The sequence below is a fragment of the Dyadobacter linearis genome (assembly GCF_907165045.1).
Classification (GTDB): Bacteria; Bacteroidota; Bacteroidia; order Cytophagales; family Spirosomataceae; genus Dyadobacter; species Dyadobacter linearis.
On the sequence record NZ_CAJRAU010000001.1, the window covers coordinates 403,701 to 519,043 of the forward strand.

The 115,343-nt window shown below is 47.5% G+C and carries 94 protein-coding genes (2 of these 94 cut by a window edge); 36 read left to right on the top strand and 58 right to left on the bottom strand.

The genetic code is table 11. The features are described from left to right. From KOD92_RS01455 to KOD92_RS01480, 6 genes are all read right to left on the bottom strand, one after another. On the bottom strand, positions 1-323 hold the beginning of the coding sequence (locus KOD92_RS01455; RefSeq protein ID WP_215231744.1) for a sulfatase-like hydrolase/transferase. It extends 1,768 nt beyond the left edge of the window; the window shows 323 of its 2,091 coding nt (coding positions 1-323); its start codon is at positions 321-323; its stop codon lies off the left edge, out of view. A gap of 3 nt (positions 324-326) precedes the next feature. Next, a complete protein-coding gene (locus KOD92_RS01460; protein ID WP_215231745.1) occupies positions 327-1,826 on the bottom strand; it encodes a RagB/SusD family nutrient uptake outer membrane protein in 1,500 nt (499 codons plus the stop codon). 21 nt (positions 1,827-1,847) lie between these two features. After that, on the bottom strand, positions 1,848-5,264 hold the full coding sequence (locus KOD92_RS01465) for a TonB-dependent receptor (protein ID WP_215231746.1): 3,417 nt from the start codon (positions 5,262-5,264) through the stop codon (positions 1,848-1,850). A gap of 50 nt (positions 5,265-5,314) precedes the next feature. Continuing rightward, complete coding sequence (locus KOD92_RS01470) at positions 5,315-6,355, bottom strand: FecR family protein (RefSeq protein ID WP_215231747.1); 1,041 nt, start codon at positions 6,353-6,355, stop codon at positions 5,315-5,317. A gap of 61 nt (positions 6,356-6,416) precedes the next feature. Beyond that, positions 6,417-7,022: an RNA polymerase sigma factor gene (locus KOD92_RS01475; protein WP_215231748.1), complete on the bottom strand. Its 606-nt coding sequence runs from the start codon at positions 7,020-7,022 to the stop codon at positions 6,417-6,419. A 70-nt stretch (positions 7,023-7,092) separates the two neighbouring features. After that, positions 7,093-7,989 (bottom strand): hypothetical protein, encoded by an 897-nt coding sequence (locus tag KOD92_RS01480; RefSeq protein WP_215231749.1) that lies wholly within the window; start codon positions 7,987-7,989, stop codon positions 7,093-7,095. 927 nt (positions 7,990-8,916) lie between these two features. On the opposite strand from KOD92_RS01480, the gene KOD92_RS01485 reads away from it, so the two are divergent. After that, positions 8,917-9,414, top strand: a complete 498-nt coding sequence (locus KOD92_RS01485) for a DUF1579 domain-containing protein (RefSeq protein WP_215231750.1) — start codon at positions 8,917-8,919, stop codon at positions 9,412-9,414. 37 nt (positions 9,415-9,451) lie between these two features. Here KOD92_RS01485 and KOD92_RS01490 read toward each other — a convergent pair whose 3' ends face one another. Next, positions 9,452-10,774: a glycosyltransferase family 4 protein gene (locus tag KOD92_RS01490; RefSeq protein ID WP_215231751.1), complete on the bottom strand. Its 1,323-nt coding sequence runs from the start codon at positions 10,772-10,774 to the stop codon at positions 9,452-9,454. Continuing rightward, positions 10,746-11,753: a glycosyltransferase family 4 protein gene (locus KOD92_RS01495; protein WP_215231752.1), complete on the bottom strand. Its 1,008-nt coding sequence runs from the start codon at positions 11,751-11,753 to the stop codon at positions 10,746-10,748. Before KOD92_RS01495 ends, KOD92_RS01490 begins: the two co-directional genes overlap by 29 nt. 372 nt (positions 11,754-12,125) lie before the next feature. Here KOD92_RS01495 and KOD92_RS01500 point away from each other — a divergent pair, with 372 nt between their 5' ends. From KOD92_RS01500 to KOD92_RS01510, 3 genes are read left to right on the top strand one after another with little or no spacing between them, the layout of a single operon-like run. Continuing rightward, positions 12,126-13,838 (top strand): carbamoyltransferase family protein, encoded by a 1,713-nt coding sequence (locus KOD92_RS01500; RefSeq protein WP_215231753.1) that lies wholly within the window; start codon positions 12,126-12,128, stop codon positions 13,836-13,838. Next, positions 13,835-14,818: a glycosyltransferase family 2 protein gene (locus tag KOD92_RS01505; protein ID WP_215231754.1), complete on the top strand. Its 984-nt coding sequence runs from the start codon at positions 13,835-13,837 to the stop codon at positions 14,816-14,818. Before KOD92_RS01500 ends, KOD92_RS01505 begins: the two co-directional genes overlap by 4 nt. Continuing rightward, positions 14,815-15,810, top strand: a complete 996-nt coding sequence (locus KOD92_RS01510) for a glycosyltransferase family 9 protein (RefSeq protein WP_215231755.1) — start codon at positions 14,815-14,817, stop codon at positions 15,808-15,810. The genes KOD92_RS01505 and KOD92_RS01510 overlap by 4 nt, the downstream gene beginning before the upstream one ends. A gap of 5 nt (positions 15,811-15,815) precedes the next feature. On the opposite strand, the gene KOD92_RS01515 is transcribed toward KOD92_RS01510, so the two are convergent. The 4 genes from KOD92_RS01515 to KOD92_RS27635 form a co-directional block, all read right to left on the bottom strand. Further along, positions 15,816-16,064 carry a hypothetical protein gene (locus KOD92_RS01515; RefSeq protein WP_215231756.1) on the bottom strand — a complete coding sequence of 83 codons (249 nt, stop codon included), beginning with the start codon at positions 16,062-16,064 and terminating at the stop codon, positions 15,816-15,818. A 104-nt stretch (positions 16,065-16,168) separates the two neighbouring features. Then, positions 16,169-16,348: a hypothetical protein gene (locus KOD92_RS01520; RefSeq protein ID WP_215231757.1), complete on the bottom strand. Its 180-nt coding sequence runs from the start codon at positions 16,346-16,348 to the stop codon at positions 16,169-16,171. Positions 16,349-16,400: 52 nt separating this feature from the next. Then, positions 16,401-17,597, bottom strand: coding sequence for a glycogen debranching protein (locus KOD92_RS27630; protein WP_406566151.1), 1,197 nt, complete (start codon positions 17,595-17,597; stop codon positions 16,401-16,403). A 3-nt stretch (positions 17,598-17,600) separates the two neighbouring features. After that, positions 17,601-18,572: an alpha-amylase family glycosyl hydrolase gene (locus tag KOD92_RS27635; protein ID WP_406566152.1), complete on the bottom strand. Its 972-nt coding sequence runs from the start codon at positions 18,570-18,572 to the stop codon at positions 17,601-17,603. 210 nt (positions 18,573-18,782) lie between these two features. On the opposite strand from KOD92_RS27635, the gene KOD92_RS01530 reads away from it, so the two are divergent. Genes KOD92_RS01530 through KOD92_RS01540 form a run of 3 tightly spaced genes read left to right on the top strand, consistent with a single transcriptional unit; the run spans position 18,783 to position 22,552 of the window. Further along, positions 18,783-20,366, top strand: a complete 1,584-nt coding sequence (locus tag KOD92_RS01530; protein WP_215231758.1) for an FAD-dependent oxidoreductase — start codon at positions 18,783-18,785, stop codon at positions 20,364-20,366. A gap of 34 nt (positions 20,367-20,400) precedes the next feature. Further along, positions 20,401-21,498 (top strand): glycosyltransferase, encoded by a 1,098-nt coding sequence (locus tag KOD92_RS01535; RefSeq protein ID WP_215231759.1) that lies wholly within the window; start codon positions 20,401-20,403, stop codon positions 21,496-21,498. Beyond that, complete coding sequence (locus tag KOD92_RS01540) at positions 21,488-22,552, top strand: glycosyltransferase (RefSeq protein WP_215231760.1); 1,065 nt, start codon at positions 21,488-21,490, stop codon at positions 22,550-22,552. The genes KOD92_RS01535 and KOD92_RS01540 overlap by 11 nt, the downstream gene beginning before the upstream one ends. 3 nt (positions 22,553-22,555) lie before the next feature. Here KOD92_RS01540 and KOD92_RS01545 read toward each other — a convergent pair whose 3' ends face one another. Continuing rightward, complete coding sequence (locus KOD92_RS01545; protein ID WP_215231761.1) at positions 22,556-23,380, bottom strand: glycosyltransferase family 2 protein; 825 nt, start codon at positions 23,378-23,380, stop codon at positions 22,556-22,558. 169 nt (positions 23,381-23,549) lie between these two features. Here KOD92_RS01545 and KOD92_RS01550 point away from each other — a divergent pair, with 169 nt between their 5' ends. Beyond that, positions 23,550-24,152 carry a DUF5683 domain-containing protein gene (locus KOD92_RS01550; protein ID WP_215231762.1) on the top strand — a complete coding sequence of 201 codons (603 nt, stop codon included), beginning with the start codon at positions 23,550-23,552 and terminating at the stop codon, positions 24,150-24,152. Between the two features lie 182 nt (positions 24,153-24,334). Further along, entirely contained in the window at positions 24,335-26,032 is a 1,698-nt protein-coding gene (locus KOD92_RS01555) for a hypothetical protein (RefSeq protein WP_215231763.1), read from the top strand. Positions 26,033-26,050: 18 nt separating this feature from the next. Here KOD92_RS01555 and KOD92_RS01560 read toward each other — a convergent pair whose 3' ends face one another. Both KOD92_RS01560 and KOD92_RS01565 read right to left on the bottom strand, forming a co-directional pair. Next, entirely contained in the window at positions 26,051-27,760 is a 1,710-nt protein-coding gene (locus tag KOD92_RS01560; protein WP_215231764.1) for an alpha-amylase family protein, read from the bottom strand. 115 nt (positions 27,761-27,875) lie between these two features. Further along, positions 27,876-29,255: a sulfatase-like hydrolase/transferase gene (locus KOD92_RS01565; protein ID WP_215231765.1), complete on the bottom strand. Its 1,380-nt coding sequence runs from the start codon at positions 29,253-29,255 to the stop codon at positions 27,876-27,878. Between the two features lie 247 nt (positions 29,256-29,502). Here KOD92_RS01565 and KOD92_RS01570 point away from each other — a divergent pair, with 247 nt between their 5' ends. Continuing rightward, on the top strand, positions 29,503-30,714 hold the full coding sequence (locus KOD92_RS01570; protein ID WP_215231766.1) for an acyltransferase family protein: 1,212 nt from the start codon (positions 29,503-29,505) through the stop codon (positions 30,712-30,714). A 33-nt stretch (positions 30,715-30,747) separates the two neighbouring features. Here KOD92_RS01570 and KOD92_RS01575 read toward each other — a convergent pair whose 3' ends face one another. Then, complete coding sequence (locus tag KOD92_RS01575; protein WP_215231767.1) at positions 30,748-31,680, bottom strand: D-2-hydroxyacid dehydrogenase; 933 nt, start codon at positions 31,678-31,680, stop codon at positions 30,748-30,750. A gap of 210 nt (positions 31,681-31,890) precedes the next feature. On the opposite strand from KOD92_RS01575, the gene KOD92_RS01580 reads away from it, so the two are divergent. Then, entirely contained in the window at positions 31,891-32,445 is a 555-nt protein-coding gene (locus KOD92_RS01580) for a hypothetical protein (RefSeq protein WP_215231768.1), read from the top strand. Between the two features lie 22 nt (positions 32,446-32,467). Here the strand turns inward: KOD92_RS01580 and KOD92_RS01585 are convergent, their stop codons facing one another. The 5 genes from KOD92_RS01585 to KOD92_RS01605 form a co-directional block, all read right to left on the bottom strand. Then, entirely contained in the window at positions 32,468-33,592 is a 1,125-nt protein-coding gene (locus KOD92_RS01585) for a serine hydrolase domain-containing protein (RefSeq protein ID WP_215231769.1), read from the bottom strand. 114 nt (positions 33,593-33,706) lie between these two features. Next, complete coding sequence (locus KOD92_RS01590; RefSeq protein ID WP_215231770.1) at positions 33,707-34,084, bottom strand: hypothetical protein; 378 nt, start codon at positions 34,082-34,084, stop codon at positions 33,707-33,709. Positions 34,085-34,157: 73 nt separating this feature from the next. Next, positions 34,158-34,526 carry a VOC family protein gene (locus KOD92_RS01595; RefSeq protein WP_215231771.1) on the bottom strand — a complete coding sequence of 123 codons (369 nt, stop codon included), beginning with the start codon at positions 34,524-34,526 and terminating at the stop codon, positions 34,158-34,160. 71 nt (positions 34,527-34,597) lie between these two features. Beyond that, the gene (locus KOD92_RS01600) at positions 34,598-35,419 is read right to left on the bottom strand and encodes an AraC family transcriptional regulator (RefSeq protein ID WP_215231772.1); all 822 of its coding nucleotides are present in this window, start codon (positions 35,417-35,419) and stop codon (positions 34,598-34,600) included. Between the two features lie 81 nt (positions 35,420-35,500). Further along, the gene (locus KOD92_RS01605; protein ID WP_215231773.1) at positions 35,501-36,388 is read right to left on the bottom strand and encodes a sulfite exporter TauE/SafE family protein; all 888 of its coding nucleotides are present in this window, start codon (positions 36,386-36,388) and stop codon (positions 35,501-35,503) included. A 165-nt stretch (positions 36,389-36,553) separates the two neighbouring features. On the opposite strand from KOD92_RS01605, the gene KOD92_RS01610 reads away from it, so the two are divergent. The 6 genes from KOD92_RS01610 (at position 36,554) to KOD92_RS01635 (ending at position 46,921) form a co-directional block, all read left to right on the top strand. Then, positions 36,554-39,769, top strand: a complete 3,216-nt coding sequence (locus KOD92_RS01610; protein ID WP_215231774.1) for a PAS domain-containing protein — start codon at positions 36,554-36,556, stop codon at positions 39,767-39,769. Positions 39,770-39,922: 153 nt separating this feature from the next. Further along, positions 39,923-40,348 (top strand): hypothetical protein, encoded by a 426-nt coding sequence (locus KOD92_RS01615; protein ID WP_215231775.1) that lies wholly within the window; start codon positions 39,923-39,925, stop codon positions 40,346-40,348. Between the two features lie 69 nt (positions 40,349-40,417). Next, positions 40,418-40,825, top strand: a complete 408-nt coding sequence (locus tag KOD92_RS01620; RefSeq protein WP_215231776.1) for a hypothetical protein — start codon at positions 40,418-40,420, stop codon at positions 40,823-40,825. Between the two features lie 212 nt (positions 40,826-41,037). Beyond that, positions 41,038-44,295 (top strand): SusC/RagA family TonB-linked outer membrane protein, encoded by a 3,258-nt coding sequence (locus KOD92_RS01625; RefSeq protein ID WP_215231777.1) that lies wholly within the window; start codon positions 41,038-41,040, stop codon positions 44,293-44,295. A gap of 37 nt (positions 44,296-44,332) precedes the next feature. Continuing rightward, positions 44,333-45,781 carry a SusD/RagB family nutrient-binding outer membrane lipoprotein gene (locus KOD92_RS01630; RefSeq protein WP_215231778.1) on the top strand — a complete coding sequence of 483 codons (1,449 nt, stop codon included), beginning with the start codon at positions 44,333-44,335 and terminating at the stop codon, positions 45,779-45,781. A 138-nt stretch (positions 45,782-45,919) separates the two neighbouring features. Continuing rightward, on the top strand, positions 45,920-46,921 hold the full coding sequence (locus tag KOD92_RS01635) for an endonuclease/exonuclease/phosphatase family protein (RefSeq protein ID WP_215231779.1): 1,002 nt from the start codon (positions 45,920-45,922) through the stop codon (positions 46,919-46,921). On the opposite strand, the gene KOD92_RS01640 is transcribed toward KOD92_RS01635, so the two are convergent. Beyond that, positions 46,896-47,795: a histone deacetylase family protein gene (locus KOD92_RS01640; protein WP_215231780.1), complete on the bottom strand. Its 900-nt coding sequence runs from the start codon at positions 47,793-47,795 to the stop codon at positions 46,896-46,898. The two genes, KOD92_RS01635 and KOD92_RS01640, sit on opposite strands and share 26 nt — an antisense overlap. Before the next feature lie 111 nt (positions 47,796-47,906). Between KOD92_RS01640 and KOD92_RS01645 the strand changes: the two genes are divergently transcribed. Continuing rightward, complete coding sequence (locus KOD92_RS01645; protein ID WP_215231781.1) at positions 47,907-48,323, top strand: DUF1761 domain-containing protein; 417 nt, start codon at positions 47,907-47,909, stop codon at positions 48,321-48,323. Positions 48,324-48,415: 92 nt separating this feature from the next. Then, positions 48,416-49,384, top strand: a complete 969-nt coding sequence (locus tag KOD92_RS01650) for a helix-turn-helix transcriptional regulator (protein ID WP_215231782.1) — start codon at positions 48,416-48,418, stop codon at positions 49,382-49,384. 160 nt (positions 49,385-49,544) lie between these two features. Here KOD92_RS01650 and KOD92_RS01655 read toward each other — a convergent pair whose 3' ends face one another. Next, the gene (locus KOD92_RS01655; RefSeq protein WP_215231783.1) at positions 49,545-50,330 is read right to left on the bottom strand and encodes a tryptophan-rich sensory protein; all 786 of its coding nucleotides are present in this window, start codon (positions 50,328-50,330) and stop codon (positions 49,545-49,547) included. A 101-nt stretch (positions 50,331-50,431) separates the two neighbouring features. Then, on the bottom strand, positions 50,432-51,580 hold the full coding sequence (locus tag KOD92_RS01660; protein ID WP_229254476.1) for a DUF4249 domain-containing protein: 1,149 nt from the start codon (positions 51,578-51,580) through the stop codon (positions 50,432-50,434). 210 nt (positions 51,581-51,790) lie between these two features. On the opposite strand from KOD92_RS01660, the gene KOD92_RS01665 reads away from it, so the two are divergent. Further along, positions 51,791-53,371, top strand: a complete 1,581-nt coding sequence (locus KOD92_RS01665; protein WP_229254477.1) for a MutS-related protein — start codon at positions 51,791-51,793, stop codon at positions 53,369-53,371. A gap of 10 nt (positions 53,372-53,381) precedes the next feature. On the opposite strand, the gene KOD92_RS01670 is transcribed toward KOD92_RS01665, so the two are convergent. Further along, positions 53,382-54,815 (bottom strand): glycoside hydrolase family 30 protein, encoded by a 1,434-nt coding sequence (locus KOD92_RS01670; RefSeq protein WP_215231784.1) that lies wholly within the window; start codon positions 54,813-54,815, stop codon positions 53,382-53,384. Between the two features lie 188 nt (positions 54,816-55,003). Between KOD92_RS01670 and KOD92_RS01675 the strand changes: the two genes are divergently transcribed. Further along, entirely contained in the window at positions 55,004-57,958 is a 2,955-nt protein-coding gene (locus KOD92_RS01675; protein ID WP_215231785.1) for a ligand-binding sensor domain-containing protein, read from the top strand. 67 nt (positions 57,959-58,025) lie between these two features. On the opposite strand, the gene KOD92_RS01680 is transcribed toward KOD92_RS01675, so the two are convergent. Beyond that, the gene (locus tag KOD92_RS01680) at positions 58,026-59,555 is read right to left on the bottom strand and encodes a RagB/SusD family nutrient uptake outer membrane protein (RefSeq protein ID WP_215231786.1); all 1,530 of its coding nucleotides are present in this window, start codon (positions 59,553-59,555) and stop codon (positions 58,026-58,028) included. Between the two features lie 18 nt (positions 59,556-59,573). Further along, positions 59,574-62,684, bottom strand: a complete 3,111-nt coding sequence (locus tag KOD92_RS01685; RefSeq protein WP_229254478.1) for a SusC/RagA family TonB-linked outer membrane protein — start codon at positions 62,682-62,684, stop codon at positions 59,574-59,576. Between the two features lie 451 nt (positions 62,685-63,135). Between KOD92_RS01685 and KOD92_RS01690 the strand changes: the two genes are divergently transcribed. Continuing rightward, the gene (locus KOD92_RS01690; RefSeq protein WP_215231787.1) at positions 63,136-65,046 is read left to right on the top strand and encodes a PAS domain S-box protein; all 1,911 of its coding nucleotides are present in this window, start codon (positions 63,136-63,138) and stop codon (positions 65,044-65,046) included. Further along, complete coding sequence (locus KOD92_RS01695) at positions 65,033-65,434, top strand: response regulator (protein WP_215231788.1); 402 nt, start codon at positions 65,033-65,035, stop codon at positions 65,432-65,434. The genes KOD92_RS01690 and KOD92_RS01695 overlap by 14 nt, the downstream gene beginning before the upstream one ends. Before the next feature lie 11 nt (positions 65,435-65,445). Here KOD92_RS01695 and KOD92_RS01700 read toward each other — a convergent pair whose 3' ends face one another. The 4 genes from KOD92_RS01700 to KOD92_RS01715 all read right to left on the bottom strand — a co-directional run bounded on the left by KOD92_RS01700 (position 65,446) and on the right by KOD92_RS01715 (position 70,261). Further along, entirely contained in the window at positions 65,446-66,234 is a 789-nt protein-coding gene (locus KOD92_RS01700) for a glycerophosphodiester phosphodiesterase (protein WP_215231789.1), read from the bottom strand. Positions 66,235-66,281: 47 nt separating this feature from the next. Beyond that, a complete protein-coding gene (locus tag KOD92_RS01705) occupies positions 66,282-68,063 on the bottom strand; it encodes a cytochrome-c peroxidase (RefSeq protein ID WP_215231790.1) in 1,782 nt (593 codons plus the stop codon). Positions 68,064-68,130: 67 nt separating this feature from the next. Next, entirely contained in the window at positions 68,131-69,594 is a 1,464-nt protein-coding gene (locus KOD92_RS01710) for a PhoX family protein (protein WP_215231791.1), read from the bottom strand. A gap of 163 nt (positions 69,595-69,757) precedes the next feature. Next, positions 69,758-70,261, bottom strand: coding sequence for a DinB family protein (locus KOD92_RS01715; protein WP_215231792.1), 504 nt, complete (start codon positions 70,259-70,261; stop codon positions 69,758-69,760). A 63-nt stretch (positions 70,262-70,324) separates the two neighbouring features. Here KOD92_RS01715 and KOD92_RS01720 point away from each other — a divergent pair, with 63 nt between their 5' ends. Together KOD92_RS01720 and KOD92_RS01725 are read left to right on the top strand one after the other, a co-directional pair. Next, positions 70,325-71,137, top strand: coding sequence for an AraC family transcriptional regulator (locus tag KOD92_RS01720; RefSeq protein WP_215231793.1), 813 nt, complete (start codon positions 70,325-70,327; stop codon positions 71,135-71,137). A 79-nt stretch (positions 71,138-71,216) separates the two neighbouring features. Then, the gene (locus KOD92_RS01725) at positions 71,217-71,687 is read left to right on the top strand and encodes a VOC family protein (protein ID WP_215231794.1); all 471 of its coding nucleotides are present in this window, start codon (positions 71,217-71,219) and stop codon (positions 71,685-71,687) included. A 29-nt stretch (positions 71,688-71,716) separates the two neighbouring features. On the opposite strand, the gene KOD92_RS01730 is transcribed toward KOD92_RS01725, so the two are convergent. Further along, entirely contained in the window at positions 71,717-74,221 is a 2,505-nt protein-coding gene (locus KOD92_RS01730) for a M1 family metallopeptidase (protein ID WP_215231795.1), read from the bottom strand. A 34-nt stretch (positions 74,222-74,255) separates the two neighbouring features. Here KOD92_RS01730 and KOD92_RS01735 point away from each other — a divergent pair, with 34 nt between their 5' ends. Genes KOD92_RS01735 through KOD92_RS01745 form a run of 3 tightly spaced genes read left to right on the top strand, consistent with a single transcriptional unit; the run spans position 74,256 to position 77,186 of the window. Then, the gene (locus KOD92_RS01735; protein WP_215231796.1) at positions 74,256-74,492 is read left to right on the top strand and encodes a hypothetical protein; all 237 of its coding nucleotides are present in this window, start codon (positions 74,256-74,258) and stop codon (positions 74,490-74,492) included. A 3-nt stretch (positions 74,493-74,495) separates the two neighbouring features. After that, on the top strand, positions 74,496-74,780 hold the full coding sequence (locus tag KOD92_RS01740; protein WP_215231797.1) for a hypothetical protein: 285 nt from the start codon (positions 74,496-74,498) through the stop codon (positions 74,778-74,780). A 36-nt stretch (positions 74,781-74,816) separates the two neighbouring features. Next, positions 74,817-77,186, top strand: coding sequence for a S9 family peptidase (locus tag KOD92_RS01745; RefSeq protein ID WP_215231798.1), 2,370 nt, complete (start codon positions 74,817-74,819; stop codon positions 77,184-77,186). Positions 77,187-77,240: 54 nt separating this feature from the next. Here KOD92_RS01745 and KOD92_RS01750 read toward each other — a convergent pair whose 3' ends face one another. Beyond that, entirely contained in the window at positions 77,241-77,735 is a 495-nt protein-coding gene (locus KOD92_RS01750) for a hypothetical protein (RefSeq protein ID WP_215231799.1), read from the bottom strand. 256 nt (positions 77,736-77,991) lie between these two features. Here KOD92_RS01750 and KOD92_RS01755 point away from each other — a divergent pair, with 256 nt between their 5' ends. Continuing rightward, entirely contained in the window at positions 77,992-78,777 is a 786-nt protein-coding gene (locus KOD92_RS01755; protein WP_215231800.1) for a 3-keto-disaccharide hydrolase, read from the top strand. Positions 78,778-78,826: 49 nt separating this feature from the next. Next, positions 78,827-79,591, top strand: coding sequence for an SDR family NAD(P)-dependent oxidoreductase (locus KOD92_RS01760; protein WP_215231801.1), 765 nt, complete (start codon positions 78,827-78,829; stop codon positions 79,589-79,591). A 3-nt stretch (positions 79,592-79,594) separates the two neighbouring features. Here the strand turns inward: KOD92_RS01760 and KOD92_RS01765 are convergent, their stop codons facing one another. Next, positions 79,595-80,866: a PQQ-dependent sugar dehydrogenase gene (locus KOD92_RS01765; RefSeq protein WP_215231802.1), complete on the bottom strand. Its 1,272-nt coding sequence runs from the start codon at positions 80,864-80,866 to the stop codon at positions 79,595-79,597. Between the two features lie 207 nt (positions 80,867-81,073). Here KOD92_RS01765 and KOD92_RS01770 point away from each other — a divergent pair, with 207 nt between their 5' ends. The 3 genes from KOD92_RS01770 to KOD92_RS01780 all read left to right on the top strand — a co-directional run bounded on the left by KOD92_RS01770 (position 81,074) and on the right by KOD92_RS01780 (position 83,325). Then, the gene (locus KOD92_RS01770) at positions 81,074-81,400 is read left to right on the top strand and encodes a hypothetical protein (RefSeq protein ID WP_215231803.1); all 327 of its coding nucleotides are present in this window, start codon (positions 81,074-81,076) and stop codon (positions 81,398-81,400) included. 253 nt (positions 81,401-81,653) lie between these two features. Next, positions 81,654-82,088: a type II toxin-antitoxin system VapC family toxin gene (locus tag KOD92_RS01775; RefSeq protein ID WP_215231804.1), complete on the top strand. Its 435-nt coding sequence runs from the start codon at positions 81,654-81,656 to the stop codon at positions 82,086-82,088. A 58-nt stretch (positions 82,089-82,146) separates the two neighbouring features. Continuing rightward, the gene (locus KOD92_RS01780; RefSeq protein ID WP_215231805.1) at positions 82,147-83,325 is read left to right on the top strand and encodes an AGE family epimerase/isomerase; all 1,179 of its coding nucleotides are present in this window, start codon (positions 82,147-82,149) and stop codon (positions 83,323-83,325) included. Between the two features lie 15 nt (positions 83,326-83,340). On the opposite strand, the gene KOD92_RS01785 is transcribed toward KOD92_RS01780, so the two are convergent. From KOD92_RS01785 to KOD92_RS01900, 24 genes are all read right to left on the bottom strand, one after another. After that, the gene (locus KOD92_RS01785; protein WP_215231806.1) at positions 83,341-85,515 is read right to left on the bottom strand and encodes a c-type cytochrome domain-containing protein; all 2,175 of its coding nucleotides are present in this window, start codon (positions 85,513-85,515) and stop codon (positions 83,341-83,343) included. Between the two features lie 46 nt (positions 85,516-85,561). Then, positions 85,562-87,016: a DUF1501 domain-containing protein gene (locus tag KOD92_RS01790; protein ID WP_215231807.1), complete on the bottom strand. Its 1,455-nt coding sequence runs from the start codon at positions 87,014-87,016 to the stop codon at positions 85,562-85,564. 140 nt (positions 87,017-87,156) lie between these two features. Next, complete coding sequence (locus KOD92_RS01795; protein WP_215231808.1) at positions 87,157-89,478, bottom strand: PSD1 and planctomycete cytochrome C domain-containing protein; 2,322 nt, start codon at positions 89,476-89,478, stop codon at positions 87,157-87,159. A gap of 259 nt (positions 89,479-89,737) precedes the next feature. After that, positions 89,738-91,516, bottom strand: coding sequence for a DUF885 domain-containing protein (locus KOD92_RS01800; protein ID WP_215231809.1), 1,779 nt, complete (start codon positions 91,514-91,516; stop codon positions 89,738-89,740). 120 nt (positions 91,517-91,636) lie between these two features. Further along, the gene (locus tag KOD92_RS01805) at positions 91,637-92,869 is read right to left on the bottom strand and encodes a multidrug effflux MFS transporter (RefSeq protein ID WP_215231810.1); all 1,233 of its coding nucleotides are present in this window, start codon (positions 92,867-92,869) and stop codon (positions 91,637-91,639) included. Positions 92,870-93,086: 217 nt separating this feature from the next. Then, the gene (locus tag KOD92_RS01810; protein ID WP_215231811.1) at positions 93,087-93,392 is read right to left on the bottom strand and encodes a hypothetical protein; all 306 of its coding nucleotides are present in this window, start codon (positions 93,390-93,392) and stop codon (positions 93,087-93,089) included. A 96-nt stretch (positions 93,393-93,488) separates the two neighbouring features. After that, positions 93,489-93,785, bottom strand: a complete 297-nt coding sequence (locus KOD92_RS01815) for a nucleotidyltransferase family protein (protein ID WP_215231812.1) — start codon at positions 93,783-93,785, stop codon at positions 93,489-93,491. 105 nt (positions 93,786-93,890) lie between these two features. After that, entirely contained in the window at positions 93,891-96,122 is a 2,232-nt protein-coding gene (locus KOD92_RS01820) for a sodium-translocating pyrophosphatase (RefSeq protein ID WP_215231813.1), read from the bottom strand. A 190-nt stretch (positions 96,123-96,312) separates the two neighbouring features. Beyond that, complete coding sequence (locus KOD92_RS01825) at positions 96,313-97,485, bottom strand: DUF2062 domain-containing protein (RefSeq protein WP_215231814.1); 1,173 nt, start codon at positions 97,483-97,485, stop codon at positions 96,313-96,315. Between the two features lie 61 nt (positions 97,486-97,546). Next, on the bottom strand, positions 97,547-97,906 hold the full coding sequence (locus KOD92_RS01830; protein ID WP_215231815.1) for a 3-hydroxyacyl-ACP dehydratase: 360 nt from the start codon (positions 97,904-97,906) through the stop codon (positions 97,547-97,549). A 17-nt stretch (positions 97,907-97,923) separates the two neighbouring features. Beyond that, a complete protein-coding gene (locus tag KOD92_RS01835) occupies positions 97,924-98,550 on the bottom strand; it encodes a LolA family protein (protein ID WP_215231816.1) in 627 nt (208 codons plus the stop codon). Next, complete coding sequence (locus KOD92_RS01840) at positions 98,540-99,307, bottom strand: polysaccharide deacetylase family protein (protein ID WP_215231817.1); 768 nt, start codon at positions 99,305-99,307, stop codon at positions 98,540-98,542. The genes KOD92_RS01835 and KOD92_RS01840 overlap by 11 nt, the downstream gene beginning before the upstream one ends. Further along, the gene (locus KOD92_RS01845) at positions 99,297-100,316 is read right to left on the bottom strand and encodes a beta-ketoacyl synthase chain length factor (protein WP_229254479.1); all 1,020 of its coding nucleotides are present in this window, start codon (positions 100,314-100,316) and stop codon (positions 99,297-99,299) included. Before KOD92_RS01845 ends, KOD92_RS01840 begins: the two co-directional genes overlap by 11 nt. Continuing rightward, the gene (locus tag KOD92_RS01850; protein ID WP_215231819.1) at positions 100,273-101,457 is read right to left on the bottom strand and encodes a beta-ketoacyl-[acyl-carrier-protein] synthase family protein; all 1,185 of its coding nucleotides are present in this window, start codon (positions 101,455-101,457) and stop codon (positions 100,273-100,275) included. Before KOD92_RS01850 ends, KOD92_RS01845 begins: the two co-directional genes overlap by 44 nt. A 7-nt stretch (positions 101,458-101,464) precedes the next feature. Beyond that, entirely contained in the window at positions 101,465-101,734 is a 270-nt protein-coding gene (locus KOD92_RS01855) for a phosphopantetheine-binding protein (protein ID WP_255567380.1), read from the bottom strand. A gap of 13 nt (positions 101,735-101,747) precedes the next feature. Then, on the bottom strand, positions 101,748-102,374 hold the full coding sequence (locus KOD92_RS01860) for a beta-ketoacyl-[acyl-carrier-protein] synthase family protein (protein ID WP_215231821.1): 627 nt from the start codon (positions 102,372-102,374) through the stop codon (positions 101,748-101,750). Beyond that, a complete protein-coding gene (locus KOD92_RS01865; RefSeq protein ID WP_229254480.1) occupies positions 102,371-103,507 on the bottom strand; it encodes a beta-ketoacyl-[acyl-carrier-protein] synthase family protein in 1,137 nt (378 codons plus the stop codon). Before KOD92_RS01865 ends, KOD92_RS01860 begins: the two co-directional genes overlap by 4 nt. Beyond that, positions 103,483-103,896 (bottom strand): acyl-CoA thioesterase, encoded by a 414-nt coding sequence (locus KOD92_RS01870; RefSeq protein WP_215231822.1) that lies wholly within the window; start codon positions 103,894-103,896, stop codon positions 103,483-103,485. Before KOD92_RS01870 ends, KOD92_RS01865 begins: the two co-directional genes overlap by 25 nt. Before the next feature lie 19 nt (positions 103,897-103,915). After that, the gene (locus tag KOD92_RS01875) at positions 103,916-104,335 is read right to left on the bottom strand and encodes a hypothetical protein (RefSeq protein WP_215231823.1); all 420 of its coding nucleotides are present in this window, start codon (positions 104,333-104,335) and stop codon (positions 103,916-103,918) included. Next, positions 104,335-105,201: an LpxL/LpxP family acyltransferase gene (locus KOD92_RS01880; RefSeq protein WP_215231824.1), complete on the bottom strand. Its 867-nt coding sequence runs from the start codon at positions 105,199-105,201 to the stop codon at positions 104,335-104,337. The genes KOD92_RS01875 and KOD92_RS01880 overlap by 1 nt, the downstream gene beginning before the upstream one ends. Beyond that, positions 105,202-105,468 carry an acyl carrier protein gene (locus KOD92_RS01885; protein ID WP_215231825.1) on the bottom strand — a complete coding sequence of 89 codons (267 nt, stop codon included), beginning with the start codon at positions 105,466-105,468 and terminating at the stop codon, positions 105,202-105,204. A 184-nt stretch (positions 105,469-105,652) separates the two neighbouring features. Beyond that, positions 105,653-106,870: a beta-ketoacyl-[acyl-carrier-protein] synthase family protein gene (locus KOD92_RS01890; RefSeq protein WP_215231826.1), complete on the bottom strand. Its 1,218-nt coding sequence runs from the start codon at positions 106,868-106,870 to the stop codon at positions 105,653-105,655. Positions 106,871-106,873: 3 nt separating this feature from the next. Beyond that, positions 106,874-107,605, bottom strand: coding sequence for a 3-oxoacyl-ACP reductase FabG (gene fabG / locus KOD92_RS01895; RefSeq protein WP_215231827.1), 732 nt, complete (start codon positions 107,603-107,605; stop codon positions 106,874-106,876). Next, positions 107,602-109,131, bottom strand: coding sequence for an HAL/PAL/TAL family ammonia-lyase (locus tag KOD92_RS01900; RefSeq protein WP_215231828.1), 1,530 nt, complete (start codon positions 109,129-109,131; stop codon positions 107,602-107,604). The genes fabG and KOD92_RS01900 overlap by 4 nt, the downstream gene beginning before the upstream one ends. Before the next feature lie 148 nt (positions 109,132-109,279). Between KOD92_RS01900 and KOD92_RS01905 the strand changes: the two genes are divergently transcribed. The 3 genes in view from KOD92_RS01905 to KOD92_RS01915 are tightly spaced (at most 15 nt apart) and all read left to right on the top strand, a layout consistent with a single transcriptional unit that may run on beyond the window. Then, positions 109,280-113,146 carry a trifunctional MMPL family transporter/lysophospholipid acyltransferase/class I SAM-dependent methyltransferase gene (locus KOD92_RS01905; RefSeq protein ID WP_215231829.1) on the top strand — a complete coding sequence of 1,289 codons (3,867 nt, stop codon included), beginning with the start codon at positions 109,280-109,282 and terminating at the stop codon, positions 113,144-113,146. A 15-nt stretch (positions 113,147-113,161) separates the two neighbouring features. Beyond that, positions 113,162-114,691 carry a phytoene desaturase family protein gene (locus tag KOD92_RS01910; protein ID WP_215231830.1) on the top strand — a complete coding sequence of 510 codons (1,530 nt, stop codon included), beginning with the start codon at positions 113,162-113,164 and terminating at the stop codon, positions 114,689-114,691. A gap of 2 nt (positions 114,692-114,693) precedes the next feature. Continuing rightward, positions 114,694-115,343 carry the 5' portion of an NAD(P)/FAD-dependent oxidoreductase gene (locus tag KOD92_RS01915; RefSeq protein ID WP_215231831.1) on the top strand. It continues 586 nt past the right edge of the window, so the window shows 650 of its 1,236 coding nt (coding positions 1-650); the start codon lies at positions 114,694-114,696; its stop codon lies beyond the right edge, outside the window.

Consider the following 115,343-nt stretch of genomic DNA (forward strand, 5'->3'; position numbering starts at 1 on the left):
CCCAGCAGGATTGTAGCCCGCGACGGGGCACAAACCGGCGCCGCGCAGTAGTGGTTGGTCAGCATCGCGCCGCCTTTCGCCATCGCGTCCAGGTTCGGGGTAAACTGCCAGGGCTCGCTGCGGTCGTTCTTTTTGTTCCTCTCATTTTGCCAGAAAGCCCCCACATCGCCCCAACCCATATCATCTACCAAAATGAAAATGATATTGGGTTTTGCTGCTTTCTTCTGCTGCGCATTCGCCGGAAAAAAGGTGAGCGCGCCAAGTAGCAGGATTTGAGCAATTATGAATATTTTAACCTTGAATACCTTCATTATATTTTGCATTAATTACCGGTTGTAGTTCGGGTTTTGGTTCAAATTAGGGTTTGTCTGCAACGCGGTGGTCGGAACGGGCCACAGGTAATCGCGCTGAGGATTGAAGGAACGGTTGTCCACGACTTTGCCAAGATAATTCGTGACCGCCTGATTCAAAACTACATCCGCCGTTTTCCAGCGTTTTACATCAAAATAATATAGTCCCTCCCCTACAAACTCAATCCTCCTTTCGTGGCGAATGCGGTCGCGCATCGCAGCCTGCGTCAAGCCCGCCGGAAAATCGGGCATTCCCGCGCGTTTGCGGATTTGATTTACAGCCGCATATACCGACGCATCAGGCCCCACAGCTTCATTTTGTGCCTCGGCGTAAGTAAGGAGCACTTCGGCGTACCGGATCAGTATGACGTTCAGATCAGAGATATTGTCCACTTTTCCGGCGGGTGAAGGTTCGGTATCTCTGTAAGTAGTCCCCTTTTTCAGTCCATAACCTGTTTGCGGGTAAGTAGTCGCGACAACCGGTTTGCCTTTAAACTGGCTTCCAATATAAATCACCGTATTTTTCAATCTGGGATCGCGGTTTTCAAATGGTTTCGCAGGATCGTAGAGAGGTGAATCTTTGATCGATTTTCCGTCGGTCAGTTCATAATCATCTAGCAGGTTCTGAGTTGGCGCGAAGGAATTGAACTGGTCAAACTGAATATCGTTGCTATGCACAAATTCCGGCTGCTTGTACTGCACATCGAGCAGCACTTCCGTATTCCCTTCGTTTTCCAGCATAAAAAGTCCGCGGTAATCAGCAAACAATGCATTGGATTTGAGATCCATCACTGCTTTCGAAGCCTCCGCAGCGGCCGCCCATTTGCTTCCATATAATAAAACTCGCGCCTTTAATGCCAGCGCGGTAGCCTTGCTCACGCGGCCTTTGTTGGCAGCCGCAATCGTTGTCGGCAGCACCGCAGCGGCGGCGTCTAAATCTGCAAGCATTTGTGTTTCAATTTCCTCGGCCGTATTGCGGGGCAGCTCGCCCTGTTCTTTCACAGGCGGTTCGGTAATCAGTGGCACGCCGCCGTAAACCGACCACAAACTGAAATAATAGAATGCCCGCAGGAACTGCGCTTCGGCGATAACCAGCTTTTTGCGCGTTTCGTCCATCGCAATATCCGGCACGCGGTTGATTACCGAATTGGCTCGCCCTATTCCCTGGTAAGCCGCGCCCCAGCGGTTGTTGATCAGCCCGGTATTGGCCGCATCGTGAATACCACGGGCAATATTGCCGGCTCCGGCCTGGTTGTCGTAACTGTAAAAATTGGGCGTGATCGCGTCAAAAGTGGCGGTGACATTGCCACCGTAAACCGGCATTAATGCGCTGTAAGTGGCTGTTAAACCAGCATTTGCATGCTCTTCGGTTTTCCAGAAGGTAGCTTCGGTAAAACGGTCGGTTGGACTTACTTCCAGAAAATCGGAGCAGCCGGAAAGCAATATGCCTGCGAGAATGAGTTTAGCTATTTTCATATAATTTAATGCTCTAAAAGATCAGAATGAAACGTTGAGGCCGAAGGAAACTACCTTGGCAATCGGGTATGCGACAACTCCCGCCGCGGCCGGATCCCGCTCAGGGTCGCCCAAACGGAACTTGGAAACAGTGATCATATTCTGACCATTTACATATAGCCTCACTTTACCAAGACCCAATTTTTTCACCATATTCAAAGGTACCGTGTAGCCGAACTGGATATTTTTCAACCTCAGATAAGCAATGCTTTGCAGCCAGAAATCGGAAACCTGGAAATTTTGCGGATAACCATTTGAAGTGGTCAGCCTCGGCAGCGACGCATTTGGATTTTCCGGTGTCCAGGAGTCGGTGAGCCACTCGCGGGTCACGCCAGCGCCGTTTTTGTAAGGCTGCGCAAGGTTGGCCGTCACGTAAGTATCCAGGTCAAAAGTGCCCTGCCAGAACATCGCGAAATCAAACCCTTTGTAATCTGCACCACCTGTAAATGTATAGGTATAGCCCGGATTCGATTGCCCGATCACGACGCGGTCGCCGCTATCGATTTTCCCGTCACCATTCTGGTCTTTGTACCGGATATCGCCCGGATTGGTCACATTGTTCTGGAAAGGAGCTGCGTCAATTTCAGCTTTGGATTGAAACAGTCCAGCTGATTCCAGACCAAAAAAAGAATTGATCGGCGCGCCTTCCTGGATGATCCGGTTGGTATTGTATAAAATCGCCCCATTCGTATTTTCGACTTTATTGATCAGATGCGTGATATTCCCCGCGAGATTGTAGTTTACGCCGCCGATCCTGTCGCGGTAGCCAAGTGTAAGTTCGTATCCTTTATTAGAGACAGAACCGATATTGCTCAGCGGCCCTTGCAGGTTTCCTACCTGGGCAGGCAGGTTTACGCGGGCGAGGATACCATCGGTGTATTTGCGGAAAAGGTCGAATTCAAAGGTCAGCTTATTATTAAAAAGTCCCCCGTCGATCCCGATATTGCTGGCTGTGGTCGATTCCCATCCTACCGTAGGATCAGCCAGTGTCCTGACCGCCGCCCCGCTAGATACCACATTATTAAAGGAATAGTTGGTAGTATAGCCCGCCGAATTCAGCTCGACTGCATTGATATAACTGAATAAAGGAATATTTTGGTTACCCAATTGTCCCCAGGAAGCACGCAGTTTCAAATTGCTGATCGCGCGCACATCTTTCAGGAAATTCTCCTCATTGATCCGCCAGCCCGCAGAAAACGAAGGGAAGAAACCCCAGCGTCGCGACTGTTCAAATCGCGAAGATCCGTCGAGTCTGAAATTGGTTTCAAAAAGGTATTTATCATTAAAAACATAGTTGATACGCCCGAAAGTGGACATGATCCGCGATTTAGTCGAAGTACCACTCACTAACGGATTCAGACTTCCGCCATTGAGTTCGGTGATCTCATTACCCAGATATCCCTGATTTTGCGCCGTAAACCGGCTGAGCGAAAAGGATTCAAGACTAAAACCTCCTAGCACATTCAGGTAATGCTTTTCCTTGAAAGTCTTTTCCCAATTAAGGGTATGAAAGTTGGTGAATGCGAAATTCAAACCGCTTCCCTGCGTAACGCCACGCGGCGGAATGTTGCCCATATTCGCAATTTCGCCCGTTTTGGTATTGGTAACCGGAATTACCGGGTAGTTGAATTTTTCGTTTTCAAAGTAAAGGTTTGGCGCTACCGTGATCTTGTATTTAATGTCAAAAGGCAGATTGATTTGTGCATACAAATTTGCTATTCCCCTCAGACTCTTGTTAATGTGCTTTCCTTCAAGCGAAAGCGCGTACGGATTTCTGAAAAAGTTGTGTCCCGGTACCCTGATCCACTGGTCGGCATAAGCGCCGGTTTGAGTCAGGTTGGTCTGCATGGGCAGGCCGCGGTAGATCAATCCCATAATTCCACCTTCCCCGTTGGCATCGTTGGCGGTGTAAGCGCCTTCGTTATTGTCCCACCAGGTCGCGATCACATTACTTCCGATTGTCAGCCAGGGCGTTACATCTGAATTGATATTAGTACTGAAAGAATACTTTTGCGCGCCGCTTCCGGGCAAAATACCTTTTTGATTGAGATAACCCAGCGACACCGAGTAAGTCGATTTTTCGCTGCCGCCCGAAAGTCGCACATTGTGCTCCTGGATCGCCGCATTTCTGAACATCAGCTTAAACCAGTCCGTATTCGGGTAAATGTAAGGGTCCGTGCCGGCGCGGTATTCCTGCATCAGTTCGGGACTATATTCTGCCGCCCGACCTTCGTTGGCCAGCGCCCGGTTTTTGCCTTCCATGTATTCCAATGTGTTGGTAACCACATTGTTGGGCAAACGTGTTGCCGTCTGCACGCCGAGGTAGCCCGAATAATCGACGCGCACTTTTGTATTTTTCACGCCTGTTTTCGTCGTAATCAGTACCACGCCATTTTGCGCGCGGCTTCCATAGATTGCGGCCGAGGCAGCGTCTTTTAAAACCGTAACTTTCTCAATGTCATTAGGATTAACATCCCTTAACGAAAATTCTACCCCGTCTACCAGCACCAGCGGACCATTACCCGTTTCAAGGTTGTAAGAACTCGCGCCACGGATCGTAATATTGGCCCCGTCCGCGCCCGGCCTTCCCTGGTTCATATTGACATACACCCCCGGAAGTCCCTGCAAAGCCTGCGAAGAATTCGTGATCGGGCGGTTCTCAATCGCTTTGGAGTCGATCGTGGCGATCGCGCCGGTCAGGTTGACTTTTTTCTGTGTCCCGTAACCGACTACGACCAGTTCGTCCAGGTCTCGCTGGTCCGGTTTCAGCGAAATATTCAAAGTGGTTTGTGCGCCTACCGGCACTTCCTGCGCAATGTATCCGACAAAAGAAAAGATCAGTACCGCATCATCTTCCACATTATCGAGCGCGAAACTTCCGTCGACATTCGTGGTAGTCCCCGAGGAAGTACCCTTAACCAAAATGCTCACCCCGGGCAGGCCCGCCCCTTTTTCATCGATTACCGTTCCCGAAACCTTCTTTTGCTCCGGCTGGATTTTTACTTTTTGCAGCTCATTTTCAGGCTTGATCAGCGATTTATCCAGACTCAATACGATCACTTTTTCGGTCGCATTGTAAGTAATGCCGAGCGGTTTGAAATATTTATCCAAAACTTCCAGGATCGGCTGGTTCTTGGCTGTAACCGAGATAAGGCGCTGCGATTCGATCAGGGCGGGACTGAAAACAAACCGAATGTTGGAACCCGATTCAATCTCGTCGAGTACGGCCTGAATAGACCGGCTTTTAACATCAATACTGACTTTTCTCCGAAGCAAATCCTGCGCATCGACGTCCAATGCAATCGCACTGACCGTGCAAGACAGCATCATTAAAAAGGGTAAGGCACTGATTTTCATGAGCCAGACAAAATAGTAGTAGCTGAGTACGCTTTTTTTCATACGTTTAAAAAAGGTTAAGAGTTTAGGAATTGAGTTTAGAGTTTATGAGTTTATGACGATTTGATCACGATTCCGCCATTTTTTACTGAATAACTGGCATTGATAGCCTTACACATTGCGTCGATCTGTTCCATTAAGTGCATTTCTTCAAAGTTCGCTCGGATCTTATGGGCTTTCAGTTTTTTAGGATCAAAGGAAATTGCTACGCCGAAAGCTTTGCTGGCAGTGTTGAGGTAATGCACCACTTCGATATTTTTTCCATTCGCGGCAGCCCTTAAGAATGCGCTGATCTCGTCGTCAGAAGCCAAAACGGCTTTCGAAATGCTTCCGGCTTTTTTGCTGACGGTCACTTGCTGGCCCGGCGCAACCTGGACCATTTCGACGGGCTTACCTGCGTCCAGCCGCGACACATTCACACTTCCTGACCTTACTCCCACGACCGTTTGATCTTCTTCACCAAACGCCCGGACACTGAAACTGGTACCCAGTACTTTCGTCACGGTTTCGTTGGAATACACGTAAAATGGTCTGGATTTGTCGGGCGCCACTTCGAAAAATGCTTCGCCTTGCAGCTCCACTTTTCGCTGATCGGCAGCGAATTGATCAGGGTACCGGATCGCGCTGCCGGTTTTCAGAAATATACTGCTGCCATCTGCGAGTTGAATGAGCCTGGTGCGGCCTGATTTGTTCCACTTCCATCCCTGCCCGTCGTTAAATTCGGATTGGGAAGTGCTGCTATCAGATATTCGGGTTGGTAGAATATAAAATCCGATAATTACAGCCAGAGCGGCGGCTGCGCCAAGAGCCCAATAGTGGAGCGGACGTAAGCGGTGCGTTTGTTTTTTTCTCGAAGTAAAATCAAAGATCTGCTGAACAGCTTCCGCCTGATCCAAAGCGGAAAGCGGCGTATTTTCAATGCGTACCGACCGGATCATATCGGCCGCGACGAGCAATTTCTGTCCTTCTACCGGATGTTGCTTAATCCAAGTATTGAATTCCAGTTCCTGAGCGGGTGTCGGGCACAGTACCAGCTCGCGAAACTTGTCGTTCAGAACGAGCTCTTCAATTGTAATTTGACAGAAATCTTCCATGCACGCATTTTGGCTTTTTGCGTACTATAGACATGCCCCCGGAACAGATACCCTCCGAGGATTAAAAATATTTATTAAAATAATGACAAAAACTAAGCGACGCGATAAATACCACTGAGGACCAGTTGGTTCGCAACCATTTCAGGGATTTTTGAAGGGTATTTGAAACCGACTGCGGACTGATCTGCATGATTTCGGCAATTTCGTCTCGTGAAAGATTTTCGAAATATTTCAGGAGAACGATCTCTTTTTGTCTGGACGGGAGTCCGTTGAGCAATGCAGCAAAGCGATGACTTAATTCAGTACTCGCTTCCAACCGGATCAGGTCTTCTTCCACACTAAAAGCGACCTCAAAATAGTCGTAGTCCAAATCTGTTTTAATAGGATCTAACTGATCGTCAGCCTGCCTGTGAATTCGCCGGCGAAGTGCGGCAAAAAGGTAAGGGACCGGCGGGATGCTTTCATTAAGATTTTCCCTGCTTTCCCAAATTTTTAAAAATACATCCTGGATACAATCCCGGATAAGCTCTTTGTCCCTGCTGAACTTGGACCCATAATGAAAAAGCGAAGGGTAAATGCTATTAACCAGGCTCTCAAACGCCGCATCGTCACCCGATATAAATGCCTTCCACAGCGATTCTTCTGATTGCCTGGAAACGGTATTCATAAAAGTGCGGAAATAGGATGCAGGAAATAATCAGATTGATCGTAAAATAATTATATAAAATGTTCAAAAGCTAACGGCGGCGGCTTTTAAGTGTGAATGCCAATCCGGCCGAACCTATAAGAAATGTACCTGTTATCAAGGCGAACATATTAGCATTGCGGCTCTCGGCAGATTTTGAAACGGGTTGCAAGATCATAAAATCATTGTTAATACGCTTTTGTAACGCATTACCTACGGCCCGGCGAAAGTTTTCCCTATCAAAAGAAGCAGGCTTGTGCTCGAAGTGATCAATGTGGTAGAAATCATAGTTCTGCATTTTCGCTACGCACTCGTGGAAGAATTTTTCGAACTTCTGTTGCTTCGTCGCGTTGCTGCCCAGGTTACTGATCTGCTTGTGAAATTTGACCCCGTACCAATATAATGGCGTCATCGTGATCGGCTGTCGCTTGTGGGTAAGGATCGGGTGCGCGAAGTAAATATGCATGTCGAGTCGCGCATTAAACTTACCTGATTTCCTGAAAGCATAAGAAACGCCGCCGATCGGCCGGTGAACCGCAAAAGACTTGATCCGGTAGTACCGGGCGCGCTCCTGCTTCCCGATAGCCTTCACGTTTTCCACTTCCAGCAAGGTTCCGGTTGAAGTAGTAAGGTAATGTTGTGAAAATATCAGCATCAGTGCGATGGTCAACCAGGCAATAGCCTCCGGCAGTTCGTTGCGCCTTTTGCCATTTTTACCAACGTACAGCCTATTGAAACGCGGCTTCAACGAAACCAGCACCGGAACGGCCGGAAAGAATGCAGGTATCCAGTATTGCCAGATATCCTCGTCCATTTCAACGATCGGATATTTCCCCAAAAACAGCCACCAACGCAAAAAGCCCAGCACAAGCACCGAGCCCCAGGCCAATATCGCATAAAGCGGCAGCAGGTATTTGAGTTTTAGTAAATAGTACCGGTCGAATCGCATTAATACAGAAACGTAAATGAACCGAACGGCCGTAAATTGAGGAAAATTGATTGGTTTTCAAATGTTAAATCAAAACAATTCCACGCGATTTTTTGCCAGAAACAGGGAAGCCCCGCCGGGGCCAATAGACTTGGGCGTGATCTATCGCTAGAAACAGGGAGCCGCGCTGCGGCTGACATCGCGTTACGCTAAACATATTACAAAAAAGAGCCCCAGCGGGGCAACCTGTTTCCAGACCAGGTCGGAAATCAAATTCAGCTCCCGCGGAGCTTCCTGAGGCCGCATCAAAAGAGAGCCGCGCTCCGGATGACATCGCACCGCGGTAAACATATTACAAAAAAGGCCCCAGCGAGGCAACCTGTTTCTAGACCAGGTCGGGTATCAAATTCAGCTCCGGCGGAGCTTCCTGAGGCCGCATCAAAAGGGAGCCGCGCTGCGGCTGACATCACACTACGCTAAACATATTACAAAAAAGGCCCCAGCGGGGCAACCTGTTTCTAGACCAGGTCTTGGGCGTGATCTATCGCTAGAAACAGGGAGCCGCGCTGCGGCTAATACACAAGTGGGTAATGCATCGCTAGAAACAGGGAGCCCCGTCGGGGCTAATAGACTTGGGCGCGATCTATCGCTAGAAACAGGAAGCCGCGCTGCGGCTGACATCGCGCTACGCTAAACATATTAAAAAGAGCCCCAGGGGGACAACCGCCCCAGCGGGGCAACCTGTTTCTAGACCAGGTCGGAAATCAAATTCAGCTCCCGCGGAGCTTCCTGAGGCCGCATCAAAAGAGAGCCGCGCTCCGGATGACATCGCACTGCGGTAAACATATTAAAAAGGCCCCAGCGGGGCAACCTGTTTTTGACAAGCTCCCCTTTCAACATTTTCCAACAATCATTACATTAGCATCCAACAAACCGAACACAATCATCATGAGCAAAACTAAATTTGAGATCTCGTTGGAATCGGGTATTCACCAGCATATTCATGCGATGGTTGGTGATTGGGAAGGAGCTACCAAAACCTGGTTTGAGCCGGATGTGGTGGCGGACGAATCGCCGATGAGGGGCAGTATTAAGCCGATTCTCGACGGTCGGTTCTTACTATACCAATACCACGGAAGCATGAGCGGTAAAAGTTTTGAAGGCTCGGCGACGATCGGTTATGATATTGCCAACGAAAAATTTCAGGTCTCCTGGATCGACAGCTTCCACATGGGAACGGCAATCATGCTTTCGGAAGGCGCCTCGGTTGAAAACGGATTTTCGGTCTTGGGAAGTTACGGCGGGCCGGATATTCCTGTCCCCTGGGGCTGGCGTACGGTATTTCAGCTGAATGAACCCAACCAACTGACTATTACCGCATACAATATTTCTCCCGAAGGGCAGGAAAGTAAAGCGACAGAAACCATTTACAGGCGGATTAGTTAAGAATAACTTCGAAACGATCCGCAGCTGACGTCAAACTTTATGGGATAGCATACGCAGGGATTCCAATAGCGGGCTCTGCGACTGCTTTTCTTTTGAATTTCTTCAATTGTACCAGATAGAATGGCGTTACTGCCCGCTCGCTTGCAATGCGGCTGTAAAGGCGATGCGCTTTTTTGGCCACATTAGTCCAGGTAAAATTCTCATTAACCCGCTTCAATGCATTTTCGCGCAACTGCTGGTATTTTTTCGGGCACGACACGCCTTCCAGCAATGCATTGGCAAGTTGCTCTGGGTTGTGTGGCGGTACCAGAAAACCGGTCTGACCATGTAAAACGGTATACTTGATCCCGCCAACATCGGACCCGACCACGGGCGTACCGCACGCCATCGCTTCAAGCGGTGTAATGCCGAACGGTTCGTACCAGGGTGTTGAGATAAAAAAGTCGGCCGCCTGGTAGTAGTGCCGAAGTTCCTGCCTGCTTCTGCGCCCGACGAACTGCACAGCCGCAGAAACTCCTTCCTGCTCTGCAATTTCTTTCAACCTCCGGAGTTCTGCATCCCGTGTAAAATCGGGAATCTCATCAGAGCCACCTACTACCAATAGCCTTAATTTGGGGATATCTTTTAAAAATCGCATCGCGCGGATCACATTATCGATTCCTTTTCTGGGTACGATCCGGCCCAGTTGCAACAGCACAACTTCGTCTTGTTTCAGCCCAAGCCGCTTTCTTGCCTCCATTCTCGGGGCTGGGTAAAATTCATCCGAGCTGAACCCGCAGGGTATGATGGTAATGCGCGAAGGATCGGCATTGTAATGTTCAATCAGGTCCTGCTTGTCCTGCGGGCATTCGGCAATGATATAGTCTGCGTCGTTGACGATCATTTGTTCAATATCCAGCCGCGCCACCGGAAATGCGTCCTTTTCTTTCTGGTGGATCATACGGATCTTGCCCAGCGCGTGAAAAGTGATCACGTACGGGATCCCAAGCCGCTTTTTGATATCAGAAGCCACCAATCCCGACATAAAGAAGTTGGCGTGCACCAGTTCATAGTCAAGCCGGTTTCTCTCAATAAAACGGACCATACTATCCGTAAATTCCCCCATGTACCCCAGTAGGGATTCTTTCGGAACTTCCCGTGCAGGGCCGGCATCGACGTGGATCACGCGGATACCGGGAAGCCAGTTCACGACCTGCGGCAAAGCGTCGTCTTTCCTGGTGAAAATATCAATGATGTAACCAAGGGCAGCTAAGGATTTGCAAATCTCGGCTACGTACACATTTTGTCCACCGCTATCTACCCCGCCCAATACAGCCAGAGGTGACGCGTGCTCACTGATAAATGCTATTTTCCTTTTCATGATTGTGGAAATTTAATTGGATCGTTTCCCGGAAGACTGTTTCCCAGTCGCTGGCAAATCGACGGATATCGAACTTTTCCAATGCTACCTGTTTTGCCTGCTGGCCCATTTTCTGCGCTAAAAATGGGTCTGCGATCAGCGCATTCATATTCTCGATCAGCTTTTCGATGTTTGTGTCAATGAATCCGGACCTGCCATTTTCGATCACAGTCACATACTCGGTAGTAGCCAGCGCAACCACGGGCATTCCCGTCATCATCGCTTCGCAGACTGCTAGGCCGAAACTCGTGTAACGGATAGGGTTGAAGAAAAACCGGTAATGGCTGATAAATTCGGGCAATTGCGGATTCAGTACCTCCCCCAACCCACCCGACCCCGATGTTCCCATTCCGATCAGGTCAAGCGGTACGTGCTTCCTTACTTCATCAAAAACATCCCAGCCGGTGATTCTCCCGCGCTGTTCAATGTGATTGATCACCACGATGCCGCGAGGGATATCCCCCTGGTAGGTAACCGGCGGAATGCAAACCCCGTGCTCGATCACTTTTACCCGCTCAATGCCGGCGCTATCCCACATGAGCTTATTGAAATGCGTCACGTGCACCAGCGTTACAGCCGGATCATCCAGGACGTGGCGGGTATTTGTGGGATGTTTTTCAGGTGTATTGTGCTCCACGTATACCCTGGGCAGTGTTTTCTGCGAGTCGGACAGAATTTCATGCTGGTCGATCAGGAAGTTCCTTTCTGATTGGAAGAGAATACAATCGAACTGCATGTTCCTGACCTCCGCGGCAGGCACTTCGATCACATTCGCCCCGAAGGGAAACGTTTCACCCCGGCCGTAATAACCTTCTGTTTTTTCGTTCTTGATCGGAATAAAAATATCATAATCGCCTTGCGAAAGGTAGTACAGGTAACTCCCGTGAATATGCCAGGTGAAGATTCTCAGCCTTCGGTTTGCGACGTCAATTTCATTCATGTTTTAGTGCGATTTCGCTTTGGACAGATCGCCGCTTGTAAAAAACAATGCCACTTGACACAAACGCTTCCCTAAATATCAGGCATTTACGAAACGCTTCTATATAGGGAATGAATTCGTTCCGAATGGCGCGCCTTGTCCGCAACTGCGCCCCGCTTTGGGCATGGAAGAATATCCACAGTTGTTGAAATCTACAAAATCCGAATTCCGGTTGTTTCTATACGATTGTCCTTTTCACATAAGAGGGCCACTTGTTTACACCATTATTCGACTGCGTAAAAGTGTTGAAATTCGAAGTTGTTACTGCATACCAACCTGTCTGGCATCATACTTGTATCGCCGGGGCTGCATTTTAAACCTGACATATCGCTCATGTATATTCTCGGAATTAATGCAGCGTTCCACGACATCGCTGCTGCACTTGTGAAAGACGGCAAGATCATCGCTGCTGCCGAAGAGGAACGGTTTACACATATCAAGCACGGCAAACGCCCGGTTCCCTTTTCTACCTGGGAACTGCCATTTCACGCGATTGATTACTGCCTCAAAACTGCGGGTATCACGATGAAAGAAGTGGATCGGATCGCCTATTCCTTCGATCCCGAGGGTGTAAATGAATCCTCTGTTTACGAAGATGATCTCTTGTCCGATACCGAAGTGCTAGCTGCGGCAGACGTGTACAACGGCTGGGATACCCTATTTTTAAACTACATCCGAAAAGCGCCCGAGCAACTTCGCGACGGTTATCCGCACCATTTGCAAAAGCGGCTGAGTAATGCCGGTAACCTGAACGAAAAGTGGGCATTTGTGAATCACCACGTCGCGCATGCAGCGAGTGCGTTTTTTCCGTCCCCGTTTGAGCAGGCGGCAGTACTGACGCTCGATGGCCGGGGTGAAAAAGCGACTACCGGTTATTTTATCGGCCAGGGTAATTCACTGGTGCAACTGTCATCGGTCGATATGCCGCATTCGCTGGGGATGCTTTATGAAAAGATCACAACTTACCTCGGCTTCCTGCATTCCTCTGACGAATACAAGGTTATGGCGCTGGCTTCCTATGGAAAACCGGTGTACCTCGACGACTTCCGGTCTGTTATACACGTAGGTAACGATGGGCAATATACGATAGATGAATTTGAGCCCGAAGCGTGGTGGGGCCGCGGCCGTAAAAAGGACGATCCTTTTGACCAGCTGCACCACGATATTGCGCATTCCCTCCAAAAGGCTTTGGAAGAAACGGTACTAAAACTGGTTAACTGGCTGCACAAGCAAACCAATATGGACAATCTTTGCATGGCGGGCGGCGTAGCGTTGAACTGTGTGATGAATGCGGTGATCCGGGATTATGGCCCATTCAAAAATGTGTGGGTACAGCCTGCCGCCGGTGATGCCGGTACCGCGCTGGGAGCAGCCCAGTGGCTGGATGTTTCACTAAACGGAAGCAAAGAAAGCCGGTATACCGCTGAAATGAACCACGTGTACTGGGGCCCCGACTATTCAGATGATGATATTGAAAAATTCATGATCTGGGCTAAAATGCCTTACAAACGACTGACCGACGTCGCCAAAGAAACGGCGGCAATTCTGGCTCAGGATAAAATTATCGCCTGGTACCAGGGCCGGATGGAATTTGGCCCGCGCTCGCTGGGCAGCCGGTCGATCCTTGCTTCGCCAATCCACCCCGATATGCAGGCGCGGCTGAACGATATCAAAGACCGCGAGGATTTCAGGCCAGTGGCGCCCGTGATTTTAGAGGAAGATGCCGACGAATGGTTTGAAGATGCGCGCGTTTCTCCGTTTATGCTTTTTGTATTTCCGGTAAAAGACGACAAAGCAAACCAGATCCCTGCGGTGCGGCATACCGACGGTACAGCGCGTGTACAGACGATCAACCAGGAGCAACATCCTCTTTATTACGATCTGATCAAAGAATTCAAGGCGCTTACCGGCGTACCTGTTCTGGTAAATACCTCATTCAACACACGCGGAGAGCCGATCGTCTGCACGCCGCGCGATGCGATCGAGTGTTTCTGGACTTCACCTTTCGATGCATTGATCATTAATTCATTTATTCTGGAAAAATGATGGCTCCGAATGTGAGTGTGGTGATTCCAACGTTTCGTCGCCCGGCGCTGCTGGAAAATTGCCTGAAAGCAATTGCGGCCCAGCATTGCCCGGACTTTTCGTTCGATGTCACCGTAGTTTCAGACGGACCGGATCCTGCGACTGAGTCACTTGTGAACCGCATCAAAAGCGAATACCCTTACTTTCCGGTTTATTTTCATGCACTTGAAGAAAAGCGCGGCCCGGCGGCGGCGCGAAATTATGGATGGAAACACAGTACCGGCGAGCTGGTCGCATTTACGGACGACGATTGCATTCCCTTACCTGGCTGGCTGGCCGGACTTTGGCATAGCTACATGAACAGCAAAACCGAAGTGATCGCATTTACCGGCAAAGTGGAAGTTCCAGTTCCCGAAAAGCCCACAGACTACGAGAAAAACGTTTCGCATTTGTCTACCGCAGAGTTCATCACAGCGAACTGTGCTTGTACGCGTGCTGCACTGGAACGGGTCAAAGGGTTTGACGAGGACTTCCCGGTAGCTTGGCGCGAAGATTCTGATCTGCAATTCAGGTTGCTGGAAAATGAGGTTCCTATTATACAGATAAAGGAGGCGATGGTTTGTCACCCGGTGCGTAAAACTTCCTGGGGATCTAGCCTGCGCGATCAGCAAAAGAGTATGTTCAATGCACTTTTGTTTAAAAAACACCCTGATTTTTACAGAAAACGAATAGCAATCGGGCCAGTCTGGAATTACTATGTGATCATCCTGGCAAGTATTGTGGCCATTTTTGCAATGATTGTGAAAGCACCGCTGGTCTTATCTCTTGCGCTTCTGAGCTGGCTGTTTGCAGTGGTTAGTTTTATGGTTAAAAGACTCAGGGGAACCGATCCTTCATTGCGGCACCGGTTGGAAATGGTTGTTACCTCGGTACTAATACCGTATTTGTCGGTGTACTGGACACTGCGCGGCGCATTGCGTTATAAAGTTTTCTTCCTATGAAATTTTCAGTGGCCACCACGAGAAAAATTGCCGTCTTTCGGGCATTACAACTTGGAGATATGTTTTGCTCGGTTCCTGCGCTCCGTGCTTTGCGCCATAGCTATCCAAATGCCGAAATTACCTTATTGGGTTTGCCCTGGGCAAGCTCCTTTTGCGCGAGATTTTCAAATTATATAGACCGGTTTATTCATTTTCCAGGCTATGAAGGGCTTCCGGAACAGGTTGTGGACGAACATTCGTGGAACGCATTTAAAACGCAAATGCAGGTGGAAGCTTTTGATTTGATCCTACAAATGCAGGGGAATGGAAATATCGTGAATGATATGCTCGAAAATCTTGGAGCCGGACCCGTAGCAGGGTTTCACAGCAAAGGTAACTATCGGAACAGTGATCACTTTCTCGAATATCCGACCGGAATTTCAGAGATAGAGCGCCACTTGAAAATGCTGGAAAACCTGGGTATTCCGTCACAAGGTACTGAGCTGGAATTTCCGGTTAGTGAATCCGAAGCGAAGCATTTACACGAATCGGTGTCTTTCTTGCAGGGGGAGCGATTTGTTTGTATTCACCCGGGAAGTCGTGGCTCCTGGCGACAGTGGCCGCCCTTGCACTTTGCGTGTGCAGCTGATATTTGTGCGGGAAAAGGTTATAAGGTTGTGGTAACAGGTACAAAAGAGGAAGCTGCGATCACCTCAGAAGTATTGGAACTAATGGAATACCCCGCGTTAGACCTCACTGGAAAAACAGGATTAGGTGAAATTGCGCAACTTTTGAAAGAATCAAAATTGCTCATCAGCAACTGTACCGGCGTTTCTCATATTGCGGCTGCTACCCGCACGCCCAGCATTGTGATCAGTATGGATGGAGAGCCCGAGCGCTGGGGGCCTTTAAATACAACTTTACACAAAACCGTTGACTGGCTGCGCGAACCCGACATGGACTATGTGCTGGCCTCGCTAAATTCACTTCTACCCGATTTGACGAATAAATAAGCGATTTACGTCTTGCCTTTTGCATCCCAATGGTCTTTCATGAGTTTCCCTTCCCTGTCCCGCACAAGGACCCTCACAAATCTTTCGCCCCTGATATTTCCGTCAACACCTCTTTCACCGATAAATAACAGAATAGGGTTGCCTTCGGAATCGGTTTTAAAACTGATATCATAGCGTTCAAACTTTCGGTCCAGCATCTGTTCCGGTTCGTATTTTTTGCTTAAAAGTTTTAAAAGCTTCTCCCCGATTTTCATAGCTGCAAATAGATTGGTTATCAATTCACATAAATAAAAAAGCATATTCAGCCTGATACTTCACACGGAAGTTTCACGGCTGAATATGCTCCTGGTACTGGTTCTTATAAAGGTCTGCTGGTTGTGTCGGTTGCCATTGTATCGACTCCCATACCCGACTCTGTGTTATCCATGTCGGTAGAATCCATACCTGCTCCTTCTTCATTTGTCTTGCTGGTACAGGCTGCAAGGCTTAAAAGCATACTCAGACTAACCATTGATACTACTTTTACTAACGTTTTCATAATTTGTTGTTTTGGTGAGTTTTAGGGCTATAACAAAATCGTTCCACCGGGATCAGTCCTCTCTGCATTTTAGTACCAGTACAGAACGGTCCTGTACGGTAATGCTACTTCCCTGCGCAAAGGATTCTCCATCTTCACCGATGAATCCATCGCTCGTATCGATCACTTTGTGCCAAGGCTTTCCGCACCTGTCGGGAGGCAGCACGTATTCGAGCGCCTCGTCGTGGGCATTGAAAATGATGTAAAAACTGTCGTCTGTCAGCCTCCTGCCGTCATAGTTCACACACCTGATACCCTTCCCGTTCAGATAAACGCCCAGTGATTTGGCATTGTCCTCTTCCCAACTTTCCTCTGGCATCAGTTCGCCTTCCGGCAAATACCAGCGGATATCCTCAATGTCGGAACCCGTTACCGGCAGCCCCTGGAACCACCGGCGCCGGCGGAAGGACGGGTGTTCTTTACAAAACCAGATAATACCTTTTGTGAATTCCAGCAGCTCTGTATCCACATTTTCCCAATTGAGCCAGGAAATCTCATTATCCTGACAATAGGCATTGTTATTACCACCCTGTGTCCGGCCAAATTCATCGCCGGCCACAAGCATCGGCACACCCTGAGACAGGAAAAGTGTGGTCAGCATATTCCGCTTCTGCTTGTCCCGCAATGCGTTGATACCGGGATCGTCGGTCGGTCCTTCCACACCGCAATTCCAGGAGTTATTGTCATTGGCACCGTCGTTATTATCCTCCCCGTTCGCCTCGTTGTGCTTTTCGTTGTAGCTAACAAGATCTTGCAGGGTGAAACCGTCGTGAGCGGTGATTAAATTGATACTTGCCATCGGGCTTCGGTAGCCGCCCTGGTACAGGTCGGGGCTGCCTGTAAATCGCTGCGCAAACTCACGAAGCTTACTTTCGCCACCGCGCCAGTAGTCCCTCACACAATCGCGGTACATCCCATTCCACTCCGCCCAGCCGGCCGGAAACTTGCCCACCATATATCCATCTTCATGAATATCCCAGGGTTCGGCGATGAGCTTTACCTGAGAGATCACCGGATCCTGGTGAATGATATTGAAAAATGAGCTCAGCGTGTCTGTATCGTGGAGTGTTCGTGCAAGTGAGGAGGCCAGGTCGAACCTGAAACCGTCCACATGCATTTCGGTGATCCAGTACCGCAGGCTGTCCATGATCAGTGCGAGCACATTTGGAAACCTGGTATTCAGGGTATTGCCCGTACCTGTGTAGTCCATATATTACCGGGGATCTTCCTGGCTGAGCCGGTAGTACGACGCATTATCAATCCCCCGGAAGGAGAGCGTCGGGCCCATTTGGTTACCCTCGGCCGTATGATTGTACACCACATCCAGAATCACCTCGATACCGGCCTTGTGCAACGCTTTAACCATATTCTTAAAGTCCGTCACCTGTCCGCCTAAAGTCCCGCCGCTGCTGTACCTGACATCCGGCGCGAAAAATGCCAGCGTATTGTAACCCCAATAATTGGTCAGTCCCTTTTCCTGCAAATGCCTGTCGGCAGCATAGTGATGTATCGGCAGCAATTCCAATGCAGTGATACCCAATTCTTTCAGGTATTGAATGCTGGCCGGATGTGCGATCCCTGCGAATGTGCCCTGCAACTCTTCGGGAATATGTGGATTCAGCCTGGAAAATCCTTTTACATGCGCTTCATAAAGGATCGTGTCGTGGTAAGGGATGCGGGGCAACTCATCGTCTTCCCAATCGAAATTCGGATCTGTCACAACCGATTTCGGGATAAAAGCCGCACTGTCGGTCTCGCTGAAAGACAGGTCCTGCTGCTCGTTCCCGATCTCGTAACTAAACAGCGAATCGTCCCATTTGATCGTTGAAGACAATGCTTTTGCGTAGGGATCGATCAGCAGTTTATTGGGGTTAAACCTGTGCCCGTTTTCGGGTTCATAAGGTCCGTGCATGCGGTATCCATATAACTGTCCCGGTTCGAGTCCGGGCACATACACATGCCAGATGTGGTGTGTAACCTCCTCAATCTCGATTTTCACGTTTTCCGCCTCGGCTTCCGGTCCTTCAAAAAGGCAGAGTTCCACCTTGGTGGCATTCTCAGAGAACACCGCAAAATTAACCCCCTCCCCGTCCCAGGTAGCGCCCAGCGGGTACGACGATCCGGGACGTAAATCCAGATTCATGGAATCCGGCGACTCGAGCACTTCATTTCTAATAATATGCATCCTTTTAAATTACGTTGGTGAGAATAAAGCTAAATGCCGGTTGTCACAAGGACTATACGCCACTATAACACTGGCAGCCGCGGCCTATCAAAAACTCTGCCAGGCAACAAAAACCGCCTTTTCCCCAATCTGGCCAGCTATTACCGCTCAAAACGCAGGTATAATATTTGAATACGAGTGCACGAATTATCAGCATCAACAAACATCAGCATGGAAAACAACAGCAGTTTATTTGACGGTAATGGTATAAGTAATAAGCCGTTTCATCGGGATGGTTTTCAAGAAAGTTTATGGCAGAAAAGTGCGGACACGCCGGGTGAATATGGGGAATTTGACCCTTCTACCCTCTACGATACGCTGATCGTAGGTGCAGGCATTACGGGACTTACCACGGCGCTGCTATTACAGGAAGGCGGAAAGAAATGTGTGATCGTAGATGCACATAGTCCCGGCTTCGGAACAACAGGCGGCACAAGCGCGCACATCAACACATTTGCCGATACCACTTATGATGAGGTGGAAAAAGATTTCGGAAAAGAAGCCGCCGTACAGTTTGCAGAATCGATTGCCCGCTCGGTAGCTATGATCGATCGTTTGGTACAGAAATACAATATAGAATGTGATTTTGAGTGGAAAAACGGTTACGTCTATTCTGAAACCGACCAGGAAACAGAAGAACTGAACACACTTTTTGAAAGTGCATTAAGTGCAGGCGTAAGCGCGAAGATCGCAGAACACGCGCCGGCTCCGGTTCCTTATAAAAAAGCTGTTGTATTCGACAGACAGGCACAATTTCACCCGTTAAAGTATATCAGTGCCCTGCAAAAGCATTTTGTAGAAAAAGGAGGCGTGGTTATAAATAATACGCTTATTGAAGGAGTGGATTCAGAGGACGGTCACCACGTGGCTAAGTCGGCAGATAAACAGATCAAAGCAAAAACGGTGGTGTATGCAACCCACATTCCACCGGGCGGCGTAAATGTCCTGCATTTCAGGAATGCACCCTACCGAAGCTACGTGATCGCCGCAACCCTGGCCGACGGAGCCTATCCTGACGCACTCATCTATGATATGCAGGAGCCTTACCACTATTTCCGTACGCATACTACCGACGGTCAGCAATATCTCGTAGTCGGCGGGCACGATCACAAAACGGCGCACGGAGATCCTGAACAGTCATTTGCCGATTTAATCGAATATACAAAACAGTGTTACCAGGTGGAAGAAGTGGTCGCGCGATGGTCGGCGCAATACTACGTTCCCTCCGACGGACTTCCTTACATTGGTCAGCTGCCTGGCGCTTCTTCGGGTATTTATACGGCCACCGGGTTCAACGGAAACGGCATGATCCTCGGAACGGTTTCAGCGATGGTAATCAGCGATTTGATATTGCATGGGCAAAGCGTCGACGAAGACCTTTACAGCCCGGGCCGCATTAAGCCCATTGCAGGTTTCACTGAATTTGTGAAAGAGAATGCAGACGTAGCGGCGCGGTTTATAGGTGACCGTTTCGGGATAGAGGAAATCAAATCGATTTCTGAAATACCAGCTGATAGCGGGCAGATCGTCGAATTTGATGATCAGAAGCTGGCTATTTATAAAGATCAAAATGGCAGGGTAAGTGCATTAAATCCTGTATGCACACATACGCACTGCATAGTGAACTGGAACAATGCCGAAAAAAGTTGGGATTGCCCATGTCACGGGGCGAGATTTGATACAGATGGAGTTGTGTTGACGGGACCTGCGAGAGAAAATCTGGAAAAAGTGAATATTAATATGCAGAACCAATAGAGCATCTTTCTTCATCAACACATAAAACCAATCTATGAGAATCGGAATAATTGCGCATTTGAAATACCCCATTGCCAAACCCTTTATGGGAGGACTTGAAGCCTTTACCTATGATATTTGTCAACGATTATTGTCCCGTGGCCACGATGTGTTACTGTACGCCAGCGCCTCTTCCGACCCTATTCTGAATGTAAGGCCGATTATGTTTGAAGCGGGATATAAGCCGATCGTCTCTTCCAAATTCACATCCCGCGAGCTCAGTATGGAGTTTATCTCCACGCATCACGCCTATGTGGAAGTGATGCAGGATATCGATAGCGAGGGGTTGGACGTGATCTTCAACAATAGTCTTAATTACGTCCCGATCATGATGGCGGGACTTTTACACACACCTATGGTTACGGTACTGCACACGCCGCCGATTTTCGAGCTAAAAAGGGCGATTCGCCGCGAACAGGATTATGAGAAGATCAAATACGTGACCGTATCGAATGCGAATGCCAGGAACTGGAAAGATTACGCGCCGAATTGCGAAGTGATCCCGAATGGTGTCGATCTCGAAAAATGGGATTTCTATCCTGAAAACGCTGGCGACTATATTATGTGGTTCGGTCGCATTCACCCCGATAAAGGGCTTCATATTGCTATTCAGGCAGCGAAAGCAGCCGGTAAAAAGATGAAAGTGGCAGGCGCTATCAGTGATAAATTTTATTACGAAGAAAAAATACTGCCCCTGATCGACAATTCGATAGAACTGGTGGGACATTGCAATCACGAAAAACTCAACGAACTAATAGGCAATGCGCAGGTAAGTCTCATCACGCCATGCTGGGACGAACCGTTCGGACTTGTTATCGCCGAATCGCTCGCATGCGGAACGCCGGTGGCAGGTATAGGCCGGGGTGCACTTCCTGAGTTGTTATGTGCCAGAACGGGCAGTCTGTCGCTCGGTGAGGATGTTCAGGAACTTGCGGGATGCATTCATCAAGCAGCTGCATTGAATCGCCAGGATTGCCGCGAAAAAGCGGTCCGTTACCTCGACGTTGAGAGTATGACGGATGCCTACGAACGGGTATTAGCAGAAGCCGCAGCACAAGCAGCTCCTATGAAAATACGCTCGAATGCGGCCTAACTTTGCATTTTACGTACATCATCACGGTTCCGGACATGTGATGCGGGCCATTGCGATTGCCAGCCAGCTCGGGGAAGCGAATGTGAGCTTCCTCGGGAGCGGGCTGCATGCATTCACCAGCCTGATACCTCCGCATATTACTTGTTACCACCTTCCGTCGGACATTGCTCGGGACGAAGACGAATTTTCACAACTGGCAGCACTTGACTTCCTGCACTACGCGCCACTAAATGTTAGGGGGTTGACCGACCGATCGGCGGTGATCGCTGACTTCTTTAAAAAACAGTTTCCCGTCCTGTTGATCGTAGACGTTTCCGTTGAAGTGACGATGCTGGCGGCACTCTGCGGCATTCCTGCATTGGTGATCAGGCAGACCGGTAACCGGAATGACATTCCGCATTTAAATGCATACCAAAGTGCACAAACGCTCATCGCCCCTTCCCCGGCTGCCTTAATGAACAGATCGGATTTCGATTGGGTGGAAGCAAAGACTTTTTATTCGGGCGGTTTTTCGAGATTTCAGGGAATGCAGATTGATCGGCCAACCGTAGCGAATACGGTTGCTGTGATGACCGGAACAGGCGGTACGTCCATTGGCCCGCAACTAATTGAAATGCTTGCGGCTGAATTTCCTGATAAAACATTTCATATTCTTGGAAAAATGGCGCAGCCTTTCTCAGGCGATTACCGGAATGTAGTATTGCACGGAAACCTCGAAAATCCAGCAGAAATACTCGTTTCCTGCGAAACCGTGATCGGCAACGCCGGGCATAATACGGTTATGGAAATGGCTGATCTGAACAAAAGATTTATATGTATTTATGAAGAAAGGCCGTTTGACGAGCAGCTGCACAAAGCGAAATTGCTGGAAGCAAACAATATGGCAGTGGTGATTGCGGGAGACGAACTATCAGGTGCCGACTGGGGCGATTTATTTACAAAAGCAGCAAATCTGCCGCCTGACCGCTGGAAGGGCGTTATCAATCCAGATGCATTAACAGATATCGCCGGGGCGCTGCACGATCAATGGAGAAAGCTGTTTAATGCAAAGTAAAAATCAGGGTTTTAATGCCGCAGCGATTTCATCCAGATCAGGTAGTCTCAAAATCGTGATCTCTTCACCCTTCCATTGGATCAAGCCCGCAGTTTCGAATTTTCTGAGCCACCCTTCCATCGGCCAAACTCCCCACTTTTTGAAAAATACCTGCGCATTGGTGACAATATCTTTCAAGTGATTGAGGGGCGGATCGTAGCTGGGATGATGCTGGTGATAAGCCAGCGCCTTGGTGTTTCCCAGTGGCACATGCCGCGCTCTTGCGGCAAATGAAAAGTCGGTATCCTCAGCGCCGTAACCGGAAAAACCTTCATCAAAACCGCCTATTTGCTCAAAAACGTCCCGGCTGCACCCGAAATTCAGTGACCAGAATAGCTCGTAGGAAAGCTTGCTCAAATCATCCCGGACCGGATCCGGCTTGCTCAGACCATTGATTTTCTCAAAAAAACCAGGTGCATTGGTGGCGCCTTTGTGAAGATACCGAACGGGGCCTGTCCACAGTTTATCGCCAGACTGAAATGCGTTCGCGTAAAGCTGCACCAGATCAGTGGCGGGAATGCAGTCAACATCCAGAAAAATAATATGGGAGGAAGTGGAACGCGCCACTGCAAAATTTCTCGCAGCCGCCAGCGGCAAATGCTCGCCGGATGTTAATTCAAAGCTTTTCACCATAAAATGCTCCGAAGTGATCCCACTTGCCGGCTCGTCCATGTGAACGATCACCAGCTCCTGAGGAAACAGGCTTCCGAGGTCAAGACCTTTTACCAGATTCAGTAAAGCTTCCTGCCGGGACTTTACAATGGTGACAACAGATATAGTGGATTTCATATATGCCGGGGAAATACCATAAGTGTGCCTGCCGGCAGAATGGATCGGGGCTTATTTAACATTTTTTATATTGCCGGTCTGATCCTGTATCACTTGCTTGCGCCTGTTAATCTGCAATCAGGCTCAAATGGGTATAGTCGGAAAAATAGTGTGTAGTGCATTTTTTTGTATGGTTTTGGTCAAAAGCGAAGCGCAGGTTCCGAGTATACAGATCAGCAAAAGCGATACTTCACTTGGCGAAAGTGTTGGGCCTCATCGATTTCTACCCACTCCAAAAACTGCAACCAAACTGGCACTGATTCCGGGCGGCGGCCAGATTTACAACCGGGATTACTGGAAACTTCCGATCATCTACTTGTCCCTGGGCGGAGGCCTTTTTGCGTATCATTTAAACACACTCAAATACAAGGACTTTCTCGCCGCATACAAATTATTTTTCAACCTGAATACAGGTAAGCTGGCCGAAGGAGTGACAGCGGATACGAAAATGCCAGTCCGCGTCCGCAACTTACTTAATACTACCAGCCGCGTGGATTCCGCTTCAATAGATCAGATACAAAGGCAGAAAAATTACTGGCGCAGGTACCGGAATGTTGCATTGCTGACTACCGGCGTGATCTACACCCTCAGCATTATCGAAGCCAATGTGGCAGCGCACTTGAAAAGCTTTGACATTTCCGACGATCTGACCTTAAACGTCAGTCCTAAGCTTGTACAGCCCGGATTGCCAAGTGCAAGTCCGGGATTGAGATTGGTTTTTAATCTGCACTGATGTCTTCCGTGAGCGCGATTTTACCACCAAAACAGGATTAGCAGTCGCCGCTGTAAGCGGGGAAATCGCGCGTCATTGTGTTTCAAAGAATTCATACAGGTGACAGTCTGGCAGACGAATTTCCGCGTTTTGATCGTTCGGTATGAATATTGTGGTGTATACGTATAACGTAAAACCTCAATATGCTACGATTGCTCTCAGGCCTTTTGATCTGCCTGATCATTATGTTTTTTTGTGTATACAATTTCTATTTCTCCGTCAACTTCCCGTTTCAGGACGATTTTCTGATTATCCAATTTATTGAAGCCGCCTCCAATGCCGGATTTGAGTTCTCGGCAGTCGTGCAGGAAATGTTTCGGACGTTCAATGATCACAAGGCGGTTACTGTCCGGCTGCTCGCGCTGGTCGAATACGCGATTACCGGGCACCAGAATTTCCGTTTCTACATTCTGCTCGTTTCCATCAACATTACTTATATATTTTACTTTTTATATCTGCAATTCCGGAAATCCGGTCTACCGCTCTATTATTTCCTCCCGGCGCCATTCCTGTTTTTTACGCCGATTTATCACGAAGTATCCGGCTGGGCACTTAATGGTATGCAGCATTCGTTTCTGACCGTATTTACAGTAACCGCCATTTTGCTGGCTTCCCGCCGGACTACCGGTGCATTCTGGCTGGCTATGGTTTTTTGCTTTTTAGCGACGTTTACGCATGGTAACGGCGTTATTTCCTTCCCCGCCATTGTATTCTTTTTTCTTTGTTTTAAAGATTTCAAAAGGGCGATACTTGCCTGCGTTTCCCTGGTTGCCTGTCTGGCGATCTACCTGATCGGCTATGAAGCGGGACAGGCAGGACAGCTACCTACCAGTCTGCTAAGTATGCTTTCGTCGCTATTCGGCTTCATCGGTTCGAGTATGTCACTGTGGCCAAATCCCCAACTTTGGTCGGCGCTTTGGGGGTTATTTATTGTTGGTTTTATGCTGATCCTGACGATCCGCGTGGCCTCGATCTACTTCAACAAACCGGCCCACATTAAACCCGGGACCGTTGAACTGCTCACGCTTTTCGGATTCATTTTCATCACCAGTACCGTGATCGCGCTTTTCAGGTCTTGGGCGGGCACTACGATAGCCAGTCGGTTTCAGTTGTACGCAGCTTTATCGACGGTGATCTGCTATATCCTGTTGCTGAATTATACTTCGCTGTTTAGAAAAAAGCAGGTTTTAATAGCGATAACCGCGCTCAGTATAATTTATTGGGGCTATGCGCATTATGCATTAACAGGTATGGTCTCGGCAAAGAAAACCACGTATCTGGCGGATGTTTTCAACTGGCAAAACAACCGAAATTTATTTTCCGTCGAAAAAACGATTGTCCGAAATGCGGATTTTTACCTTACTCCCGGATATGAAAAGGGCTTTTTCAAACTTCCCGAGCCTGTCGCGGACAAAACTGGAATAGATTCGCTATTTGCCGCCAGCCCCAATCCCCCGGTAAGTGACAGCATTTACCTGGAAGACTGGCACGTAACAAGAATGGTGCAGAACGGGGTCGAAAATCTGAACCACACTTTTGTAACAAGCGACAAGCTGCCCCTCAAAAAACCCTTTTTAAGTGATCGTTTTTTAGTGTTAAAAGATCTGAAAACCGGTGAAGTACATTTACTCAATGCGAATCCGAAAATCGAAGGCCGCCGCAACTTTCTGCTTTCAGGAAATTATTACAAAAACGGATTTCAAACCTTCCTGAGAAAAGACGACCTGGCATTCGGCTCCTACCAAATGGCCGTCCTCGACGTCAGTTTCCGCGGAGAAAAAAGTTTCCACCCGCTTAATAGGGGGCTGAATGTGGATGCGGAGGGGTTTTCGTTGGAGTGAGAAACCAATTTTCATCTTCTAATCCTTTGCAACCCTAAACCATTTGTACCCATAACCGGGCATATTTACAGTATGCTTTCCTGCGTTTGGTTTCTGGTCATTTTTGTTGATCAGATCCATTAACAATGGATTCCCGTTCATAGTAAACTCCGAGCGCTGCGGCTTGTCGCTGAAATTGTGGAGGATTACCAACGTTTCGCCTGCAAGCTCGTATTGAATACCGAAAATGAACGGCGAACCGGCTTCTATGAGCTTATAATTGCCCAGCCCGATCTCAGGGCAGGATTTTCTCAGCCGGATCAGATCTGTGGTCCAGCTGAGCAGTGAAGTGGAGTCGCGCCTTTGCTGTGCTACATTTACTTTTTTATAGCTGTGCTCCCCAAAATCAATAACCGGACGGAATGCGGTGTCGGCTGTGGTAAACCCCGCATTTTTCGAATCGTCCCACTGCATGGGGGTTCTCACGGAAATCCTTTCTCTTAAACGCAGGTCGTCACCCATCCCGAGTTCATCGCCATATCGGATCACCGGTGTTCCGGGCAGCGAGAATAACAAACTGTAAGCCAGCTCCATGTGCTTACGGTTATTGCCCATCATAGTCGCCAGCCGCCGGCGGATACCGCGCTCGTAAATCTGCATGCTGGTATCAGGTCCGAACTTATCATACACTTCCTGCCGTTGCTTATCCGTCAGCCTGCCCAGGTCTATTTCATCGTGATTTCTAAGAAAATGGGCCCACTGAGACGCCTCCGGAATGCGCTTCGTTTCGCGGATCGCCTTTTTGAAAGGATCGAGTTTGCCGGTTGCGAGGGCGTAGAACAAATGCTGGTTGGCGAAAAAATTGAACATCATCTGGATCCCATCCCCATTCCCGCCGAAGTAATTCTCGTTCTCCTCAGGTGTCACATTCGCTTCACCCAAAATCGCGGCATCCGCCTTTCTCGACTGCGCAAATTGGCGGATATCCGTCAGAAATTTATAGTCCAGCTTCGGCTTTTCCGTTCCCGTTTTTGGTATTTCAATGATAAATGGGACGGCATCGAGACGGAATCCCGAAATTCCCTGGTTTAGCCAGAAGCCGATAATCCGCTGACATTCCTGTACAACCGCAGGATTTGTGAAGTTCAGATCGGGCTGAAAATCGTAGAAACGATGGTAGAAATATTCCCCCGAGAGCGAATCCAATTTCCAGACACCAGTCTGAAAGCCTGGAAATACCATTCCCTCGTCGTGGTTCTTGGGAAGTTTCTCCGACCAGATATACCAGTCGCGGTACTTGGAATTCTTGCTCGCACGCGCATTCTTAAACCACGGATGCTCATCGGAAGTATGGTTGATCACCAGATCCATGATCACGCGAATGCCCCTTTTTTCTGCCTGGTAGATGAACTCGGCGAAGTCGCCGCCCGTGCCAAGTTTTTCGTCAATTGTATAATAATCAGCGACATCGTATCCGTCGTCTTTCCCGGGAGTGGGCTGAAAAGGCGCCAGCCATATTGCATCGACGCCCAGCGAACTCAGGTAATCCAGCTTTTGTATCAACCCCTGAAAATCACCCCGCCCGTCACCGTCGCTATCCTTGAAAACCCCGACTTCCAGGTTATATATGATGCTGTTTTTGTACCAGTAATTGTTTTTAAGATCAACCGTTGCCAGCCGATCCTGCCCGCTGCAAATCCGAGGTAAAATTAAAATCGCTAATAGTAAGGTGCTGAATACGTGCTTCATCTGGCTTTTTGTTAGTGGTCGCGTTTTGTCGGTATAATAGACGTAATTGATTTTTCTTTAAAAATCACCCGCAACTGCACTAAATATCATGCCGGACAAGCATCCGTTTCTACCCCTACGCCCCCAGCCGCGGCAGCGACTTCCACCATGTTAGCAACTTTTGGCTTAGCTCTTCTTTTTTCCTGACTTGATCCGCGGCGAGATTCTGGGTTTCGGCGGGGTCTTTGAGGATATTGTAAAGTTCCGCATTGCTGCCGTCGTTATTCATGAGCAGCTTCCATTCGCCGGAGCGGATCGCGAGTTGAGGGCTCTTGTGGGGAGGCTTTGGGTAAGCATAAGCGATCGTGTTGCGGCCGTATTCCCAGTACATTTCTTTTTTACGTAAGGAAGATTTCCCCAAAAGAACCGCCGACCTGTCGAGCCCATCGCTTTTGTAAGTGGCTGGTAACGAAATGCCTGCGAGCTTAGTTAGTGTGGGCAGCAGATCGGTTGCGTGCAGTTCGGAACGCTCGTCGGTTTGGCCTGCGGTAATATGTCCAGGCCAGGTTACGATAAAAGGCATCCGGATTCCGCCTTCGTAGAGCGAAAGTTTCGAACCTCTGAACTTGCCGCTGCGGCTTCCACCGAATGTAGGCAATGCACCATTGTCACTCGTAAAAATTATGATCGTATTATCAAAAAGTCCGCGCTCCTTTAAGCCGTCGATCAGTCGGCCGATCTGAATATCATATTCAATCAGGACCCGCTTGAATGCGGCTTCCTCCTGCGGCTTTAACGGCGTTTCTCCGGCTTCGGGTTTGGGTACCCAGGGTGTATGCACCTCATCGGGCCAGAGGTTTACAAAGCAGGGCTGATCTTTGTGGCGGCCCATGAAATCAAGCGTTTTATCAACGAAGTAAGCCGTCCGGTCCCACCTTTTGACGCTATCCTTGTCAGACCAGATCCAGTTGGTGGCAGTCAGCGCCGGGTCGGGTTCGGGACTTTCGTAGGTACTTGCGTGCTCATCGAAACCATATTGATCAAATTTCGGAGCGTCGGTCACATCCCGGCCGCCACCCATGTGCCACTTACCAAAGTGCCCGGTGGCATAGCCCGCATTCTTGAAAAAACGCCCCATCGAAGGCGCTTCCGGCGTCAGGAAGTCAATTTGCTCTGCGTCTCTGTTATGGCTTTTCTTATCGAGATAAGTCGCGAAATTCCATTTCCCTGGCTGCATTCCAGTGAGGATACTGGCGCGGGAAGGAGAACATATCGGCGCGCCGCTGTAATACTGGGTCAGCTTCAATCCGCTTGCCGCTAGCCGGTCGATATTCGGAGTAGGAACGAGCCGGCCGCCAAATGCGCCCACATCCCCTACTCCCATATCGTCAGTCAGGATAATGATCACATTAGGCCTGGCTTTCGCTCTTCCTGCCCTGCCCTGGCCTGATACCTGGAAACAAATGAATAGCAGCCAGATTACAGCGGAAAACTTGCACAGAATGATCCCTTTCATGGGGTAACAGCGTTTTATTTGACGAAAGTATCAAAGCTGATAAATGATTGCCGAAAAGTCAATTAGTAACTGCAATTCTACCTGTTGTGACATGCTCCGTCTTTACCGTTAAATCAATCCAAACCACTATACGATCATCCTACGGCCACTTTCAGGGACAATATACGTATCTCGCAAAATACCCAGGCAGCAGGATCTAGTCGCGAAGTGTCTGTGTAAGAAAGTTTTAAATAACACTCCCCCACAGATGATTGAAAATGTAAGCGAATTACAGAGGGAAACCTTTGTTAAAGTCGAGCGTATTTTCGGCCTCGACCTTATGCGTAGCTGTTCCATAATCATGGTTTTCCTCGCACATTCCACCCCGCTGAATCCGGTTGACAAGCTATTCCCGTTCGGGTGGCTGGGAGTTGGGGTCGAAGCATTTTTCGTATTGAGCGGTTTCCTGATCGGCCGCATTATTTTGCGCACTGTGCTCACGCCGGGAATTACCTGGAAAGCAGTACGTATCTTCTGGGTAAATCGCTGGCTGCGAACACTTCCCGCCTATTTTTTCGCTTTTCTCGTTTGCTACCAGTTCTCGGGTGCGATGCATAATAGCATTTACTATCTGTTTTTTGCCCAAAATATTATTACCCCTATGCCCGGCTTTTTCCCGCATTCATGGAGCCTGGCCGTAGAGGAATGGTTTTACCTGCTGTTCCCGCTACTCCTGCTTGCGATCGCGGCTGTAATCGGCAGGGCGCAGAACCGGTACCGTATATACCTGGCCGGTGTCATTATTTTCCTGGTTTGCGGACTTGGATTTAAGGTTTTGTACCACTGGATGTATCAGCAAAATCTGTTCGCTTATCTGGTGGATCAAAAGGTCCTTTTTCCCAGCTGGAACATATTCGCGCCTCCTATCGGCGACTGGGATAGTATGCGAAAAATAGTCATGTTCCGGCTCGACGCCATTGCCTGCGGCTGTCTGGTAGCCTATCTAATGGAAAAACGCAAGATTTCAAGCCGGGCGAGTATGTGGCTGCTTATTACCGGGTTTATCGGCGTTTTGATCGGCTTTCAGGTCGTAAAACATACGGTAGCTGGCGGGAAAGCTAACATTTTTGTAGACGTTTTGCTTCTGCCCTTGTTTTGCTGCGGGTTTGCAATGATGCTTCCCTACGCCTCCTCCTGTCCCCGCCCGGGCAAGCTAATTACCAGACTGATCACGCAGATCAGTCAAACTTCCTATTCATTTTATTTAATGCACATACTGATCATCGAGCAGGTTACAGAATGGTACCACAGCAATCTCGCCACCCCGTTTGCTCCAAAATGGCTGGTTTTCCTCGGTACTTATCTGTTCACCTATCTGGTCGCGTACCTGATGTTCCGGCTGATCGAGTTACCATTTATGAACCTTCGCAAAAGGCTGTTTGTGCCCGCAATTGATGCAGACAAGTCTTACAGTAAATGATTGGATCGTGTTCTCTATTGAAAATAGCATGTTTCAATAGCCTTCCGTCAATTTAACTTCATCTTTTAACTTAGCCCCTTTTAAAAACTGCTTCACGTTTTCGGCAAACTTTTTCACTTTATCGCGGTCACGTTCCCTGTGGGCCGCGCCGGTGTGTTGAGTCAGGATCACATTTTCCATTTTCCACAACTTTCTGTTCTTCGGCAGCGGCTCGTTTTCGGTTACGTCCAGCACTGCTCCCGCCAGTTTTCCGCTTTCCAGTGCCTGGATCAGCGCCGCTTCGTCAGTGGTATTTCCACGCCCTACGTTGGCATAAAGCGAACCTTCTTTCATTGCTTCAAAGAATTCGGCGGAAACGTATTTATCGAGGTTACCGGGCAGGGTGTTTACTACAAGATCAGTCTCCGGCAATTCTTTCAATAAATCTTCAAAGGAGTGAATATCTGCTTCCGGGTCGCTCTTGGCGGTCATTTTTATGCTGCAACCAAATGCCTTCAATATCTTTTCAACGTGCTCACCAATGGCGCCGGAACCCAATATGATCACGTTTTTCTCACCTAAAACCGAAAGTTCCTGCTCCGCTTTCTCCCCTACCCAGCGCTGTTCCAACTGGTTCCTCACCATTAAGTGTACACCGCGATAAAACCCCAGAATTCCTGCCACGATCGTTTCAGCGCAGGCAGCGGCCGACATATCCCCGACATTTGCCACAGTCCCAATGAACTTCACGTCTTTATAATGTTCAAAACCCACCTGTTCCAGCTGCCAGAATTTAAGAGAGCCAGGTACGTTTTCCAGCATTTCCACCGGCAGGTTACCGATCACGATTTCTGAGGATTCCAGTTCGCTTTTTAATTCGGCCTGCGACAGATCGGCTTTGAAAATACATTCCGCATCCTTTGGTAATTGCTTCGCCAGCTCTTCCAGGTACCGGGGCTGCAAATCGGCATATATTAATATTTTCATAAATCTTTATTTAAATCTGAATCGGCTAATGCTTCACTGATGCTAAGCCCGACTACACTGCGGTTCCGGAAGATTAAAATACCGTTCCATGAATATAAAATCTTTCAAAATATCGGACGCACACTGCAACTATGTTGCAATAAGATTTATATTTGCAACACAATTGCATATATCAGTCTAAGTCATTTATCACTTATTGAATCAATATCCATGAAGCTTAACCGAAAATTATCCTTCTGCGCACTGTTCGGCCTTGCTGCGTTGTTTACCCAATGCAAAGATTCCGGCGAGGAGATCACGCCCGACGACGAGAACGAACTGATCACATCCGTGACACTTAACTTCAAGGAGGCTGGCACCGGAACTGTAAGTTCATTCAGTTTCAAGGACGCAGACGGTGACGGCGGCAATGCGCCGACAAGATTTGACACGATCAGCCTGAAAGCAAACGCGGAATATGCGCTGACAATCGAGTTTATGGACGAAAGCAAATCGCCGGCAGATAATATTACCGAAGAAATCGCCAAAGAGTCTGACGAACATTTGATCGTCTTCACACCTTCGCCCGCGTCTCTGCTCACCTACACGTACGAAGATAAAGACGATAACAATTTCCCGATCGGTCTGACAGGTACTGCCAAGGCGGGTGCTGCGGGTGCAGGGACACTGAAAGTACAGCTACGTCACCAGCCAGGCGACAAAAACGGAACACCGGCACCCGGAAGTGACGATGCGAATCTTGAATTTGTTTTGCAGGTGAAATAAATAAAGGAGGAAGGAGGAAGGGTTAGAGGTTTTCTCTTACTAGTTTGCGGAAAGCTAGATTGGGTTGAATGGTGGTGTCGAAACCGGCTTGTGTGAACAGCAGCCCGAAGTAATTCTTTTCCCGGTTGATCCACGCATGCACGCCGCGGGCGCTCAGTACTGCTACTTCTTTTGCAGTGTTGTTCTGGAACTCGGAACGCCACAGCCCGAGGCCGTATGTTGGGTCAACCCGGTTGGAATTATCCGCTTCCATGGTTTCGACGGAAGCAACGCTCAGTACACGCACTCCATTATACGTTCCTTTGTTGTATATCATGGTCAAAAAGCGCAGGTACTCGTTCATGGAGCACATAATACCATAACCCGTCGCTGGGTTTGCAGGATGATCCGGACTGTAAATCACATCCTCCATTCCACATTTCGAACCGATCCGCTCCTGAAAGATCGTCGCCCAGGATTTCTTTTCAACGATTTCCGCAATCCTGGAAGCTACTCCGTACGAGACACTTCCATACAATGCGCCTTTACCGGGCACGAACTGCAGTTGAGTCCTTAGAGCGATGCTGTCGATATTTTGTTGGAGCGTGAGGTCGCTGCGAGAGTCAAACCGCGATTCGTAGACCAGCCCCGAAGTGTGCGCCAGCAGCTGCCGGATCGTGATTTCCTTTTTTTCGTTATTAAATGAGGGAATGTATTTGCTCACTTTATCATCGAGTGCAAGCTTTCCGGCTTCCACCAGCGTCATGATCACCGCGGCGGTCACGGGCTTGGAGGCGGACATGATCGGTAACCGGGAGTCGGTATTATATTCTCCCTGCCGGTAACAAAATAGCGTCGAGTCGCCCCGGCCGATATAAGCCATTACACTGTTGCCATAGTTCGCAATGTTGCTTTTTAAATAATAGTAAAAAGTGATCTTGTTCCTGACACTGGTGACGACCGGGATATTCATCGGCCCGTTTTTATCAAAAACAACATACCTGAGATCAGCTTCGCCGGCAGCGAAGGTGCTATCCTTGCAAGCCTTGCAAACCGTATCTATCGGGTTCAGCGGATCCTGTTCCAGTTCGTGCGGTATGGGCGAATTCTTTTGTCCATCGCAGGAAACGGCCATAACAGCCAGCATAAATAGGATCAGGTGTTTCATAAAGGGGTATTAAATCACAAATACTAATTCTTCGAATTGTACATTTCACATCGATACCAAAGATATTAAATTTAGCTAAACTACCGGGCCGGATCTCGACAGCAGATCTAAATTTCACTTGCCGCTCACCTTGAAAATGTGGCAGGCGTCGGCCCCGATCGTATACTCTTCCTGTACAACAATTGCACTGCCCCTTTTCCCGACAAACTTGAAAACTTCCTGTCTGTTTGCTAATAATTTTTGATAAGAATCGTCCAGAACCCAGTACCATCGCGATTCCGGCACAAATTCAGACCTGGCACGCAGCGTATCCGAGGTGGCCAGGCGGACTGTGTAAAACTCAGTCAGTGGCTCGCCCGATACTTCCAAACCGACAGACCTGAACTCTTCCGTGCAATTGATATCTCCCGGATCCCCATCCATTTTACACGCATTCAGTGCCAAAATGGTCAGCAGACCAATGAGTAGCGGCAATTTTTGGACTTTCATCATGATGTTCCGGAGTTATTTGCAGGTAGACGTTCAGATCTGCCGATTGGTTTGAACAGTCAAAAAATTAATGTTTCTAACCCTGCGAATAAAGCCCCAGCCGGTTTCCCTCGGTGTCAATGAACGTTCCGTAAAATCCCATTTCGGGACTTATTTCCGTCTTTGGTATCACAACCTTTCCATTGCTGGCCACGACCCTATCCATTATCTCCTGCAAGTCGCTTCCGCCATTGAGGTAAATGACCGCTCCGTCCGAAGATGGTTTGTAATCAGGCCCGGCGATCACCGATCCGGAGACATTACTGCCGTCGCCGGGAAACAATCCCAGTTTGATTCCCTCCATATCGACCTCCTCGATCTCTATGTTAAGAATAGCCTTGTAAAACGAAACCGCCCTCTGGAAGTCAGACGCAGGGATTTCAAACATTGAAATGAAATTTTCCATTGTTAGATGTATTTAGTTGCGTCTGCAAGGTAGAATTCCGCAAATGCTGAAAATTGTAAAATTGCGTCAGCCTATTCTTTTTGATAAAATGCCGTTGACAGTACCAGCGCATTGTCTTTCAGAAACTTGTTGGGATTGGTACCGGTAAACTCTCGGAAGTCTTTGATAAAATGCGCCTGATCGTAATACTCATTTTCAATCGCCAGACTGGTCAGACTGCTATCGTCATTGTTCAGCAGCATTTGAAGGGTACTCTGTAACCGGACGATCCTCGCTAGTTGCTTCGGACTTAAACCAACCAACTTCGAGAACCTGCGTTCAAGTTGTCGCCTTTTCAAAATATTTTCCTGCAATATTCCGCCAACGGGTACGCGTCCTTTCGAAGCAAGGATCAGGTCGACAGTTGATCGGAGAATGCGGTCAATGTGTTTTGCATCCCTTAATTTTTGCGCTAAAAAGGCCTGTACAATCTGAATCCGTTCTTCTGTATTTGCCGCGTTCACGACCAGCTTTTTGAGATTCGCAGCATCTTCTTCACCAAAAACGGCCGACATATCCGTTTCTGTGTTTTCCAGATCCGGCATGGATAAAGTGGTAAAGGGAATAAAGCCGCCGGGGAAAAACCGGACTGCGAAGGTATCGACGGCGCCGGTAGGCTCAATGCAAAGCGGCTCTGTAAGCTGCCCTAGAATCATCCCACGTGGCTGAATTATGTGGTCGGTTTCGTTAATATACCGTCTCACATCGTCGCCGAGCGTGAAGATCATTTCTACGCAACCGTCGGGAACGATGCGTTGCTTTTGCGGATCGGGACCCGCCGGAACCCGCAAGGTCCAAAAGCATTTTACGAAATCACTTAATTCTAGATCAGGCTGGTAGGTTTCGTATTCCATGCAAATAGCTGCTGCGGTTGAGGTAACAATGCAAGCCGCAATATATGGAATTCGCGAAAAGTTATCCGGTTTAAAACACGATCAAATGAACCCAAATCCCTGCAATACAGTCCTTAAACTCAGCCCGATCACCAATATCCCTACTGAAAGCATTAACACGCGGCTATTGATGCGGCCGACCAGGAGTGCACCGAAAGGCGCGGCGATCACACCGCCCAATATCAACCCAAGCACAACCTGCCAGCTGTCGATACCATTGAATATCAGGAATGTAATACCGCTTGAAAACGTGATCACAAATTCAGCCGCATTCACGGAACCGATCGTGTACCGGGGATCTCTTCCCTGCCCCAATAGCGTTGAAGTCACAATTGGCCCCCAGCCTCCGCCCCCGATCGAGTCGAGAAAACCGCCGGTAGCAGCGAGCACTCCGATCCTTTTTGTTTTGTTTTTAACCAGCCTCTTCCGGATCGCTTTCCTGATAATAATAACACCCAGAATAAGCATATAGATCGCAATATATGGTTTGACGGCATTGCCATCGATTACGTCAGAAAGTAAATAAGCACCCGTTACCGCACCAAGTACACCGGGAATCAGCAGGCTTCTGAAAAGCTTTTTGTTGATATTCTTAAATCTCAGGTGTGAAATCGCCGAGGCTCCGGTTGTGAACATTTCGGCAACGTGAACACTGGTGCTGCTGATAGCGGGTGACACTCCCATACTAAGCAGGAAGGAAGTAGAAGTAACTCCATAAGCCATTCCCAACGCACCGTCGACCAGCTGCGCAGCCAGACCCACGAGAAAATAAAGCATGAATTTGCTGTCAAGGAAACTCCTTACCTGCTCGGCTTCAACTGAAATAGTACCATTTAAAAGCAGGAAACCGACCGATAGAACCACTAACCCCGCCGGCACCAGATACCATAATTTCGAAATGGGCTTTAACGAAAGGACCTTTAAAAACATATGCTGTCTGAGAATTGAGAAGCACAAAAATAGAAAAAGAATTTAATCTACTAATTAAATAGAGTAAATAGTTTGAATACAAAGAGCCGCTGAGCCGCATAAAGGACACGGTTGTCTGGCACAGTGTTTGTGCTTGGGGTTTCAGTTGCTTAAAAAAAGATATACATGCCAGGCGCACCCGAGCCATTTAATACCAGTAACCCTTTGGAAACCGAACGTCTAGCGCTGGCCCTTGAAATGGCCGGAATAGGGACCTGGGAATTTAGTGCACATTCCAATGAAATACGTTTGTGTACCCGCTCCAAGAATCTGCTTGATTTTGCGGGAAACGATATCGTTGACTTCAATTCCCTCATTGGTTTAATATATCCCGAAGACCGGGCTATCTTCGAAAGCGAAGTTTCCCGCGCATTGGAACAAACTCCGCCCGAACCTTTTTCGGTAGAATTTCGCTCGGCAGGTATTCCGGGCGGGCAATCGCGCTGGATACTTTGTAAAGGGCAATCACACCAGGAACCTGATAGTGAGAAGATTCGCGTATTGGGGACTTTTATAGATATTACGAAAGAAGTACAGGGCCGCAGCACGTTGAAAGACGCCAGAAGCTTTCAAACCATTGTCGAACAGGCGCCTATGGCCATTGGATTGCTCACCGGGCCGGATCTGATCATTGAGCTTGGGAATGATAAACTGTTCGAGGTTTGGGGAAAGGAAGCTTCCATTACCGGCTTGAAACTGATGGACGCATTGCCGGAAATCCAGAATCAGGGTTTTAACAATATATTAAACGAGGTATACCTCACCGGAAAACCGTTTATCGGAAGTGGCGCACTGGCCCAATTGTACCGGAACGGAAGGCTCGAAGACGCGTATTTCGACTTTGTATATTCCCCGATGCAGAGCGAAGACGGCAGCATCAGCGGAATTATGGTGATGGCGAACGAGGTGACACACCAGCACCGGATGTTGAAAGAGCTGGAAGCCAACGAAGCAAAGTTCAAGGCGCTTATCGACCAGGCCCCGGTCGCAACCTGCCTGTTTGTGGGAAAAGAAATGGTGATCGAACTGGCCAACCAGCCTATGATCGACTACTGGGGCAAAGACAAATCTGTGATTGGCAAACCACTGGCAGAAGCACTCCCGGAACTTGAGGGACAGCCTTTTCTGGATATTCTGAATGAAATCCTGGTGACGGGAATCGCTTACAGTTCCAAGAATGCAGCCGTAGATATTGAGGTCGACGGGAAGCTGAGTACCTACTATTTCAATTTCAGTTACAAACCCATATTCGACGGCTCGGGCAATATCTACGGGATCATCAATATGTCCATGGACGTTACCGCACAGGTGAAGGCGCAGAAGGCACTTGAAGAAAGCGAATCCAAGCTCAGAACAGTTATTGCCTCGGCTCCGGCGGCGATCGGTTTATTTGTTGGCCGCGATCTCGTTGTGGAGCTGCCTAATCAGGCATTTATTGATATTGTTGGAAAAGGCCCTGATATAGAGGGTATCCCGCTTCGTGAGGTAATGCCAGAATTGGACAGCCAGCCTTTTTTACAGATCCTTGACGACGTTTATACCACCGGCGTCACTTATCAGAGTTACGGCACGCAGGTTAATATCGTGCAGAATGGCGTCATGACTTACAATTTTTACGACATTACCTATTCCCCGGTATATGATAATGAAGGAAAAGTATATGCTATTCTTGACATTGCTATTGACGTAACGGAACGGGTCAATGTAGAGCGCCAGGTCGCAGAAAGCCAGTTGCAGTTGCTGGCATTGTTTGAACAGTCGCCGGTAGGTATTGCGATGATCCACAAGGATAACCTGACTTTTACAATGGCTAATCCGTTCTATGGGAAGCTGGTAGGCCGCAAACCCGAAGAGATCATCGGCAAGTCGCTTTTGGAAGCACTTCCTGAAATTGACGGGCAAGGTTTTGACAAGCTTTTGCAGCATGTGATCGACACAGGTATCCCCTATTTTTCCAGAGAACAAGCAGTCGAAATTATGTACGACGGCGTTCTTGAAACGATTTATGTTGATATGGCTTATCAGCCGCAGCGTAATCTTCAGGATCAGATTACCGGCGTTTTTGTGGTGGCGACGGATCTGACCGAGCAGGTGGTAAACAGAAAAAAGATCCAGGAAACCGAGGCATTCCTGCGCGGCGCGATCGAGCTTGCAGAACTGGGGACATTCTCCATTGATCTTCGAACCGGAACAATGGATTTCTCTGACCGGTTTAAAATGTGGTTTGGTTTGACAAAAGAAAACCCTATCACATTTGAGATGGTATATGCGGCCGTCAGCGAGGCCGACCAGCCAGGAGTACTAGCCGCAGTTAACAGGGCAGTTGCTCCCGGATCGGACGGGTTGTATGATATGGAATATTCCCTGGATCCCGAAAAGACCGGAGCCGAAAGAATATTGCACGCGCAGGGCAAAGTCCTCTACAATCAGGCCGGCGAGCCGATCATGATGATAGGTACCGCACAGGATGTGACCGACCAGCGCAAGATCAAGCTTTCCCTTGAACAGCAAGTTCAGCAGCGCACCGAAGAGTTGGAAACGATCAATGAAGAACTGGCCGCGATCAATGAAGAATATGTGGCGACCAACGAAGAACTGGCGGATTCCAACAATATGCTGCAGCAATCGAATATCAACCTGCAACAGTTTGCTTACGTCGCTTCTCACGATCTGCAGGAGCCGCTCCGGAAGATACAGTCGTTTTCGGACCTGCTGATCAAACGTTATGGTGAAAATCTGGGTGACGGGACCACTTACCTGAACCGGATGCAGGCAGCGGCCAAGCGCATGTCTGAACTGATTGACGACCTCCTTGCCTTTTCGCGCGTGACTACACAGAAGGAGATGAACAGGACCGTTTCGCTCAATCTGGTGCTGGACGTCATCGTAAATGATCTTGAACTGGCCATTGCCGAATCTTCGGCAGTAATCACCATAGATTCCCTGCCGTGGCTCAAAGGCGATCAGACCCAGCTGGGTCAATTGTTCCTGAATTTGCTTAGTAATGCACTGAAATTCCGTAAGCCAGGTGTGAGTCCGGTAATCAATATCACCAGTCGCATCATTTCAGGCGCGGATCTGCCATCATCGGTAAATGTAACGCGAACTACCAGCGCCTACTACCAGGTAGATGTAGCAGATAACGGAATCGGATTTGACCAGCAATATGCCGATAAGATATTTCAGCTGTTTCAGCGTTTGCACGGCCGGAGCCAATACTCGGGCACGGGTATCGGACTGGCGATCTGTGAGCGGGTTGCGGCAAATCACGGAGGCGCCATTACGGTGGTGAGCGAGCCGGGCGTGGGTACTACATTTAGTATATTCCTGCCGGTAACATAGTGTCAATGGGATGATTAGCCTGAAAATCGTTTCACAGTTCACCGCGCTTTCTGATCAGATCAGAACGTAGAAAGTGCAGTTTGCCCGTGAAGACTTTTGGGAGTGACAGTGCGACAATATTTTTGACGCATTAAACAAAACATCATTCCAGCTATGAAAAATTTATCCAACCTCAAAAGTCTCGCAGTATTGCTACTGCTTGGTATTTCAATCGTTTCGTGCAAGAAAGACAAAGTCGAACCCGCGCCAGATCTGGCAACCAGGCTGTCGGGCATTTATGTTTTTTCCGAACTCGCATTTGACGGTAAGGTTATACCTGCGGATAAGAGCAATCTGAAAGGCGATATCCGGATCACTAAAAAAACGGAAACGACGGTGGATGCCGAACTTGATATTCAAACCAGGGACGACGAAGAATTTATGGTGTACGACGTAAGTGATATCAAGCTGGTGGAAAATGGGAGCACAGTGGAACTGGTTTACGAAGGAGAAACAGTCGCGAAAATAATTGGCAAGAAGCTCATGGTCAATGCGACCGACGATACCGGCACTGATTTCACACTTACCGCAACACGCTAGGCAGGAAATTTCGCTTCGGAATGGACGTGTTGTCTTAACTTTACGGCAACACGAACCATTTCACAGATCTTGAAAAATAAAAAAATAATATTCCTCGTCCTCATCGTTCTCACGCTCGGCTTTATAATCTATGATTCCACTTCGATACCTGGGGTAGATGATCTGGAAGGCAATTTTAAAGAAGTGGCCGTATACCGGAATGAAAATAACACCGGTCCTATTCAGCGGATCTACGCGGTAACAATAGAAGGCCGGGCGTGGGACGAGATGGAAAAGTATGGAAACCTGATGCCTTACACCAAATACGGCACTACCACAGTATATTTCTTCGACGCTTCAAAACCTGCACCAGCGACGCTGGTACCCGGCGAACCGAATTTTGACCCTACATTCAACGCCGGCTGTCTTGCGGTTTATTCCAAAGACCAGAATGGTGAAGTTTCTTTCAAAAAATCCCCTTTCTCCGCCCCGCTCTGATATTCTGCCTCTCATTTTAAGGAACAATATCATTTACAGCCATTTAGGCACTATTTCCAGCATTTTTATTATTAAACAAATACACTTACCGGTCTTCGATCGGTAACATATTCTGCCGGGCTGGTCAATATGGGCAGTTTTGGACAAGTATTCTGCCTATCCTTCAAGGCTTTAATAGTTGTTTATTTCTAAACCCTAAAACCAAGCCTATTATGCGAATTATACGTGGTTGTTTACTGACCCTGTTTGGACTGGCATTTTCTGCCATTTCGGTACAGGCGCAGTCCCGGCAGGTAGCCGGTAAGGTGCTCGACGAGGCCAATGCGGCTGTTCCGGGCGCGAGCGTTTTAATTAAAGGTACCACTACGGGTACGAACACGGACGCCGATGGGAAGTTCTCGATCGGCCTTCCCGACGGAGATCAAAAGCTCACCGTTTCCTCGATCGGGTTCCAGACGATCGACGTGAATGTGCCGCGCTCGATGACGGAAATAACAGTGAAACTTCCGGCTGATGTGAAAAGTCTGGGCGAAGTGGTGGTAACCGCGCTCGGCGTGCAGCAAAACACCCGGAATGTGGGTTATGCGATCCAGCAGATCGGCGGTGGAAGTATTCAGGAAGCGCGTGAAGTCAATTACATCAACTCGTTACAGGGAAAACTGGCCGGTGTACAGATCGGCGGGAACAGCGGTTCCATGGGCGGCTCTTCGCGTGTTACGATCCGGGGTTTGAAATCCATTTCGGGTAACAATAATGCATTGTTTATCGTCGACGGCGTGCCAATGGCGAATATGAATATGAATGCATCCAGTGTAACCGGCGGCCAGGGAACGGGCGGCGGCGGCTTCGATTACGGAAATCCTGCCCAGCTGATCAACCCAAATGATGTTGAGAATATCTCTGTTTTGAAAGGAGCTGCGGCGACGGCACTATATGGTAGTCGTGGACAGAACGGGGTTATTTATATTACCACCAAAACGGGCAAGGGATCGGGTAACCTTTCTCTGAATTACGACCTGAATGTGCAGCTGGACCAGGTTTCTTACCTGCCTAAATTTCAGAACGTATATGGCGGGGGCGGCAGCTCAAATTTTACCAAATTGTATGTAAAAGACAATCCGAGCGGCTTCCTGCCGGGCGGAGGTACTTATGATGATAATGATGGAAAAGGCAAATATGACCTCATTCCTGACTACGGAACCGACGAATCATGGGGGCCGAAAATGGACGGAACGCTCGTGCGCCACTATTGGTCGTGGGACCAGGACCGGAACAATCCGAATTTTGGAAAAACTGCTCCTTGGAGCCCGCAGCCCAATAATGCAAAGGATTTTTTCAAAACCGGGGTTACATTTTCCAATAACCTCTCGGTGGCCAGCAGCAGCGACAAAGGTTCTATCCGCTTCTCTGTCGGGCAAACGAAACAGAACTTTATCTACCCGGGCAGCGAGCTGAAACGCTTTTTTATCAGCTTGAATACCACCTATAAGTTTACGGACAAATTCACTTTCAGCGGCGGGATCAACTATGTGAACGACAACTCGAAAGGCCGGCCGGGAACCGGTTTTATGGGCAATAACCCAATGCTTTTCTACGTGATGTATGGTCAGCGGCAGATTGACAATAACTACCTGGAAGATTACAAATATGCCGACGGTACGGAGCAATCGTGGAATCGGACTGCGTGGAATATCCAGAAACCGGCATTCAGCCAAAATCCTTACTGGAACCAATATGAGAACTACAATACGGACAGAAATAACCGCTATTTCGGGAATGCAGGATTAACTTATAAGTTCACCGACTGGCTTTCCGCCGACGTGCGCGTGTTTTCCGATTACTTCGATCACATGGACGAAGTGCGGAGTGCGAAAGGATTTTTTGTGGGTAGCTACGCAAAAAGACAACTCCGGAACAACGAAAACAACTACCAGGCTACTTTGAATATCAATAAAAACCTGAGCGACAAATTCAGTCTGGAAGCTGTGGCGGGGGGTAATATCCTGAGTATCAAATCGAGTGTGGAATCCGGCACGACCAACGGCGGGCTGCAAACCCCGCTTGTGTATGTGCTGCAAAACTCGGTAACGCCGGCTACGGTTTCTACCACTTATGGAAACAAACAGATCAACTCGCTGTTCGGATCGGTTACATTGGGTTATAACAAATACCTGTACCTGACCGCCACAGGCCGGAACGACTGGGCTTCGACTTTGAAACAAACGGGAAATTATTCCTATTTCTATCCATCGATCGCGGGTTCGTTCGTATTCTCTGACGTGATCCAGAAAACTTCCTGGCTGACGCTCGGAAAAGCGCGGTTATCTTATGCACGTGTCGGAAATGATGCCGACCCTTATTCAGTATCAAGGTATTACGATATCGTAACGCAGTTTGGCACGTTCCCGCTGCAAAGTACGCCGGACAGACTGCACAATGCCCGCCTGAAACCCGAACTTTCGGCAGAAGTGGAAGGTGGTGTTGATCTCAAATTCTTCAATGAAATACTGGGCGTAAACTTCACTTACTACGACCGTCGCACGGAAAACCAGATCTGGAATGTACAGATCCCGGCGGAGAGTGGATTTTCAACCAAGATCGTAAATGGCGGAACGGTGCAGAATAAGGGTATCGAACTCTCAGTGAATATCATGCCGATCATGACCAAGAATTTCAGCTGGAGAGCGTCCCTTAATTTTTCCAAAAACAAAAACCGGGTACTTAACCTGAACAGCTCGGATGAAAGCATTCAGGGTATAGAGAGATTTGTAATTGGTACAGAACGCCGCACAAACCGCGTTTCGATGGTGGCGCAAAAGGGAAAATCGCTTGGTACGATGCTGGGAACGGATTATGTATATGATGCGCGAGGCAACAAGATCGTAGGCGCAAATGGAACGTATGCAGTTACGCCTACCCCGGTGATCATCGGCGACGCTAACCCTGATTTTATTGGTGGGTTGAACAACACATTCAGCTACAAAAGTCTCTATCTGGCGGCGCTTGTCGATTTTCAAAAAGGCGGTGATTTCTTCTCTTATACCAATTTGTATGGAAACAAGTCGGGGATGTTTGAAGAAACTGCACTCCCTGGAATTCGTGAAAACGGACTGGTTAATCCGGGCGTGAAAGAAGACGGCAGCCCGAACGACATTGTAGTAGCGGCACGAACGCACTTCAATTCCGACGGCGGTAACCGGATCAGCAAAGCGAATCTGTACGACGGCAGCTTCATTTACCTGCGCGAGGTAAGACTTGGCTGGCAACTACCGGATGCATTGGCGAAAAAGATCAAAATGCAAGCATTGCGCTTTACCCTTACCGGTCGCAATTTGTGGTTGATCAAAAGCAATGCACCCAATGTGGACCCGGCGAATATCACCAACTCGATCGGTAACCAGATCGGCTTCGAAGGCGGCGCATTACCTCCGGTACGCAGCTACGGGGCGAACCTGAACTTTACATTCTGACCGGTTTTAACAAAAACTCAATCCAAATCATATTCATATGAAATTGAAAATCATTATCCTGCTGGCGGCGTGCATCTTCGTCCTCCCCGGGTGCGACAATTACGATACCCTGAACAGCGACCCCGCGCGGTCAAGCGAAACACAGCCTGAATTTTTGATGGCCAATGCGCAAAAACGCGCTTCCGACCTGCTTTACGATACTTATTTCAACGGGCGCGTTGGCATGCAGCTTGCGCAATACTGGACTGGAACGGACAAAACGGGTGAAAGCCGGTTCCTGTTTACAAACGACGGACTCTGGAACGGCATGTATGCCGGGCCGCTGATGGATTTGCAGGAGATCAGAAATTACTACGAAAGACACCCTGCCGAATCCAGCGAGCACATGCTGGCGGCGACGGAAATCATGAAAGCGTGGCTTTTCCATATCCTCACGGACGTTTATGTGGATATTCCCTATTCACAGGCATTGCGAGGCGACGTGACGGTTCAGCCGGTTTATGACAAAGGAAAAGATGTATATACGGCATTACTCGCTTCGCTCAAAACACAGGTGGATATACTCGCCGGCCCATCTTCCGGCGCTATCCGAGGTGATGTTATCGGAGGCGGCAGCGCGGCACAATGGATCCGGATCGGGAATGCGCTGCGTATGCGGATTGCGATGAGAATGGCCGACGTGCAGCCTGCGGAAGCGAAAGCGGTGATTGAAGATGCTGTGAAAAACACTTTTACCGCAACAACCCAGGACGCATTTTTCCCATATAATACCGCGGCGGCGACCAACCGCTTTCCTTATAACGATGTAGACCGTCCACTCGTAGAATTCGCGGTGACTTCCACGGTAATCGACTACCTGACAGAATTAAAAGATCCCCGCCTTCCCGTGTACGCCCGGCCGGACGAAACTAATGGAAAATATGTGGGTAAACCTTATGGTACTGAGGCAAATACCCCGACAATGATCGGACTGTCGAAACCCGGTGTAATGGCTTACAGCGGATCGGCAAGAGGGAATATGATCACTTATGCGGAAGTTGCCTTTATTAAAGCCGAGGCCGCGGCGCGAGGCATGAATATGGGCACTGCTACGGCGGATACACTTTATAACGAAGCAGTTACCGCCGCGCTAACGCAATGGGGAATTACTGATGCAAAGGTCGTGAGCACTTACCTGGCGAGCGTTCCTTACAAAGCGGGCAACTGGAAAAATGTGATCGGATCCCAGAAGTGGCTGGCTTTGTATATGCAGGGTATTCAGGGCTGGATGGAAAGATTGAGACTCGATATTAAAAAACCGAGCGGCGCGGATCTGTTTATTGCACCGGTTTCGGGAAGTCTGGATCAGGAAGTGAAAGATGGTGTTGTAAAACGGTTGAAATATCCGAGCGCAAGCCGCGCTTCCAATGCGGTTAACAGCGAGGCCGCCGCCAAAAGTATCGGCGGAGATTCGCAGGCCACCAAGAACTGGTGGGATATTAACTGAAATATCTAGCTCCGGGTCCACAGCCCGGAGCTTTTCTTTAACCAAAATCAATAATATAACCTTAACATTTGCGCCCCGCTGAGTTCACACTGCTGACCTACTTTTAGGTTTCAATACAACCAAAAGCCGGACTGCCTGATGATCGGACATTTTTTCAGCAAACGTTACGCCTACTGTGGCTTTCTGCTCCTCATGCTCTGGCCAAGTGTCGAATTTAAAGCCACCCTCGGCGCCATTTCCGTCAAACATGCCCACGATCCGGTTCTTATGGACACAGCCGAAACCGGTCAATTTTCAGTCCTTACCTACAATATCGCCGGCTTACCGGAAATCATTTCCAGCGCACAAACCGAGCGCGCAAGCAGTATTGCAGAGATCGGAAAACGCTTGAACCGCTTCGATATCGTGCATGTGCAGGAGGATTTTCATTACAATAATGAGCTTTACTTATCCGGGAATGCGCACCCTTACCGCAGTGAATCGAAAGGCAGCATTCCGTTTGGCGACGGCCTGAATACGCTTTCACGTTACCCACTCTCTGCCATTGAGCGTATCTCCTGGGACGATTGCACCGGCGCCGATTGTCTGACCCCGAAAGGTTTCACTTTTTCGCGCGTCCAGATTGGAAAAGGACTCTTTATTGATCTGTATAACATTCACTCCAATGCATTCAACGATCCGGAGGCAGCCGCCGCGCGGCGAAAGAATATCGAACAGTTATCGACATTTATAAAAGAAAATTCTGGGGGAAATGCGGTGATTGTGATGGGAGATTTAAATGGGCGCTACCATTTTTCTTCCGATAATATTCAGGAACTGCTGATCGAAAACAGCCTCCGCGACGCCTGGGTAATGCTCGAAAACGAGGGCCGCCTGCCCGCAGCTTCGCCCAGAATCCCGCCCCGTGATATTCTGAATATAACCGAAAAAATGGAGTCGATCGATAAGATCATGTTTCGCAGCAGCGACGCGCTTGAACTGTTTCCTGCGGAATACGCGCTGCAATCGGAGCTTTTTGAAGATCAGTCGGGGAAGCCCTTATCCGATCACTTACCTGTTGGCTTGACCTTCAACTGGAAATTAAAAGAAGAAAAAAGAAGCTTCCAATACGTTACTAATACAGTTTCGCGGCAACCTTGAAGGTATTTGCATGTGCATGAATGATAGTCCGGAGCTCGGGCGAATAGCCGCCGCCCATGCTGCATTGAACAGGAATATTGTGCTTTACCGCCAGCTTCAACACCATTTCGTCCCGCAGTTCGCAGCCACGAACGGTACACGACATCCTGCCAATTTTATCAGTCTCCAAAATATCCACACCCGCCTGATAGAAGATAAAATCGGGCTTTATTTTTTCAACCAGATCGGGCAAGATACTATCTAGCATTTGCAGATATACATCGTCGCCGGTCCAGTCTTCGAGCGGTACATCGAGGTCACTTGTCTCTTTCCGAAAAGGATAGTTGTTTTTTCCGTGCATTGAAAAGGTAAAAACCTGCGGCCGGCCTGCGAATATATTGGCTGTTCCGTTTCCCTGGTGCACATCCAGATCGATGATCAGCACCTGCTTTGCTTTTCCATGATCCAGCAGATATTGCGCCGCCACCGCCTGGTCATTGATGATACAAAACCCCTCTCCCTGATCGCGCCCGGCGTGGTGCGTACCCCCGGCGATATTGAATGCAATACCCGTCTCAAATGCTTTCAGCGCGCCTTCGACGGTTCCGTTGGTGATACGCAGCTCCCGCTCGGCCAGCAAGGGTGTCTGCTCAAAACCGATCCGCCGCATTTCCTGGCGGGTAAGCTTTCCGTGCAGAAACCGGTCGGCATATTCGCGGCCGTGCACCGCATATACCGCCTGCATATCGATTGGTTCCGGGTCAAAAAAATCAGACTGCTCGACAATACCTTCCCGCAACAATTGCATGGGCAGCAGCTCATATTTATCCATTGGAAACCGGTGCCCGTCAGGCACGGGGTACTTATAAATGGGATTGAAAGCGATTGGAAACATTCGGTTGATAAAAAAATTCAGGATGGCGGGAAACCTATGACATAGGGCTGTCACCCGGGCCATTTTCCTTTGTGTTGTAGAAATAATGTTTAATCTTAAAATCGAAAGACAATGGTAAATGTATTCTCCGAAATCGCATGGTTAAGTGTTTTAGCCGCATTTGTTCCTTATTTTCTTTTGGGCGCGTTGTGGTTCACCCTGCTTTTCCCCACGCCCTACAAAGTTTCCTTAGGCAGGGAAAATAACATGCCCGCAAAACCTGCACCGATATTTATTATCGGCCCGGCGATTTGCTGTCTGGTTATTACCATCGCCAGCGCGGTATTAATGTATATGTTAAAGATCGATTCTTATGAAGGCGCGCTAAGTTTTGCATTGACCGTCGGAATCGGGTACCTGATTGCCAACACTGTCAATATTGCGATCAACCCGAATATCCCGCGGCCACTTTTGTATGGACTGATCAGCGGCGCGTATCACCTTGTTGGAATTGTCATTGTTTGTCTCATTTTGGTTGCTTTAAAATAGCGGTTCAATGGGGAGCGACGGATGATGTGTTACTTTTGGTTAAATTCAGCAACCGGTTATGAGCGAAAGCATGTTACATACTATTTGTCAAAATGATTGATCCGGAAGTAACGCGTCTTTCACGTCTGGTAGCAATACTGACCCTGCTTCAAACCAAACGTGTAGTGACAGCCACCGAATTGGCGCACAGGTTTTCTGTCAGCACGCGCACGATTTACCGGGATATCAGGACACTTGAAAGTGCGGGTATTCCGGTGGTAACGCTGGAAGGAAAGGGCTACGCGATGCTCGACGGTTACAGGTTACCGCCCGTGATGTTTACGCGGGACGAAGCGATTGCGTTACTCACTGCCGAAAAGCTCGCCGCGCAGCGCACCGACGCGACCACAGCCCAACTTACCGGCGCGGCTATGGACAAACTGCGTGCCGCACTCCGCCACACCGACCGCGACCATCTCGAAACGATTGCGCCTCACATTCAGGTACTTGAACCCGCTAGTCAGCCTGCCAATACGAATGCATACCAGCAGCTCGTGACTGCCGTCACTATTCGCTGTGTGGTGAATATCAATTATCTGGCGGCGGAAACGGGTTTGCCCACCGCTCGCGATATAGAACCGATCGGTATCTATCTGAGTCAGCACTGGCACGTGGTCGCCTATTGCAGGCTCCGGCAAGCATTCCGCGATTTCCGGCTCGATCGCATTCAAAACCTGAAACTCACGGAGGAAACATTTACCGCCCGACCCGAAACATTACAGCAATACCGGGCCGAAGAAGCGAAGCGGCGATCCAGGGAAAAGGTCGTGATCCGTTTCCAGCCAGCCGCCGTTATCCCGCCCCTCGCACAGCACATGCTGGACACCCGGCACCACTACGGCTGGACCCACGAAAAGCCGCTACCCGACGGAAGTATAGAAATGCTATTCCTCATCGGCTCGCTCCCCTACCTCGCCACCTGGCTTCTCCCTTTCACGAATGCAGTTACAATTGTTGAGCCGGAAGAGCTGAAAATCCAGTTACAAAAGCTCGCTCAAAAGGCTTATAATCATTTTTCTTGAATTATCATCCCCGGGCTGAAGCCCGGGGCAATTGATTTTGTTGGCGCCTACCCCCGACCCCCTGGGAGGGGGCTTTTGCAGTTTGCATCCAGCCCGACGAAAAGTCCCTTTAGGGATTTAGGGTAACAGGCGCTAACGCTCACTCACGCAGGATGCGAACTTAACGTGATTTTTCCATAATCCACTGGCGGCCCCTATTGCGGTATCCGTGGATATTGGCACTGATAAAAATAATCACAGCAGCGCCGATAGCCGTGTATACAACCGGCTGCGCGCCATTCCAGTTGGCGACGGCCACCGCTACCAGCGCCCACACACCGACCATCGCCGATTCGCGCAGGTTTCGTTTCCAGGTAATTGCGATATTAATGGCCGCAGCGGCCAGGATCATACCAATAGTCCAGGTTTGCGCCGAAAGACCGAATCCGTTCCATTCAATTTTAGTAAGGTAAGCCGCAACATTCGCGATCAATGCAACATTGATCCAGCCCAGGTAAAAGGCGAAAGGCCAGCTTTCCAGTGCGATCCGCTTGAAAGAAATGAGGTCCATCTGCATTCTGGTGGCGATGACAATGCGGATCAGGCAGATGAGCAGCCCGATCATAATGATGACAGACAAGCCGGTGTAATCATAAAGCCAGGCGATGACCCACAGGCAATTAGCAACGCACGAAAGCACAAAAGTCCACCCGATCCTGTTCACCACTTCCGGCGTTTCGCTTTTCCCGAACAAACCTTTGCTTTGATATATCACAAAACCGATCAGTCCCAGGTAGATAAAACCCCAGATCGAAAAGGCATAACCCGCCGGCGTGAAAAGGTTTTCGTATGAAGCCGACACTGAGGCCATTGTTTCATTATTGAATACACCCGTGTTTGACAGGTAATTCACGATGATCGTTACAATGAGGGCGACTATATTCGATATCTGTAAGGTCTTTTGCATAATATTTAGTATTGATATTTTCTTCAAATGCGAAAAAAGTCAATACACAATTATTGTTCCCGGAAGTCGCAGAGCAGCACCAGCCTGCCTGATCCGCTATTTTACCAGAAAGAAGGTCGCTCAGTGGTTCCTCCGGCAGTGCGGCAGTCGGCGCAGTTGGATGATGCTACCAATACCGAATCTGCCCGAATGCCCCAATACGTCAGCAGCAATTGGGCGGTATTCAATGCACAATCGTCGTCGCGCCCCCTGCATCTTAGTGGAATTGTGTCGGGCTCGGTACACCTTGGGAAACTCCCCAATTTGGGTGTGATCGTAAGTCTGCGCGTTTCCTCCGTCGAGGCGCTGAAATACCCAAAAACCAAATCTGCCGGGTCCGAAATGTTCCGGATATTCCCTGTCACCTGAGAAGGTTGCGGGTCAAAAAGGCTTCCTGTCGCCTGGGTGGTTTTCGCCAGATCTGTCCAGTATTCGAAAGCGGGTCGCGACAGTCCGTACTGTTTAACGAGGATACTATATTTAATGTAAAGCTTATTGGTAGAGACCGGTACCCTGTTTAGTGGGAGGTTCTTAATAATATCGCTGCTCAGCCGGATTGTACTCCCCAGCAAAATACTGCCCGATTTTTTGCGCCCCCAGCATTTATTGATATTCTCTTTTCTGATAACAACCTGTTCGTCAACCTTTTCCAATGCCGAATAGTAAGTAGCGTCATACTCCCAGGTCTCATCGAATTTCCATCGGTAAAATTGCGTCCGGTTCTGCGCGTCGTGGGTATTCACATAAAAAACCGCCTCGTTCTGCACTGGGTCAACTTTGTAGGTCAGACTATCGATCTTCGGCGTGCGGTTTACAGCCACATATTCCGACAGGTATTCGTGCCCGTTCTCAGTTATGATCCGGATCCTGTATTTACCAGACATATTATATAAACGCGGCGGGAGCTGGTACAGGCCATTTTTGATTTCAGCAAATGTATGCACTACTCCGGCTTCCTCTTCCACCGTCACTGAAGCGCCTGTTACGATAACCGGCGGCGTATTTGTATTCACATGCTGCGTCCTTCGCAGCTCGATCCGGCTGGTATCCGTTCCGCCCGCATTGAAAAAACCATCGACAACCAGGTAGTTTCCATCCGAATTGATTTCAGGTGGCGAAAACGGCTCGATACAGCTTTCTGTAAGAAACAGGAGCAAAGACAACAGCAGCAAAGCAGTGAAAAGCGGACTGAACGATCTGGGATTTTTCACTTCGTCAATGATTTAAATGACCTTAAATCAAATTGCGGTAACCGGGTAAATTGTAGAAATACATTTTTGACTTGTGCTTAAAAGAGTTGGCGCAGCAAACAATACCTGACTTTTGGGCCGAAAAATTTTGGGAATGTTATAAATTAACGCCGGTTCTATGCCAGGGCGGCACTACACTTACTGCACTGCGTTTTCTATGGAACGATATCAATGAAATCTTCTTCAAAAAAGGATCTGCAACCCGGGATTAAAACGGGCTTTTTTAATTTCAGTCAGATCGAAAAATACTTCGTGAATGCCGGGCAGGAAAACGTTTTCCAGCGAATATCCGACCGGACTTTTCAGGATCTTGACCTTGAAGATGTATTCCGGTTCATCGACAGAACCGTTTCCTCTGTTGGCCAGCAGTATCTCTACCACCACATACGCACGATTCCACTGGGCACTTCGCGCACCGAAAAGCTGGGAAGCTTTATTTCCATTTTAACCAAAAACCCTACTTTGAGAGCTACTGCGTCAGCAAGTATATCGAAACTCAACCAGAAAGACGCTTATTACATTACCTCGCTCTTCCAGGAGAAATACATGCCTCGACCGAAATGGTTCTGGCTCATTCAATGCCTTTCAGGTCTGAGCGTTGCCGCAGTGTTGCTTTCCTTCTTTTTGCCTCAAATCCTGATTTTCCTGATCGTCCTTTTACCTGTTAACCTGGGCATTCACTATTGGAATAAAAACCATTTGTACAGATACGCCAGCTCACTTCCCCAGCTCGTTTTGCTTAACAAAACCGCCCGCAACCTATTAAAAACTGCGGAATTTGAAGGAGGAGATCCCGATTTTCAAAAGTCGGTGCGCGTACTTGACCGGCTTGGTATTACGATGTCTGTTTTCCAAATTGAGGCCAAACTGCAAAGTGAGGTCGGGCAGTTCATTGAATACTTTCTGGAACTGATCAAGGCGCTGTTTCTAGTCGAGCCGGTCCTGCTTTTTGCTACATTGAAAATGCTGGATAACAGGCGGCAGGATATCAGTAATGTGTTTCATTTTGTGGCAGGACTGGATGTAGCACTTTCTACAATGAATCTGCGCGAAAGTCTCCCTCACTACTGCGAGCCGACATTTGTAACAGACAACAAACTGACCATCAATGAAGTATATCACCCGCTAATCTTCAACGGAGTTGCAAACAACATCGAACTCAACAGCAGGTCGGCTCTCCTGACGGGCTCGAATATGTCCGGCAAAACTACCTTTATCCGTACCATCGGTATCAATGCAATTCTTGGTCAGACGATCCGCACGTGTTTTGCAAAGGAATTCGTCATGCCGGTTATGCAGGTACATTCTTCTATCCGGATATCCGACGATCTGCTTGGCGAGAAAAGCTATTATTTTGAAGAAGTAATGACGGTCAGGCAACTATTGGAAGAGAGCAGGACCGGCGCCTGCAATCTGTTCCTGCTCGACGAACTTTTCAAAGGTACCAATTCCGTGGAACGCATTGCGGTGGGCAAATCGGTGCTCAGTTACCTTACGCAAGGCGGAAATCTGGTACTTGTTTCCACCCACGACCGTGAGCTGGCAGATTATCTGACAGACACTTTTGACCTCTATCATTTCACCGAAGTGATCGATGGGAACGATATTCATTTTGACTACAAGATCAAGCCGGGAAAACTGACCACAACGAACGCAATCAGGATCCTCGAACTAAACAACTACCCTGCGGAAGTTGTAAATGAAGCACTTAGGCTGTCGGCACAAATGAAAGAAGCCAGCGATAACAAATAAAGAAAGCCCCTTACCAAACGTAGGTTCCAACTGACCCCGGTAACAGGGTCGCAGTCGAGAAACTGTTTCCATCCTGGATCTGAAAACGCAGCTCACTTTGAGTATCATTCAAAACGATTAGCACTTTTATACCCTCCGGCGTCTTGAAAGCGACATTTGGAAGCTTTTCATCCATATTGGACCCAATCCGCACTGAACCCGGCCGCACAAATTTCGACGCGTGGGCCACGACATAATAGGATGCATTTCTCGTCACCTTATCTCCATCAATCGTCACGCCTCCGAGACAACGATCGCAGCCGCCACGATCGGTAAACGGGCGGTTTTCAGGGTTACTTGACAGGTTCCATTCCAGTACCGTCCGACTCCAGTTGCGGGTCGAGCCAATTGTGAGTTTCTTAATATGGTCTTTGAAATCCTCGGCAAACTTGCCCGGCGCGCCCATCCATTGCTCGGTGAAATACAGATTTTTATCGGGATGCGCCTTATGAACTTCCGAAAGCGCCTCGATCTTCCCGCCATACAAATGGAATGCGGAACCGTCAATGTATTTTTTAGCTTCTGGATCATCCAGGATCGAGATCGGGTATTCGGGTTTATCCGCGTTGTGATCGTAAATAATGATCTTCGTTTTGAGCTTAGCCGTTTTGAATGCTGGCCCAAGGTGGTTTTTCACAAAAATGGCCTGATCCTTCGCGAGCATCAGCAAACTTGGATTATTACCTGGATGCAGCGGTTCATTTTGTACGGTAACCGCGTCAATCCGAATGCCAAGCTTTTGCATTTCCTGAATATAGCGGACAAAATACCTGGCATAAGCGTCGTAAAATTCGGGTTTGAGGCTGCCTCCGCGTGTGTCACCATTATCTTTCATCCAAACCGGCGGCGACCAGGGCGATCCCAGAATTTTTAGTTTTGGATTGATAGCCAGAATTTCCGTTAAAACCGGGATTACGTCCTGTTTATCCAAACTGAGGTCAAAACGTTTCATCTCCGGATCGGTCTCTCCTTTCGGCAAATCATTGTACGAGAATATCTTCTCATTCAGGTCGGAGGCTCCGATGCTGACGCGCAGGTAAGCCATTCCAATGTTGTTTCCATTCGTTGCGAAAAGCTCTTTCAATAATGCAGCCCGTGCACTTTTGCTCATCGCGATCAGATGCGACGTGCTGCCACCAGTAAGTGTAAAACCAAATCCGTCTATCGACTGGAACTTCTCATTTTCGTCAATCTTAATCACCAAATCATTCGTTTTCTCAGATCCGAATCGCAGTGCCGCCGGTTGCTTTGCAAATAGTGCCGACTTGTCTGCATTGGTCAGCCACACTTCGCCGCTACTTTTCCGTGACTGCGCCGCCGCAAAACTTGCGGTTAACAGGAGTATGATGAATAAAAACAGGCAGTTGGAAAGTATTCGAAACGATTGGCTTTGACTGATTGACATAGGTATTTGCGGAAAAGTGTTCACTATAAATGTATGTTGAAAAACACTGAAAATTATGTAATATATTGCGAACCCAAATGTAACGGCGCCTGCACAATTCTGCGAAAAAGTGGCTACTACATTACTACACCAAACAGTAAAAATTGCAAAATAACAGCATTGGCAGGCGTTTTAAGTACGTCAGCAAAATGAGAAGAATACAGCGAATGGAGTTTATGGCACGTGCGATTATCCTGATATTTCTGATTATTTCCAATACCCTCCTTGCCCAGAATCCGATCGGATTGCCAGAAGTAGTGAACTTTACCAAGCAAACTTACGGGGCGGGCACCCAGAATTGGGCGATCCGCCAGGACCGGAACGGGATCATGTATTTCGCCAACAACGAGGGACTCCTGACCTTCGACGGCATTCACTGGAAAATTTATCCTTTACCCAATAAAACAAAGATAAGATCGATTGAAATCGGGCCGGACAACCGCATCTATATCGGGGCAGAAAACGAATTTGGTTACTTCTCCCCCGACCCTGCCGGAACACTGCGCTACAAGTCGCTGCGTAACCTGTTGCAGGAAAAAGACCAGGGATTTGCCGATATCTGGAATGTTACGGTCTGGAAATCAGGCATATTTTTCAGGGCGAGCAACAAGATATTTCTCTTTGAAGATGAATCGATTACCGTTTTCAATCCCGGTTCACACTGGCGATTTATGGGTGAGTCAAACGGGCAGATCGTGGCCCAGGATGCAGTACACGGGATTTTAAGGTTCAATAATGGCAGGTGGGAGCCATTTATCAATAGCGGCGCACTGCCGAAGGATTTTTTGTCTACTGCGATTTTGCCACTCGGCAACGATACTACGTTGCTGGTGACGATGGATGCCGGGCTTTTCAAACTTGCAGGTGGTCAGGCAGTTAGACTGGAATCCCCTACTATCGATGCTATCAAAAAGGACCGCATTTACGGCGCCGCCCGCGTAAACGACCGCCTCATCGCACTATCGACCACCCTGGGAGGTTGCTATATTATCACAAATGAAGGCGATTTTGTACACCGTTTCGCGCGCACCGACGGTCTGCAAAACAACAATATACTGAGCGTCTTTCGAGACCGCGACCACAATCTCTGGCTTGGGCTTGACAATGGGATCGACCTGATCGCCTATGATAATGCGATCAAGACCATTTATCCAGTCGCTACGAAAGATGAGGCGGGGTATGCTTCAATCATTTACAAAAACAACTTATACGTAGGCACTTCCAATGGTTTGTACTCGGTACCTGCGGGAAAAACCGGTGATCTGAGTTTTGCGAAAGGAAATTTTTCATTTGTCGAAGGTTCGCGCGGCCAGGTGTGGGGACTCTCGGAGATTAATGGAAAACTGCTGATGGCGCATCACGAGGGGATTTTTGAGATTGAAGGAAATACAGCGAAATCAATAGAAAACCGGAATGGTTTCTGGGGATTTCTGCCCTTATCGCGTATCGACCCGGTTTCCAGAGTGGCGGTCGGAAATTATAACGGCATCAATTTTCTGAAATACGATGGTACTACATTCAGTCCGTCGGGTGAAGTGGCAGGCTTCGACATTGCTTCCCGTTTCCTCTGCACAGATCCACGCGATGAGCAGGTAATTTGGGCCTCACATCCTTACCGGGGCGTTTTTAAGATATCAATGCTGGAAAATGGCAAATCCGTTTCCCGCCTTTTCACGCACAAAGATGGTCTTCCGCTTTCGCTGAATAATAATTATGTATACAAAGTCAGGAACAGAATTCTGGTCGCGACCGAGAAGGACATTTATGAATATGACGCGCAAAAAGACCGGTTTCAGATCTCAGCCTATTACAATGGTTTTTTCAAAGGAATGGGAATTAAATACCTGAAAGAAGATCAGGCTGGGAACGTTTGGTTTATTAGAGAAAAGGAACTCGGCGTGCTTGACGTGACGGGAAAGTCCCCAAAGATCATTTTTCTTCCCGAACTGAACCAAAAAACGGTCTCCGGCTTCGAATATATCCACCCGCTCAATGAACAGAATATTCTGGTGGGTGGCGAAAAAGGCATTTACCACATCAATTACCAGCGATATAAGCAAAACAAAACACAGATTGATGTGCAGATCAGGACAATGCGGTCGGCCGATAAGGCGGACACGTTGTTGTTCGGGGGTTATTTTGGAGAGGTAAATGAAGTTAAAAAGCAGTCAGAAGGTCAAATACCGCACATTTCCAACAGACTGAATTCTGTTGGTTTTGAATTTTCATCTACGCTTTTCAGTCAGCGTTCGAGCATTGAGTATTCGTTTTTTCTGGAAGGATTTGATGCTAACTGGTCGGGCTGGTCGGCGCGGAGCAGTAAGGATTTCACCAATTTACCAGCCGGTGAATACACGTTTCTGGTAAAAGCCCGCAACAATTTTGGTAACGAATCGGCCGTAGCGGGTTACTCTTTTGTGATCCTGCCGCCCTGGTATTTAAGCGGCTGGGCATATTTTATTTACCTGTTACTGATAGCCGGGCTTGCCTATTTGTTTTATCAATGGCAGGAAAAGCGCTTTTTGAGACAGCAGCAGCAACATTTGGAAGAACAGAAAAGGCTTCTGTACCTGCATCAGCTGGAACTGGAAAAGAATGAAAAGGAAATCATCAAGTTGAAAAACGAAAAGCTGGAATCCGAGATCCTGCACAAAAACGCAGATCTGGCAACTTCGGCAATGCATTTGGTTCAAAAATCCGAATTGCTGTCCAAACTAAAAACTGACCTGGTGAAGATCACGAAGAGCGCGGAGGATGAAAAGGTGAATGAAGATCTCAAAAAGATGATCAAGGTCGTGGCCGACGAAAACAAAGTAGATAAGGATTGGGGACAATTTTCAAAACATTTCGATAATGTCCACAGCAACTTCCTGATCACACTGAAAGAAAGATATCCTAACCTTACTGCAAACGAGCTAAAAATCAGCGCTTATTTGCGGATGAACTTATCGAGCAAAGAAATTGCGCAGCTCATGAATATCTCGCTCCGTGGCGTGGAAGTAAGCCGCTACCGGCTCCGGAAAAAGCTGCAACTACCGACGGAAGTCAATATGTTCAACTTCTTCCTGGGCTTTCATGTTGATGAAACGGACGATAAGGTTTAAAAGCAAATTGCCGTTGTAAACACCGGAATGGCATTAACAACGGCAATTTTAGCAAACAGCGCACTGGTTACTTAGTCCCGCCCCATTCTTTGCTTTGCTCGATTTTCGTGTTCTCCATTTCAAGCAGCGGAATTGGAAGGATTTCGTGCTTTCCGGCAACGAAACCTTTGGAAGCCAGCACAGTAGGTGCGTCGCCCCAGCGTACCAGATCCATCCAGCGGTGACCCTCGCCGGCCAGTTCGAGGCGTCGTTCTTTTTTGATGTTCTCAAATGTAGCAGCCACTGGTTTCAAACCAACCCTTGCACGAACTGCGCTCAGCAATGCAGTTGCGCGGTTAATGTCACCCGCTCCGCGTACCAATGCTTCCGCTTCGAGCAGATAAGTGTCTGCCAGCCGCGTATCGTACATATTTTGCGGGAAGTTCAGCTCGGGTGTTCCTGCGCCCGTCCATCTGTTTGATACTCTTCCTGCAAATTTTTCAAGGAAATAACCCGTATTCATATAACCTTTTTCATACGTCACCAGGCCAGCTTTTTCCAGACTGTCCAGATTCGCAACCGTGGCTTTACTGCGCGGATCGTGGCGGATCGCTTCGAAAAGTGAAGGCGTAACCGGCAGGAAGCTCCATCCCGAAACATAGTCAGGGGCCGCATCAGACTTGCGGTTGTAACCACGCGGCCCTGTGATGATATTCATGATATTACCCTCTGTACACGAAACACAATCCCACGTTCCGGCCGAAGTATTGGTATATGAAATTTCGAGAATAGACTCGCTATTGAATTTGTTGTCGCTTTTCCAGAGATCTGCAAAATTCGGCAGCAATTTATATCCGTAAGCATTGGTACCACCTGGCGTACCATTCATTAATGCCAGCTCCTGAGCTGCCTGCGTATATTTTTGTTGATATAAATACACTTTACCGAGAATTGCATGTCCCGCGCCCTGTCCTACCCGGCCGCCTTCGGTAGCCGCATTGACCGTCACAGGTAAATCAGGCATAGCCTCGGCGAGGTCCTTTTCGATCTGCGCATAAATCTCGGCAGGCGGCGCCTGTACCACATCATACATTTCCTGTGTGGAGACGGTTTTGGTAAATAGCGGCACATTTTTAAACAACCTTACCAGCTCGAAGTAGAAATAGCCCCGAAGGAATTTTGCTTCTGCGGTATATCTTTTCTTCAAATTTTCATCCATCGGAACACCCGGAAGCTTTTCCAGGATAGAATTTGCACGAAAAACACCTGAGAACCCTTTTCTCCAAAGTTCCGCGTGCGGTCCGGTAGTCGGGTTCAGCGTGTAATTTGACATTACCTGAAAATCCATGATGTCGCTCGGCCCGCCGCCGCCTGCATAGTGATCGTCAGAAGCCGCATTCATCGTGGCGATGGTAGTTACATACCCCGATCCCTGCCAGCCAACTACATCATACACAGCTACTAATCCATTGTAAGCCTCTTCCTGATTACGGTAATAGTTAGATTCCAGGTTAAGCCCCCGCGGCTTCACGTCCAGGAAGCTGTCCGAGCAGGACATGAGCTGCAAGCCGGCTGTCAATGCCAGTACAGTTGCAATTTTATTATATCTGATCTTCATTTCTGATTTGTTGTTCTGTTAAAAACCAATGTTTAAGCCCACCATAAACGAGCGCGCCTGCGGGTAAATACCCTTATCGATACTCAGCACATTTCCACCGATCTCAGGATCATAACCTGTGTATTTTGTGATCGTGAAAAGGTTCTGGCTCATTACATACACGCGCGCCTTTTTCAATGCTACTTTGCTGATTACCGCCGCAGGCAGCGAGTAACCCAGTTGCAGCGTTTTCATCCTGAAAAAGTCTCCTTTTTCAAGATAGAAGCTCGACGGGTTCTGGAAATTTTTGTTCGGGTCACCGTTCACGATCCGTGGATATTCGGTAGAACTACCCGGGCCGGTCCAGCGGCCCAGCGCGTCCGACTGCCAGTTGGCATTGGCAATATCAAGTCGGCGCAATCCCTGGAAAATATCGTTTCCTGCCACACCCTGACCAAATACGACCAGATCAAATCCTTTGTAGGCCGCATTCACGGTGATCCCGTACGACCATTTTGGTGTCGGGTTTCCGATGAAAGTCCGGTCGGTTTCGTTGATCACGCCGTCGCCGCTCAGGTCTGCCCAGCGGAAATCGCCTGGTTTTGCATTCGGCTGAATCTTATTTCCATTCGCCGCAATGTGGCTGTCAACTTCTTCCTGTGTTTGGAAGATACCCTGATTTACATAACCAAAAAACGAGCCGATCGCCTGTCCTACCTGCGTGCGGGTAATCGGAGGTGCGCCCTGAAAGCTTGCTCCGCCTGAAAGATATTCAACTCCGTTACCCAGGTTGGTCACCTTATTTTCGATATAGGATACATTTCCATTTACCAAAAAATCCACCCCACCGAACTGCTTGCGATAGCCCAGTTCAAGCTCGATACCTGTGTTTTCCATGTCAGCAATGTTGGCAGCCGGATTGGAGATCGCACCTACGTAGCCCGGGATCCTCGGATTTTGAAGGATATCCTTGGTAGCTTTTTTAAACCATTCAAAAGTCAGGTTCACATTCTGGAACAGCGTTGCGTCGAAACCGATGTTGGTCTGGCTGGTCTGCTCCCATTTCAGGTCGGGGTTAGCCGGCGCATTCGGGCTGTATCCGATAATGTAGCTGCCTGAATTACCGATCGTATAGTTCCTGCCGCTTCCGATCGTTGATAAGAAGGCAAAATCACCGATCCCGTCATTTCCTACCACACCATAACCTCCGCGGAGTTTCAGGAAATTAACTGCATTGGTAGACGGGAAAAAATCCTCTTTGGTAAGAACCCAACCCAATGAGAATGAAGGGAAAATACCATATTTATGATTGGCACCAAACCGGGAAGAACCATCTCTTCTTACCAGCGCCTGCAATAGGTATTTCTCATTATAATCATAATTCAAACGTGCGAAAAGCGAGCTCACCGTGTGACGGGCACCTTCCGAACCGTCGGAATTCCGCTGATCTGCTGGTACTTTGAAGTTGAGCGAAGCATCGTCGAAGTTGGTTGCAGGTACGTTAAAGAACGTTACACTGGTCATCGTCGTGTTGTTGTCCAGGTAAGCTCCTTGCCCCAAAAGCACATTTACATTGTGTAAACCGAATGCCTTGGTATAGGAGACGGTGTTTTCAAGGTTATAGTCCAGGCGACGGTTGTTGGTCCTGTTGAAATTAGTTTGTGAAGTAACAGAAGCTGCATTCAGCCAGGAAATCGGCGTAAAGCTCTCATTACCCCAGAAAGCCAGTTTACTTCCCAATGTTGATTTCAGCTGCAAACCTTTGATCGGCTCAGCCATTAAATAGGCATTACCTACAATGTTGTCGCTCCAACTGTAATTTCCTAAACGTGTCTGGATATACGCAAGCGGATTGCTCATTTCCTGACCTACCGCCGACGATATTCCGTAAGGATTTCCATTTGCATCCCGCTGAACGCCTTTGTTGGTATAGGGAGCCGCGCCGGCAATAGCAGGGTCGGTCACCACAGCAGGCGTGATCGGATCCAGGTTGATCGCGGAGCTCAGCGGGCCACCAAATTCACTGTTCGTATTGCCTAATCCCACCGACTTGTCATGCGAATAACCCAGATTCTGACCAAACGTAAGCCACTTTGCCAGCTTATGCTCAGAGTTCAGACGCAAGCTGGTACGCTTGTATTTAGAGATATCCGAAGCCACGATTCCTTCCTGATCCAGGTAACCGAGCGACAGGTAAAACGTAGACCTTTCCGAGCCGCCGCTAATGCTTAGTTCATGGTTCTGACGCTTCGCTTTGTTGTTAAAAATCAGTGATTGCCAGTCAGTTCCCTTTCCAAGTGCGCCCGGATTAGCGTACACCGGATTCTGGCCAGCTGCCACAGCGGCTTCATTCCGGATAGTCGCATACTGCGTCGCGTCCAGCAGATCAAGCCTTCGTGCCGGTGCCTGCGTACCTACATATCCATTGTAATTAATGCGGATACCGCCCGCTTTTCCTTTCTTAGTTGTAACCAAAATAACCCCTGCCGCGGCCCTGGCGCCATAAATCGCCTGAGAAGCAGCATCTTTCAATACTTCAATGGATTCAATGTCCGACTGGTTAAGATATCCGATCCCGCCGTTGTCAACCACAACTCCGTCCACTACCCAAAGCGGATTGTTGTTGTTTAATGTAGTAACCCCGCGCACCCGCACCGTCGCTGCCGAACCTGGCTGGCCCGAGTTTGCTGCAATGGTCAGACCTGATGTCCGGCCCTGCAATGCTTCTTCGAGCCTGTTGATCGGCATCGTTTCCAGGTCGCTTGCTTTCACACTTGATATCGCACCCGTTACGACACTTTTCTTTTGAACCCCATAACCCACAATCACGACCTCGCTCAGATTGTCTGCTGTTTCTTCGAGTTGAAAATTGATCTCGCTCTGATTTCCAACCTGCACTTTCTGCGCGATCATGCCAATAAAACTGGCTACCAGCGTCGCTTCCGGTTGCACTTCTATCGAGTAGTTTCCACTTGCGTCGGTAATCGTGGCGATGTTGGTTCCCTCCACGATCACGGTTGCACCTACCAGCTCTTCTCCTCCCGTTTTTACCGTAACTTTCCCTTTCACAGTCCGGCTTTGTGCCAGGGCAGTTTGTGCCATACTATAAAGCATTAACACACTACATAATAGTACAATTTTTCTTCTCATAAATGTTAGTAGTTAATTGGTAGAAGGGTACATCTCAATTACCCAAATAATTATTGAAATAGTAATAAAATTTAACTCACCAAAGTTAAAGTCAATCCATGCATTCAGGAGTGATAGCTATTACTACATTACTACCGCATATTGCACAAGTGAAATCTTTTCCCGAAAATGTCACCACTACATTACTACTACATTGTGAGTTGGTCAGTGTTTCGAGAACTATGTGGCCCGGCTGTTAGGGATACCTGTCAGCGTCTTCGAATTCAGGATTCAGTTTGAAGTTTTAGCCCCACAACGGTTCTGAATGCACATTAATAGTGCCAGCGCTTTGCGATTCAAACATATATCGCGTTAAATTGCACATCCGGATTTCTTTTGGTCAGGTACTCCGCTTGCAGGATCTGTTCACTCCGGGCTCCCCTTCATAATAGTAATAATTGACATGTCTCAAATGCAGACCATTTTGCTGGAAAGCTTACCTGAAGCCGTTTTTCAGCTGGATAACTTTGGTAATATTCAGTACTGCAATGCCGCCGCCACCGTACTGACTGGCTATGAGAAAAACGAGCTCTCTGGAAAGCCGGTTTCTTATCTGACGCCAAACCAGGTCGACAACTTCAAAACCACTTACGAACTCAACCTTGCCAATACAAATGGCATATTGGCTGTCAACGGTTGGCATTTAACAAAACAAGGCCGCAAATACTGGGGGGAGGTTACCTACTCTCCCATCCGCCAGGCTTCCGGCGAACAGCTGGGTTTTGCCTGTATTATCCGGGATATTACAGAGCGTAAAAATGAAGAAAACGCGCTGATTGAAAATGAAGAGCGATTTCGTTTGCTTGTAGAAGGTGTACAGGATTACTCTATTTATATGCTCGATGTAGATGGGAATATCGCAACCTGGAACGAGGGAGGACAGCAGCTTACCGGGTATTTGTCAAGTGAAGTTATTGGAAAGCATTTTTCCATTTTCTATAATCCAAATGACCTCCTTGATGAAAAGCCTGCCAGAGAGCTGGAAACGGCCAAACGCACGGGAAGATATGACGAGGAGGGTTGGAGGGTCAAAAAAAACGGCTCTGTATTTTGGGCCAGTATCGCGCTTACGGCCGTTTATAATCGTGAAAATAAACTGATAGGCTTTTCCAAAGTCACAAAAGACCTGACCGAACAAAACCGCGAGGCGGCGGCTTTAAAGCAAAGTGAAGAGCGGTACCGGCTCCTGGTCGAGCAGGTGATCGATTACGGGATCTTTATGATGGATGATAAAGGAAGGATCGCGAGCTGGAACGAGGGTGCCAAACGAATTAAAGGATATGACCATACGGATGTGATCGGCAAGTACTTTTCACTGTTTTATCCTGAGGAAGAGATATTTAACAACAAACCTGCCTACGAACTGAAAATCGCGCGCCAGCACGGAAAGTACGAGGAAGAAGGGTGGCGCATCCGGAAAGACGGGAGTCGCTTCTGGGCGAATGTGGTGATCACGGCAGTATATAATGCAGACCGCGTCCTGGTCGGGTTTTCGAAAGTGACGAGGGACCTTACCGAGCGCAAAAAAGCGGAACAGGCAGAGCGGGAAATTTCGGAAAAATACCGTCAGATCGCCCGTGAGCTGGAAACTATCAATGCCGAACTTTCGCGCACCAATAATGACCTGGAACAGTTTACGTCCATCGTCTCGCACGATTTACAGGAGCCGCTGAGAACGGTCAAGAGCTTTTTGCACCTGATCACCGACCGGGTCGAAAAAGGAAAATTCGACGATTTACATGTATTTGTCAGCAAATCCGTCATCGCCGCCAACCGCATGAAAGAACTGATTGAGAACGTGCTTAATTATTCACAGGTAAATAAAGGCCAGATCAGTATGAACAGCTGGCCGATCGATGAGCTGCTCGAACACGTAACCCAGAACCTGAAAGGCACGCTGGACGCAACCGGCGCGACGATCTATATCGAAAAGCAGGCCGGCGAAGTGGTGAAGGGTGACAAAATTCAGCTCACGCAGCTGTTTCAAAACCTGCTTAGCAATGCCATCAAGTTCACGAATGGTGAAAAACCGTTTGTGAGGCTCAGCTACGGGCTGGAAAACGGTACAAACTGGTTTTCAATCACCGACAATGGCATCGGTATGGACGCTGCGAGTACGAAGATGATCTTCGATCCGTTCAGAAGATTGCACAATGCCCGCAATTATCCGGGCGCAGGAATGGGGCTCGCGATCTGTAAAAAAGTTGTTGAGCGGCACCAGGGCCGGCTCTGGGTTGAATCCGAGCCAGGCGTCGGCAGTACATTTCATTTTACTCTCTGGGAAACAGGCCCAAAACCATCCACCACACATGAAACACTATAAACTGATCATTGTTGAAAACGACGACGACGAGCGTTTTTTCATGAGAGAAGAGTTTGAGGCTTTCGGCGCATTCGAGATCCTGGGTGACTTCATCAACGGCGACACGCTGCTCGAATATCTGGAAGCGAATCCGTCCGCAAAGCCGGATATCATCCTTTCTGACCTGAATATGCCTGGCAAAAATGGCTATGACATTATTTCCTCTATCAAGCTCAATCCGCGATATGCCCTGACCCGCGTTGTGATCACGTCCACATCATCGGTCATTTCCGTTCGTGAAAAATGCCTGGCAATGGGCGCCAGCGACTACCTGATCAAACCTGAGATTTTTGTCGATTACGGGGCTTACGTGCGGGAATTTTACCAAAAGATGCAAGAACCCGGTTAAGACTTTTCCAATCAATCGATCAGAAACTGTCGGAATTCGGAATCGATCTGAAAAACCGTCACGCCGCTATCGAGCATTCTTTTGCAGTCTTTTCGGGCGTCGGAAAGCATATTTTCTGATTTCCTGTAATGAAATGCATTGATCGCTGCGATAGTCAGTATCCCGCGTGACTTCGCCCATTTTACATCTTCGGCACGCAGGTTAGCCGGCCTTTCGAAGAAAAAATAGTGTTCGTTCTTATAACCGGGATTCAAACTATTTTCTTCCAGCTGTTTCCTGGAACAGCTCAGCTTTATTTTTCCCGTAAAAAAGTCGGTTGATTCGTCTGTTCCGATCATCAGCGCGGATTTGCGAAGCTGATATTGATCCAAAAGATCAATAAGCTTATTGAATAATGTGGTATCCAGTCCCTGGATCTTGTTATCGAGCATTACGCCCATCTGATGCTCGCGGCAAAACCGGAATACGTCTTCCAGCAACACCGGAGTGCCACCATCGAGCGCACTTTTAAGCTTGCTTGCCTCGCTCCAATCCATCTCAACCACCTTTTTGTCCAAACTGTAATATCGCTGGAAAGTAGCATCATGGTTAGCGATCAGCTGACCGTCTTTCGTCACCCGCACATCCGTTTCGATCATCGAATAACCCTCTTTCGCGGCCTGCATCAATGCCGGCAGGCTGTTTTCGGTGTAGGTACTGTCCACCACTCCGCCCCGATGCGCGATCAGTTTTACAGCTTGACCTGCAACACGGAAATTCGAAGCCAATACAATCGCCACGAACAGAATCCATTTCACCATCGTTTCTAATTTTATTGGCCAATATACAAATGAGCGGATAATCCGTATTAAATCGAACTATCTGTGAGACTTTCCATAAAATCGATCACCTGCTGCATTTCCGGCTGCGTGAGTTTCAGTTTGTCCGGCGCGAGCGTTTGGTTCGGCACGTCCAGCCCAAGTCCTGCGCCGCCGCCTTCGTTGTAAAATTCCATTACTTCCTGCAAAGTAACCAATGCGCCATTGTGCATGTAGGGCGCAGTTTTGGCAATATTGCGAAGTGAGCTCGTTTTGAATGCGTGCTGCCACTGCGGAAAACGATTGTAAGCGCCCCTGCCCAGGTCCGAGTCCATGACAGGATGCTTCCAGTCCGCATTACTCGTCGCGCCAAGCACTTCGGATTCGGTGCGCTGATAATCCGGCGGCACAGTACCATTGAAAAGGGGCACAAAATGGCAGGTGCCACAACGCGCCTTACCCATAAACAGATTAAAACCTGCTACCTGGTTGTCGGTCAATGCGCGCTTGTTGCCTCTCATGTACTGGTCAAATTTGGAGTCAAACGGGCTGAGCGAGCGCACAAAACTGGCCAGCGCATTTTGCACGTCAATGGATTTGATTACTTCAACTTCCGGAAAAGCCTTTTTAAACAGCATGGTATATTCCTCGTCGGCGGTGATCATCCCGGTGATTTTTTCCAGCGAACCATGCATTTCTGCCGTATTGTGGATCACGTCGGAAGCCTGGTCTTCCAGCGACGGTGAGCGGAGGTCGTAAAACATCGCCTGCTGCAAGGCTGCATACTTGATCGTCGGTGCATTTCGGTTGATATCAGCGCCGGAAATCCCCTTGCTTTTTTTGAAACCATCGGTATAAGCCAGCTGAGGTGCGTGACAGGAACCGCAGCTCGACTTGCCATTTCCCGACAGCCGCACATCATAAAACAGCCGCTCGCCCAGTGCAATGCGTTCGGAGGTAGATTTAAACTTAGGGTTTGAGACCAGCGCTTCTGAGTCGAAAGCGCCTTTATCAAAGATGGTGGCCACGCTTCCTTTTAGTAGTTTACGGTCGTTGATGAAGGGTATATTTGACAACTTCTGATTTTGGTGCAGCTTGATACAAAGGGGATTAATGTGATCCGCGATAAAGGTCGCGCGGTCGAAATCATTGAATGATTTTCCCTTTTTGATAAATGTGATAGCCTGCTCAATTTCCTTGTCAAGCGACTGATATTCCGGGAATAAATGATCGTAAGCCGATAAATAATCCTGTAAAGAATTGAGTACCACTTCACTTTCTGCCAGTGCGTTTCCGGAAGCTGGGGTATCAAAGCCAGAAATGCCCAAAGTGATCAGCCTGAACAGTTCAAGTCGCAGCGCGTCCAGCACGTGAGAATCGGTGATCCTGATATCGGCCCACAACATTTTGATCCGCTTGGTATTGACCTGCATTTTGCGGATGTGCCGCACCAGCTCTTCCTGATCCAGTTTCTCGTCACTATAAATCAGCTCCTCAATGACCTGCAACCCGCCCGGCTCGAAGATCGCATTTTCTTCATCCTCCACTTCATCCAGCGGCGCTCCGTTGACCTGTTTTACAGTAGTAGGGGCAAAATATTCCGCAAATGCTTCCACTTTTTTGTATTGCAAACGAAGCCGGATAAACTCCTCCTGCAATTCTTTCTTGTCCGAATTTGTCCGCGCCTGTCCCAGAAAATCTTCGTTTCTGCTGATCAGTGTATTCAGGTCTGTTAAAAACTTTTCAGATACCGCTTCGATCGGACTTGGCTTGAAACAGCCGCCCATCAGCACGGGAAGCAGGAAAATGGCGAGCTTAAAAATTGATTTCATACAGCCGGATAAGCACATCAGGAAGACCTCCTTGAAGAAGCCTTCCTGATATTATTTTTATAAAAAACTATTGTTTGATACCTCTCACGATCACTGTCTGGCCACCTTCCTTGTTGGTAGAAATACCACTTCCGTCTGCGCCTTTGTATTTTTCATCCTGCCAAGTGTGCGGGTGAAGGTTGATCATAAAAGTTTCAGGAATACCCGTCACTTCCGAAATGTCGATCATCGCACCATATTCCCAGGTACTCAGCGAGTTATTTCCAACCGAATTGTATTTCGCATTGAACGCTGGCTCGTCGCGTCTGTGGTTCATGCGCAGCATCGCCTTGCTTTGTTTCGTGGCGATATTGTATTGCCAGATCGTTCCGTCGTGATCGTTGTCGCGGTAGAAAGAATCACCGTCTTCCTGCACATAAACGTAGTTTTTAGTCACGCAAATGTTGTCTGGGTTTACGATAAAGCTACCTGGTTTGTCGGCGCCGTCCATGATGATGTTCAGCTTGCCTTTCAGCGGGTTGGTTTTGTCAAATTCCAGGTGGTAAACCCGGCCCCACATATTTTTCCCGGCTACCGGCGTTACTTTATCCGCCTGACTTACACCAGTTGCAGTAAAGTAAATTTCGCGGCCAGCTCCATTGCCGCCTTTCACGTAGTCGATATCTTCCACACGCGCAAACTGGATCATTTTCTTGTCCACAGTCTGAGCCTGCAATTCGGTTCCTGTGCTTGTTTTTACGTTATCAAATGGCACAAATTCCACATCGTAAGCTTGTCCCTGCACCATATCAGTCTCTACACTTTCCTGATTTGTCCGGCGTAATGCATACAGCTTTCCATTGTTCAGGTCTCCCACTACATCCGACACGTAAGCGACGAGTTGTCCGTTGGTATCGTCCTCACCAATTATAATTACTGTTTTTCCAGGAAAAGCATCTTTTGGAAGTGGTACAGCGTTTTCTGCATTCCATTTTCCGAATGCGGCTACTGTACGGGTTTTGTTCTTTTTTTCAGCAGGTGCGAAAGGATCAATTGCGTGTGTCATGGACTCAGAGCTACTCTCTCCGGCTGTAAGGAATACCGGCCCGAAACCGTGCTCTTCCTTTGTTGCAAGCGTAGCCGAGCAAAGACGCCACTGGCCTCCTTCTGCATCCACAATGTACTCACCCTTAACAGGTTTCAATTCTTTGTCGAGGTAAACCCGCGATACCGAGAACAGGATTTCGTGGTTGTTGATCATCACATATCCTTCTCCGTTCGGGTTTTTCACGAAAGCGCCACCGTCTGGCTGCGCGCCGTAGATAAAGTCCGGAGAATCGGCCAGCTTATCATCAGAACTGATCAGGGTTGTGATTTTGAGGTCTTCAAAACCGGGAAGTGATTTCAGGAGCGAAGGGTTGACCGAACGGTCGATCAATTTTGACGAATCCACAGGCACATCGCCGTGGTCTTTCAGGCTGCAACCCGAAAATGTCATAGCGCCAAGGATCAAGGCAGCGGCGCTGAGATTTTTAGTTAAAATAAGGTTCATAAGCACGGTGAATTAATTTTCACAAAGCTATATGAACCTTAACTCCGGTATTTTACGCCTGTGTTAAGCTATTGTGAAGAAAACACTGGCGGCTAGTGTTTACTGCCTGAAACCCTTGTTCAGTTATAAGTCTAATAATGTAATAGAACGTTTCTTGCAGCACTTACTCATACGTCCGATCATCTGCCGACGGTCCGTAGATAGAGGGCACTAAAATATCATTCAGCCGCATGTAAACGGTCAGCTGTCCGCGGTGGTGGACCCAGTGATTGAGGGTGGAACTTACACCTTCCAAAAGTGGCTGAGAGTAAAGCTCTTCGTCCCCATTTTTTAGATAGAATGTCCTGCCAAGTACTTCATCTGTGGCACTTTGCAACGCATTCTTAGCACCAGCCATATTATCGTCAAAGAAGGCGAGCAGTTCTTCCGTTGTAGTCGGCTGGCTATGTGTATACGTCTTAAAATTCACTTCCCCTTCCTCTACCATTACCTTGATCCATTGCGGGATTTCGGCCACCAGAAGCGTCAGATAGCCCATTTGCATGGATTTTGGATGAGGTTTGTAGTCAAACAAATCAAATGGTATCCTTTCGAGACATTTTCTCGTAGAACTGTACTCTGCTTCCAGTTCCTTAATGTAAGCGGCTGCAAGTTCGGTGTTGTCCATGATTCAGATTTTGGTTATGTTCAGGCAGTTAAAAAATAATGCCTGCTAATCGGTTGCTACTGCATGAAGTTTTCCAATATTCGCGGACTTTATTCGCCCATTCAACCTACTGTGCGCCAGTCGGCTGAGCATGTTTCTTACCAGGAATTACTTCCCGATCCTGCATTGCACAGCTTTATATATTGTTACTGGTCACTCAAAACGAATCAGCCGCTTTCCGAACCTTTTCAGTACCGCGTAGTGGCCGACGGCTGTATCGATATTTTCTTCGAACTGACGAACCCTGAGGAGAATTTCGTGATGGGTTTTTGCAAAAAGTATACTGAGTTCCCGCTGGAAAACAGCTTTCACTATGTGGGCGTAAGGTTTTTACCAACGATGTTCCCGCAGATCTTCAAAATTGACGCGTCGGATTTGAGTAACCGTTATGAATACTTGGCAAATGTGATCCCGCAAACGGCTGACTTCATTGCTACCAGCTTTCACGAGAAACTGACCTTAACCGAAGTAAAGACGCGTTTTGATCAATACTTTTCAAAACTCATTTCGCAGGTAACGTTCAACCACGACGACCGGTTTTACAGTGCATTAGGTTTAATACTTCAAAATTCGGGCGTGTTAAATATCGAAACCGACATTGATACCGGATTGAGCAGCAGGCAATTGCGCCGGCTTTTTGAATATTATGTCGGAGATACGCCTAAGACTTTCAGCAAAGTAGTCCGGTTTCAAAACATCCTCCGCGCCAAACCCTCGCAGCAAAGTTTGCGGGAGAATAAGCTTTTCTACGATTCCGGCTATTACGATCAGGCGCATTTTATCAAGGAATTCAAAAACTTCTACGGCGTCACGCCGAGCCGCGCTTTCGGCAGGTGATTTTGTCCGATTTTTACAATGTTCGGGATGCATTCCGGGAGAACTTTGTATCGTAACATTCACCTAAAATCACCAGGAAATGAAACGATTCACATTGCTATTAGCGCTGGTTTGCTTAGGGGCAAATGCATTTTCACAGAACAAGTTAACCACTAAAACCGTCGGAAAAATGAAACTGAACGCAGGAATTATCACAGCAAAAATGGCCGAAACCAAAGCGTTTTATACGAAAAAATTGGGCTTCGGCGTCACGTTTGAAAACGAATTTTATCTATTGCTGCACACGCCGGATAAACAGTCGGAGATCAGCTTCCTCCTACCCGATCACCCATCGCAGCAGCCCCTTTTTCACAAACCTTTCCAGGGCCAGGGAACCTATTTCACGATAGAAGTCGAGGACGTAGATTCACTTTATAAAGAGTTGAAAAAGAGCGGTGTAGAGATAAAAATTGACCTTCGCGACGAACCCTGGGGCGACCGCCACTTCGCGGTATCAGATCCCAACGGGGTCGGAATTGATTTCGTAAAATACTCGCCGCAGGATAAATAAGTTGGTATAAAATCGCAGATATTCGTGCCTTATTCGTGCATTCGTGGCAGCCTCCCAACAGCGCGCTGCAACATATCCGTCTCCTGCAAAATCTTGTTTCTAAGAAAAGAAGGATACGCAGGATTCTGATTCAAAAATGCATTCACCGCCGCCGCTGCTTCCTTAGATGAATGTCCGGAAAAAGTACTGTGCAGCCAGCGGGTTGGAAAGAAAATGTCTCCGGTTAGCTGGATTTCCTGTAAAATTTCCAGTGAAGGCCGGAGATATTCTACGGCCGATTTCGCCCGCAAAGGATGGTGCAGATAACCCAGCGCATCAATTACCCAGGCTTCCTTCTCCCGGCTTGCTTCCTTTTTTAACGATTCAAAAAACTTATCACGAATTGGTTCTGACGGATTTAACGCAGGAATTACAAACTCCAATTTGGCTTTTCGATCCGGATTTTTCGTATTCGTCAGTTGCTCCTGCAATACTTGTGCTGAAATTTCCGGTTGCTTTAATGCAAGTTCACAGGCAAGCGAAATCTTGTCGTCTTCCGAGAGAACCAGATCCTTGATCACCAGCTTTCCATTCCACAGCGATCTCATTTTTTCAAGCCCGTCGGAGGTAGTTGCCAGATCTTTGAAAGATCTGAAATAGGACGTTTTGATCCCCTTATCTTTTGTTTCATTCAGCAGTCGCCAAAGCACTTTTTCAAGTTCCTGCTGCTGACTGCTTCTCTCTTTTTCATTCAAGAAACTCCACCACGTGCGTTGCAATATCCCCAGCATGTAGTCGATCAAAAGCGGATTACGTTCTATCGGCAGCGTGGCTAGCAAATTACTGAGTAGCAACTCAGGATTTGCCTTGGGATCGCGCAAAAAGCCTTCCCAGATATTGACCCACATAGCGCCTTTAAAAACCGGGTCGTTAAATATGGAATCCGGCTCATTGTAGTGCTCAATAAAGTACTTTTTACTCAGGCTATCTATTTCAAAATAGCCGTAACCGCTCGCATCGCCATTTGGAAAAACCAGCTTTCCGTCCTGCGTATCGCGTTCTTTCGAAGTAAGCGGCTGCTGCCAGATTCTGCCGGAAACCGAATCTTTAACCTGCGTCAATATAGTTTTGTAGTCCTTTTCGCCAATCTGGTACGCAGGCATACCCGGGGTTTTTACCCAAACATCACTCCAATCCGCAATATCCAGTGATGTCTTTTTATCGATAATACTTATCAGATCATCCCAGCGGGCATTTTTGAATGCATAGGTTTTCAGATATTCCCGCAAACTCCGCTGCATTAAATCTTTGCCGGTAATTTTTTCCAGTTTGCGCATCACGATCGGCGCCTTCATATAAATGATCGCACCGTAAAGTGTACCTGCATTTTTCAGATTTCCCAACTCCTGCAAAATGGGATTAGCGCCGCGCGTCCGGTCCACTTGGTATGCATTCGGGTAATGTGCCAATAAAAAACGCAGCTCGTGGTTGATCTCCGGAAAGCTTGGCTGCACGATTTTGGCGGCCATGAAATTGGCAAAAACCTCTTTTAGCCACACGTCATTAAACCAGTCCATCGTCACCAGATCGCCAAACCACATGTGCGCCGATTCGTGCGCGATCACACTTGCGCGGGCCAGAAGGCGGTTTGCGGAAGGATTTTCATCCAGAAACAATGCAGATTCATTATAGAAAATAGAACCGGGATGCTCCATTCCGCCATATTGAAACGAGGGGATCAGCACAAAGTCGAACTTCCCGAAAGGATACGAATAGTCCGTATATTTTTCCAGCCAACTCAGCGACTGGGCGTGGAGATAGAACACTTCGTCACTGTTTCGATTTACTTTCGCCGTGTCGGTTTCCCGATAATACATCGTCATTTCCCTCCCGCCGACTTGCTTTGTGGTCTTGAAAAACTGGCCTGCCGCAAAGGCGAAAAGGTAGGAACTGATCGGTTTCGTCTCGCCAAACTGATATATATTTTTTCCATTTTCCTGCGTTTTAGAACGCAACTTACCATTTGAAACTGCTTCCCAATCGGCTGGCGTTTTGAGGGTTAACTGGTAAGTCGCTTTCAAATTAGGTTGGTCAAAAAGCGGAAAGCAAGTCGACGCGCGATCGGGGACGAAAAGCGTATAGAGATAATCCTCACTGCGATTGAGTGAAAGATCGCCCGCGATAAAGCTGATGTGAATGCTATTTTTCCCTTTATTTAAATGCTTTAAAGGAACAACAATATGCTCATTCACAAACTGATACTCAATATTCTTTTCTCCGATAGTGACACTGGTAATGCGACTGTTATCTACACTGAAATCCAGCACCAGCGCAGAATCCAGCGACGACAGGTTAAAAGTGATCGTTTCTTCGCCCTTTATCTGCCCGCTTTTCCCCTTCGGAATATCCAGCATGATTTCATATTGAATGCTGTCGATCGTTTTCTTGCGGTATTCATTTAATGCAAAGGGAACTCCCTTTTCGGGAGGGGTATCTTTTGTCTCACAAGAAGTAAGAATAATAACGAAAAGGAAAAAGTAGGCTAAGATTTTCATTTGTGCTGGGCTGTTCAAGCCAAAAATAGCATTTATGATCTATTTACCCAGAATAGCATTTTCAATTGTTACGAAACGTAACAATTATTTATATATTTACAACTTTAACGACACACTGGTGAATGAATTTGAATTAAGAATGCGGCTTGCTGCATTGCGTCAGTATCTCAGAGACAGTCAGGACTCGATGACACCTCATCAAATTGACGAAGTACTTGACCTGATAGCTAAATTGTTGCAGGTCTTAAATGAATTGGACAAGAGAAGATAGCATATGACAGCACCAACTAAAATTCAGGAAGATCTCGAAACTTTGCTTTCGGACAGTAAAAAAACTCTTAATGAAGCCCAAAATTATCTTTCCAAAGATGGTGTAAGATATGAGTTGCACGATTGGGTGACCATCGCCGAGTACTGCAAAAGATTTAATATTCCAAACACACAAACGGTCAGTAACTGGATTAAGCGCGGTATTGTTCCGAAAGAAAACACAGTCGTCATTGAAGAATATAATAATATTCGTTTACTGAAAGCCGTACCCTATAACGATCATTCCTGAAACTATTTATGCATCTCGCCTTCTGATTACCCTTTCATGAAATTGAATTTCCACTTCCTCCTATTCCTCCTAATTTCTTTTATTCCCGCTGCTTTCTCCCAATCCCTCGCTCCTCTCACTGTCGGGAAGATTATGCGGGATCCGAAAATGTGGATCGGGACTTCGCCTTCGGATATTACCTGGGCGGACGACTCGAAAACCATTTATTTCAATTGGAACCCCGATAAAAATCCTTCTGATTCGCTGTATGGATATTCGTTGAGCGATAAAAAGATCAGCAAAATCAAGCTCGCCGACCGGAAGAAACTGGCCGGGCGAAATGGGGTTTATAATCGCCGGCAAGATGTCAGGTTGTATGAAAAAAACGGTGATATATTCATTGTCGATCCGAAAGGACAGCCCTGGCAAATCACTAATACGGTTGACCGTGAGACAGACCCGGTTTTCAGCCAGGATGAGCTGAGCTTTATTTTTGTCAGGAATAACAACCTGTTCAGCATTAAGCTGACAAGTGGGCAGAACACGCAATACACCGATTTCAAAACTGGAAATAAAAAGGACGATCCCAAGCCAGGCGAGCAGGAAAAGGTCTTCAAGGCGGAGCAGCTGGCATTATTTGAGGTTTTAAAGGAACGTAAGGAGAAGAAAGATCTGGGGAAAAAAGTGACCGAAGCCGAAAAACCGCAGCGACCCAAAGAGATCTATATTGGCGAAAAAACAGTCAGTCACCAGCAACTGAGTCCCAACCAAAAGTTCGTAACCTACCGACTGACAAAGCCTGATAAATCTGCGAAATCTACCAATGTTCCGAATTATGTGACAGAATCGGGATTTACCGATGACATTTCAAGCCGCGTGAAAGTGGGCGCACCGGCTTCCTCCTATGAATTTTGGGTTTATGATATTGAAAAAGACACAACCCGCAAGCTGAGTGTAAAAGATATTCCCGGAATTAACGACAAGCCGGATTATCTCAAAGACTACCCGAAGCAGGACACCTCCTGGAAAAAGACGGAGCGTGACGTAGTTATTCACGGACCGATATGGTCTGAAAATGGTGAAAATGCAGTTGTGGTAGTCCGTTCGCTGGATAGTAAAGATCGCTGGATCATGCAGCTGAATGTCGATTCACTTTCTTTGAAACTTCTTGACAGACAGCGTGATGAAGCGTGGATCGGAGGGCCGGGAATTGGCGGGTATCCGACGAGCGCAGGCGAGATAGAGTGGCTTGATAATGAGACCATTTATTTTCAGAGTGAGGAAACCGGCTATTCGCATTTGTATTCATTTAATATAAAAACAGGTAAAAAAACGGAACTTACCTCCGGGAAATTTGAGGTACAGAATGTGACGCTTTCGAAGGATAAAAAATCGTTTTACATTATCACCAACGAAGTTCACCCCGGCGAGCAGCATTTGTACAGGTTAGCTTCCACGGGCGGCAAGCGGGCGCAGCTTACGCAAAACACCGGCGCGCACGAAGCGACATTATCTCCCGATGAAAGTAAGATTGCGATCCGTTATTCGAAGAGTACCGCGCCGTGGGAGCTATATATTATGGATAACCCGAAACCCGGCGAGAAACCGGCTCAGCCAGAACGCGTTACAGAATCTGTTTCAAAAGAATTCCTTTCTTATCCCTGGCGGGAAGCAAAGGTCGTGACGATCAAAGCGACTGACGGGCTGCCAATTTATGCCCGCGTTTACGAGCCTAAAAACTCAAATGGAAAGGCTGTCATTTTCGTACATGGAGCAGGATATTTGCAGAATGCGCATAAGTGGTGGAGCCAATATTTTCGCGAGTATATGTTTCACAACTTGCTAACAGACAAAGGCTACACCGTGCTAGACATGGATTACCGCGCAAGTTCGGGCTACGGCCGCGACTGGCGCACGGGCATTTACAGGTTTATGGGCGGAAAAGATCTGACAGATAATACCGACGGCGCCGCGTGGCTTGTGAAAAACTACAAGATCAATCCCAAAAGCATTGGCGTTTATGGCGGTTCTTATGGCGGTTTTATCACATCAATGGGGCTTTTTACAAAACCCGACGTGTTCAAGGCGGGAGCGGCATTGCGACCCGTTACGGATTGGGCTGCCTATAATCACCCTTATACTGCCAACATTCTAAATGAACCACAAGCGGATAGTCTCGCTTACCGAAAGAGCTCTCCTATTTATCATGCGGCGGGTCTAAAAAATCACCTGCTGATCTGTCACGGAATGGTGGATGTAAATGTGCATTACCAGGATGTGGTGCGGCTGTCGCAAAGACTGATTGAACTCGGAAAAGACAATTGGGAACTAGCCTCCTACCCTATGGAAGACCATGGTTTTGTGGAAGCCTCGTCGTGGACGGACGAGTACAAGCGAATACTAAAGCTTTTTGAAGATCATCTATAAAAAAACGCCCGGGAGAATGTTCTGCCGGGCGTTTACTTTCGGAAATTCAATCTGTTAAGCCGCATTGTTCACACTGCGAATTAATGGATATCCTCCGAAATATTCCCATTTGTGCACGATCAGATCCTTTTCGCGGTTCGTGTGCAGGCCGAAGTCGATCAGTATCTCGCCGTCGAGCAACCGGTTTTGGAAATATTCCGCGTATTCATCAGACAATACAGAGCTCGACAATGCGCGCACGCCGCCTTTTGTCAAATCACCAGCTACTACAAGGGCCAGTCCCGGAATCGCCACAAACCTACCCAGCACATCCAATGCTTCCGAGATCCTGGTTACCTGTAGTTTCTTTGTTGCGGTGCTATCCTGATAAAAATGATTTTTTGGGTGATCGAATAATTTATCAAATGTTTCCTCTGCCATAATAAGCGTGATCTCATCCGCTCTGTAACCCAGGCGCAGCAACGTCTGATATGCATTTTCTGCGTCCTTCCTCGTGGCAAATACTCCTGTTACAGTATTAATGCTTTTCTGTTGATGTAATGACTCCATAATAATCGGTGTCTAAAAGGTTTAAAAGTACTTATCTTTTAAAATGTCAGATAAGGATGCCTCGTATACATAAATTTCGTGCCGAAAGCGCAGTACAACCTTGTGTTTTAAAACAATCTTTTTTACAGCTAAATACATCAAAGTCAGTAGCTTTTGTGGTGTTTGTTCTACATTTCAGGATTATCTCAACTCAAAAACAGTAAAAAAAATCAGCACTGACTTATGTTACAGGCTTATCAATTCATCTATTAACAATATGAACAGACTGTTTTCCAGAATAAAAATTTCGGGTTGCGCCGCGATCCTAATTGTTTGTGGTCAGGCGATGTCAGCATTCGGCCAGGTAGGCGTTGGAACGAAAGCACCGAAAGGCGCAGAAATGTACCTCGATGGCAGCCGCAAGATGCTCGACGAAAAATGGGTCTATTGGGAAGGGCCGCGCTTCAAGGCCAAACCACCTATTAAATGGACGGTTGTAAACGATCCGGTCGACAAGGGTACGGTGATCAATTGCAATGATCCGGCTTCCGCGGGCGGATTGTATGGTGCTGCGGATATTGTTACAAAAAAAGAATTCAGAGATTTCCGGGCGCACGTTGAGTTCCTGATTACAAAAGAAGGAGGAAACAGCGGCGTGTATTTGCAAAACCGCTATGAAATCCAGGTACTTGACGGCGATACAACTTCGCACGGAATGGCAGCGATTATCAACGAAACCAAGTCGCCTTACCAGGCCTACAATGGCGTCGGCAAATGGAATTCATATGATATTCTGTTCCGGGCGGCTCGTTTCAAAGACGGGAAAATCGTGCAGCAACCGATCGTTACCTTGTATTTCAATGGTAAAAAAGTGCATTCGAACCACAAGATATCCCAGGTTTGGGGAGGCCCGAATTCAGGAATCGACGGCGGCAATAACGGCGGAAAAGGTATAACTGACAAGCCAGGCGGCCTTAAACTGCAATCAGAAGGTCACGATGTTTATTACCGGAATATCTGGATCAAAGAAATGGAACTGGACAAAGGTGATACGGATTTCTGATTCCCGAATGGCACAGGATTAGTGTTTTGTAGCAAAAAACGATATAAGTATGCTTTCAGAAACACTAAGTCTTGCTGGAAAAACTGCATTTATCACCGGTTCAAGTCAGGGTATTGGTAAGGGTATTGCCCTTGCAATGGCCGAAGCTGGCGCCAATATTATCTTGCATTGCCGCAAAGATGAAACTGATGCGAAGGAAGTCGCACGCGAGATCAGGAAACTGGGCTCAAATGCTGTGATCGTGAAAGGCGATATTTCCAAGCCAAAAACAGTGACTGCTATTTATAATCAGGTTGTTAAAAACGGAAAAGTCCCGGATATCGTCGTCCTGAATGCATCTGTGCAAATACCTAAACTTTGGCACGAACTCACACTGGAAGAATTTGATATTCAGGTAAATGCGAATTTCAAATCTACATTTATATTCATGCAGCGCTTTGCGCCTGAAATGGTTTCAAAAGGCTGGGGAAGGATATTGACGATCGGAAGCGTGCAGCAGATCAAGCCGCATCCGTCGATGATGGTGTACGCTGCTACCAAGTCAGCGGTATTGAATATGGTTCAGAATGCAGCCATGCAACTCGCCGATAAAGGTGTGACAGTTAATAATCTTGCGCCTGGCGTAATAGGCACGCCGCGGATTGAGGAAGATGTTCCGGAAGGTGAAGAACGCATTACACAGCGACTGGGCACACCTTCGGGCCAAATTGGCGATCCGCAGGACTGCGCCGCGATGGCCGTCCTGCTTTGTTCGGAAGCAGGACGGTTCATTACCGGGCAGAATATTTATGTGGATGGAGGTATGAGCCTCTGATCGTTACTTTTTGTATGCGATCTTAAAAATAGTCCCGTTCAGATCGTCGGTCACGTATAGCGCGCCGTCGGGACCTTGCGCTAGTCCGCAGGGGCGGTGCTGGATCGGGCCGGTCGGATTTACGAGATCCGTTCCCGCAAAATTATCTGCAAAAATCTCCCACTTACCAGCCTTACCATTCACAAAAGGAACGAAAGCGACGAGATAGCCTTTTTTCAGCTCGGCGGATTGACTGTGAAAAGCGACGAACGCGCCGTTTCTATATTTGGCAGGAAACATATTGCCGGAATAGAACAGCAATGCATTGGGTCCCAAATGCGCGGGAAAACCTACCAGCGGGTTGATCGCTTTTTCGCCTGCGGTTTTTTTACCGTCTCCGCCATATTCGGGCGCCAGCATTTTTTTGTTTTGAAAATGGTCGTAATATATGTACGGCCAACCGGCGTCGTCACCTTCTTTCAACCGATACAATGTCTCCGCAGGAAGTTCGGCGCTTTGCTTCGGCGTATAGTATTGCGGGTACATATCGTCAAACTTGCCGCGACCGTGGACCGTCACATACAATGCGTCTGTTTTGTTGTCCCAATCGATACCTACTGCATTTTTAACACCGGTCGCGAAACGCTTTCCATCTGAAAATTTCTGTCCAGCCTGGTCTGCTTTGAACTTCCAGATTCCGCCTGCTGAGTCGAGTATGGTACAAGGCGACATTCCTTTCCCCGAGCCGGTTTCGCGGCAATTGTCGCTATACGATCCCACGGTTACGTACAGATTTCCTTTGTTATCCAATGCAATCGGTTTTGCATTATCACGGCCTTTGTCCAACAAACCTTCCACGATCTGCTCAGGCTTGTCGAAATCAATGATTTCTTCCTTTTCATTTAATTTATACCGAAAAACCCCTTTATTGGAAGAGCTGTACAGGTAACCGTTTTTGATCGCAATACCAGTTCCCGGATATTCGCCGAACAGTTTTTGCTCGTCGATCGCACCGTCGCCATTTGTATCGCGCAAAAGGTAAATGCCTTTCCCGTCTTTCATTTTGGAGAGTTTCACATACATATCTCCATTTTTCCCAACAACCATGTGGCGGGTCGCACCCAGGTCGCTGGCCAATATGCTGGCAGAGAAACCAGCGGGCAGCTTGATATCTTTGGCTTCAACGGGGGAATATAAGGGGCCAGGATTTTCGGTGAAACTTTTGTAGGCCGTTAGGATTGTTACGCCGGTTACTGTCAAAAGTAACGCAGCAGATTTGAATAACTTTCTTTGCATGAAATGGTTGGGTTGGAGTTAAAATGATTTTGTCAAAAGTAATAGCCTTTCAAAGTTTTTTCATGAATCCCCGGCCCTGATCCTCAATTTATTTTTCTGGGCTGACATGTATTTTGGAATAACTTTTTTTAACACCTTTGGAAGCCAAAACGGCTTTCCTGTAACTTAGAGAACTAAAAACTTCAAATCTTTTAATTTTAAAGAGCTATGAATCCTTACGATGACGACGAAGAAGTATTTGACGACGATCTTCCCGGCAATTATCCTTCGGAAGAAGATATATTCCGCAAAGGTCTCATCGAAGCCGATATTGATCCAGAAGATATTTCCCGCATGAAACGTCCTGCCGAGCTGGATGCAGACGATTGGAACGAAAAGTCATTCGATGACGATCTGACCGGCGAAGATCTCGACGTACCAGGCTCGGAAGATGATGACGAAGACGAAGCAATCGGTCGCGAAGACGAAGAAAATAACTATTACAGCCTGGGGGGCGACAACCACGAAGCCCAGGAAGAAAATCAGGGAGACTAGCCTCTACCCTACCATTCCAGAGCCTGGCAAATGTTTGTCAGGCTTTTCTTTGTACATTTGAATATCACATTATAATATTACACGCTATGAGTAAAATGCATGAAATCCTCAAAGAAGAAAAAATTACGGTAGGGCCAAAGTCTTCCAAACGCCTGACTCTGAACGATTTTTCTTTTATGAAATCCAGAGAATTACTTAAAAATCTACATACATCTCTTCGGGATACCGTCATTTCGGAAAGGCGGGGCGCAGAATGAATTTATTTCTTGACACGTCTTCACTGGTTACATTATATCATGAGGAGGCTGACACTGAAATAATGGATGCAGTATTCAATTTCGAAATCGTATCTAATATTTTTCTATCAGAAATTTCGAAAGTTGAATTTGCCTCCGCATTTTGGAAGAAAGTCAGAACGGGAGAAATTAGTACTGAGCTAGCGAATCAGATCATCAATATCTTTGAGCAGGACTGCGAAACATACATATTCGTTCCTGTTGATGATTCAATCATAAAAAGTGCAAAACATTTGATCGGAAAATATGGGTATAAGGGTCTTCGGACGCTTGATAGTATTCAACTCGCGACCGCTTCTTGTTTGCGAGATAAGGTCGACCATTTTAAATCAGGCGACAAAGTGTTAACATCACTTCTGGCCAAGGAATCGTTGTCAACAAACATTCTGTAAGCAACACTCCAAGTATGAATACCAGCGGTTCCTCTTTCTCTAGAAAAACAGGTGAATTATGGCTGCATTTACGGCGGAGGCATTTGAGAAAGAGCTGATCGCGATATTGGATTATTGGGAAAAATATGGGCCCGATCACGAGAAAGGCGGCTTTTATGGTCAAGTCAATTATGACAATCAGCCTGTTAAAGATTCGGATAGGTCAGTTGTTTTGACCGGGCGGATTTTGTGGACTTTCTCCCTGGCACACCGGCTTTTCAAGGAAGCAAAATATCTGACACTCGCTGACCGCGCTTACCAGCAGCTATCCAAGCATTTTTTCGACCCAAAACACGGTGGCGTATACTGGTCAGCAACAGCCGACGGCGCTCCGAAAGAGACCAAAAAGCAGGTTTACGGCAATGCGTTTGCGATGTATGGATTGAGTGAATACTATCGAATCACGCACCACAAGCCCGCGCTTGAACAAGCTATTTCGCTATTTAATCTCATTGAAAAACACGCATTTGATGCAGCAAACGGCGGTTACAGGGAAGCCTTTGCGGAAGATTGGTCTGCTACTGACGATTATATTTTGAGTAAAAGTCCATGGGTCAAAAGCATGAATACGCATTTGCATTTGGTGGAGGCCTACACAAATCTATATACAGTTTGGCCCGATAAAGAGCTGAAAAAGCAAACCGCCGCGATGCTCGACACGATCATCACGCATATTGTCAATCCGAAAACCAATACCATGCAGCTTTTCTTTGACGAAAAATGGAAAGCAAAGGATGATATTGTTTCGTACGGCCACGATATTGAAGCTTCCTGGTTGCTTTTTGAAACCGCCGAGATCCTGCACGATGAGAAGCTGATTGCGAAAATGAAAGAGAAATCCATCTTAATGGCAAGAATGGCCAGCAAGGGTTTAAGTCCGGACGGATCGCTGAACTACGAATATGACCCGGCTACCAAACATACCCAAACCGACCGGAGCTGGTGGGTTGGCGCCGAGCAGCTCGTCGGATTTTATAATGCTTACCAGCTCACGAAGGAGGAGCAGTTTAAAGTAAAAGCCGAAAAAAGCTGGGATTATGTAGTAGACAAGTTCATTGACCGCGAAAAAGGCGAGTGGCATGGGACAGTAAAAGAAGACGGTACGCCGGTTAAAGGCGATAAGATCAGCTTCTGGAAATGCCCTTACCACAATGCACGCGCCTGCGCCGAAATGTGGCGGCGGCTGTCGAAAGCGTAAGTATTAGTATTACTGTTAGTTAAAAAACATCTCGTCGACCAGCACCAATGCGCGGTTACCTTTTGAATTGTGCCACTCGGGTATCTTCACGACCGGCTTCACAATCACCTTCACGAAGGAAACTGTCTGCGGTTTAAATGTACCTTCAACCAGTTTTAAAGTCGCCTTATCCCCTTTTGCGGGCAGCGGGGCTTTGAAGGTGGAGATTAATTTAAGATCATCGCGGCTGTTTCCTGCCCACACTTCCACACTTTCCGGCGGAAAAATGCCCGTCGCCTCCTCAATCATATAATGCATCCCGACCGACGAAAGGGTGATCGGCTTTTTAAATTCCGACACCAGGATCATATCATTGTTCCTAACTCCTGCCCAGTTGTTAGCCCAGGCAGGATTATTAGCTCCTATAACACCCAATTTCTTATCAAAAAATGTCTTCGCTCCTTCTGCCTGATGCACGCGATTGAGCGGCGCGAGCAGATTTACACTATCCGGTTCGTATGCACTTTTGAAAAAATCAAATACCGCCAGGTCGCTTCCATACCACCCATTTTTATAAGCTTTTGCCTTGATTGTACCGCTATTTGTCAGAATCGTTTTGTTGTTGAAAAGCGGCGAATTGACGCTGTCCGGCTCGGTTCCATCCATCGTGAAACGGATATCCACGCCTTTGATCGGGTGTTTCAGTTCCAGCGGAGCCGTTTTGGCAAATATCATCGAGCTGTTCTTCACCTGCGGCGGATTGAGTTTTAAAGGATTTTTACCATCGTCTTTAAAACCGCCGATTATATCCATATTCTTAATATCCTTCTGCAAAACAGCCACGTCCGAAGCGGATAGTTTAGTGTCCCAAACCGCCACCGATTTGAGGCTTTTCAGTTGTGGCAATACACTTTTCAGATCGGCCAGCGTGAGCTTGGTGCCTGAGAGGGTCAAACTTTGCAGGTATTTGAGTGAAGAAAGTTCTTTGAGACCAGCTGCGGTAACATCTGTAAAATTCAGGTCCAGCTTACGCAGATTTTCAAATTGCTTTACGCTCTTCAAATCCGCATCCTTAACCGGCATTTTGTTGAGATTCAATGAAATAACTTGTTTCTTGATTTCGCTCAGCTCGTCAAGTTGCTTTGCATTGAATGCCGATGCATTGTAAATATTCACCCCGAGAGCCGGCGACTCGCGTGCAAGCGGAAGAATGGTCCGGTAGTCCGAATTCAACTTGGCGACCGTTTCTTCATCCGCCGCCGGGAAGTCAAACTTGTCGACCGTTTGCGCGGGTTTCAGGTAAGTGGTGGCCAGGATGCGGAGTGAATCCGTTGAGGCGAGTTCGGTTATTTTTCTTTTAAATTCTGCCTTCTGTTTAACCCACAATGTTATCAAAGAGATTTCCTGCAAAGTCAGTTGTGCTTTTCCGGAAGGCGGCATATGCTTTTTTTCTTCCATCGGTAAATGCACCCGCTGCAACAAAAGGCTCATTTGCGGATTCCCGGGCACGATCAGTTTGCCTGATTTCCCCCCTTTCATGATCGATTCGGGGTCGGAAAGATTCAGCTCACCTTTGATCTTGTCTGGATTGTGACAGCTTGTACATTTTTGGTCAAATATTGGCTTGATAACATTGGTGTACACCACCGCTTCTTCCAGCGGCACCGCTGCCATTTCATTATTTTGTTCAATAGGCTCCCAGATAAAATTGCTGCCGTGCGTTAATGCAGCGCCATAATGCCCGGTTAGCACGAGAATAGTGACCGTGACAAATGCGCCCGCCTTCGCGACCGGCGCTTTGTACCAACCCGTATTACGGATCCAGTAAATGATCGAAGCGATAAAGAAGATACCTGCCCCAGTCCATTTGTGGAGGGTCAGCGTATCGCCCGTGTAGCCTTCTTCCCGCGATAGAAAAAGTCCCATAATTACCGTGATAGCGGCAAATAGTGCGCCGATCAGCAGCAGGTTTTGAAGGAAATTTTTGTAAAAAGTGTTGGTCGCGTATTCAGGTTTGAAGCGGAAAAATTCGAGCAGCATCGCGATCAGCAGGATCACGATCGGGAAATGCAGGATCAGCGGGTGCATTCGCCCGATGGTTTGCAGCCAGGTGGGAACAACAAGCTTGCTTTCAAAAAGCAGTAGAAATAGGATAAAAATGTTGGCAGCAACGAGCAGCTGTTCCGCAAAAAACCTGAATCTTAAATGCATTAAAGTTTTACCAAGGGTTTAGTCAAATAGGAAATTACTGAATGGATCAGCTGATAATATCTCGCACCACATTACCCGAAACGTCGGTAAGCCGGTACCTTCTTCCGAGGTGTTTGAAGATCAGTTTCTCATGGTTCAGACCAAGCTGGTGCAAGATAGTAGCCTGGAAATCATGTACATGGACCGGATCTTTGGCAATATTGTAACCTAATTCATCCGTTTCTCCATATACCATTCCCGGCTTGATCCCGCCGCCTGCCATCCAGATCGTGAAGCATCTCGGGTGGTGATCACGCCCGTAATTATCAGCGGTCAATTTTCCCTGCGTGTAACTGGTCCGCCCAAATTCACCTCCCCAGATCACCAATGTTTCATCAAGTAATCCTCTCTGTTTCAAATCGGTAACCAATGCAGCAGAAGCCTGATCGACGTCCATTGCTTGTTTGGTGATTTCATAAGGCAGGTTTCCGTGCTGGTCCCAGCCCTGGTGATATAGCTGAACAAACCGCACGCCATTTTCGGATAACTTCCTTGCCAGCAAACAGTTAGCTGCGTAAGTACCAGGTACCAGACATTCCGGTCCGTATAATTTGATAATATCGTCAGACTCTTTCGAAAGATCCATTACCTCCGGCACGGCAGTTTGCATCCGGTAAGCCATTTCATATTGCTTGATCTTCGCGGTGATCTCCGGGTCGCCGAACTCCTGGTAAGACATTTCGTTCAGTTGCGACAAGTTATCCAGCATCGTCCGCCGCTCCGTCCGGTCCATTCCTTCGGGATCGCGCAGGTACAAAACAGGATCTTCGCCTTTACTAAACTGCACGCCCTGGTGAACAGAATCCAGGAAACCATTTGACCATAGTTTCGAATATACTCCCTGACCATTACCTACCCCGCGTGACAGCAAAACGGTGAAATTCGGCAGGTTTTTGTTCTCATTTCCCAATCCATAACTCAGCCAGGAGCCCATACTAGGCCGATTTCCCTGCTGGGAGCCAGTTTGCAAAAACGTCAAAGCCGGATCGTGGTTGATCGCCTCCGTGTACATTGAGCGGACAATACATATATCGTCGACAATTTTAGAAGTATAAGGAAGCAAATTGCTCACCCACGCCTGCGACTGACCATATTGTTTGAAATCCACAAAGGAACCCACGAGTGGGAACGAAGCCTGATTGGCCGTCATACCTGTCAAACGCTGATTTCCACGAACGGAAGGCGGTATTTCCTGCCCGAGCATCTCTCGGAGTTTTGGTTTATAGTCAAAAAGCTCCTGCTGCGACGGTGCTCCGTTCTGGAACATATAGATCACGCGTTTTGCCTTCGGCGCGAAATGCGGGATTCCCGGCGCGAGGCCCTCTTCTTCCAGACTCCCTCCCTTTAACAGATCCGGCATTAAAAGTGAACCTAACGCTACTCCACCAATCCCGAGGCTCATCGTAGATAAAAACCTGCGCCTGTTAAAATTGAATCCGTGCTCTAATATTTCCTTTTCCATGTTTGAAGGCTGTTAGCTTGTAGCTCTTAGCTTTTGGCTGTTAGCTTTTGTTTTCTTTGTTTCAATAATCTGAATGTGTCTATTTTCGAGAAGCAATAACTAATAACTAATAGCTAATAGCTAATACCTAACAGCTATCCTCAACTCTTCGTTATCGTTTCCTCTAAATTGTAAATCGTCGAAATCACTCTCATTAACGAGGCTAGTGCTTTTTTGTCGACGTTTCTGGTCAGTGGATATTCACCGATCGCGACCATTTTATCGGCAGCGGCCGGACTGATCGATTTCAGCTCTTTATCGTAGTAGGCTGTCAAAACACTCAATTCCTTTTCCGATGGCGTGCGGCAAACGATCAGGCGGAATGCTTTGATAATCTTGTCTTTTGCCTCGGTTTTCTCCTGCAACAATTTAGCAGAAAGTACCCGCGACGCTTCCAGTACTGCCGGATCATTCATCATCACCAATGCCTGCAATGGCGTATTAGTCTTCAACCTTTTAACCTCACACAAATCCCGGTTACTGGCATCGAAAATGGCCATAGTAGGCGGCGGAACCGTTCTCTTTATAAGCGTATACATTCCCCGGCGGTACAAACTCGCTCCGTGATCCTGGTTGTAAACGGATAGTAAACCGCGCCCCGAAGTAGCGCCTTCCCATAACCCGGCGGGCTGATACGGCTTCACACTCGGGCCGCCAATTGTCTTATTCAAAAGCCCGCTGCTTGCAAGTACCAGATCCTTGATAAACTCCGCATGAATACGATATCTTGAACCGCGCGCCAGTAGGATATTGTCCGGATCAACAGCCAGTTTTTCTTTCGATACCACAGCCGATTGCCTGTAAGTAGCCGAGGTAACCATTTGTTTTACAAGCCGTTTAATATCCCAGTTGTGTTCCATAAAATCAACCGCGAGCCAATCAAGCAATGCGGGATGTGATGGAAGTTCGCCCTGCATTCCGAAGTCGCCCGACGTTTTTACAATACCCTTTCCAAAGAATTCCTGCCAAAGTATATTGACGTAAACCCTGGAAGTCAGCGGATTCCTTTTATCAAATAGCCATTGTGACAACCCCAGTCTGTTTTTAGGATACTTTTTGTCAAAAGGCAAAATAGAGCTTGGTGTTCCGGGCTCCACTTCGTCCCCCAATGCATCGTAAACGCCCCTTTTCAGAATGTGCGTTTTACGCGTAGAGTCGAGATCGCCCATTACGGACACGATCAGACGGTTGGTATCAGGCTTATTCACAAACGTCAGAATGCTTTTTACATCCTCGTCGCTAATCTCCATCAAAGGCTTCTTCGCATAAGTTTCCGGCCCGCCGATCACCGATTCGATACCCACTTCACTTACATTATTGAAGAAGGCAAACATCTGATAATATTCCTTTTGCGAAAGCGGATCGTATTTGTGGTCGTGGCAATGCGCACATTCGAGCGTTACGCCCAAAAGTCCTTTGCCAAAAAGGTCATTCCGGTCTGTCACATACATGATCCGGTATTCCTCAGGTATTACCCCACCCTCTTCTGTTATTTTATGATTCCGGTTGAAACCAGTCGCCAGCAGCTGCTCTTTGCTCGAATTTGGAAGCAGGTCGCCCGCCATTTGCCAGGTCACGAAATCATTGTAATGCATATTTTTATTAAAAGCATGGATCACCCAGTCGCGCCACGGCCACTGCGTGCGGTATCCATCGTCCTGGTACCCGTGAGAATCGGCATATCTGGCTAAATCCAGCCAGTGAATCGCCATTTTCTCCCCGTATGCAGGGTTTTTAAGGAGCTGATCCACCATCTTTTCGTACGCATTCTCACTTTTGTCAGCCAGAAACTCGTCCATCATTTTTAATGTAGGCGGCAAGCCGGTCAGGTCGAGGCTGAGTCTTTTCAGCAGGCGCTCTTTGTCCGCTTCTTCGTTGGGTTTTAATCCTTTTTGCTCCTGTTTTTCGAGAATAAAATGGTCAATTTCGTTTCTAGGCCATTCCTTGTCGTCAACTTCCGGCACGGCTGGCTTTTTAGGAGCCACAAATGCCCAGTGTTTTTCGTACTTCGCACCCTGCTTGATCCATTTCTCGATGAGGGTAACCTCCCGCTGGGTCAGTTTAAGGTTTGAATTAGGCGGCGGCATTTTTAGCGCGGTATCCGTAGTAGTAATGCGCAGATACGCTTCCGAAAGCTCCGGCTTGCCGGCCACGATCGCGTGTGCTTTGGGATTTTCCTGTAATGCTTTAAACGCAGCTTCGGGATCGTCAAGCCGCAGACCAGCCTCGCGCTTATTTGCATCGGGGCCGTGGCAAGCCAGACATTTATCAGAAAGAATTGGCCGGATATCGAAATTGTAGCTTACCTGATCAGGTATCTTTTCGTCCGTAACTTGCGTCGACGAGCTGTTATTGCAGGATTTAAACACCAATGCGCACCATACCAGAAGTACGATACAGGTAATTCTTGTCTTAAAATTCATGGTAGCAGGTTCAGGAATCAATCACACTTTTTCGTTCTTCTAACTAAGATAACTTAAAAAATGCACATTTATTGATACAATAATGCATATTTCAAACAAACTAACTGTCCTGCTCTATACTGTTCATTCCAGAATCCTAAAAATAAAACCGGCTGAGAATTTCCACTGTCAGAAATTCCCAGCCGGTTTTTGACCGTTATATAAATGCTTGTCTAAAAATGAAATACGCCCAAAACCAAGCACCAATGCACTTTAATAGCTATTTCGCCGAGGCGATCCATTCGTTGATTCTGTCTTCCAACAGCTTCAAAGGCACACAGCCCGATTCCAAAACCAGCTTATGAAAGGTTTTGATATCAAACTTGCTGCCCATTTCTTTTTCCGCTTTCGAGCGAAGTTCCCGGATTTTGAGCTGGCCGATCTTATAAGAAAGCGCCTGCCCCGCTCCCGCCATGTAGCGCTCCACCTCCGCAGTAATACTCTCGGCCGACTCGGCTTCGTGGTCCAGTGAATACTGGATCGCTTTCTCTCTGGTCCAGCCCTGTGAATGCAGGCCCGTATCTACAACCAGCCGAATCGCGCGGTGCATTTCGGCGCTCAGCATGCCGAAGTATTGATAGGGATTTGTGTAAAGTCCCAGTTCCTTGCCCAATGATTCGGTATATAATGCCCAGCCTTCTCCGTAAGCACTATACCACAGGTTTTTACGAAATTCCGGCAATGCTTTATTTTCCTGCTGTAATGAGATCTGATAATGGTGGCCGGGAATCGCTTCGTGCAGAAAAAGGCTTTCGTCGGACACATTATTGTAAGTTTTTACATCGGGAATCGGGACATAAAAAACACCCGGCCGAGAACCGTCGGCCAGCCCCGGATTGTACTCGGCCGCGGCAGAAGATTCCCTGAAAGCTTCTGTTCTCCGCACCTCAAAAGGTGTTTTCGGGGTCAGCTCGAATAATTTCACCAGATTAGGTTTGATCTTTTCGTGGATCTTATTGAAATGCGCGATCACCTCTTCCGGTTTTTTGTAAGGCATTAATTCCTTATTCTTGCGCACCGCATCAAAGAATGCTTTCAGGTCTCCCTTAAAATTAACCTGAGCCTTTACCTTCTCCATTTCCTTCGAAATCCTTTCCACTTCGCTCCTCCCCAGGTTATGGATCTCGTCGGCGGTCATTTCGGTGGTCGTGAAATACTTGATGTAGTAATCATACATCGCTTTCCCTTGTGGCAGGGCGTCAAAACCGTCTGTTTTTCTGCCGGCCGGCAAGTATTCTTTCTCTACGAATGCATGGAATTTTTCAAAAATCGGGATGATTTTTGACTGCACCATTTCGCTGTATTCCTTTTCTAGGCGGGCTTTATCCGCTTCTGAAAAATCTTTCGGGAAGTTTTTTACCGGCGTGTAAAACAGGTGATCCTGCACGGGTCCGTGATTCATATCGGCCAATTGTGGAATCACTTTTTTAATCAGAGAAGCCGGCAAAACATAGCCTTCCTTGATACCTTTCCGCATATTCACCATCGCGGTATCGCACCAAACTACAAATCCGTCCGCCCTTTTCAACCAGTTTTCATAATCTTTTACTGTTTTGAAAGGCTGCACGCTGCTTCCGCTCGCCATTTGACTGATCAGCAAATGCGTCGAGAATATCTGGTTGATCGGCATTAGCTCGTTCGGGAATTTTAACCCTTCCAGACCCATATTGCATTCCCATTGCAGCAGATCCCAGCTTGTTTTCTCTTCTTCGGTCAGCCTGTCGCGGTCGTAACGGGAGAGTTCGTCGAGGTATTTTTTATGAAATGCGCCTGCGCGAGATTTGCCGGCCTGAGTCAGGTCGTCGGGCATTTTATCATTATAGCGATTGTCGCCGTTAAACGTCGCTTCGAGCGGATTGAGCTGCATTCTGTCATTGTGATAAGCAGCAAAAACTTCACTTATCGGGCGCAACACCTCCGACTCACTGTCCTTCTTTTGTTGGCAGGATTGTGTCAAAACGCACAATAAAAGCAGTATCGGTAACACCAGGTTTTTCATAACATCGATTTTGATCAATGTAAATTAAGTAAAACTGGCGCAAGAAATTGTGATTGGGGAATGAAACAAGTGATACGGGTCTGCTTTTCAAGGCCCGACTATTACCGCGCGGACTATCCGTTAAAGGAGAACAGAAATCTCGTCTTCGACCTGGTGCCTTCTCGATTGGTGCCTTACCACCACATTTCCGGTAAACATAATCACCATACCTGCGATCGAACAAAACGCCATCATACCTACCATCGGAACGGCGGTTTGGTTATGGAATAAGCTTACCAATGCAGAAATGATCGCTCCCGCGCCCATCCGCCAGCTGCCCATTAATGCAGAGGCACTTCCGGTATGTTTGTTAAATGGCGCCAGTGATAACGCAGAAGAGTTAGGCCCGGTGAGTCCCTGGCCGCAAAGGAAAATGAACATGATACCGATCAATCCCAACAAAGAGAACATATTGTTATAGACCCCAACGATCATGATCAGCCCGATTGCACTTTGACAAATCAGGGTTACTTTGATAATCTGCTCGCTCGTGAATTTGCGCAGCAAAATATGATTCAGCTGCGTCGAACCGATCATCGCGAACGCCAGGAATGCAAAGATCCAGCCATATTGCTGCTCCGAGACTTTGTAAATATTCATAAAAACGTCCGAAGAGCCCGCGATATAGGCAAACGGTGCGGCAGTAGCCAAACCTCCTGCCAGCGTATAGAGCAAAAACTGCGGCTGCCCCAACACGATCCCGAATCCATTCATAACCGCTTTGGGTTTCAGGGACACCGACGGATCGGCTGCTCTTCCGGTAGGGAGAAAAAAGTAAATCGCAAGCATCATTAAGCCCACAATACCGGCCAGGATCACAAAAATCCACTGCCAGGCAATCGCGGAGGTAACATAACCGCCTATTGTAGGAGCGATCATTGGGGAAACTGCTATAACGAGCGTGATCAGCGAAAATACCTCAGCGCGTTTTTGAGGCGCAAAAAGGTCACTAACGAGTGCCTGTGAGGCCACCAGACCAACACAACCGCCCATTGCCTGGAAAAAACGCATCGCGATCAGCGCATCGACCGAAGAAGTGAGCGCACAGCCGAGCGAGGCAATCACATATAAACCCAAACCGAAGTAAAGCGGCTTTTTACGTCCGAAACGATCCAGAAGTGGGCCGTAAAGTATTTGTCCCAGACAGATTCCGATCAAGTAACTGGTCAATGAAAGCTGGACACGATCGATGGTGGTGGCAAGATCCGAGGCAATCCGGGGGAAACCTGGCAGGTACATATCGATGGAGAACGGGCTGACGGTTGCCAGCGAACCCAGGATAAGAATGATAAAAAAGTACTGTTTATTCGTCATGACTGTGTGATACTATTGTACAATTAACGGGTCCAAAGTGCGATTAAGTTCCTGTGTTTTAATAAGTACAATCTTTTCGCAAATGATGAACATTGCGGGTATTCTTCCCCCTATTTCAACATTCTGTTGCATATTGAGGTTTATGAAACTGGTTAAAAAAAATAAATCCCGGCCATTTTCATGACCGGGATTCCAAGTGTGTATCTATTAACTTACATTATTTGTCGTCAACTTTTTTCTTCACATCGTCTCTAACTTCTTTCGCTTCTTTCTTGGTTGCGTCGTAAGCTTTTTCGGTGCCGCGTTTTGCTTTTTTAGCGCCTTTTTCTACGCCGTCGCCAACTTTATCAGCTCCGTCTTCGATTTTGTCGCCAGCTTTTCTAGCATCTTTTTTTAGTTCTTTCTTAGCCTTTCTTGCGTCAGACTTGGTCTCTTCAACGGCCTGTTCCGTTTTCGTCTGCTCCTGTGCGTATGCTACTGATGAAAGTCCTATCAATGCAGCTAAAACAAATGCCTTCTTCATGATTTTCGAGTTTTGTTGAATTGTTCTTGTGAGCTATTCAACAAAAATCATTCCTTGACTAGTGAGCTTTAATCTCAGCAAAATTGAAAGAGCTCCTTAGACATACTCGACCTCGTTCAAAATATGTGGTCCGATAAATGGGCTAAGACCTTTTTTGGAAACAATATCCACTTTAAATCCCTGAAAAACAGCTTCTAGGAAATTACAGGTTTCAATAAAGTTGAAATATGTCTCCTTATCGTTTTCAAAATCTAGGAGAATATCAATGTCGCTGCTCACTGTACTTTGATTTCTAACAACAGACCCAAACAACCCGATCTCAGACACACCCCATTTTTCTAATTGGGGTTTGCTGGATTGTAATATATTTCTGATATCTGGTTTTTGAAGCATAATAGGTACTGTTTGAGTCTAAAAATAGAGAATCTCAACAACTTTCAAACAAAAATACCCAGCCAATTACGACCGGGTATATGCTTAGTGCTAAACTTTTTAATATCATTTAGAACTCGCAGGCAGCTTTAATGCTACTACCTCCGCATTTGATTCGGGTGAAGTTACTTCGGATTGTGACACTGCATGCACTTTGACTTTGGAATCCATACTATGGATATCAGCACGTTCGACTGCAATATGCGGGGCGATAACTAGTGAGACGATCGACATTAACTTGATCAGAATATTCATAGAAGGTCCCGATGTATCTTTAAATGGATCGCCAACGGTGTCCCCCGTTACAGCAGCTTTGTGCGGCTCCGATTTTTTGTAGAAGGTTTCGCCATTGATTACAGCTCCCTTTTCGAAAGATTTCTTTGCATTGTCCCAGGCACCCCCGGCATTGTTTTGAAATATTCCCATTAAAACACCTGATACCGTAACACCAGCCAGAGTTCCGCCAAGTACCTCAGGGCCAAACAAAAACCCAACCAGAACCGGCACGAGCAGGGCGATCAAACCAGGCGCTACCATTTCGCGGATCGAAGCCTCAGTCGAGATAGCGACACATTTATCGTATTCAGGCTTGGCGGTACCTTCCATAATTCCGGGAATCTCGCGGAATTGTCTGCGCACTTCTTCTACCATTTTCATGGCAGCGCGGCCCACCGCGGCGATAGCCAGGGACGAGAATATGAACGGGATCATCGCGCCGACAAATAGCCCGGCAAGTACATTTGCTTTGTAAATATCAATGGAATTAATGCCCGCAACACCACAGAACGCAGCGAATAGAGCCAGTGAGGTCAATGCAGCAGAGGCAATCGCAAAACCTTTTCCGGTGGCTGCGGTCGTGTTACCAACTGCATCGAGAATATCAGTCCGGCCACGCACTTCTTCCGGCAAATGTGCCATTTCTGCGATACCACCCGCATTATCAGCGATCGGGCCGAATGCGTCGATCGCGAGCTGCATGGCGGTAGTCGCCATCATACCAGCGGCGGCAATCGCTACGCCGTATAAACCTGCAAATTCATAACTGATAAAAATACCAGCAGCCAATACGAGCGTCGGGATTACCGTCGATTCCATACCGACAGAAAGTCCGCCGATGATATTCGTCGCGTGACCGGTCGAAGATTGATTCACGATCGACTGAACCGGACGTTTTCCCATTGCGGTGTAATACTCCGTAACTGTCGACATAATCGCGCCTACAATAGACCCCAGCAGAATCGCCCAGTAAACGTCCATTGAAGTAAAGTCAACTCCTCTTATTGTCAGGTTACCTTCTGGTAACATCCAGATTGTCAGTGGATAGCTGACAATCAACACAATAATAATAGAACCCCAGTTTCCGCGGTTTAACGCTCCTTGCACATCGCCGTTATCATTACTCACGCGCACCAGCAGCATTCCAATAATTGACGCAATAAGCCCCATTCCAGCAATCACCATCGGAAGCAAAATCGGTGCAATCCCGCCAAAATTGTCGGCACCTTCTGCAATAATTTCCCGACCCAATACCATCGTAGCGAGGATCGTAGCCACATAAGAACCGAACAAATCGGCGCCCATACCCGCCACGTCACCCACGTTATCTCCCACATTATCAGCAATTGTTGCCGGGTTACGCGGATCATCTTCCGGAATACCGGCTTCGACTTTACCTACCAAGTCAGCACCTACGTCAGCAGCCTTTGTATAAATTCCTCCTCCTACCCTTGCAAAAAGGGCGATTGACTCTGCACCCAGCGAGAAACCCGCCAGTACTTCGAGCACTTTCTCCATCGCCAGACCATTCACGTCCGTAGAATCTCCTACAAAAAAATAATAGAGAATGATGAAAAGTCCGCCCAGACCTATTACAGCCAAACTAGCCACGCCAATCCCCATGACCGAGCCGCCTGTGAAGGAAACTTCCAGCGCCTTGGTCAGACTCGTACGTGCCGCCTGTGTGGTCCGGACATTTGACTTTGTAGCGATATTCATCCCGATATATCCGGCAAATGCAGACACGAACGCGCCGATAATAAATGACAGACCGATAAAAGGACTGGAATTTTCAACGAGGGTACCGGAGTAGCCTAATAAAATAGAGACGATTATTCCGAAAATTATGAGTACACGCCATTCGGCTTTCAGGAAGGCAAGGGCACCATCTGCAATTGCATCCGCTATTTCTTTCATTTCAGGATTTCCTGCATCCTGGCGGACAACCCAGCCTCTTTTGAAGAACATCACCAGCAGGCCGATTAGACCGAACACTGGCACTAAATAGGTAATGATACTCATGCGATATACAATGTTTGGTTGTAAGGTTTATAATTCCGTAAATATAGAGAATGAGACCTCATAACAAAATCGCAAAAGGCTTATTTTTGGTTAATTCGTATAGATTTTATAAAAATTTGGGGAATATTTTGAGGACGGAAAGCATTGAAATCTACTGCGCCAGACGAGTTGTCACTGTTAACTGACTAGCTTACAACTCCTTTGTACTTTTTGGCCGCGCAATTTTTAGGACCAAGAGGCTTATGAGGAACGTCACTACTCCAGCTGCAGCAGCCAATAAGGTTCCTCCCAGAAAATACTGGACAAAATTGAGGTGAATAGATTCGAGGGAAAGGTTTTTCAGATCGTTAATCTGAACCCCATTCTGATAAAACAAACCGCCGAATTTGTAGCTCAGGAATATGATCAGCGGGATCATCGGCGGAATACTGATATTCGCCGCGGCCAGAAAAAGCACTTTGTTCATCTTGAAATAAATCGAAAGCGGTATGCCCACCAGCAACTGAAACCCCCAGATCGGCACGATTCCCATGAAGAATCCGAACCCGATTGAGCGCGCTTTATTGAAGTTGGATTCGTCGGATTTAATGGCTTCCGCCTTAATTAATTTCCATAAACCTTTTCTCCGCACTTCCTCGATCACTCTTTTGGGGAGATAATAAAGGAGGGTCAGGATCACCAGCCAGGTATTGAGAATGCTGATCCTTGTAAAGTCGCGAAACGGCCTGAAATGCGTTACGCGCTCATTTTTATCGTAAATAACGTTGATATTAACCGGTATGATCGGGACCTGACGCCAGGCCATTTTGACGATTACTTCAATTTCGGTCTCGAATTTGGTCGTAAAGAGTTTGATGGTTTTCAGCGGCTCCAAAGGATATAACCGAAAGCCGGTTTGGGTATCCGGCAGTGTAATGCCGGTCTCGAATTTGAACCAGAAATTGGAAAATTTATTACCGAAAGAGCTCTTGCCCGGCACTCCCTCCTGCTCCATATTCCGCGATCCCATCAGCAGCGCGCCCGGATGTTGCAGGGCTCCTTCTATAAACACCGGGATATCACTCGCAAGGTGCTGACCATCAGAGTCAAGTGTAAGCGCATATTTGTAACCGAGCTTGATCGCTTCCTTGAAACCAAGTCGCAGCGAATAGCCTTTGCCGCGATTAGGAAAGCTGTTTAAAACCCTGAGCTTCACACCATAAGAAGCCAAAATGTGCAAGGTACTGTCGGTGGAACCATCGTTGACAACAAAGAAGGTAACCCCCGCCGCATAGGGCATAACCGAGTCGATAACCCGGCGTACAGTATTCTCATTATTGTAGGTGGGAATGATAATGCAGCACTGAATATCCGAAAGCGTCATTTTGTAATACGGGACTAATAGAAATCGATTTAAAATGTCCGCTGAGTAATTAAAAAGAGCCTTATTCGTAAACGTAAGTTGCCTGCATTTTAAAAAAAACCGTACTTCCCCATTGTCCGGTTGCAGATACTTCTACCAATTCTTCCGCCTTGTACTTTATATTGATCGTTACCGACGGATTGGCGGCAGGGTCGAGAATTTCCAGGAACTTACAAGTTCTGAGCGCTTTAAGTCTCAACGGCCGACCCAGATGCTGCGCCAGAATATCCCTGACCATTTGCATTTGTATCACGCCGGGCGTAACGGGTGAACCTGGAAAATGACCTTCAAAAATCGAATGCGCTGCGTTCACCGATACCTCGGAAACAAGCTGGCCGTCGACAAATCCGGTATGTTCAATGTTGTAAATTTCCTGCGACATTGCTTTGAAGGGTATACTTACAAAATCTCGAAGAGGCTATCATTTATTTGCGAATTGAATTTTTCGCTATGGAATTTCAGTAAATTCCGGTCGCCTCCTTTGTCGAAAAAAGTAAGTTCTTTTAACCTGAGGGTACTTTTCGGGAATACCATTGTGATTTTGGAATAGATGTTCTTCAATCTCCTGTTCACCGGCGTCAGAACGATCATATACTGGTCGTCGCTGGCCAGCGCTGCGATTGAAAAAGCTTTGTTCTGCTGAAAATCTCCATTCACGAGCCCGATCATCAACTCCTTGATCTGAGCCGCCATTCTGCTCGCCTGCCCTACGTTTTTCTCTTTCCCACCTTCCTCGATCCGCAGCTTGTCGCCATTGATCATAATCACATATTTGACCGGATTTTTTTGTTCCCAGCGCATTTTATTTTGTTTGAAATAGAATACCCCCGACGATCGCTCAGGCTCTTTCAACACAGCCAGGTGCTTTTCTTCGGTAAATGCAGCCTGTATGGAAGTGGTAGCCTGCGACGTTTTTTTTAGTTCTGCCAGGAGTTTTGCCTGGTCCGCCGCTGGCTTAAAACTCTGAGCATTTAAATTCAGGCAAGAAAATACGAGCAGCAAACTTAAAATGCTTTTATTGATCATAGGGTGCTTTTTCAATCAGTTGGGAGAGCGGGACGATCTTGATCCCTTTTTGCAGACAATGCTCGATCACATCTTCCAGTGAATCGGCGGTGATTTTCAAATTATCGTGCAGTAAAACGATGTCCCGCGATTTTAATTTGGACATAACCCTATTGATAATCTGATACTTATTATCCGCCCGGGTATCCAGGCTCCTGACAGACCAGCCAATTGAATGAAGCCCGAGTTCTTTTAAAACCGAAGCATAAACGGGATTTGTAACCCCAAATGGCGGCCGGAAAAAGAGCGGGGTTTTATTAATTGTAGAAGATATGATTTCAGTACAGTGACTAATATCTGCTTTTAATCTGCTTTTTGAGAAAAATCCCAAGAAGTAACTGTGACTGAATGTGTGATTTCCTATTGTATGTCCCTCATCTTCAATCTGTTTTAAAAGCTCCGGATACTTAGCAGCCTTTTTCCCAATTACAAAGAATGCGGCTTGAATTTTCTTTTCCCTTAAAACTGCCAGGATCTTCGGAGTTGTGTCAGGATCGGGGCCGTCGTCGAAAGTAAGTGAAATCGCCTTTCTCTTTCCTTTGTTAACCGATTTGAAAAAGTAGTTGGACTGAATGTGGAAAGAACCGTAGGCAGTAGCGGCGAGGTATAGGAGCACTATAATAATCCAAACGATCCAGGCCAGGCCGGTGTCCCAGAAAATGATCCCGCTTAATGCAAAAACGGTGATAGAAATGAATGTAACCAGATTATGCTTCAACGCTTTGTACCAAGGTTAGGCCCAGATTTTCTTTTCTGAGCGCATTGAAGATAAGGATATTTTTGAGCGATCTGTCCTGACTGATCAGATCAACCGCATAATTCAATGCGAATGCTGATGCCGTAGGATAAACGCCGCATAACGACAAATAATTAATACACTTTTCAGGATCTAAACCCGCTTTTCGCCAAATGCTCTCGTATTCACCTTCGTTTGCATTGCCGGGAACAGCGTAGATAATCTTACTTAGGTCGTTTATTTCCAGCGAGTTATTATTTAAAAATCGCGTTAATTTCTTTACCGGATCCTTCGCAAATGCTACCGGTTCACAATCCGCAATGCGAGCAACAGTACCCTCCCCTTTTTCTTTCGAAATAGTAAAAAAAGAAGCTCCCGAAGTCAGCGGAAAACCTGGTGCATAGCCTAAATGCGACGTAATCTCGGAAAGGATTTCAATATGCTCGTCGGCAGCACCTACCAGAATATGCTCCTCTCCTTCGTCCAGTAGCAATAAGGCATCCACCATCGCGTGCTCGAAAGAGAGTGTGTTCTGCGTGTGGGTCATGTTGTAACCGTGGTTGCCAAGGCTCAGCGAAATCTGCCCCGCCATTGTATTATGTGTAGACTGGATAAATGCAGTCGGCGGCAAAAGTCCCTCTACGGTAAGGGAGGTATTGAGAAATTTGTCGGTATCCTGCAAACAGCCCAAACCAGTTCCGGTAATGATCGCATCCGGCTGGTCCAGACCGGTCTGAGCGAGGCAATCTTTGGCACAAGCCACCGCCATTCGCAGGATCTTGCTCATTCGACGCAACAGACCAGCGTCTATAAATGCTTTGTAATCAGGGGTAATCAATGCGGGAGGCACCACCGGGCTCATGGAATCCGAAAATCCGGTTTTACCGAAAGTATCCTGATGTGAGATCGTCGAGGCGGCGGTTATATAATAGGTATTTTTTTCCATATCACGCGTGATCTGCGAATACCAGGGAAGAATTATTACCGCCAAAACCAAATGAATTCGAGAGTACGGCGTGGATCGGAATATCGGTTTGCAGGCTTGTAACGGGTGTCAAGCAAGTTTCTTCAATGGGATTTTTAAAATTCAGATTAGGGTAAACCAGACCATTTTGAATCGCCAGCACCGAGAAAACTGCCTCTATCGCGCCAGCCGCGGCCAGCGTGTGCCCGGTGAATGCTTTTGTAGAACTGAACAAAGGAATGTTTTCGCCAAACACATTTTTCAGCGCCACGGATTCAGACAGATCGTTATTTTTTGTGCCGGTACCGTGCGCATTCACATAGCTGATCGCTTCCGGCTCAATTCCGGATTTTTTTAATGCATTTCCGATTGCCAGTGTAGCACCGACTCCTTCCGGCGACGAAGCAGTTTGGTGATACGCGTCAGCAGCATTCGCCCAGCCACTGAGGTAACAAATCGTTTTATTTCCCGAAAACGCAATGCTTTTCTCTCCCTCTAAAAGTAAAAAAGCAGCTCCTTCGCCCAGATTCAGGCCGCTTCGCGTTTCATCAAATGGCCGGCACCATTGATCGTCATAGATCATCAGCGACCTGAAACCATCAATTGTGAACCGCGCGAGTGCATCCGAGCCGCCTACGAGCACCCTGTCCAGCTTATTTTGCAGGATCAGTCTTGCGCCCAGCATAATCGCATTAGCACCTGAGGAACAAGCAGTTGATAACGTATTTACATAATCCGAAATGCCCATTTCCACAGCGATCCGCTCCGTTGTGGAGCCACTATCGTGCGTTTTCAGCAGCGTATAATCCGGATTATTTTGGGTAAGATAATCTTTGTAAAAAACCTCACTCCTATCCATTCCGCCCACCGAAGTAGCGGAAATAATGCCGGTTCGTAGCTCGCTATTTAACTTATTCTCGCCCCACGCTTCCCTTGCGGCGTGAAGCCCCAGGAGTGAGGTACGGGAAATATGTGAAGAATCAAGACCCAATTTTCCTTTCAGGTCCGCATTGGAAGCTTTCACCTCGCCCACCAAAAAAGGTCGCGAATCTTCCAGATAAGTTATTTCCCCGATACCTGATTTCCCTTCCCGCAGTGATTGCAGGTTTTCTGCCACTGAAAATCCAATAGCCGAAACGACACCAATACTGGTAATGCGTACACTCATTGGAAGATCAGCTTTTCCTTTTACGGATGTATTCGGCCATGGAATTGATAGATCTGAAAGCTACTTTGCCTTCGTCAGGGTTTGTAACCTGAATGCCGTGGTATTTTTCGAGCAACACGATCAGTTCCAGCGCGTCGATCGAATCCAGGTTAAGACCCTCTTCGTTGAACAATAGATTATCGTCGGAAATGTCCGCTGGGGTAATGTCTTCGAGGTTTAACTGCTCTATGATCTGCTTTTTAAGGTCTTCTTTTAACGTGTCCATTGTCGATGTGATGTTGTTATGCTTTTTAGTTTATCGATGGTTTGTGGTTAAATAGGCTGGCCAGATTTTCCGCATTCAGCGGCGTGCCAGTTTCTTCATTTTCTTCAACAAAAAATAAGAACACGTCGACTTTCCCTTCCAGAATTTCGAGCCAGCCACAAAGCGCAGCTTTCGACCCGCCTGATTTTGTGATATTCAAGTAATTGATATAAAAACCGGGCTCAAAATTAGGCAAAATGGCAAACATATTCTCTCCGTACCATTTGTTCAAGATCGCGATTTCTCCTAAAACGATATTAGGCAGCGTGTAAACGAAAAGTGACGGACTGGGAGACGAATTACCCTCATACGACCGCAAAAAGCGCATATCCGTATCGGTGCTCGACGAACTGTTTGCAAAAATCATTGCAATTTCATCGTCCGGATAGCTACCAGCAACGCGCAGATTCGCCCGCTTAATCAGTTCAGCGCCCAGAAAACCTGCCTGCGAAAGCAAGTCCATTTTATAAAATTTGGGGTAAACAAATTCCTGTTCCTTATAGATCTGCTTGAACCAGGAATCTTCTGAATCTACATCCCGACGGGAAATTACTTCTCCATTCACAGCACAGAAATCCTCGTTTAACCGGCAATATCCCGTTACAAAATTCATATACTCCTGATTAACAAGGATGCATTTCCTCCACCAAATCCCGAGGCGGTTTTTAATACAGCCGATAAACGCCGTTTTTCATTTACAGTAATGATATTTAACGGCTTGGAAGTTCCTTTCTCGCTATAACCCAGACTTTTGACCAGCTCACTATTGCGCATCATTTGGATGGAAGTGGCTGTTTCGATCAGTCCGGCAGCGCCTAAGGTGTGACCGAAATAGCCTTTCAGACTACTGAGAGGAATATTGCTCATACTCAGCCTATCGAATGCAATCGATTCCATTTCATCATTATAGATCGTCGCAGTTCCATGCGCACAGATAAAGTCTATTTCAGCTGTGTCTATCTTATTACTGGTCAGCGTTTTAATTACACTTCTGAACAACCCTTCTCCTGTCCTCGACGGGCCGGAAATGTGGTTGGCATCATTGGCACTTGCGCCTGCCAGCAACTGAAACGGGGTTTCTTTAAAAATGTCTTTTGAAGTTGATAAAACCACGGCTCCACAACCTTCCCCCAGCGTAATCCCGTTTCTTGCATTGTCAAAAGGAGCACAAGGTTTGTCGCTTACAGCAAAAAGGGACTGGAAACCATTCACTACAAAATCCGAAATGACGTCACATCCGATCACGATTGCATGTTCATAAATGCCGGCCTCAACCAACTTTCCCGCCGTATTGATCGCCAGCACGCCCGAAATGCAGGCATTGGAAACCGTGATCGGTTGATTGGCTAACTTAAAATGTCGGGAAAGAGCCGCAGCAGGTCCCGCGAACTGATCTTTAATATCAGTATCAAGCGCACCTTTGGTGGAACTGATGATAACGATCGTGCGGGTTGAGGTGATAATTTGAGAATCGATGAGCTCCGAAACCTTAGTAAGTGCCTGAATGAGCAGGTTTTTAAACCGCCTGGTCGTGTTCAGCGCGAGCATCTTTGCCAGATACATTCCCTCACCTGTATATCCTGCTCCCTCAACAAACGAAATACCCGACCGGTTTTGGGCCAGGGCATTCCAGTTTTCCTCCGCAGTGTCGCCGAGCGGACTGATAATTACCTCGGCACCTATATAACTCATTTTTAATTCGCTGGTTTTTGGAAACAGGACTATACCTGATTCCTTTTTTTCCATTCCCGGTAAAAATCGGGCGTGATCAATTCAAGCGTGCGCGTTTCTTTATCTAAAAAAACCTGCATGGTTTTACCGATCGCACATACTTCGCCGGTTGTCTGATTAACTACTTCATATTCAAACTGGATCTTCGCAGACTTGGTGGGCACATATCTGGTGATCACTTTGATTGCCTGCCCGTAATAGACCGGCGCCTTGTGGTCAATTTCCGATTTGACGATTGGGGTAAAATATCCGTGGTCAAAAATTTTAAGGTATTCGAGTCCGAAAGTTTTACCAAAAGCCTCGCGTCCGTCTTCAAAAAATTTGAGGTAGTTCCCATGCCAAACTACGCCCATGGCGTCGGTTTCACTAAATCTTATATCAATTTCGATTTCCGAAGCAATCATTATTATCGTTTGTTTGGGGTCATTCCGTCACTACAATCTTCATTTCACAACCCAGCAATATACGTCCTTCCAGGAAACTTTCACCTTTCACAAGGTAAATATTTCCCAGCTGGTGCAGCGGGATTACGATCGTTTGCACGGTTGCCCCGACGGGCGGAAGCTCAAAAACTTCCAGCTTCCCGATCGCCCCGATGAACCCGATCTTTGCTTCCCCAGCCTGCTCTTTCGCCAGATAACCGAATGAAGCTGCACAAGTTTGCGCGATATTTTCGATCAATCCCGTTTCCTGGAAATAGCCATTTGCGACGAGCAAATTATCAGCTTCAATGCGAAACTCTGTTTCAAATCTCGCCTCAGTTACGCTGATCAGGCTATCAACCATAATAAACGGCGCACGGTGCGGAATGTAGTCGGTGATCGATTCCCTTGTAATCAGCATTAATTGAAAAAATTATAGTAGTTAAACCACTGCTCGGGATATTCCTTCACCTTTTTTTCCAGCTGAGTGACGTACAATCGGGCAATTTCTTCTGGCTTCATTTTAGAGGTTATGGGCAAAGTTGCGCTGAGGTGATAACTGTATTTGCCATTTTTAGCCGCAAATACAAAGGTCACCGGCGCATCAAATTTCGACGCAATCACAAACGGACCGTGTGGAAATTTTGCTTTTTTTTCCAAAAAATCAAGCTCAATGTATCTGGCACCTTCCAGGTAACGGTCTGAATGAATAGCAACGAATTCGTTATTGATCAATGCGTTGCGAATGGAAATAATATGCGAGAGATCATTCTTGATCGCAATTACTTTAAACCGGGAACCGCCGGTCGACAGATCCATATATTGCTTAATGCTCTCCACTTCGGCGTCCAGCATTACTATGTTGATTGTTGGGGTAATGCGGCCTTTGAGCAGGTTTCCGGCAGTTTCCCAGTTTCCCAGGTGTGCGCTCAGCAGTATCCCGCCTTTGCCCTGATCACGGATATCGATCAGGTACTGCTCATTTTCGAAAGTGTGGGTGAATTGTTCATTCCTGCCCAGCAGAAAAGCAGCGCGGTCGACAAGCGTTTGTCCGAAAATATAGAAATTTTTCCGAACCAGCTTTTTCGCGCCGGCCCGCTGAATGTGAAGGGTATTCTGATAAAAATCGAGCAGCGCGTTCCTGGGCTTGGAGGCGAACAGATAGTAATAAAAAGTGACTATTCGCAGCAGGTAATAGGCAAAGTTCAGTCCCAGGGTATTAATGAAAAAGAGAAATATCTTGTACCCTGTTAAAGATCCCTTGGTCTTACCGTCCCAACGGCTCATTTAAAGTGCAAGTTTCTTACGGACTAACTGATAAAAATCTCCGAAGGTAACAATCTCTCTAAAATCTTCACCTGAGAGCTTGATTCCAAGGTTTTCTTCTATCAACACCACAAGATCCACGTAATCGAGACTGTCCAGATCGAGGGTATCCTTCAAACTGTTCTCAGGACGAATCTCGCTTCTGTCCACTTCAAACTCCGTTGATAAAAAGTCCCTGGTCCCTTCGATCACTTCTTCCCAACTCATTTTTACATCGTTAGCATACATAGCTGTAAAATTAGTTTATTCTCACTGATAGTTAAAAATATTCCCAGATTTTAAAAGCACCGGCAAGTTCACAAAACAACTAACATTCGGTTAACTATCATCATATGACCTCTGGAGGAGAACAAAAATACGAAAATACGGGTACAACAATTCGCCGGTTACGAAGTATTGAAATGCGAAAATCCTACACTTTTTTGATGATAAGCGTTGAGTTCGTACCGCCAAAACCGAAGGAGTTGGATAGGAAACAGTCGATCTTTTGCTCCTTCGTTTCGGAAATAATATTGATCCGCGCCGAGTCTTCGTCCGGATTTTCAAAGTTGATATTGGGTGCTATAAAACTGTTTTGCATCATCAGCAGCGAATACACGATCTCGCTCGCGCCGGCCATCCAGCATTCGTGCCCGGTCATGGATTTGGTCGAACTTACAGGCACTTTTTCCCCGAAAACATCAAAGATCGCGCGGGCTTCGCTTCCGTCCCCAACGGGCGTCGAGGTAGCGTGCGCATTAATATAGTCGACTTCTTCCCTGGCAATGCCGGCCTGCTTCAATGCCATTTGCAGCGAGCGTTTCTGGCCGTCGATACTTGGATTTGAGATATGGTCGCCGTTGGAGGAAAACCCGTACCCGATCAGTTCGCCCAGGATCGGCGCGCCGCGTTCCATGGCGGTTTCGTAAGATTCCAGGATTACCGTCGCTGCACCCCCGCTGGGTATCAGCCCGTCGCGGTCGCGGTCAAAAGGCCGGGAAGCTCGGGCTGGCTCGGATTCGCGAACAGAAAAAGTGCCCAGCCCGTCGAAAGCGGCCATTGAAGCAGCATTGATCTCCTGCGCGCCTCCGCAGATCACGCGGTCCTGCAATCCCTGACTGATCATCAGGTAACCCATTCCAATCGAATGCGAACCCGAGGCGCAGGCGGCACTCAGTGTGAAATTGATCCCTTTCAACTTGAATATCGTCGACAGGTTCATATTCACGGTGCTATTCATATTCTGAAAAATCGCGCCGCTGCCGATCAGCATCGTATCGTGTTTTTCCTTTGCTTTATCAATAGCCTCCACTACCGAAGCGGCGGTACTGTCATTTCCGTAAATAATACCGGTTTCTGTTTTTTCCAAAAAATCAATATCAAGTCCGGCGTATTCAAGGGCTTCTTTGGTCGCCATGTAAGCGTAAATAGCCGGCTGGTGCATTCCCACGCGCTGGCGGCGGGACAGGAAACTTTTTAAATCGGGCTCCGGGACCATGCCCGTCAATGCCGAGCGGAAGCCAAAATCCTTTCTTATCTGGTCAAATACAATTCCGCTTTTTCCTGCATACAGGGATTTCGTAACCTCTTCCAGGTTTGCACCCAGGCAAGAGTAAATTCCGATTCCCGTTATGACAACTCTTTGACCCATTATTTATGAATAAATCCCACCGTTAATATTGATAACCTCACCGGTAATGTAGCCGGCTTTTTCAGAAACCAGGAAGCTCACCAAATGCGCCACTTCCTGCGGATTCCCAAAACGATTCATCGGGATCATTTGTTTCAATTCCGCCTCATTCAGATCTTTCGTCATATCGCTGGTGATGAAACCGGGCGCTACTGCATTAACAGTAATTTTGCGTTTTGCGACTTCCTGGGCCAATGCTTTTGTAGCCGAAATGATCGCGCCTTTCGCCGCCGAATAGTTCGTTTGGCCCGCTACCCCTTTCATTCCTGATACCGAAGCGATATTCACGATCCGCCCCGATCTTTTGCGCAGCATTTGCTGGATCGCGTTCTGGGTTACGTTGAAAAGTCCTTTTGCAGATATATTCAAAACGTCGTCCCAATCCTTCTCCGGCATCCACATAAACAGCCCGTCGCGGGTAATACCTGCATTGTTGACCAAAACGCTGATCGATTTTTCTTCGTTCTTTTCCTTCCAGCTGTTCAGGGCTTCGTCCACTTCCGATTTGGTCTGCACATTGAATTGCAGCAACTCCCCGCTCCCGCCCGCCGATTCGATTTCAGCCAGCGTTTCTTTCGCAGCTGCCTCATTTGAAGCGTAATTAACCAGAATATGCAGTCCGTGATCTTTTGAAAGCTGAACTGCAATAGCTCTGCCTAGTCCACGGGACGCGCCTGTTACCAAAGCACAGCTCATAATTGAAAGGGGGTTTCTTTAATATATTCTAAAACTGCTGCAATACTTTCCGATTGCGGCAGATCTTCTTTTACAAAATGTGCTTTCTGACGGATTTGCGTATAAATCGATTTTGCATTCGGAGATAGCCGCTCTTTTTCTTCTGGTTCCAATAGGTCAATAGCCTGGCAGATCGCCATAATATGTATCGACATCACCTGAAAAGAGTTTTCCAAAACCTGCTTGGCGATCACCGCGCTATTGGTACCCATACTCACAATATCCTGATTATCATTGTTATTGGGAATACTGTGCACATATACCGAAGTAGAAAGCGCCTGGTTTTCAGCGGTTGTAGAAGTTGCCGTAAATTGAATACCCTGAAATCCGAAATTCAGTCCCCAGGTACCCGCATTCAGGAACGGCGGAAATTTACCATTTAACTTACTATTCATCAAGAAGTTAAGCTGCCTTTCCATGAGCATCGAAAGCTTCGTCAGCACGATTTTCACCTTATCCATTTCCAGCGAAATATAATCACCATGAAAATTACCACCATGAAAAACGTTATCGTCCTCCGGTTTTACGATAGGGTTATCGTTTGTTGAATTCAGCTCATTCTCAACCACTTCCTCCGCATATTGGATCGTATCCAGTATTGGCCCCAGTATTTGCGGCACGCACCGGATCGAATAGTATTCCTGTATTTTCCGTTCAAATTCCTTGCGCTGCATCGCGGTATCGTCCTTGAACAACTCCTCGCGGCTGCGGATCATTTGGCTTCCTGCCACAAAATCACGCATTTGCTGCGCGATCAGCTGCTGGCCTTTATGATGTTTAACCGCATTGAGTTCTTTGGAAAACGAATCGTCAAAAGCCTCGATCACTTCGTTCAGCATCGACGAAGCCGCTACGGCCCATTGCAGCAAGCGCTTTGCATATATAATATTGATAGCCGCCATTCCCGTCATGCAGGAAGTTCCGTTAATCAGGCCAAGCCCGTCGCGGAGTTCCATTTTCAGCGGCGCAATGTTTTTCTGAGCTAAAACCTCTTCCGTTTTTTTTCGCACACCATCCTCATACACAAAGCCTTCGCCGATCAGGTTAAGTCCCAAATGCGACAATTGCACCAAATCACCACTCGCTCCCACACTGCCATGCTCGAAAATCTCAGGAACGATATCATTGTTTAAAAAGGCAACCAACTGCTTGATTACAGCCGTACTTACACCGGAATTGGCCTGCAAAAACGAATTCAGCCGCGCAACCATGACGCTGCGCGCGTATATTTCGGAAAGCGGCTTACCTACCCCGCTGGAATGGCTGCGGATCAGGTTATATTGAAGGGCACTGAGCTTGTCGGTCTCAATGCGGTACTGGGCCATCGGGCCAAAGCCCGTATTGATCCCGTATATAATTTTATCTTTGGAGAAATTGGTTAAAAAAGCAAAAGATTTCGATACTTGGTTGAGGGCGTCGTCGGCTAAAATAAATTCCTTTTTTTCAAAAGCATATTGCTCGATCTGAGCTAATGAAATACGATTCATTTAAAGATGGAGTAATTGAATGTTGTGTAAAATAAATCTTTTTTTGCCGCTTTGACAAACCGCAGGATCACCGCCTCCGGCCTGCCAGGGAGTTGCCGGATTTGTACATTTGATTAATTTTGTCTCACACTCACTCGTTCCAGCCCCGATGATCGGAGATTTGCTTTTAAGGTTAAATAAATTCCTTTCCGGTCACAAAACAGCATTTTACTTTACACTTATATTGCTTTGCGCATTTCTTTTTTCCGGTATTTTCCGGTTAAAAGTCACCCAAAGTATCTTCGCTGCTTTACCGAAAGGAAAAAGCTTTGAAGAATTCAACCAGCTGGTAGAGAATAAAAACATTATCAACCAGATTGTATTTTCCATTAAGATTCCGGAAGACACTGATACTGAGTCGGCCAGAATGCTCGCCGAGGGGTTTTCGGATTCACTGACCAGATATACGAAAGGATATATCCGGAATTTGCAGATCGAGCGGCCCAATGTGCAGGAGGATCTTTACGAATATGTGTACACCCATTTTCCGCAGCTGATCGACGAATCCTACTATGCACATATCAGCTCGCGCCTCGCCCCCGACTCGATAAAAGCTTCGGTAGCAGCTACATACAATCAGCTGCTTACGCCCGGCGGCTCTTTTTTGAAAGCATTCATATTAAATGATCCGCTCGGTATCACGGGTAAATATTTCCAGTCGCTGAATGCGAGTAACAATGCGGGAAACCTGGTTATCGACGACGGAATGATGTTTTCGTCCGATCGAAGGCAAATGCTCATTTTCGCTTCCACTGCATTTGATTCGGGTAATTCGGATAAAAATGTGGAGCTGTTTGAGCTTACAGAGGCTTTTCGCGAGAAATGGAATGCGCAGCACCGGTACAACCATCTCACGTATTTCGGCACTTTCGAAATTGCTGCGCGGAACGCGATACAGGTGAAACGCGACAGTTACCTCACCTCTTTTATCGCGATCGGGGCGATCCTTTTACTATTGATCGGCTATTACCGCAAATTCCTCATTCCCCTGTTTATGCTGCTCCCTGGCGTTTTCGGGGCTGTTTTTGCATTGGGTATCATAGGTTACCTGCGACCTGAAATTTCCGGCATTTCATTGGCTACCGGCGCGGTTATCTTCGGGATATTGCTCGATTATGCATTCCATTTTTTTACGCATTTACGGCACACTGCCTCCATTTCCACTGCGGTAAAGGAAGTAAGCGCGCCGCTCCTTACGGGAAGTTTCACGACTATCATGGCGTTCAGTGCGCTCAACTTCGCAAATTCAACCGTTTTGCAGGATTTCGGGCTGTTTTCGTCACTTAGCCTTTTGGGAGCTGCCATTTTCACACTCACCGCTTTGCCGGTCATATTGGAATCAGCATCATTTGACTATAAAAAATTACCTGCCGAAAGAAAATCGCTCCGCTTGCCTGCAATATCTTCTAAATGGCGGCCCGCAATGCTCGGCGTAATTGCATTGCTAACCCTTGTATTTCTCTATTTTGCGCGATTTACAGAATTTGACAGCGGCTTCGAAAACCTGAGCATTCAAAGTGACGACCTTGCTTCGCGAGAGCAGGCGCTCACCGGCATTGACCCTAAAACGCAGAAAAGGATCTACGTTTTTGCCTCGGACGCAAATCGCAATACAGCCGAAAAGATCAATTTTAATATCTACCAAAAACTGGCAGAACTGCGGACCAATGGAAATGTGAGCAGTTTTGCGAGCTCGGGTGCCTTGCTGATACCGCGTGATTTACAGATTGAGCGCAACCGGAAGTGGCACGAATTCTGGGACCTTGGCCGCAAGGAAGTAACATTCAATATCATGGACCGGGCGGGAGCGAAAAATGGTTTTAATTCTTTCGCTTTTAATGATTTCAAAAGCTGGGTAGCGGGGCAAAACCAGCATTCTGTTTCCCTGGACACACTTTTTCAGGAATTAGGTATTGATAATCTGATCGAGCAAAACCGGTCGGGCAGTACGTTTATTTCCACGTTGATCGTGCCTCAGAAGAACCTGCCTTTTGTGAAAAGCGAACTGCGCAACATTCCCGGTGCCGCATTATTTGACAGGGGCGAAATGGCCAGCGAAATGCTTTCGATGGTCAAAAACGATTTCAATTACCTGCTATTGATCTCAGCCTCAATCGTTTTCCTCACCCTATTGCTCGTTTACGGAAGGATCGAACTTACGCTGCTTTCGTTTCTTCCGATGGTGATCAGCTGGATCTGGATCCTCGGAATAGCGGCGCTACTGGGTATTAAATTCAATTTTGTGAATGTCATCGTCACCACATTTATCTTCGGTCTGGGCGACGATTTCAGCATTTTCGTTACCGACGGTCTTTTGGGGAAATACAAATACCGGAAAGATACGCTCAGCTCCTACCAATCGGCGATCCTGTTATCTGCCACCACTACCATTATCGGAACCGGCGTCCTGATTTTTGCCGAACACCCTGCTATTCATTCAGTTGCGTTAATCAGCGTGATAGGAATTGCTTGTATATTGTTTATTTCTTTCGCATTTCAGCCGGTACTATTTGATTTTTTTGTTCAAAACAGAATAGCCCGCAAAAGAGCGCCGGTTACGATGCTGCCGTTTTTGATCAGCATTTCCAGCTTTACCTATTTTCTGTCCGGCTGCCTGTTTTTACATTCCAAGCTGGTCACAGTTTTGCTTTTACCAATCTCCAAAAAGCGTAAACGCGAGATGATCAACCGGTCACTTTCGTGGTTTGCAAAAACGGTGATATACTCTGGCCCGCACGTAAAAAAGCGCTTTTCAGGACTGGAAAACCTGAATATGGACAAGCCTGTGATCTTTATTGCCAACCACACTTCGTTCCTGGATATTCTGCTCGCGATCATGCTCCATCCGAAAATCGTATTGATGGTCAAAGGCTGGGTTTATAAATCGCCATTTTTCGGTCCGATCATCCGGTATGCAGGTTATGTTTACACCGATGATGGTACCGAGGAGAATATTGAAAAAGTGCGGGCATTGGTCAGGGAAGGCTATTCTTTACTCATTTTCCCGGAAGGTACCCGCTCAGAAGACGGTGAGATCGCGCGTTTTCACAAAGGTGCATTTCACTTAGCCGCCCAACTTGATCTGGACATTCAGCCGGTGCTGATCCACGGGGCGCACGAAGTATTGCCAAAAGGTGATTTTCTGATCCGCCCGGGCGCGCTGAATGTGCGCGTCCTGCCTCCTATCCCGCCTTCCGACGAAAAACGGAGCGGCCAGCTGCGCGATCAAACCAAAAATATAGCAGCCTATTTCCGAAGCAGCTACGCCGAATTTCAATACGAAATGGAAGATACCGGCTATTTGAAACACAGGATATTTACCAACTACGTTTTCAAAGGACCGGTATTGGAATGGTACTTCAAGATCAAATGGAGGCTGGAAAGCGCGAATTTTACTTTTTACAACAACCTGATCGGTGATCGCAAAAATATCCTGGACCTCGGTTGCGGCTACGGATATCTCTCTTTTTTTCTGCATTATAAAAACCCTGAGCGTTGCATTACGGGCATCGATTATGACGAAGAAAAGATCTCGATTGCAGCAAACAGCTACCACAAAACGGCTAATCTGAGCTTCCAGCAGGCGGACGTGATGCAGGTTAAAATTGAGCAAACGGATGTTATTTTTTTAAATGATATCCTGCACTATTTGTCAAAAGAAAAACAGCTTAAATTACTGGAAAGTTGTGCGCTTGCGCTGAATCCGGGTGGTATCCTGTTCATTCGCGACGGCATCACCGATCATGAAGAAAAGCACCAAAAAACGAAAACCACAGAAGCATTGTCGACCGGTTTGTTTTCATTTAATAAAAAAGAGGAGGCATTCCACTTCTTTTCCTCGCAGGATATCCGTGATTTTGCCCAACAACATCACTTCCTTTACGAACTGAAATCGCATTCCAGGAACACTTCCAACGTACTGTTCATCTTGCGAAAGCCTCTTCAATCCCCTGAAATTACACGAGTCGCACCTTAATATACTGGCTGTCAAATGCTGTCTTCGCTAGAACAAGAATACGATTTCGTTATCGTCGGAAGTGGCCTCGGCGGGCTCGCTTGTGCGGCTATTCTGGCCATGGAAAAGTACAGCGTGATTGTGCTGGAAAAAAACCACCAGATTGGCGGGCATTTACAGGTTTACAGCCGCGGCAAGAGCATTTTCGATACCGGCGTGCACTATGTGGGCAGTCTGGATAAAGGCGAAAATCTTTACCAGTTTTTCAAATATTTCGGGATTCTGGATAAGCTCAAATTGAAGCGCCTCGACGACGATCAGTTTGATGTGATCCGCTTCGCCGATGGTGCCGAATATCCTTATGCTCAGGGGTTTGACCAGTTTGCCAAAACTTTGATTTCCTACTTCCCCGAGGAAAAGGATGCGGTTAATAACTATTGCGAGAAGATCATTGAGATATGCAGTAAATTTCCCCTCTATAATTTGAAAAGCACGTCGGACGGGCATTATCTGGACAGCGATATCCTGAATATAAACGCACACGACTACATTGCCTCGCTGACCGAAAATGTGAGATTGCGTAATGTACTGGCGGGCTCTAACCTGCTTTACGCCGGCACAAGGCGCAAAACGCCTTTTTACGTGCACGCTCTGATTATGAAAAGCTATTTGTCCGGTGCCTACAAGTTCACCGACGGCGGCTCGCAGATCGCGATCCAGTTCAGTAAGGTGATCAGGCAGCACGGAGGAAAAATCGTCAAGCACAAGAAGGTCGTTTCGGCGGGTTATACAGACGACGGGCTCGTCAAAGAAGTGATTTTGTCAAATGGCGAGCGTGTGAGAGGAAAGCAGTTTATTTCCAATGTTCACCCGGCCGTCAGCATCGATATTTTTGGACAGGACAGATTTTTAAATATTTACAAAAATCGCATTCAGGGACTCGAAAACTCGGTTTCGACATTCCTGGTGCACCTTACTTTTCATGAAAAAACTTTTAAATACCTAAACCATAACATTTACCTGCACCACACCGACAATGTGTGGGAAACCGCCGATTACGAGCCTGATAACTGGCCGCAAACCAGCTTTATCTGCACTCCGTACATTTCCCGGACTGGCGAGTACGCGGATTCCATGTCGGTAATGACTTACATGAAAGCCTCGGAGACGGCGCAGTGGGCAGAAAGTTTCAGTACAGTGGCCGAGCCGGGAGAGCGGGATGAAGCATATAGTCAGTTTAAAAAAGATAAAGAGGCGCAGGTGATCCGGCGGATGGAGCAAACCTTTCCGGGAATTTCTGAAAAAATCAAGGCGGTGCACAGTGCCACTCCGCTCACTTTCAGGGACTATATCGGTAACAAAGACGGATCGATGTACGGGATTATGAAAGATTCCATGTCACCTGCCAAAACGCAGATCAATACAAAAACTAAAATTCCGAACCTGCACCTGACCGGCCAGAACATCTCACTTCACGGGATTTTGGGAGTGACCGTGAGTGCATTCATTACCTGTTTTCCCTTCGTTGATAAAGATATACTCATTCAAAAAATAAAAGACGCTTGATTATGCAAACAGTTGATGTGGTGGTGATTGGCGCAGGGCCGGCCGGAACAGTAGCAGCTTCCTATCTGAAAAAGCAGGGTTACAATGTTACGATTTTAGAAAAAGAGAAATTTCCGAGATTTCAGATAGGAGAAAGCCTGCTACCGTGCTGCATGGAACATTTGAGCGAGTCAGGTTTATTGGAAGCTGTCGAAAAACAGCAGTTCCAGAAGAAGACGGGGGCTGCATTTATGCTGGGCGAAAAACGTTGCGAGTTCTTTTTCACCGAACAATTTACCAAAGGATGGACCTGGACCTGGCAGGTAAAAAGGGCAGATTTCGATAGCGCACTTGCCGAAGCAACCCGGGAGAAGGGAGTGGATGTTAACTTCGAATGCGAGGTACTGAGCGTGACTTGCAGCGCTGAAAAGCAGGTGCTCGAATACAGGGATATTGACGGAAATACGCACAAGATCGAATGTAGATTTATTATTGATTCGAGCGGATACGGCAGGGTTCTGCCCCGGTTATTTGACCTGAGCAAACCATCAGCTTTCACGCCAAGAGGCGCTATTTTCTCGCATTTGGAAGATAAAAACAGGTCTGAAAAAGCAAGCAATAACATATTCGTCCATTCATTTGACAACAACAAATCGTGGATATGGGCAATACC

Bases quoted from the DNA above. Each gene is read 5' to 3' on its own strand.
- KOD92_RS01460 (WP_215231745.1), bottom strand. From the start codon at position 1,826: ATGAAAATAGCTAAACTCATTCTCGCAGGCATATTGCTTTCCGGCTGC.
- KOD92_RS01465 (WP_215231746.1), bottom strand. From the start codon at position 5,264: ATGAAAAAAAGCGTACTCAGCTACTACTATTTTGTCTGGCTCATGAAA.
- KOD92_RS01470 (WP_215231747.1), bottom strand. From the start codon at position 6,355: ATGGAAGATTTCTGTCAAATTACAATTGAAGAGCTCGTTCTGAACGAC.
- KOD92_RS01475 (WP_215231748.1), bottom strand. From the start codon at position 7,022: ATGAATACCGTTTCCAGGCAATCAGAAGAATCGCTGTGGAAGGCATTT.
- KOD92_RS01480 (WP_215231749.1), bottom strand. From the start codon at position 7,989: ATGCGATTCGACCGGTACTATTTACTAAAACTCAAATACCTGCTGCCG.
- KOD92_RS01485 (WP_215231750.1), top strand. From the start codon at position 8,917: ATGAGCAAAACTAAATTTGAGATCTCGTTGGAATCGGGTATTCACCAG.
- KOD92_RS01490 (WP_215231751.1), bottom strand. From the start codon at position 10,774: ATGAAAAGGAAAATAGCATTTATCAGTGAGCACGCGTCACCTCTGGCT.
- KOD92_RS01495 (WP_215231752.1), bottom strand. From the start codon at position 11,753: ATGAATGAAATTGACGTCGCAAACCGAAGGCTGAGAATCTTCACCTGG.
- KOD92_RS01500 (WP_215231753.1), top strand. From the start codon at position 12,126: ATGTATATTCTCGGAATTAATGCAGCGTTCCACGACATCGCTGCTGCA.
- KOD92_RS01505 (WP_215231754.1), top strand. From the start codon at position 13,835: ATGATGGCTCCGAATGTGAGTGTGGTGATTCCAACGTTTCGTCGCCCG.
- KOD92_RS01510 (WP_215231755.1), top strand. From the start codon at position 14,815: ATGAAATTTTCAGTGGCCACCACGAGAAAAATTGCCGTCTTTCGGGCA.
- KOD92_RS01515 (WP_215231756.1), bottom strand. From the start codon at position 16,064: ATGAAAATCGGGGAGAAGCTTTTAAAACTTTTAAGCAAAAAATACGAA.
- KOD92_RS01520 (WP_215231757.1), bottom strand. From the start codon at position 16,348: ATGAAAACGTTAGTAAAAGTAGTATCAATGGTTAGTCTGAGTATGCTT.
- KOD92_RS27630 (WP_406566151.1), bottom strand. From the start codon at position 17,597: ATGGACTACACAGGTACGGGCAATACCCTGAATACCAGGTTTCCAAAT.
- KOD92_RS27635 (WP_406566152.1), bottom strand. From the start codon at position 18,572: ATGCATATTATTAGAAATGAAGTGCTCGAGTCGCCGGATTCCATGAAT.
- KOD92_RS01530 (WP_215231758.1), top strand. From the start codon at position 18,783: ATGGAAAACAACAGCAGTTTATTTGACGGTAATGGTATAAGTAATAAG.
- KOD92_RS01535 (WP_215231759.1), top strand. From the start codon at position 20,401: ATGAGAATCGGAATAATTGCGCATTTGAAATACCCCATTGCCAAACCC.
- KOD92_RS01540 (WP_215231760.1), top strand. From the start codon at position 21,488: ATGCGGCCTAACTTTGCATTTTACGTACATCATCACGGTTCCGGACAT.
- KOD92_RS01545 (WP_215231761.1), bottom strand. From the start codon at position 23,380: ATGAAATCCACTATATCTGTTGTCACCATTGTAAAGTCCCGGCAGGAA.
- KOD92_RS01550 (WP_215231762.1), top strand. From the start codon at position 23,550: ATGGTTTTGGTCAAAAGCGAAGCGCAGGTTCCGAGTATACAGATCAGC.
- KOD92_RS01555 (WP_215231763.1), top strand. From the start codon at position 24,335: ATGCTACGATTGCTCTCAGGCCTTTTGATCTGCCTGATCATTATGTTT.
- KOD92_RS01560 (WP_215231764.1), bottom strand. From the start codon at position 27,760: ATGAAGCACGTATTCAGCACCTTACTATTAGCGATTTTAATTTTACCT.
- KOD92_RS01565 (WP_215231765.1), bottom strand. From the start codon at position 29,255: ATGAAAGGGATCATTCTGTGCAAGTTTTCCGCTGTAATCTGGCTGCTA.
- KOD92_RS01570 (WP_215231766.1), top strand. From the start codon at position 29,503: ATGATTGAAAATGTAAGCGAATTACAGAGGGAAACCTTTGTTAAAGTC.
- KOD92_RS01575 (WP_215231767.1), bottom strand. From the start codon at position 31,680: ATGAAAATATTAATATATGCCGATTTGCAGCCCCGGTACCTGGAAGAG.
- KOD92_RS01580 (WP_215231768.1), top strand. From the start codon at position 31,891: ATGAAGCTTAACCGAAAATTATCCTTCTGCGCACTGTTCGGCCTTGCT.
- KOD92_RS01585 (WP_215231769.1), bottom strand. From the start codon at position 33,592: ATGAAACACCTGATCCTATTTATGCTGGCTGTTATGGCCGTTTCCTGC.
- KOD92_RS01590 (WP_215231770.1), bottom strand. From the start codon at position 34,084: ATGATGAAAGTCCAAAAATTGCCGCTACTCATTGGTCTGCTGACCATT.
- KOD92_RS01595 (WP_215231771.1), bottom strand. From the start codon at position 34,526: ATGGAAAATTTCATTTCAATGTTTGAAATCCCTGCGTCTGACTTCCAG.
- KOD92_RS01600 (WP_215231772.1), bottom strand. From the start codon at position 35,419: ATGGAATACGAAACCTACCAGCCTGATCTAGAATTAAGTGATTTCGTA.
- KOD92_RS01605 (WP_215231773.1), bottom strand. From the start codon at position 36,388: ATGTTTTTAAAGGTCCTTTCGTTAAAGCCCATTTCGAAATTATGGTAT.
- KOD92_RS01610 (WP_215231774.1), top strand. From the start codon at position 36,554: ATGCCAGGCGCACCCGAGCCATTTAATACCAGTAACCCTTTGGAAACC.
- KOD92_RS01615 (WP_215231775.1), top strand. From the start codon at position 39,923: ATGAAAAATTTATCCAACCTCAAAAGTCTCGCAGTATTGCTACTGCTT.
- KOD92_RS01625 (WP_215231777.1), top strand. From the start codon at position 41,038: ATGCGAATTATACGTGGTTGTTTACTGACCCTGTTTGGACTGGCATTT.
- KOD92_RS01630 (WP_215231778.1), top strand. From the start codon at position 44,333: ATGAAATTGAAAATCATTATCCTGCTGGCGGCGTGCATCTTCGTCCTC.
- KOD92_RS01635 (WP_215231779.1), top strand. From the start codon at position 45,920: ATGATCGGACATTTTTTCAGCAAACGTTACGCCTACTGTGGCTTTCTG.
- KOD92_RS01640 (WP_215231780.1), bottom strand. From the start codon at position 47,795: ATGTTTCCAATCGCTTTCAATCCCATTTATAAGTACCCCGTGCCTGAC.
- KOD92_RS01645 (WP_215231781.1), top strand. From the start codon at position 47,907: ATGGTAAATGTATTCTCCGAAATCGCATGGTTAAGTGTTTTAGCCGCA.
- KOD92_RS01650 (WP_215231782.1), top strand. From the start codon at position 48,416: ATGATTGATCCGGAAGTAACGCGTCTTTCACGTCTGGTAGCAATACTG.
- KOD92_RS01655 (WP_215231783.1), bottom strand. From the start codon at position 50,330: ATGCAAAAGACCTTACAGATATCGAATATAGTCGCCCTCATTGTAACG.
- KOD92_RS01665 (WP_229254477.1), top strand. From the start codon at position 51,791: ATGAAATCTTCTTCAAAAAAGGATCTGCAACCCGGGATTAAAACGGGC.
- KOD92_RS01670 (WP_215231784.1), bottom strand. From the start codon at position 54,815: ATGTCAATCAGTCAAAGCCAATCGTTTCGAATACTTTCCAACTGCCTG.
- KOD92_RS01675 (WP_215231785.1), top strand. From the start codon at position 55,004: ATGAGAAGAATACAGCGAATGGAGTTTATGGCACGTGCGATTATCCTG.
- KOD92_RS01680 (WP_215231786.1), bottom strand. From the start codon at position 59,555: ATGAAGATCAGATATAATAAAATTGCAACTGTACTGGCATTGACAGCC.
- KOD92_RS01685 (WP_229254478.1), bottom strand. From the start codon at position 62,684: ATGAGAAGAAAAATTGTACTATTATGTAGTGTGTTAATGCTTTATAGT.
- KOD92_RS01690 (WP_215231787.1), top strand. From the start codon at position 63,136: ATGCAGACCATTTTGCTGGAAAGCTTACCTGAAGCCGTTTTTCAGCTG.
- KOD92_RS01695 (WP_215231788.1), top strand. From the start codon at position 65,033: ATGAAACACTATAAACTGATCATTGTTGAAAACGACGACGACGAGCGT.
- KOD92_RS01700 (WP_215231789.1), bottom strand. From the start codon at position 66,234: ATGGTGAAATGGATTCTGTTCGTGGCGATTGTATTGGCTTCGAATTTC.
- KOD92_RS01705 (WP_215231790.1), bottom strand. From the start codon at position 68,063: ATGAAATCAATTTTTAAGCTCGCCATTTTCCTGCTTCCCGTGCTGATG.
- KOD92_RS01710 (WP_215231791.1), bottom strand. From the start codon at position 69,594: ATGAACCTTATTTTAACTAAAAATCTCAGCGCCGCTGCCTTGATCCTT.
- KOD92_RS01715 (WP_215231792.1), bottom strand. From the start codon at position 70,261: ATGGACAACACCGAACTTGCAGCCGCTTACATTAAGGAACTGGAAGCA.
- KOD92_RS01720 (WP_215231793.1), top strand. From the start codon at position 70,325: ATGAAGTTTTCCAATATTCGCGGACTTTATTCGCCCATTCAACCTACT.
- KOD92_RS01725 (WP_215231794.1), top strand. From the start codon at position 71,217: ATGAAACGATTCACATTGCTATTAGCGCTGGTTTGCTTAGGGGCAAAT.
- KOD92_RS01730 (WP_215231795.1), bottom strand. From the start codon at position 74,221: ATGAAAATCTTAGCCTACTTTTTCCTTTTCGTTATTATTCTTACTTCT.
- KOD92_RS01735 (WP_215231796.1), top strand. From the start codon at position 74,256: ATGATCTATTTACCCAGAATAGCATTTTCAATTGTTACGAAACGTAAC.
- KOD92_RS01740 (WP_215231797.1), top strand. From the start codon at position 74,496: ATGACAGCACCAACTAAAATTCAGGAAGATCTCGAAACTTTGCTTTCG.
- KOD92_RS01745 (WP_215231798.1), top strand. From the start codon at position 74,817: ATGAAATTGAATTTCCACTTCCTCCTATTCCTCCTAATTTCTTTTATT.
- KOD92_RS01750 (WP_215231799.1), bottom strand. From the start codon at position 77,735: ATGGAGTCATTACATCAACAGAAAAGCATTAATACTGTAACAGGAGTA.
- KOD92_RS01755 (WP_215231800.1), top strand. From the start codon at position 77,992: ATGAACAGACTGTTTTCCAGAATAAAAATTTCGGGTTGCGCCGCGATC.
- KOD92_RS01760 (WP_215231801.1), top strand. From the start codon at position 78,827: ATGCTTTCAGAAACACTAAGTCTTGCTGGAAAAACTGCATTTATCACC.
- KOD92_RS01765 (WP_215231802.1), bottom strand. From the start codon at position 80,866: ATGCAAAGAAAGTTATTCAAATCTGCTGCGTTACTTTTGACAGTAACC.
- KOD92_RS01770 (WP_215231803.1), top strand. From the start codon at position 81,074: ATGAATCCTTACGATGACGACGAAGAAGTATTTGACGACGATCTTCCC.
- KOD92_RS01775 (WP_215231804.1), top strand. From the start codon at position 81,654: ATGAATTTATTTCTTGACACGTCTTCACTGGTTACATTATATCATGAG.
- KOD92_RS01780 (WP_215231805.1), top strand. From the start codon at position 82,147: ATGGCTGCATTTACGGCGGAGGCATTTGAGAAAGAGCTGATCGCGATA.
- KOD92_RS01785 (WP_215231806.1), bottom strand. From the start codon at position 85,515: ATGCATTTAAGATTCAGGTTTTTTGCGGAACAGCTGCTCGTTGCTGCC.
- KOD92_RS01790 (WP_215231807.1), bottom strand. From the start codon at position 87,016: ATGGAAAAGGAAATATTAGAGCACGGATTCAATTTTAACAGGCGCAGG.
- KOD92_RS01795 (WP_215231808.1), bottom strand. From the start codon at position 89,478: ATGAATTTTAAGACAAGAATTACCTGTATCGTACTTCTGGTATGGTGC.
- KOD92_RS01800 (WP_215231809.1), bottom strand. From the start codon at position 91,516: ATGAAAAACCTGGTGTTACCGATACTGCTTTTATTGTGCGTTTTGACA.
- KOD92_RS01805 (WP_215231810.1), bottom strand. From the start codon at position 92,869: ATGACGAATAAACAGTACTTTTTTATCATTCTTATCCTGGGTTCGCTG.
- KOD92_RS01810 (WP_215231811.1), bottom strand. From the start codon at position 93,392: ATGAAGAAGGCATTTGTTTTAGCTGCATTGATAGGACTTTCATCAGTA.
- KOD92_RS01815 (WP_215231812.1), bottom strand. From the start codon at position 93,785: ATGCTTCAAAAACCAGATATCAGAAATATATTACAATCCAGCAAACCC.
- KOD92_RS01820 (WP_215231813.1), bottom strand. From the start codon at position 96,122: ATGAGTATCATTACCTATTTAGTGCCAGTGTTCGGTCTAATCGGCCTG.
- KOD92_RS01825 (WP_215231814.1), bottom strand. From the start codon at position 97,485: ATGACGCTTTCGGATATTCAGTGCTGCATTATCATTCCCACCTACAAT.
- KOD92_RS01830 (WP_215231815.1), bottom strand. From the start codon at position 97,906: ATGTCGCAGGAAATTTACAACATTGAACATACCGGATTTGTCGACGGC.
- KOD92_RS01835 (WP_215231816.1), bottom strand. From the start codon at position 98,550: ATGATCAATAAAAGCATTTTAAGTTTGCTGCTCGTATTTTCTTGCCTG.
- KOD92_RS01850 (WP_215231819.1), bottom strand. From the start codon at position 101,457: ATGAGTGTACGCATTACCAGTATTGGTGTCGTTTCGGCTATTGGATTT.
- KOD92_RS01860 (WP_215231821.1), bottom strand. From the start codon at position 102,374: ATGAATTTTGTAACGGGATATTGCCGGTTAAACGAGGATTTCTGTGCT.
- KOD92_RS01865 (WP_229254480.1), bottom strand. From the start codon at position 103,507: ATGGAAAAAAAGGAATCAGGTATAGTCCTGTTTCCAAAAACCAGCGAA.
- KOD92_RS01870 (WP_215231822.1), bottom strand. From the start codon at position 103,896: ATGATTGCTTCGGAAATCGAAATTGATATAAGATTTAGTGAAACCGAC.
- KOD92_RS01875 (WP_215231823.1), bottom strand. From the start codon at position 104,335: ATGCTGATTACAAGGGAATCGATCACCGACTACATTCCGCACCGTGCG.
- KOD92_RS01880 (WP_215231824.1), bottom strand. From the start codon at position 105,201: ATGAGCCGTTGGGACGGTAAGACCAAGGGATCTTTAACAGGGTACAAG.
- KOD92_RS01885 (WP_215231825.1), bottom strand. From the start codon at position 105,468: ATGTATGCTAACGATGTAAAAATGAGTTGGGAAGAAGTGATCGAAGGG.
- KOD92_RS01890 (WP_215231826.1), bottom strand. From the start codon at position 106,870: ATGGGTCAAAGAGTTGTCATAACGGGAATCGGAATTTACTCTTGCCTG.
- fabG (WP_215231827.1), bottom strand. From the start codon at position 107,605: ATGAGCTGTGCTTTGGTAACAGGCGCGTCCCGTGGACTAGGCAGAGCT.
- KOD92_RS01900 (WP_215231828.1), bottom strand. From the start codon at position 109,131: ATGAATCGTATTTCATTAGCTCAGATCGAGCAATATGCTTTTGAAAAA.
- KOD92_RS01905 (WP_215231829.1), top strand. From the start codon at position 109,280: ATGATCGGAGATTTGCTTTTAAGGTTAAATAAATTCCTTTCCGGTCAC.
- KOD92_RS01910 (WP_215231830.1), top strand. From the start codon at position 113,162: ATGCTGTCTTCGCTAGAACAAGAATACGATTTCGTTATCGTCGGAAGT.